General features: G+C 58.6%; 74 protein-coding genes and 1 pseudogene (1 of these 75 cut by a window edge). 33 read left to right on the forward strand and 42 right to left on the reverse strand.

Annotation, left to right across the window (positions count from 1 at the left end):
* The 12 genes from A6V37_RS41245 to A6V37_RS07840 all read left to right on the forward strand — a co-directional run.
* A protein-coding gene (locus A6V37_RS41245; RefSeq protein WP_165614392.1) for an SIR2 family protein crosses the window boundary here: on the forward strand, positions 1-613 show its end. It extends 926 nt beyond the left edge of the window; the window shows 613 of its 1,539 coding nt (coding positions 927-1,539); its start codon lies off the left edge, out of view; its stop codon occupies positions 611-613.
* A gap of 935 nt (positions 614-1,548) precedes the next feature.
* Positions 1,549-2,706 (forward strand): hypothetical protein, encoded by a 1,158-nt coding sequence (locus A6V37_RS07785; RefSeq protein WP_064265589.1) that lies wholly within the window; start codon positions 1,549-1,551, stop codon positions 2,704-2,706.
* Between the two features lie 1,542 nt (positions 2,707-4,248).
* Positions 4,249-5,082 carry an AAA family ATPase gene (locus A6V37_RS07790; RefSeq protein WP_208607855.1) on the forward strand — a complete coding sequence of 278 codons (834 nt, stop codon included), beginning with the start codon at positions 4,249-4,251 and terminating at the stop codon, positions 5,080-5,082.
* Complete coding sequence (locus tag A6V37_RS07795; RefSeq protein WP_064265591.1) at positions 5,079-5,945, forward strand: HNH endonuclease; 867 nt, start codon at positions 5,079-5,081, stop codon at positions 5,943-5,945. The genes A6V37_RS07790 and A6V37_RS07795 overlap by 4 nt, the downstream gene beginning before the upstream one ends.
* A 557-nt stretch (positions 5,946-6,502) precedes the next feature.
* Entirely contained in the window at positions 6,503-7,276 is a 774-nt protein-coding gene (locus A6V37_RS40495; protein ID WP_075643428.1) for a hypothetical protein, read from the forward strand.
* A 909-nt stretch (positions 7,277-8,185) separates the two neighbouring features.
* Complete coding sequence (locus A6V37_RS07810; protein WP_131799807.1) at positions 8,186-9,004, forward strand: hypothetical protein; 819 nt, start codon at positions 8,186-8,188, stop codon at positions 9,002-9,004.
* Between the two features lie 89 nt (positions 9,005-9,093).
* Entirely contained in the window at positions 9,094-14,409 is a 5,316-nt protein-coding gene (locus A6V37_RS07815) for a DEAD/DEAH box helicase (protein ID WP_064265595.1), read from the forward strand.
* Positions 14,409-17,258, forward strand: a complete 2,850-nt coding sequence (locus tag A6V37_RS07820) for a helicase-related protein (protein ID WP_064265596.1) — start codon at positions 14,409-14,411, stop codon at positions 17,256-17,258. The genes A6V37_RS07815 and A6V37_RS07820 overlap by 1 nt, the downstream gene beginning before the upstream one ends.
* A gap of 31 nt (positions 17,259-17,289) precedes the next feature.
* Positions 17,290-21,729 (forward strand): Eco57I restriction-modification methylase domain-containing protein, encoded by a 4,440-nt coding sequence (locus A6V37_RS07825; protein ID WP_082904845.1) that lies wholly within the window; start codon positions 17,290-17,292, stop codon positions 21,727-21,729.
* A 135-nt stretch (positions 21,730-21,864) separates the two neighbouring features.
* Positions 21,865-23,724: a coiled-coil domain-containing protein gene (locus A6V37_RS07830; RefSeq protein WP_242665713.1), complete on the forward strand. Its 1,860-nt coding sequence runs from the start codon at positions 21,865-21,867 to the stop codon at positions 23,722-23,724.
* Positions 23,725-23,892: 168 nt separating this feature from the next.
* Entirely contained in the window at positions 23,893-24,723 is an 831-nt protein-coding gene (locus A6V37_RS07835) for an HNH endonuclease (RefSeq protein ID WP_064265598.1), read from the forward strand.
* Between the two features lie 256 nt (positions 24,724-24,979).
* Positions 24,980-26,125, forward strand: a complete 1,146-nt coding sequence (locus A6V37_RS07840) for a hypothetical protein (RefSeq protein WP_064265599.1) — start codon at positions 24,980-24,982, stop codon at positions 26,123-26,125.
* Positions 26,126-26,217: 92 nt separating this feature from the next.
* Here A6V37_RS07840 and A6V37_RS07845 read toward each other — a convergent pair whose 3' ends face one another.
* The 13 genes and pseudogenes from A6V37_RS07845 to imuA form a co-directional block, all read right to left on the reverse strand.
* Positions 26,218-26,850, reverse strand: coding sequence for a hypothetical protein (locus A6V37_RS07845; RefSeq protein WP_064265600.1), 633 nt, complete (start codon positions 26,848-26,850; stop codon positions 26,218-26,220).
* Positions 26,851-27,176: 326 nt separating this feature from the next.
* Entirely contained in the window at positions 27,177-27,641 is a 465-nt protein-coding gene (locus A6V37_RS07850) for a hypothetical protein (protein WP_131799808.1), read from the reverse strand.
* 372 nt (positions 27,642-28,013) lie between these two features.
* The gene (locus tag A6V37_RS40500) at positions 28,014-29,249 is read right to left on the reverse strand and encodes a hypothetical protein (protein WP_242665714.1); all 1,236 of its coding nucleotides are present in this window, start codon (positions 29,247-29,249) and stop codon (positions 28,014-28,016) included.
* Positions 29,250-29,339: 90 nt separating this feature from the next.
* A pseudogene (locus tag A6V37_RS43100) lies at positions 29,340-29,504 on the reverse strand (competence protein CoiA family protein); the annotation flags it as partial.
* A gap of 103 nt (positions 29,505-29,607) precedes the next feature.
* Complete coding sequence (locus tag A6V37_RS07865; protein ID WP_064265604.1) at positions 29,608-30,606, reverse strand: H-NS family nucleoid-associated regulatory protein; 999 nt, start codon at positions 30,604-30,606, stop codon at positions 29,608-29,610.
* Positions 30,607-30,671: 65 nt separating this feature from the next.
* A complete protein-coding gene (locus A6V37_RS07870) occupies positions 30,672-31,940 on the reverse strand; it encodes an AlbA family DNA-binding domain-containing protein (RefSeq protein WP_064265605.1) in 1,269 nt (422 codons plus the stop codon).
* Positions 31,941-32,178: 238 nt separating this feature from the next.
* Positions 32,179-32,451 (reverse strand): hypothetical protein, encoded by a 273-nt coding sequence (locus A6V37_RS07875; RefSeq protein ID WP_064265606.1) that lies wholly within the window; start codon positions 32,449-32,451, stop codon positions 32,179-32,181.
* Positions 32,452-32,640: 189 nt separating this feature from the next.
* Positions 32,641-33,600, reverse strand: coding sequence for an SOS response-associated peptidase family protein (locus tag A6V37_RS07880; RefSeq protein ID WP_064265607.1), 960 nt, complete (start codon positions 33,598-33,600; stop codon positions 32,641-32,643).
* Between the two features lie 357 nt (positions 33,601-33,957).
* Entirely contained in the window at positions 33,958-34,770 is an 813-nt protein-coding gene (locus A6V37_RS07885) for a class I SAM-dependent methyltransferase (protein ID WP_064265657.1), read from the reverse strand.
* 410 nt (positions 34,771-35,180) lie between these two features.
* Positions 35,181-36,002: a hypothetical protein gene (locus tag A6V37_RS07890; RefSeq protein ID WP_064265608.1), complete on the reverse strand. Its 822-nt coding sequence runs from the start codon at positions 36,000-36,002 to the stop codon at positions 35,181-35,183.
* A gap of 805 nt (positions 36,003-36,807) precedes the next feature.
* Positions 36,808-39,957 carry an error-prone DNA polymerase gene (locus A6V37_RS07895; protein ID WP_064265609.1) on the reverse strand — a complete coding sequence of 1,050 codons (3,150 nt, stop codon included), beginning with the start codon at positions 39,955-39,957 and terminating at the stop codon, positions 36,808-36,810.
* A gap of 6 nt (positions 39,958-39,963) precedes the next feature.
* The gene (locus A6V37_RS07900) at positions 39,964-41,433 is read right to left on the reverse strand and encodes a Y-family DNA polymerase (RefSeq protein WP_207547567.1); all 1,470 of its coding nucleotides are present in this window, start codon (positions 41,431-41,433) and stop codon (positions 39,964-39,966) included.
* Entirely contained in the window at positions 41,363-42,070 is a 708-nt protein-coding gene (imuA, locus tag A6V37_RS07905; RefSeq protein ID WP_064265610.1) for a translesion DNA synthesis-associated protein ImuA, read from the reverse strand. The genes A6V37_RS07900 and imuA overlap by 71 nt, the downstream gene beginning before the upstream one ends.
* 87 nt (positions 42,071-42,157) lie before the next feature.
* On the opposite strand from imuA, the gene A6V37_RS07910 reads away from it, so the two are divergent.
* Positions 42,158-42,472, forward strand: a complete 315-nt coding sequence (locus A6V37_RS07910; RefSeq protein WP_064265611.1) for a hypothetical protein — start codon at positions 42,158-42,160, stop codon at positions 42,470-42,472.
* Between the two features lie 346 nt (positions 42,473-42,818).
* Complete coding sequence (locus A6V37_RS42095; RefSeq protein ID WP_064265612.1) at positions 42,819-43,037, forward strand: hypothetical protein; 219 nt, start codon at positions 42,819-42,821, stop codon at positions 43,035-43,037.
* A gap of 595 nt (positions 43,038-43,632) precedes the next feature.
* Here the strand turns inward: A6V37_RS42095 and A6V37_RS07925 are convergent.
* The gene (locus A6V37_RS07925) at positions 43,633-44,967 is read right to left on the reverse strand and encodes an ATP-binding protein (protein WP_064265613.1); all 1,335 of its coding nucleotides are present in this window, start codon (positions 44,965-44,967) and stop codon (positions 43,633-43,635) included.
* Positions 44,931-45,605, reverse strand: coding sequence for a response regulator (locus A6V37_RS07930; protein ID WP_064265614.1), 675 nt, complete (start codon positions 45,603-45,605; stop codon positions 44,931-44,933). The genes A6V37_RS07925 and A6V37_RS07930 overlap by 37 nt, the downstream gene beginning before the upstream one ends.
* Positions 45,606-45,898: 293 nt before the next feature.
* Here A6V37_RS07930 and A6V37_RS07935 point away from each other — a divergent pair, with 293 nt between their 5' ends.
* From A6V37_RS07935 to A6V37_RS07950, 4 genes are all read left to right on the forward strand, one after another.
* A complete protein-coding gene (locus A6V37_RS07935) occupies positions 45,899-47,059 on the forward strand; it encodes a TolC family protein (RefSeq protein ID WP_064265615.1) in 1,161 nt (386 codons plus the stop codon).
* The gene (locus A6V37_RS07940; RefSeq protein ID WP_131799810.1) at positions 47,037-48,104 is read left to right on the forward strand and encodes an efflux RND transporter periplasmic adaptor subunit; all 1,068 of its coding nucleotides are present in this window, start codon (positions 47,037-47,039) and stop codon (positions 48,102-48,104) included. The genes A6V37_RS07935 and A6V37_RS07940 overlap by 23 nt, the downstream gene beginning before the upstream one ends.
* A gap of 21 nt (positions 48,105-48,125) precedes the next feature.
* Positions 48,126-51,170: an efflux RND transporter permease subunit gene (locus A6V37_RS07945; protein WP_064265617.1), complete on the forward strand. Its 3,045-nt coding sequence runs from the start codon at positions 48,126-48,128 to the stop codon at positions 51,168-51,170.
* 105 nt (positions 51,171-51,275) lie between these two features.
* Positions 51,276-52,487, forward strand: a complete 1,212-nt coding sequence (locus tag A6V37_RS07950; RefSeq protein WP_064265618.1) for an MFS transporter — start codon at positions 51,276-51,278, stop codon at positions 52,485-52,487.
* Between the two features lie 84 nt (positions 52,488-52,571).
* On the opposite strand, the gene A6V37_RS38845 is transcribed toward A6V37_RS07950, so the two are convergent.
* From A6V37_RS38845 to bufA1, 5 genes are all read right to left on the reverse strand, one after another.
* Positions 52,572-52,871 carry a hypothetical protein gene (locus A6V37_RS38845; RefSeq protein ID WP_075643431.1) on the reverse strand — a complete coding sequence of 100 codons (300 nt, stop codon included), beginning with the start codon at positions 52,869-52,871 and terminating at the stop codon, positions 52,572-52,574.
* 161 nt (positions 52,872-53,032) lie between these two features.
* Positions 53,033-53,515, reverse strand: coding sequence for a DoxX family protein (locus A6V37_RS07955; protein WP_064265619.1), 483 nt, complete (start codon positions 53,513-53,515; stop codon positions 53,033-53,035).
* Entirely contained in the window at positions 53,512-54,327 is an 816-nt protein-coding gene (locus A6V37_RS07960) for an HvfC/BufC N-terminal domain-containing protein (RefSeq protein WP_064265620.1), read from the reverse strand. Before A6V37_RS07960 ends, A6V37_RS07955 begins: the two co-directional genes overlap by 4 nt.
* Positions 54,299-55,189: an MNIO family bufferin maturase gene (bufB, locus tag A6V37_RS07965; RefSeq protein ID WP_064265621.1), complete on the reverse strand. Its 891-nt coding sequence runs from the start codon at positions 55,187-55,189 to the stop codon at positions 54,299-54,301. Before bufB ends, A6V37_RS07960 begins: the two co-directional genes overlap by 29 nt.
* Before the next feature lie 16 nt (positions 55,190-55,205).
* Positions 55,206-55,526 carry a BufA1 family periplasmic bufferin-type metallophore gene (gene bufA1, locus A6V37_RS07970; protein WP_064265622.1) on the reverse strand — a complete coding sequence of 107 codons (321 nt, stop codon included), beginning with the start codon at positions 55,524-55,526 and terminating at the stop codon, positions 55,206-55,208.
* Between bufA1 and A6V37_RS07975 the strand changes: the two genes are divergently transcribed.
* From A6V37_RS07975 to A6V37_RS07985, 3 genes are read left to right on the forward strand one after another with little or no spacing between them, the layout of a single operon-like run.
* Positions 55,519-56,319, forward strand: coding sequence for a sigma-70 family RNA polymerase sigma factor (locus A6V37_RS07975; protein ID WP_242665716.1), 801 nt, complete (start codon positions 55,519-55,521; stop codon positions 56,317-56,319). The genes bufA1 and A6V37_RS07975 overlap by 8 nt on opposite strands.
* Complete coding sequence (locus A6V37_RS07980; protein WP_064265624.1) at positions 56,316-56,990, forward strand: NrsF family protein; 675 nt, start codon at positions 56,316-56,318, stop codon at positions 56,988-56,990. The genes A6V37_RS07975 and A6V37_RS07980 overlap by 4 nt, the downstream gene beginning before the upstream one ends.
* A 48-nt stretch (positions 56,991-57,038) precedes the next feature.
* Positions 57,039-57,653 carry a class I SAM-dependent methyltransferase gene (locus A6V37_RS07985; protein WP_064265625.1) on the forward strand — a complete coding sequence of 205 codons (615 nt, stop codon included), beginning with the start codon at positions 57,039-57,041 and terminating at the stop codon, positions 57,651-57,653.
* Between the two features lie 52 nt (positions 57,654-57,705).
* Here the strand turns inward: A6V37_RS07985 and A6V37_RS42100 are convergent, their stop codons facing one another.
* Genes A6V37_RS42100 through A6V37_RS07995 form a run of 3 tightly spaced genes read right to left on the reverse strand, consistent with a single transcriptional unit; the run spans position 57,706 to position 58,565 of the window.
* A complete protein-coding gene (locus A6V37_RS42100; protein ID WP_075643434.1) occupies positions 57,706-57,918 on the reverse strand; it encodes a GDCCVxC domain-containing (seleno)protein in 213 nt (70 codons plus the stop codon).
* Entirely contained in the window at positions 57,918-58,205 is a 288-nt protein-coding gene (gene merP / locus A6V37_RS07990) for a mercury resistance system periplasmic binding protein MerP (protein WP_064265626.1), read from the reverse strand. Before merP ends, A6V37_RS42100 begins: the two co-directional genes overlap by 1 nt.
* Positions 58,206-58,214: 9 nt before the next feature.
* Entirely contained in the window at positions 58,215-58,565 is a 351-nt protein-coding gene (locus A6V37_RS07995) for a mercuric transporter MerT family protein (RefSeq protein WP_064265627.1), read from the reverse strand.
* 67 nt (positions 58,566-58,632) lie between these two features.
* On the opposite strand from A6V37_RS07995, the gene merR reads away from it, so the two are divergent.
* The 4 genes from merR (at position 58,633) to A6V37_RS42105 (ending at position 60,835) form a co-directional block, all read left to right on the forward strand.
* Positions 58,633-59,043 carry an Hg(II)-responsive transcriptional regulator gene (gene merR / locus A6V37_RS08000; protein WP_064265628.1) on the forward strand — a complete coding sequence of 137 codons (411 nt, stop codon included), beginning with the start codon at positions 58,633-58,635 and terminating at the stop codon, positions 59,041-59,043.
* Between the two features lie 188 nt (positions 59,044-59,231).
* The gene (locus tag A6V37_RS08005) at positions 59,232-59,618 is read left to right on the forward strand and encodes a thioredoxin family protein (RefSeq protein ID WP_064265629.1); all 387 of its coding nucleotides are present in this window, start codon (positions 59,232-59,234) and stop codon (positions 59,616-59,618) included.
* The gene (locus A6V37_RS08010; protein WP_064265630.1) at positions 59,618-60,346 is read left to right on the forward strand and encodes a cytochrome c biogenesis CcdA family protein; all 729 of its coding nucleotides are present in this window, start codon (positions 59,618-59,620) and stop codon (positions 60,344-60,346) included. The genes A6V37_RS08005 and A6V37_RS08010 overlap by 1 nt, the downstream gene beginning before the upstream one ends.
* Before the next feature lie 213 nt (positions 60,347-60,559).
* Positions 60,560-60,835 (forward strand): hypothetical protein, encoded by a 276-nt coding sequence (locus tag A6V37_RS42105; protein ID WP_075643432.1) that lies wholly within the window; start codon positions 60,560-60,562, stop codon positions 60,833-60,835.
* A gap of 379 nt (positions 60,836-61,214) precedes the next feature.
* On the opposite strand, the gene A6V37_RS08015 is transcribed toward A6V37_RS42105, so the two are convergent.
* Entirely contained in the window at positions 61,215-61,547 is a 333-nt protein-coding gene (locus A6V37_RS08015) for a hypothetical protein (protein WP_064265660.1), read from the reverse strand.
* Between the two features lie 532 nt (positions 61,548-62,079).
* Here A6V37_RS08015 and A6V37_RS08020 point away from each other — a divergent pair.
* The gene (locus A6V37_RS08020; RefSeq protein ID WP_064265631.1) at positions 62,080-62,496 is read left to right on the forward strand and encodes a hypothetical protein; all 417 of its coding nucleotides are present in this window, start codon (positions 62,080-62,082) and stop codon (positions 62,494-62,496) included.
* Between the two features lie 44 nt (positions 62,497-62,540).
* Here the strand turns inward: A6V37_RS08020 and A6V37_RS08025 are convergent, their stop codons facing one another.
* Positions 62,541-63,479: a GIY-YIG nuclease family protein gene (locus tag A6V37_RS08025; RefSeq protein ID WP_165614394.1), complete on the reverse strand. Its 939-nt coding sequence runs from the start codon at positions 63,477-63,479 to the stop codon at positions 62,541-62,543.
* Between the two features lie 327 nt (positions 63,480-63,806).
* Between A6V37_RS08025 and A6V37_RS08030 the strand changes: the two genes are divergently transcribed.
* Positions 63,807-65,270, forward strand: coding sequence for a restriction endonuclease (locus tag A6V37_RS08030; protein WP_207547568.1), 1,464 nt, complete (start codon positions 63,807-63,809; stop codon positions 65,268-65,270).
* Positions 65,271-65,309: 39 nt separating this feature from the next.
* Here the strand turns inward: A6V37_RS08030 and A6V37_RS08035 are convergent, their stop codons facing one another.
* The 9 genes from A6V37_RS08035 to A6V37_RS08075 all read right to left on the reverse strand — a co-directional run bounded on the left by A6V37_RS08035 (position 65,310) and on the right by A6V37_RS08075 (position 72,479).
* The gene (locus tag A6V37_RS08035; protein WP_242665717.1) at positions 65,310-66,269 is read right to left on the reverse strand and encodes a phospholipase D-like domain-containing protein; all 960 of its coding nucleotides are present in this window, start codon (positions 66,267-66,269) and stop codon (positions 65,310-65,312) included.
* Between the two features lie 431 nt (positions 66,270-66,700).
* Positions 66,701-67,282 carry a DUF2442 domain-containing protein gene (locus tag A6V37_RS42110; RefSeq protein ID WP_242665718.1) on the reverse strand — a complete coding sequence of 194 codons (582 nt, stop codon included), beginning with the start codon at positions 67,280-67,282 and terminating at the stop codon, positions 66,701-66,703.
* A gap of 23 nt (positions 67,283-67,305) precedes the next feature.
* Positions 67,306-68,307, reverse strand: coding sequence for a hypothetical protein (locus A6V37_RS08045; protein ID WP_064265634.1), 1,002 nt, complete (start codon positions 68,305-68,307; stop codon positions 67,306-67,308).
* A complete protein-coding gene (locus A6V37_RS08050; RefSeq protein ID WP_064265635.1) occupies positions 68,300-68,587 on the reverse strand; it encodes a hypothetical protein in 288 nt (95 codons plus the stop codon). Before A6V37_RS08050 ends, A6V37_RS08045 begins: the two co-directional genes overlap by 8 nt.
* Positions 68,584-69,015, reverse strand: a complete 432-nt coding sequence (locus A6V37_RS08055) for a DUF6088 family protein (RefSeq protein ID WP_064265663.1) — start codon at positions 69,013-69,015, stop codon at positions 68,584-68,586. Before A6V37_RS08055 ends, A6V37_RS08050 begins: the two co-directional genes overlap by 4 nt.
* A gap of 73 nt (positions 69,016-69,088) precedes the next feature.
* Positions 69,089-69,370 (reverse strand): hypothetical protein, encoded by a 282-nt coding sequence (locus A6V37_RS08060; protein WP_064265636.1) that lies wholly within the window; start codon positions 69,368-69,370, stop codon positions 69,089-69,091.
* Positions 69,371-69,394: 24 nt separating this feature from the next.
* Positions 69,395-69,781: a hypothetical protein gene (locus A6V37_RS40510; protein ID WP_131799812.1), complete on the reverse strand. Its 387-nt coding sequence runs from the start codon at positions 69,779-69,781 to the stop codon at positions 69,395-69,397.
* 349 nt (positions 69,782-70,130) lie between these two features.
* Complete coding sequence (locus A6V37_RS08070; RefSeq protein WP_082902578.1) at positions 70,131-70,733, reverse strand: HAD domain-containing protein; 603 nt, start codon at positions 70,731-70,733, stop codon at positions 70,131-70,133.
* Between the two features lie 9 nt (positions 70,734-70,742).
* On the reverse strand, positions 70,743-72,479 hold the full coding sequence (locus A6V37_RS08075; RefSeq protein ID WP_064265638.1) for a metallophosphoesterase family protein: 1,737 nt from the start codon (positions 72,477-72,479) through the stop codon (positions 70,743-70,745).
* 215 nt (positions 72,480-72,694) lie between these two features.
* Between A6V37_RS08075 and A6V37_RS08080 the strand changes: the two genes are divergently transcribed.
* The 4 genes from A6V37_RS08080 (at position 72,695) to A6V37_RS08095 (ending at position 77,771) form a co-directional block, all read left to right on the forward strand.
* A complete protein-coding gene (locus tag A6V37_RS08080) occupies positions 72,695-73,144 on the forward strand; it encodes a helix-turn-helix domain-containing protein (protein WP_064285893.1) in 450 nt (149 codons plus the stop codon).
* 357 nt (positions 73,145-73,501) lie between these two features.
* The gene (locus A6V37_RS08085) at positions 73,502-74,791 is read left to right on the forward strand and encodes a hypothetical protein (RefSeq protein ID WP_064265640.1); all 1,290 of its coding nucleotides are present in this window, start codon (positions 73,502-73,504) and stop codon (positions 74,789-74,791) included.
* A gap of 65 nt (positions 74,792-74,856) precedes the next feature.
* A complete protein-coding gene (locus tag A6V37_RS08090; RefSeq protein ID WP_157447857.1) occupies positions 74,857-77,112 on the forward strand; it encodes a hypothetical protein in 2,256 nt (751 codons plus the stop codon).
* A 260-nt stretch (positions 77,113-77,372) separates the two neighbouring features.
* Positions 77,373-77,771, forward strand: a complete 399-nt coding sequence (locus tag A6V37_RS08095) for a hypothetical protein (protein ID WP_064265642.1) — start codon at positions 77,373-77,375, stop codon at positions 77,769-77,771.
* Positions 77,772-77,832: 61 nt separating this feature from the next.
* On the opposite strand, the gene A6V37_RS08100 is transcribed toward A6V37_RS08095, so the two are convergent.
* From A6V37_RS08100 to A6V37_RS08135, 8 genes are all read right to left on the reverse strand, one after another.
* Positions 77,833-78,735, reverse strand: coding sequence for a M48 family metallopeptidase (locus A6V37_RS08100; RefSeq protein ID WP_064265643.1), 903 nt, complete (start codon positions 78,733-78,735; stop codon positions 77,833-77,835).
* Between the two features lie 44 nt (positions 78,736-78,779).
* A complete protein-coding gene (locus A6V37_RS08105; protein WP_064265644.1) occupies positions 78,780-79,538 on the reverse strand; it encodes a lysophospholipid acyltransferase family protein in 759 nt (252 codons plus the stop codon).
* A 40-nt stretch (positions 79,539-79,578) separates the two neighbouring features.
* Positions 79,579-80,133 carry a D-glycero-beta-D-manno-heptose 1,7-bisphosphate 7-phosphatase gene (gene gmhB, locus A6V37_RS08110; protein ID WP_064265645.1) on the reverse strand — a complete coding sequence of 185 codons (555 nt, stop codon included), beginning with the start codon at positions 80,131-80,133 and terminating at the stop codon, positions 79,579-79,581.
* Positions 80,134-80,143: 10 nt separating this feature from the next.
* On the reverse strand, positions 80,144-82,243 hold the full coding sequence (glyS, locus tag A6V37_RS08115) for a glycine--tRNA ligase subunit beta (protein ID WP_064265646.1): 2,100 nt from the start codon (positions 82,241-82,243) through the stop codon (positions 80,144-80,146).
* Positions 82,244-82,263: 20 nt separating this feature from the next.
* Positions 82,264-83,271 (reverse strand): glycine--tRNA ligase subunit alpha, encoded by a 1,008-nt coding sequence (gene glyQ, locus A6V37_RS08120; RefSeq protein WP_075643433.1) that lies wholly within the window; start codon positions 83,269-83,271, stop codon positions 82,264-82,266.
* A gap of 217 nt (positions 83,272-83,488) precedes the next feature.
* Entirely contained in the window at positions 83,489-85,099 is a 1,611-nt protein-coding gene (locus A6V37_RS08125; RefSeq protein WP_064285895.1) for an FMN-binding glutamate synthase family protein, read from the reverse strand.
* A 242-nt stretch (positions 85,100-85,341) separates the two neighbouring features.
* On the reverse strand, positions 85,342-86,502 hold the full coding sequence (gene mnmA / locus A6V37_RS08130; protein WP_064265648.1) for a tRNA 2-thiouridine(34) synthase MnmA: 1,161 nt from the start codon (positions 86,500-86,502) through the stop codon (positions 85,342-85,344).
* Between the two features lie 49 nt (positions 86,503-86,551).
* Positions 86,552-87,040, reverse strand: a complete 489-nt coding sequence (locus A6V37_RS08135; RefSeq protein ID WP_064265649.1) for an NUDIX hydrolase — start codon at positions 87,038-87,040, stop codon at positions 86,552-86,554.
* Positions 87,041-87,300: 260 nt separating this feature from the next.
* On the opposite strand from A6V37_RS08135, the gene A6V37_RS08140 reads away from it, so the two are divergent.
* Together A6V37_RS08140 and A6V37_RS42115 are read left to right on the forward strand one after the other, a co-directional pair.
* Positions 87,301-88,443 carry a Re/Si-specific NAD(P)(+) transhydrogenase subunit alpha gene (locus tag A6V37_RS08140; protein ID WP_064285896.1) on the forward strand — a complete coding sequence of 381 codons (1,143 nt, stop codon included), beginning with the start codon at positions 87,301-87,303 and terminating at the stop codon, positions 88,441-88,443.
* A 10-nt stretch (positions 88,444-88,453) separates the two neighbouring features.
* Positions 88,454-88,548: proton-translocating transhydrogenase family protein (locus A6V37_RS42115; RefSeq protein WP_242665979.1), on the forward strand; the 95-nt coding region annotated here is incomplete at its 3' end.

Raw genomic sequence — 88,548 nt, forward strand, 5'->3', positions numbered from 1 at the left:
CGGGGCGCTGGTCCGCTCCGTGGTCACATACAATTTCGACGATTTGTTTGAACGGCAGCTTGACACAAAGACGATTCCGTTTAGATGTGTTTTCAGCGAAAACGCGGTGGTTGATGCGGACGAACTGCCCGTGTATCACGTTCATGGATTCATTCCCGAGAGAGCTGACCTTTATCATGGAGTTGAGGACGCGACGCTTGTGTTTGCTGAGGAGGGCTATCACCATATCTACACTGACGCCTACCATTGGTCCAACCTTGTTCAACTCAACGCGTTAAGAGATTCGACTTGCCTCATGGTTGGGCTTTCCATGACGGACCCAAACTTGAGGCGCTTACTCGAAATCGCGAAACGTGGCGTGACCGAGCGACGACACTACGCCTTTATGAAACGGACGGACATCCGAGGGTTCGCGTTCGACAGAGATAGTGACGGAGAGGAGACCCAGGTGCTTCCGGACTTGGATGCTGCCGGCAAATTTTTGAATGAGCGTCACGCATTAACCGAAGTGCTGATGGACGAACTCGGGGTGACGATAATATGGTATCAAGACTACAACGAAATACCGACAATCTTGCGGCAGATGGGATTCCCCAATCAGCCCGGGCTGTAATAGCTGTCATAGGGCCCAGACGCGCGTTGCCACCGGGGAGCCGGCAAATAGCAAAGTGGGTTCGGTTCGCCGACTCGCGAGGCCTGACGTAACACGCCCGCGCCCACTCCACGTCACTCCACTCTTGGGTTCACGGTAAAGCGCCACTTGCGGTCCTTTCCACTGCCCCTTGCCGCTGGCCACTCCGGCCGCCGTCTTCGACACCGTCGCGCGCAAAGTCTTCGACTCGCCCGAAGTATCCCCTCTTGCGAACAGCGATTTCAATTGTGCGCTCAAGCCAATAAATTGCTTCTCGACGACTCTTGCCACAGCCCCCGTACGGCAACGCAAAACGTCGGTCTGTTGTCACCAAATTTGCGAGCCACGCGGACGCGCCTGGGCCAGATGACGCGACGGCGCGAACGACCCTGCGCAACGCGGCAGCGTCTTGGTCGCAAGCTACAAACGCCGCGTACACGACCCGGCCATCGCTCAATGGGGTGCGTACCGTCACACGCTTCGCACCACACTCCGCCCGCACTCGGTCGATTGCCATCATGGCACGCAGCCAACATGCCCCCAACGAATTGAAAATAGCCGAGTCGGCTTTCGTGTCCCGAGTTTTCATGCTTCGCCTCCGTGATGAGAGCCGTCTAGCACACGGTTTTATGTATCGGGCGGTAACGTAAATTTAGAAGGGACCTAACTCGCCGCGGCCCAGCGAACTCTGCCCCTGGAGCGCGCGAGACGGACAGGCACCCGTGTGACCGGATGCCAGCGAGACTAGTAGGTTTTATCCCGCTGCTACCATTCTCCAAGCGCTGAGTTAAGCGTCCGGTCCAGCCGACGGTTCCCGCACCGCGGCGGCTTCGGCATTCGTAGCAACCGCTTTGACCGTTCGTGTCTTTTTGGCAGCGACCATCACTTGTGTTTTTCGAGTCCGCGGAGGCGTAGAGATGGGTTGGGAATACACCGACTTTCAGCGCGAGGAGCTTTACGAGCAAGTATGGACCGAGCCGGTTACGAAGGTGGCGAAGCGCTATGCGATTTCCGACGTTGGACTTCGGAAAATATGCCTTGACCTCGAAGTGCCACTCCCACCGGTCGGCTACTGGGCCAAATTGGCTGCAGGCCGGGCCGTGAAGAGGCCGCCGCTTGGCACGGCGAAAGGACCAACGACTTATCGCCGTTCCAGGTACGTTGCGCCGTTAGACGGCGAGTTCGATGCTCGATATCGTGAAAGTCTTGAAGAGGACTCACCGCATCGCCCGGCGATACCAAACCTACCCCTGCGGACATCCCTGGAGGACTGTTTGCCGCTGGCGAAGCGAGTCGCGAAGAAGCTCGAGGGCAAAGGTCGCGATGCTCCGGAATGGCGCCAATGCGACGGCGCGGGTCTGATGTCGGTCGACGCATCAAACGCCAACCGCCTGCGCGCGGTGCTGCTCCTCAATCTTGCGCTTGAATCGGTGATGGCCGCAGGCTACGCTATTTCTGCCGATGCTAAAGGCGCCACTCGAGCATTCGTTTCCGTGCTGGACCTCAATTTGTCGTTCAAAATTCGCGAAAGAAACCGACGTGAACCTATCCCGCTGACGCGCGAACAGCGACAGAAGAATGAACAGGTTGGATTCAACTTCTACACCCAGAGGTACGAATTTCATCCAACGGGCGAGTTCGATATCGCGGTGACCGAGCCCGATAGCGGCCACGAGCTGGCAAAAATTGGCGACGGTCGGACCGCATCCGTTGAAACCAAAATCGTGGCTTTCATCGGCCGCCTTCGTGAGCTGTCGATACGCCGGCGCGTGAAAGCCGAAATTGACACCAAGCGCAAAGTCATCGCGGAAGCCAAGGCCGCGGAGGAGCGGCGCCTAGCTGAAATACGGAGGAAGGCACTCGAACGTCTCAAGCAAGTTGAAGAGTTGGCGTCCAAGCTTGAGCGGGCAAATCGGTTGAGGAGTCTTGCCGACAAGTTCCAAACGGAAAAACTGTCTTCAAACGACGGAGTAGTCGACGCGGACTGGATTCGTCGTGCGGCCGATTGGTTGGACCCAACGGTACTGCGCCGGTGGGATGAGGCGGATGGTCCGTCCGACGGGGCGGCCGGCTAGCGCTGGTGTCCGCAGTTTGGTTGTCGCAGCCGCCTTACGCTGACGGTAGATTCACATATGAAACCCGCAGGCGGTGCGCGTTAGCTAGTTGTTCGGCTTTGGCCCGCATTTCCCAGCGACAACCACATAGTTAGCTGCTGAAATAAATTCGTCGGCTCTTATGCAGCGCGCATCTTTTTGAAGCTGCAGAGGTCCGAAGTGACGAGTTACTTGGCACCGCGGGCCACAAATCAGGCAAGCTTCCGCCGTATTCATTAATTTCACGTGGTTCCGTATAAAGTCTGCCAACACCGGTGCCGTTAAGTCGGTGTCGAGAAGAGCAATCAAACCACGGGGATGACATGGGCTTTCTTGAGAACAAGTTCGCGGCGCTGAGTAGCGGACTGACAAAATCAGTCGTCGAGGCGAAGTCCAAAGCGGCAACACTGGTTGACGGTGTTGAGGTTCCAATCGTACTCTCCGACTTTACGGAAATCGTCACTTCGAAATCACGGAGATGCGCCGTGCTGGGCAAGGGGCACGCAGGAAAGCTAATTGCTCGCTGTTGACGGTGCGATGCGTGCGCGTGCTCATGAGCGACAGCGACGAAAAGCTTGAAAGCATCAAAGTCGTCATGGCCGGCGCTGCCTCCGGCGTGACGCGTGCCTACGTTGCGAACGTCGTCTCGAAGAGTGTCGCTGCGGTACCGCTTCTAAACAGGTTCAACAGCAAGGTGTCAGCGGTACTGACTGGCGTCATCGTGACGGTAGTTCCCTTGAGGCAATCTACGTGTGCGAGAAAACAAGGCCCGTTTTATATTCAAGGCCGTCGGCGGCTGAACTTCGGCGGCCCTCGCGCGCCCGAGAGAGTGTGCTTCTCATCGACATCTGGGTCGTCGCGGAAATGACGCTAAAACCTGAACCATCACCATTTTTCAAACGATAGACCAAAGAGAACATGCGAATTACTTCTTGGGGAACGAGGATTCGTCGCGAATTCGACGCCCTTGACACTCTGTATGCCGGAGAGGAAACCGGAAGCAATTGGACCACGGTCGTAACGGGTGCAAACGGGACGAAGAAGAGTTTGTTGCTTCGCCTATTACTCGAGGGAACCCTTAAAGCGAAACCATGGTTCCGACTTGGCTCTAACGCGACCATTCACCCAAAGGTGAGCGGAGTCCCAGAAATCCGGTCTGGCTCTCCAATAATCGCGATTTCCGGAACACCATTTGACCGATTTCCACGCAAGACAAACTACAGGAACGCATCGCGTCTGAACTCATATGAAGGCAATCCAAGGTACACCTATCTAGGCCTGAAGGCTGCAAATGGGACAATGGGCGCGGCGCACAGCATGCGCACTATTGGATACCTCATGCTCGACGCCATAGGGAAGAAAGAAAAATCGTGGCGGTCAGCACGGCAGGTCATGGACTTCCTTGGGCTTGGTTACAGCGTCGTAGTCTCACTGAGGCTTCATACATCTCTGTCGAGACTTGACGCGGATACTGAGTCGCATGATGAGTACGAGCAACTCCCGGGTGAGCCGCGGGAGAGTGAAATGCAAAGCTATCTACGGTCGGTCAGCAGCAAGGCGCTGTCAAGCGACTCGCGTGATGAGGTACTTCATTCATTGATGGGCTCCGATAGTGCACTGGAGCAACTGATTCGTCGCTTGCACAGCTTCCCGCTCGAAGTTGTTTTGAACTTCCATGATGGAGCACCATCATCAATGGCCCACAAGGGCTTTACGGTCAGCGAGCTGATGACGCTCGTGCAACTGAACGTTATCGTCATCGCAAAATTGTTGGTTACTAAAACCGATACAGGTGAGGAAATCGCCGCGGAGCAGGACCTAAGTTCTGGACAGTGGCATATCTTCTTCACCATGCTTGGTTTAGCCCTATCGCTGGACCATAATTCGCTGGTCGTCGTCGACGAGCCAGAGAACAGCCTCCACCCAGAATGGCAATGGAGATACATCGACTTGCTCGAGAGAGTTATGTCTGGGAGCACAGGCTGCCATGTTGTCATAGCCACGCATTCCCCCCTCATTGCGTCGGGCGTCAAGGAGGGGGCGGGAAATGTCGTTCGACTCGTTCCTTCTGTTGACGGACCCATCGGAATCGCTGTAAAGCAAGAGGAACTCACATTTGGTTGGGACGCTGGGGACGTGTACCGCAAAACGTTCGAAATGGAGTCAACTCGTGCACTCTCTTTTGTCGACACAGCAGATAGGGCTCTCGCTCTGGTTCGCGATGGCAAAGACAAGAGTCAAGAGTTCAGAGTAATCGCAAGCGAGCTTGCCAATACTGCTCAATCTCTCCCGGAAGAAGACACGATGCGTAGTGTTATCAACGCAATCACTAAAATTGCGGAAGGGGAGAAGGCATGAGCCGGCTCATCGGCAAGATGAAAAGCAAGAGTGCCGCTGAAAACGTGCGGAAGCTCGGTTCCACCAAATGGAATCCTGCCCACGCGGACGTCATTGCTTACAGGGTTCAGCTGTTGGAAGCGCAGGAGTACACGTGCGCGTACTGCCGCAGACCCATCTATCGCGACGAGCTTGGCTTCCGGGAGATAGACCACGTTTTGCCAAAATCGCAGGCGCCATCTGAGCCAAAAGATTTCGATGCAGTGAAAGCGAGCAGTAATTTGGTTAGCAATAGACGACACACGCGCGGGTACAAGGAGTTCACCTACGTTCCCGAGAATCTCGTGATTGCCTGCAAGCGCTGCAATAGTCACAAGGGCTCCTATGACGGTCTGGCTAACCGTGCGACAAAGCCGGCCATCTATCCGTCCGTCGGCAAACACTTTGAGTGGGTAAACCCGCACTGCAACAGTCCCGAAGCACATGTTGAGATTCTGGACGGGTACGTATACCGTGCAAAGAACGGGTCAGTAAAGGGGGCAGCGGTCATTCACGAATGCGGCCTCGATACGATTGAACAGCTCAAGGCGCGCACGCTAGATGCCCTTGTGTTCACAAACAAAGACTTGATAGATGCGATGTTAGAGGCAGTGATAAGCCGCGAGAACTTTGACAGCGACCACATCGCCGGCGTGCTGCATTTGAGTCATCCCACCGTGCCACTACAGTTCCTGAAAGACGCGGTCCGGTTAGCGCGCGCAGAGAGAGCTGTGCGGGGAGGAGCGGGACTAAACGCTGCGATACAGGTCGTCATCAAGCAACTCGATGAATTGCGCGCACAACAGGATGTAAATGCACAGCAACCAGAGCCTGCCGCCGTTTGAGAGGGATACTGGAGCGAACGCGAAGAGCGTCGAAAGACGCATCTTTAGAGGTTCACGGAATCGACTCCAGCTTTGCCTCATCCTCTCCAGGGGTTTTTCGAGTCCAACTACGAGTCCAGGAAGGGCGTGCGTTGGCGCATCGGCCTTTTTGGCGGCCAAGCGACCGTGATATCAGCGTTATGGCACGCATGGGATGGCGTTCGAGAAGCTAACCATTCACCTCAAGACAGCGGAGTATCCGCACGACGCGTGTGGAGGCGGGGATTCCCAGACCATACTGAAGTGTTGGGTCGAAACTATCCCGAGCAGCCGGAAGACAGCATTTGACGAAGAGCTTGAGTCGCTCACACGCGCCCGACTGATTTCCAACGAGACCGTTTGAAGCTGGTCGTTGGATACTAGGGGACGATACGCCGCCTGATGGCGTTGCGTTGCCACTCGATGTCGGCGCTACCGCAATTATCCCCGCGTTCAAGCCGCCCGCCAGCGACAGGCGCAGACTTCGACACAGCAAATTTGGACGATGCGTCCTGGTACGGATTGGTGAGAGCTATTGAATGAGCAACGTGATTTTCATGCCGTGGATTGGCTCTAAGTACGATGCAGAGGGGTTTCGTGGATTGCGGGTGCTCGTCGTTGCAGAGTCCCACTATGGAAGCAAACGAAGCGAGCGGCCAACAGCAACGCCCGAGCTCGTGAAGGCACTGGGTCAACGGCTCAAACATCCGGACGCAACTGCGCGACTGCGAAAGCATCCGCACTTTGCGCGAATCGTCACCGCGGTGAGCGGTGCAGCGAGCGCATCGGTATTCACGACGCAGGAGCGGGCGGACTTTTGGGAGCGCGTTTGCTATTACAACTTCCTTCAGGAATTCGTGCCTGCTGCGCGCGTCGCTCCACCGGCTGAATCATGGAGCGCTGGGAAAGCGGCCTTCCTTGATGTGCTCGCGACTCTGCGGCCAGATGTTGTCATTGCTTTCAGTAAGCGCCTCGGCCGGATTCTGATACCACTGTGTGACGAGGTGCCCTTGGCAAGGGTGCACCATCCCTCGACTGGCTTTGCATATGCGAGGTGGAACTCGGTTATTACTGAAGCCTTGGATGAAGCACATGCTCGGCGCCGTTCGTTGAGCGTTGGCGCTTGCGATTTAAGCCAAAACCCAGATTACTCGGCATGGCACCGTGCGTCGCGAAAGGCAAGTCCTGCCCATGGGCCCCATCTGCCACCAGAACTGCTTGCCGATGTTCACTCTCGGTGGGTCGTTGAGATGGCAGCAGCAAAAGGCGGCGGAGAGGTGACCGACGAAGGGCTTTGTCGTGGAGCTACCTGATTAGCTTGGAGGTATGTCGGCTGGATACCGTTTCGATTAGCGTCACCGGCGATTGAAGAATCAATCACTCCACCGCCCCGGCCGGATAGTCCTCCGGCCACTCCCTTGCCAGCAATTCCACCTCCGCCCGCACGGCCGCGCCGAATGTCCCCGCTGAATCCTCCGTTTGGCTATCGCCACCGCCTACATCCGTAGACGCTCCCGTTCTGCCCGCTGTAACCGAAGAAAGCTGGCGTCCGATAGCCTCAATTCGCGCGCCACGACGCTGATATCGCTGTCTGCATCGCCCAAAATGAAGCAGAGCAGTTCGATTGGGGCTTGCGTCGCGTCAGGGCGTGTTGCCGGGGCTGCGGCTGATACATCAGCGTTTTCGATTGAGAGTTCCATGCGGAATGTAGTCGCCCCATTTATATAGGCTCGTCGTCGTCCATCAGGGAACAGAACTGCTTCCGAAGTGTCGGCTGCTGTAACGGGTCTGTCCCGTCTGCGCGGCATTTCATCGCTCGCGCAGACCATGGTTTTGGTTCGACTTCTCTCTGCGGGGGCACGAAGATGGGCTGGGAATACACCGACTTTCGACGCGAGGAACTCTACGAGGAAGTGTGGGCGGAGCCGGTTACGAAGGTTGCGAGACGCTATGCGATTTCCGACGTCGGGCTTAGGAAAATATGTCTGGACCTCGAAGTGCCGCTTCCACCGGTCGGCTACTGGGCCAAATTGGCTGCAGGCCGGACCGTGACGAGGCCTCCCCTTGGCACGACGAAGGGACCAACGACTTATCGCCGTTCTCGGTACATTGCGCCGTTAGACGACGTGCTCGACGCCCGATATCGTGAAAGTCTTGCAGAAGACTTACCGCATCGCCCCACAATACCAGACCTTCCCCTGCGGACATCCCTGGAGGACTGTTTGCCGCTCGCGAAGCGAATCGCGAAGAAGCTTGATGGCAAGGGGCGCGATGCTCAGGAATGGCGCCAGTGTGACGGCGCGGGCCTGATGTGGGTCGACGCATCAAATGCCAACAGCCTGCGTGCGGTGCTGCTCCTCAATCTTGTGCTCGAATCGGCGATGGCCGCAGGCTACGCTATTTCTGCCGATGCTAAAGGCGCCACTCGAGCATTCGTTTCCGTGCTGGACATCAAATTGTCGTTCAAAATTCGCGAAAGAAACCGGCGTGAACCTATCCCGCTGACGCGCGAACAGCGCCAGAAGAATGAACAGGTCGGATTCAACTTCTACACCCAGCAGTACGAATATCATCCAACGGGCGAGTTCGATATCGCGGTGACCGAGCCCGATAGCAGCTATGAACTGGCAAAAATTGGCGACAGTCGGACCGCATCCGTTGAAACTAAAATCGTGGCGTTCATCGGCCGACTTCGTGAGCTGTCGATACGCCGACGTGTGAAAGCCGAAATCGACGCCAAGCGCCAAGTCATCGCTGAAGCCAAGGCTGCGGAGGAGCGGCGCCAGGCCGAAATACGAAGGAAGGCTCTCGACCGCCTCAAGGAGGTGGAAGAATGGGCGACTAGACTTGAGCGGGCAAATCGGCTGAGGAACCTTGCTGACAAGTTCCAAACCGAAAAACTGTCTTCAACCGACGGGGTGATTGACGCCGGCTGGATGCGCCGCGCGGCAGACTGGTTGGACCCAACGGTAGTGCGACGTTGGGATGATATGGATGGTCCAGCAGTCGTTATTGCTGGAAAAGCGCCGTCGTGTCGGTAGAATCATTGGCCACAACGAAAATATTCGGCGACAGACCAAGTGCTCATTCTCGTGGGCGTTCGACCGGCCGACCATCGAGGGCAAACAAAATGGACGTTTTTGAGTTTCGGGGAAAACTCGTTTCTGATTACGAGACATTCACGAGAAGCTTCACCCGTATCAAAGCGACAGACATCAAGGCGTACGTCGACCGGGCGTACGACTCCGAGCGCTATTGGCCCGCACCGCTAATACAGGTAAACCCCAATTTCAAGACGGCAGCCACGGTTGATGCGCTCGTAAAAGAGGGAACCCTTCATAAAGAGTGCTCGCGCATTTTCCGTGCCGGAAAATCGGCTTCCAGTCCGGGCGTTTCGCTGACTCTGTTCAAACATCAAGAACAAGCCATAAGTTGCGCTCAGAATGGGGAAAGCTACGTACTGACGACGGGTACAGGTTCGGGAAAGTCGCTTGCCTACTTTATTCCTGTAATCGACGGCATTTTAAAAGCCAAGGCGACAGATAGCACGCCGCGTACGCGTGCGATTGTCATTTACCCGATGAACGCGCTTGCGAACAGCCAGATGGAGGAGCTCGGCAAGTTTCTCGCCGACTACGGCCAACATTCGCCTGTGACATACGGTCGGTACACGGGCCAAGAAAAAGACGAAGAACGTCAGCGGCTGGCCTCAAATCCGCCGGACATACTGCTCACGAACTTCATGATGCTTGAGCTCCTGATGACGCGTCAGGATGACAAGGATAAGGCCGTTATCCGCAATGCTAGGGGTCTGCGATTCCTTGTCCTCGACGAACTGCATACCTATCGCGGCCGACAGGGCGCAGACGTCGCATTGCTCGTTCGCCGTGTGCGAGAAGCTCTCGCCGATGAGCTTCAGTGCATCGGGACGTCGGCAACGATGGCAACGGAAGGGTCAGAGGAGGTGAAAAACGCGAAGGTTGCGGAGGTGGCGAGCCGACTCTTCGGCACTAACATCGCAGTTGCCAATGTAATCACTGAAACCCTGCAACGGGTGACTCCTGAACACCTGCTCGTCGAACATGTTCGGCACGAACTAGGGGCCGCGATACGAGCAGGGATTCCCTCCGAGCTGTCCTTCGAGGCACTAGCTAAACATCCGCTCGCTGTCTGGGTCGAGTTGAACTTGGGGCTGACGCGAGACGTAGGGCCGTGGCGTCGAGCTCGGCCAATAACGTTGACTCAAGCTGGCAAGCGGCTCGCCGAAGACGCGGGGATTTCTGAAGAGTTGGCGCGCAGCACCCTCGCGGACTTTCTGCTGCTGGCGTATCGAACCACGGACAAGCCCCCGCAGGATGGCGGCCGGAGCTTGTTCGCCTTCAAGTTGCACCAGTTCATTTCGGGAGGAAGCAAGGTCTACGGGACCCTTGAAGCCTCAGATAAGCGCTATCTAACTCTTGATGGCAGCCAGTATGTTCCGGGTGAGCGCGACCGGCGTCTATTTGCTCTGCATTTCTGCCGCGAGTGTGGACAAGAATATGCGCCTGTATGGGATGAGCACACCTCGAGCGGGCGCATGTTCAACCCACGCGGCATCGAAGAGCGCACGCACGAAGATGAAGACATCAAAAGCGGCTATTTCATGCCCGACACAACGGGTGTATGGGACGACACGCTCGACCGCTACCCGGAAACTTGGCTGGAAGTGAAGAAGGATGGCGACCTGAGGCTTAAGTCGACCTTCAAAAAGCGCCAGCCCCAGCACGTCCGCGTCGACGCGGAAGGAAAGCAAAGCCCTGACGGTACGCCGGGATGGTACATGCCCGGAAATTTTGGATTCTGCCTGCACTGTGGTGTGGTTCATCAAAGTGCAGGTAAAGAGTCGCTGAGGCTTACGGGGCTTTCTGGGGAGGGCAGAAGCTCGGCGACGACCATGCTCACGCTCTCCGCGTTGCGGTACTTGTACGAAGAAGACGAACAACTGAAGGACGAAGCTAAAAAAGTACTCGGTTTCACGGACAATCGGCAAGACGCCGCGCTACAGGTCGGTCACTTCAATGATTTTTTGCAGGTTTTGCTGCAACGAGCTGCTCTATTGGCCGCCGTCGAAAAATCAGGTGGTTCACTGAAGGAGAGTGATATTCCTCACGCCGTGTTCACCGCCTTGGGTTTTGAGCGAGATGACCCTGGCGTGCGGGCGGAGTACATGCAGGAACCCGACGTTAAGGGCAATGCACGTCGCCAGGTACAGGATGTCATGCGGGCGATTCTGGGCTACCGTGTCTATTTCGACCTGCGCCGTGGTTGGCGCTTCAATAATCCGAACCTGGAACAACTTGGGCTCGTGCGCATTGAATACCAGGACCTCGATGACCTTGCTGGTGACACTGGGGAGTGGGCGACAGCACCTTTGGCGCTGCAAGCAGCTTCAACGGTTGTCCGAAAAAAGCTTCTCAAGATGGTTTTCGATGCGATGCGGCAAGGTCTATGTCTATCTTCCCGCTATCTGGACCGTACCGAACTCGACAAGCTTAAAACGGCGAGCTTTGCCAACTTGCGTGAACCTTGGGGTTTCACCGAGGACGAAAACCCGGTTGCCGCGAATTGGTTCATAACGACCGGTCGACCACGTGACGAAGACAGACGAAATGTCGAATACCTTGTCTCCGGGAGCTCCCGTTCCAAATTAGGCAAGGAAATCAAACGGTCCAGCACCTGGAAAGAGGTCGACGCGAATGGGGTGGAAAGTAGCAATCCTCACGCCGCCAAAATCAAGGATGCTGATTACAGCGAAATCGTCGCGGCTTTGTTGAAGGCGGCCAAGTCTTATGGACTGGTCGTTTCGGAGGAAACGGAGTTTGGCATGACCGGCTACCAATTGAACGGTACCGGCTTAGTGTGGACGTTAGGCGCAGGAAAAAGCGAACGCGTCGCAGATGACAATGCGTTTTTCCGTAGTCTTTACGGCAACATCGCAGGCATGCTTGCGAACCCGGTTCATCGGATGTTCGATTTCGAGGCACGTGAACACACCGCACAGGTAGAGCAAGACGACCGTATGGAGCGGGAGGCTCGTTTTCGCTTCACGCCGAAAGACCGCGAAGATTGGCTCAACGCCAACGGCAAACCGCTTGAATGGCTTCCGGTTCTGTTTTGCTCGCCGACGATGGAACTGGGCGTCGACATCTCATCGCTCAATACAGTTTACCTGCGGAACGTCCCGCCGACGCCAGCGAACTACGCACAGCGCAGTGGCCGCGCCGGTCGTGCCGGGCAACCAGCACTGGTCATAACTTACTGCGCGGCACAGTCGCCTCACGACCAGTACTTCTTCCGCGACCCAGTACGTATGGTGCATGGTCAGGTGAATCCGCCAACGCTCGACCTGGCAAATCGGGAGCTCATTCAGAGCCATCTGCATGCGATTTGGTTGTCCGAGACCGGCAAAAAACTCGACAACAGCGTGCGTGGCCTCTTAGACATGAACGACCCGGCAGCGCCGCTTACCGACGACTATCGCCAGGAGATGGACGCCGATGGACCGCAGCGGCGCGGCCACGCGCGCGGCTTACGCGTCCTAGACATGCTTTCCTCAGAACTCACCCCTGACAAGGCTCCGTGGTTCACCGAAAATTTTCCAGAGCAGGTTTACCGGCGCGCCTTCGACGCGTTTGACCATGCGCTTGACCGCTGGCGAGAGTTGTTTGCGGCGACCAAGCGGCAGATGGAAATCAACCAGAAGGTGATGAACAACCCCGCTGCGAGCGAGCGGGAACGCCGCGACGCAAAACAACGTCACGACGAAGCGTTCCGTCAGCAGTCGCTTCTTCTGCAGGAGTCAGGGTCAGCGAATTCGGACTTTTACACATACCGGTATCTTGCCAGCCAAGGCTTCCTACCAGGCTACAACTTCCCCCGTCTTCCGTTGATGGCTTATATCCCGGCACGGAAAGGCAAAGTCGGACGAGAGAACTTCCTTTCTCGTCCGCGTTTCCTCGCGCTTTCGGAGTTCGGGCCGTACAGCCTCATCTATCACGAAGGCAGTCAATACAGAGTGACGAGAGCTCTGCTGTCGGTCGGTGCAGAGGACCAAGTCTCGTCGGGTACGAAGCTTACGACGGAAGTGGCCCGCATCTGCCCTGCCTGCGGCTATGGGCATTTTCGCGGTCAACGCGACGCCGATAGGTGCATTTCATGTTCGGCGCTGTTGGCCGATGCTGTCGCGGTGAAGAACCTCTATCGTATCGAGAACGTCAGCACCAAACGTGCTGAACGCATTACTGCGAACGAGGAAGAACGAGTCCGCCAAGGCTATGAAATGCAAACGACTATCCAGTTCGGCGAGCAGGATGGAACCTTGCAGGTTCGTCATGCAGAGTTGAAAGACGAAGACGGAATTGTTCTGGAACTGCAATATGGGTCAGCGGCGACGGTCTGGCGAATGAACTTGGGTTGGCGTCGACGCAAGGAAAAAAGCATCCATGGGTTCTCCATAAACCCTGTGTCAGGGCATTGGATGGGCGGAGCGAATGAAGAAGGGGACGCTGACGGTGAGACGGCTCCAGATAAGACACCTGCGCAGCGAATTGTTCCGTACGTCGAAGACCGTCGCAACGTGCTGATTGTCCGACCGGTCGAAGAACTCGACATAAAAACCATGGCAACGCTCCAGTACGCGCTTAAGCGGGGTATTGAAGCGGTGTATCAACTCGAAGAAAGTGAACTGATGGCAGAGCCGCTTCCGAAGTCAGACCTGCGACGTTCAATCCTGTTGTATGAGTCGGCTGAGGGCGGTGCGGGCGTTCTGACGCGGCTGGCCTCGGAGCCCGGCGCGTTGGCGTTGGTCGCGGCCGAAGCGTTGAGCATCATGCATTTCATTCCGCCCGTGAACGGAGATTGGGTGACTGGTGAGCTGGAAGAGCACAAGGATGATGAGGGTAAGCCTCTGTGCGAAGCGGGCTGCTACAAATGCCTGCTCTCGTACTACAACCAACCAGACCACACTCGCATCGACCGGCAAGACGTCGACAACGATGGCAAGGTACTGGAGGTGCTGCGCAGGTTGACGCGAGCTCAAGGTTCTGTGGGTTCTTTCGGTCGGACACCCGAGGCCCAAGCCGGAGAGCTAAACCGCATCTCCGGGAGCTCGCTAGAGCATGCCTGGCTGAAATATGTTGAAGAGCACGGGTATCTCAAGCCGGACCGAGGGCAGGAGCGGATTGAGCGCTGCAATACAGCTGCCGATTTCTTTTATGTCGACTGGAAAGCCGCCATCTTCGTAGATGGCCCGCATCACGATGTGGAAAAGCAGGCCGACGCCGACGCAGCAATCAATAGATGCCTGGAAGGGGCCGGCTACTACGTTGTGCGCTTCCCCAAAGAAGTGGACCGCTGGTCGGAAATCTTTGCGACTCATGCTTCGCTGTTCGGAACAGGAAACCAATAATGTCCACGGTTCAAGCTACATATCAACCGGGCAGCCTTGTCTCCGCACGTGGGCGTGAGTGGATTGTCCTTCCTCAGTCGACCGAAGACACACTTCATCTTCGTCCGCTCGGTGCGACCGAGGACGACGCCACGCTCATCTACCTGCCTATCGAACCGACACCAGTTGGTCCGGCGACGTTCCCCTCGCCGACCGTACAGCAGGCGTCAAACTTCGCGGCCGGGCAACTGCTGCGCGATGCGCTCCAACTAAAGCTACGAACTGGGGCAGGTCCCTTTCGCAGCTTCGGGAACATTGCCGTCGAGCCAAGAGCCTATCAACTCGTGCCGCTGCTTATGGCTCTGAAACAGGATGTCGTTCGCCTCCTGATAGCGGATGACGTCGGCATCGGCAAAACCATCGAAGCGGCGCTCATTGTTCGAGAGCTTGTAGACCGTGGTGAGATATCACGGGTCGCGGTGCTTTGCCCGCCGCATCTTTGCGAACAATGGCAGCGAGAGCTGATGGACCGGTTTCACATCAATGCGGTCGTTGTACGTAGCACAACGGCCAGCCGTCTTGAGCGGGGGTTACCGGCGAACCAATCAGTGTTTGAGGCCTATCCGTTTACCGTGGTGAGCCTAGACTACATTAAGTCCGACCGTCGGCGAGACGAATTTCTACGAGCCTGTCCCGAGTGCGTCATCGTCGATGAAGCACACACTTGCACTTATAGCGGCCAAGGCCGTCAGCAGCGTTACACCTTGTTGAAGGGGTTGAGCGAAAATCCAGAGCGACACATGGTGTTGCTTACGGCGACGCCACACTCCGGAGACGACGATTCTTTTTATAACTTACTTGGCTTATTGAATCCTGCCTTCCGCGAGTTAAAGGACATCCCGGCGGACGGCCGCAAGCAACTACGCGAAGAGCTTGCAAACCACTTCGTCCAGCGTCGCCGACCTGATATCGACGAGTGGCAGGACCGCCAACTCTTTCCCGAGCGTCTGACGGCTGAAATCTTTTACAAGCTCACCGGCGAGTGGGGGCAGCTCTTTGATGATGTGCTTGAATACGCACGCGAACTTGTCATCCGGGCGGAAGGGCAAGACTTGATGCAGCAACGCATGAGCTGGTGGGCCGCATTGGCGCTTCTGCGCTGCATCTCTTCCTCTCCCAAGGCTGCCGTGAACGCTCTACGGACTCGCCTTCAGGGGCGAGCGCTGGCCGGGCCGGATAATACGGAAATGCTAACGCTCGAGGACGCGGAGGAACAAGGCAGAGAGCGCGTACTCGACGGCTCAGAAGACAACCTGACAACCCAGGATATCGAGCCGGGCGCAAAAACGGAAGACAGCGTACTGTTGACGAAGCTCGTCGCACGCGCCGAAGAGCTGTCCGGCGCAGTCAAAGACCCCAAGCTAAAGCGCCTTATCGACCACCTGAAAGAACTCACTGGTGCAGGCTTTCAGCCGGTGGTTTTCTGCCGCTACATCGCTACGGCTCACTACGTCGCCGAGCAATTGCGCTCGGTTTTCCCGCACCACGAGGTCAAGGCCGTGACTGGCCAGTTCGCGGCGGCGGAACGGGAAACTGCCGTGGAGGCAATGAGCGAGGCGCAGCAGCGCATCCTTGTTGCCACGGATTGCCTTTCGGAAGGTATCAACCTTCAGAATCTCTTCACTGCGGTGGTCCATTATGACCTGTCGTGGAACCCAACCCGCCACGAACAACGCGAGGGCCGCGTTGACCGATTTGGCCAGGAGGCCCGCGAGGTCCGCACCACCATGTTATACGGTCAGGACAACCCGGTCGATGGGGCTGTGTTACAGGTCATCCTGCGCAAAGCGGAGAGCATCCGCAAGGAACTCGGTGTGCTCGTTCCCATGCCCGATGACCAAGGAAAACTGACCCAGGCACTCGTAGGTGCCGTGTTGTTGAGAAAGGGGACAACTGCCGCCAAAATGCCCCAGCTCGGTTTGGATTTCGGTGCACCGGAAGAGGCCATCGACACGGCTTGGCAGTCTGCGCGAGAGAAGGCTTCGAAAAACCGCACCCTCTTTTCTCAGCGCCGTCTCAAACCGGAAGACGTCCTTCCCGAGTGGCAGAAGACGCTGGCTGTACTTGGTGGTGAAGATGATGTCGAACGTTTCGTCAAGCGCGCTGCTGTGCAACTCGGAGCACCGCTCGAGCAGAGCACTAAGGGCGGCGCCAAACATTGGAAGCTTCATGCGGCTAGCTTGCCATCAGGGATACGCGAGCGTCTTGAACGAGAGGGGCTCGCCGGCACTTTGCGTATCGATTTTCACCAACCCGTCGCGGCGGGCGGTCAATACATTCATCGCACTCATCCGCTGGTGTCCGCACTGGCCGACCATCTGCTCGAAACAGCGTTGGACGAACGCCGGGAGCCGAAGGAAGTCGGCGCAGATGCTGTGGCCCGTGCAGGCGCCATTTTCACCGATATGGTCGATGTTCGTACTGTGGTGCTGCTGATTCGTCTGCGCCACCAATTGACGGCGACACACCGCGGCAAGTCTCAATTGTTGCTCTGTGAAGAAGCGCTGGCTGTCGGCGTGCCGGCCGACGATGAGTCCAGCCTGCTGGACGACGCAACAGCGCGTGTGCTCATGGCTACAGAGCCCACCCGCAACATGCCTCGGCCCCTGCGAGACCAGCACCTCCAGCGGGCGCTTGACCAATTGCCCGGTTGGCAGCCTGCGCTGGAAGACCTGGCTCGCACCCGAGCTCAGTTGCTACTTGAAGACCATCGCCGCGTTCGGGAGGCTTCCGGTGCACGAGGGGAATATCGCGTCACGCCGAGCCTTCCTGTAGATGTAATGGGTGTCTTTGTGCTCATCCCGGCCTGATGCCAGCCCCCGAACAGGAATCCAATAGAAAATGGCTCGCCGCTTAACACAAGAACTCGCCTTCTCCGCCCTCGCCATCGAGGGTGGCTTGCTGGCGCCTGACTTCCTCAACAAGGTCGCACATCTGGAAGCATCGGAGCAATCCGAGGCAGACTACGACGTCCCTCGCGGGCTCAAGCTTCGCGACGAAATCGGTCGCTACTGGAAAATTGCCCAGAACCTCTGGCAAGACTTCGACGCCAAGCGCCGCCGGTCGGACCTCGATACGCATGCCATCACCGTGCGGGACTTCCTGGAGCCCTTGTGCAGGCAGGTGCTGGGTTTTGCGGATTTGCGGCCAATCGGCCAAGTCGTGCTTGATGAGCGTATTTTCCCGATTGGCTTCTGCGCAGGGGAGGGTCGGGTGCCGGTGATTTTCGCCGCGTACGACCAGGGGCTGGACAAGCCGAGCAGCCGCCACGGGGACGGAATCCGCCGCCGCTCCCCGTTTCTGCTCACACAGGAATACCTGAACGCGAGCGAAAAGGCGTTGTGGGCGGTTGTTAGCAACGGGCTCAGGTTACGCGTCTTGCGCGATAACCCAAGCTTTACCCGTCCGGCGTATATTGAGGCGGACCTAGAGGCCATCTTTACCGAGGGATTGTATCCAGACTTCACTGCTTTGTGGCTACTGACTCATGGCACCCGCTTCGGCAAGGTGGGGGCGGAGCCTGCTGACTGTCCGATAGAGCGTTGGCGTAACACCGTGCAAGAGGACGGCATTCGTGCCCGCGAACGACTGAGGGTGGGTGTCACCGAAGCGCTGAGGGCGCTCGGCACAGGTTTTATCGTGCATTCCGCTAACGGTCTTCTACGAGAGCGTATTCAGAATGGCGAACTCTCGCCGCAGGCGTTTTTCGAGCAACTTTTGCGGTTGATTTACCGCCTCATTTTCCTCGCCACAATCGAGGACCGTGAACTGGTGTTCGCACCGGACGCCAACCCCGAGGCTAAGGCTCGGTACCATGCCGGCTATAGCCTGCAGCGCTTGCGCCAACTCGCCGCGCGTCGACGCAGCTATGACCGGTATTGTGACCTTTGGCAGGTGCTCGCCATCACCGTTGCTGGCTTTGAAAATGGCGAGCCAGCACTTGGGTTGCCCGCCTTGGGTGGCCTTTTCGAAGCTAACCAATGTCCGGACCTTGACGGGGCAGCTCTGGAAAATCAGGCTCTGCTGTCGGCGCTGTTCAGCCTCTGCTTTTTTCGTCAGGGAGCAGCACTCTCGCGGGTCAACTACCGTGACATGGATTCCGAAGAACTCGGAAGCGTCTATGAAAGCTTGCTGGAGTTAGTGCCGATGGTCACCCTCGCTGGCGGCGCCCGCACGTTCGGCTTCGTGGACGATGGCGAGGAGGGAAGCACTAAAGGCAACGCCCGCAAGCTCACCGGTTCCTACTACACCCCCGATAGCCTGGTGCAGGAACTCATCAAGAGTGCGCTGGAGCCAGTCATTGAGCAAACGCTGAAGGCCAACCCGCAGGAGCCGGTCAAGGCGCTGCTCGGTTTGACGGTGTGCGACCCAGCCTGCGGCTCCGGCCACTTTCTGCTTGCTGCAGCCCGTCGCATCGCCGAGGAAGTCGCGCGACTCAACGCCCCGGATGGTAACCCGTTGCCGGAGGACTACCGCCGCGCTCTTCGCGACACGGTGGCTCGCTGTATTTACGGCGTCGACAAAAATCCCATGGCAGTTGAACTGGCCCGCACTGCGCTCTGGCTGGAAGCCTATACGCCTGACCGGCCGCTGACCTTCCTCGACCATCACTTACGCTGCGGCGACGCATTACTCGGGGTGCTCGACCCCGCTATCTTGGACCGGGGCATTCCAGACAAAGCATTCAACGCGCTTTCGGGCGACCACAAGGACGCGGTCAAAGCCATCAAGAAAGCTAATCGCGATGCACTCAAGGCCATAGAAAAGACCCGTGAGAAGTCCCATCAGATGCTGAGCCTCGGGCTGGAGCAGCTGGGGGATATTGCAGCGCTCGAGGCACTCCCTGACGACACTCTGGCCGCGCTGGAGGCCAAGCGTGCGGCCTATCGCGATGCCGAGGCTCACATTGCTACCTCCTGCGCTCGACTGGCCGCCGACCTCTTTGTTGCCGCCTTTGTTTTGCCTAAGACAACGGAGAGCGAGCGCTGCGTGCCGACGAGTCAGGACTTGTGGCTGGTAATGAATGGTAGTGCACCACGACCGGACGTGGCCGCTGTGGCGGCCCAGGCGGCGCGCACGGCGCAAGCCTTCCACTGGTGGCAAGTCTTTCCGCAGGTTAAGGCAAGGGGCGGCTTCGACGTGTTACTTGGCAATCCGCCATGGGAGCGCATCAAGCTTCAGGAAGAAGAGTTCTTTGCCACCCGCAGCCCGTCAGTCGCCGCTGCGCCGCACAAGGCAGAGCGTGGGCGGCGTATCGGCCTGCTTGCAGAAGGAATGCTGCTGCATACCCTGTATCCGGAAGCGGAGGCCGCGCAGGGTCTGGTCCCACCGAATCGCGCTGAGCAACAACTCTATGCCGATTTTCTTGCCGCGCGACGCGGGGCCGAGGCGGCCAGCCTCTTTGCCCATGATGCTGGGCGCTATCCGCTCACAGGCGTGGGCGATGTGAACACCTACGCGCTGTTCGCCGAGACCTTTGCGCAACTGGTGAGCGAGACTGGGCGGGCCGGCTTTATCGTGCCGACGGGAATTGCCACTGACGACAGCACTAAGGCATATTTCGAGGCGATTTCTCAGAATGGCCGTCTGTCAACACTGCTAGCTTTTGAGAACGAGGAGTTCATCTTTTCTGAAGTACACCATGCTTTTCGCTTTTGCGTCCTAACTTTGGGCGTAGCCGAAAGGGCCGAATTTGTCTTCTTTGCGCGTCAACCGTCGCAAGTGCATGATTCACGCCGCCGTTTCACCCTGACTCCCGAAGAATTTCGCCTCATTAACCCGAACACTCGGACATGCCCTGTATTTCGCAGTCAGATGGATGCCGAACTGACCAAGAAGCTCTATCTGGCCGCGCCGGTGCTTATTGCCGAAAATCCTCCAGAGCAGAACCCGTGGGGCATCCGTTTCGCAACAATGTTCCATATGTCCAACGACAGTGACCTGTTTCACGATGCCCCTGCTGCTGACCGGCTGCCGCTGTATGAAGCAAAGATGATTCACCAGTTCGACCACCGTTGGGCCACCTATAGGGCGAACGGGGAATGCGAGGATGTAAGTGAGGTCGAAAAATTTGACCCTGAATTCAGCGTATTTCCACATTACTGGGTCAACACCTCCGAAGTTGAGCAGCGTCTCGCGGACAAGCGCTGGGACAGGGGGTGGCTGATTGGGTGGCGAAATATTACGGGTGTGGAGAAGATTCGTGGGCTGATTGCATCGGTTATGCCACGTTGTGCTGTTGGGAACAGTCTAACACTGCTATTTCCTGCTCCCATGCCGGCAGCCGTTTATGCATGTTTGTATGGAAATCTTGGGGCGCTAGTTTTCGACTTTGTATTACGCCAGAAGCTCGGCGGGGCAAATTTTAATCAATTCATTGCCCGACAGTTACCTGTAATACCTCCCGACCGCTACGCCGATGCCGACGTTGCCTTCATCGCACCGCGGGTCCTCGAACTTACCTACACCTCTCATGAGGTCAAGCCTTGGGCGCAAGACCTCCAGTACGACGGTGAGCCTTTCGCTTGGGACCCCGAACGCCGCGCGTTGCTTCGCGCCGAACTCGACGCCTACTATGCTCGTCTCTATGGCCTCACGCGTGAAGAACTGCAGTACATCCTTGACCCCGCGGATGTGATGGGTGACGACTATCCATCGGAAACCTTCCGTGTGCTCAAGAACGATGAAATCCGAGAGTTCGGGGAGTATCGGACACGGCGATTGGTGCTCAAAGCGTGGGACAGTTTGGAATCGGGCGAACTGAAGTCAGACTCGTCGCCTGTGCGCTCGGTGCCAGTTGTTTATTCGGACCTCGCCGTCATCCGTAGCGAGGCGGAAGCGGAGTTTGCTAGTCTAATTGCTGCCCTGATAAAGCAATATCAGGATGGAATTTCCGTTGCGGCCCTGCAGGCTTTTGTCAGCCGGGCGACGGCTCCGGGGTACCCCGAATTGCTCCTTGAACCCAAAGAAGCAGAAAGGTTGCAATCTCTTGTCAATGGCATGAGTGCGCTGACTGCACCTGAAAGCCTGACCCACATTCCTCCGCTTGTTTATCGACTTGAGGTAAGTGGCGCGATTCGGTCTGAACGCAGGGGTGGCACGACAGTTTTCATTCGTGGGGCTAGTTCCCTCCCGGCCGACGTACGAAGCTTGCCCGAGCATCTTGAGTTGGCTAAGTTGATGTTGAAGCTTGAGGCGCGACGGGAGCTTGCGAGAAAGAACGATGTTCGTCTCAATGAACCGGCTGAGCGCGGAACTGATGCCGGGACTCGCACTGGCTAAGGGGGAACGATGGGCAGTTGGCTTCAGGCATACCCGCCGACCAGGAAACTCCCTAGGCTCTGGGTTGAGCGGTTTTGGCTCATTGATTCAAAGGAGCCGCTGACCATCGTCCGTAAGGTTGACCTGCAGCCGGGCATGAACATCGTCTGGGCAAAGGAGCCAGAATCCAACGATGCCTCTGGGCTGGCCAGTGCCGGTCATGGGGTTGGCAAGACGTCCCTTTGTTTGCTGCTTCGCTACTGCTTAGGGGACGACGCCCCCTCTATCGCCGCACTTCGCGAGAAGGCTGCGGCGTCTTTCCCACGGGGAGGCGTCGCGGCAAAGATTCATATTGATGGCATAGCCTGGCTCGTATTCAGACCGTACGAAGCTAATAGCCATTCGACAGCAGGGGTCGATTGCGAGCTTGAAGCTTTGTTCTCAGAAGGCGCTACCCGTGGCGGATTTCCATTGTTTCTCGCAGCCCTAAGCGAGTCCTTTATAACAAGGCTCCCCGCGTCTTCGCTTCCGGGAAGCAGCCAGGCCCTGGAATGGAAGCACTTACTGGCGTGGTGCGTTAGAGACCAAAAAACGCGATTTGACGGGTTTTTCCACTGGCGGGATGGCGACGGCCTCGGATTTCGCCGTTCTCGGCAGGACCCACCTCTATTCGTGCGAGCCGTACTAGGACTTCTCGACGCTGAGGGTGACCGCCTCATTCGCGAGGTGGAGTCATCTCAGACGGAACTCAAACGCATCGAGGAGCAACTGCTCTTGCTAGAGCGTGAGCAGGCCTATGGGCTGACTTACGTCGAGGCGCGGCTCCGCACTTGGCTTCGCGCTGGACCTGACGTCCCAATCTTTACTAGTATCCTAGGACCCTCGCTGGAGGTAATGGTAGCCGACTTGAAGTCTAAAGCGGAGGCTTACGAGGCCGAAGTCGACAGAGAGTCTGAACGGTTAGAAGATGCGATTGCACCGCTAATTGTCAACCTTGGTGAGTTGCGGCAAGAACTCACGCTGCGTACGAAAGAGAAGGAAATCGCACAGGCCTTACTTGACGCGAATCAGGCGGAATACACGCGCTTGCTGACCGAGCTTCAGGAGTTAAATAGTCTCGTTGGCCTATGTCGTTTGGGTCAGGTCGAGTTTTCAGATTGTCACCATATCTCGACGAGACGCAGCACGTACAATTTGCCTCAGCTTATCAACCAGCGTGCGGCAAAGGCGAATGAGCCACAGCGGCGGCTCGAGCTGCAGGAGGCCAACCGACTCGAAAGCGAATGCCGAAAAGAACTTGAAACTCAAGAGTCACTCGTCAACAAGAAGCGTGTCGAGGTCCGTCGGCTCCAGGTACGAAAGGGAACAAGCGAGGCACAACGAAACTCTCTCGAGGAGCTTTGGGATGATTTGAAGTCTCGCGTACTGGCCCGTGAGAACGGTGCCGCGTCGCAGTCATTGGAGCAAAGTCGGACGCAACGGGACCTTCAAGCGCTAGACCTGAACAAAAAACGAGCCGCACTGCTCAAGCGAGACCACGAGCGCTCGGAGCGAGCGACCACTTTGCATCGGCTTACTCAAACGGTCGCCGCGCGCCTGCTAGGGGAGTCTGGCCAGGGCCGGTTTATTCCGGATTCGGATGACCGGCTTTTCGAGCTTAAACTCGGCGGTGAGGCATATCAAGTGCTCGAGGTCTTGCTTGGTGACATTACCTGTCTGATTGATTCTGCAACCACCGAAGCGAGTCACTATCCGGGCTTTCTGGTTCACGACTGCCCACGTGAGGCCGACATGAGCGAGCGCCTTTATCGGGAGTTCCTGTCGACTGTGGCTGACGCAGCTATTGAACTGTCCGTCATCCAAGGTTCCGTTCCCTTCCAATATATTGTAACCACAACGTCTCCGCCCCCGGAAGCTCTTAAGACAGACAGTCACCTGGCGCTTGTTCTGCAGCCGGGCTCTGATGAGGGGTTGCTTTTCAGGCGACGACTCGGGCCGGGAATGCTAAGTTTTTAGCCAATTCCAAGCGGCGACTGATAGCGGCGAGACAGGAGGCTTTATGCATGATTTGCACATGTTACAACCTGTTCCGGCACCTGGCAGCCTGTCCTGGGCACCTCTTGGCTGTCGGAGGGCACATCAAAGCGTTTGCCTAGGGAAGGCGGCGCCCGCACGAGGCATAGTATGAATAGCACAGTCGGATATTCCAGTGTCGATGCGGTACCGCCGTCTCCGATTCAGTGGAACATTCTCGAGCAAACTCGTGTCGAAAAGGCCGCGTCTGATGGCGGTTTCGACATTACTTTGACGCGAGAGGGAAGCTGGCTCGTCTTTCGGTCAAGCGCCTTCTCCCAACGCCTTGGCGTTGAACAGCAGTCCGCCCACACCTTCCGCGTGGAGTTTTCAGACTTGACGTGGGGAAAGACAGTGGCGGAAGACTGTTCGCTTCTCGTCGTGCAGCAGGAAGGGCTGTGGCCCATAGTCGCAAGTAACGTGACAGGCTACGACTTCCTCCATCACGTGCTACGTCGCGCAGCAAGCCTGTGTCGCGTCCTAGCGACCGAAACTCTCGGTCAGTTTCGCGCTGCCACCGTTGACTTGCCTGCTTCTACTGAAGCTGAAAGACTGGTAATTCAGCGGGTGGGCCAGGACATCTTCCGACGCGGCCTCATCGAATATTGGCAAGGCCAGTGCGCTGTCACGCAGCTCGATGTTATTCCATTGCTGAAGGCGTCCCACATTCGACCGTGGGCTGCTTGCGATACGGATGTGCAGCGACTGGATGTTTTCAACGGTCTCCTCTTGGCGCCGCACGTAGATGCCTTGTTCGATGGAGGCTGGATTTCATTCGGCGATAGTGGCGAAGTGATTGTGAGTGAACTCTTACCTATGTCAGCCCGCTCGCATCTGGGCGTGCGACCCGATTGGAAGTTGGCATCTTTGACCGACTGTCACAAGGCATATATCGCTTACCACCGCGACAAGGTCTTTCGCGAGCAGACTAGACTTTGGTGAGTGGCAGGAACGATGGGGGACGGTAGCCATACTTGACTCCCGCAATGGCTTTCGCGCTGCTCGCGTGCACAACCAAAGGGCAGTTTATGAGAAGTGGTGCCGCCGCGTAGATTACAGGTTGTGCTATTTATGTCGCGAGCGGCGAAGCTGTAAGAGTTTGCGGGGAAAAGGTCGGCATTTGCTTGATTGCTATGTCGGAGAACAGATGCCTCGTCCGTGCGGCTTGATATCGCGGAAACAAAACGGAGTGTGATGTATGGCTAATGCCGTCGAAAAACTGTTCGATTCCGTACTCGCCAAATTGCCACCGGAATCGACCGAGATTAACGATGAATCGAACGCCGACAGTGACCGCAGCCGTGACATTATCGATGAACCATTGGATTCAGAGTCGGACGAAGTTCATACTCTCGACTTTCACGACTCTGTGTACGAAGCGCACGACGCATTGCATTCCGGACGCTCGCTATGGGAGTTGCCACCGGAAGCGGATGGCATCATCGAAGGAGGCATTCGTCGGTCCGGTTTCGACGTACTCGCCTTTTTCAAGTCGCGTCGCCACCTCGCTGCGAGACCATTCCCAGGGCGCTGGGGCATTTTCTACCTGCGGCACGGGTTGTTGTACGTCGAAGCACAAATTGCCCGGGCCCACCCCGGCTTTGGGAGGCCCCGCGACCTTGCGCGTCAGTTCCTCCGCATGCACGAGCATTTTCACTATCAGGCGGACCTACAGACACTGATGTTCGAGGCAGTGAAGGGCCGTCAGCTCCACCAGCCGTTGCGTCGCGCCTTTCGTGGACTACGGGACGAATTCGTCGAGGAAGCGCTCGCGAACCGTCAGGTCTGGACGTGGGCGCAAAAGCCCTCGGTCGGCATCGACGATTTCGCGTACGACTTCATGAAACTGCAGCCCAACGCATACGCCAGATTTGACGAACCTGGAATGGAGTTGACGGCAGAATGGGCTGCTAATGTCGTGGATACTTCTGTCGGTCCTGACGTGCGTAGATACGACCTGGCGCAATGGGTTGAGGCACTTCCGCAATATTATCTGCGGCCATCGTTGTGCCCGGAATATGTGGTCTACCCGGCAGAATCGAGTCTCTGGCTATCGCCTGCGTTGGTCCTGCCCAAGGTGACCAATATTGCGGAGGGCCGTGAAGTCACTAAGCGGCTAAAATCCAAGTTCGCTCACCTCGAAAAAGCGTGGCGCAAGACAAAGCAAAAACTCCTTGAAGCCCCCCAACTTCACGGTCTCAACTTAAAGCCATGGCCCAAGGACGGTCCCGATTCATATTCGGTGAAAGTAGATGAAAGCAACCGCGCTCATCTGAGACATGAGGGAAATGGTCGATGGACTGCATACATTATCGGGACACACAAAGAACTCGAGCACGGCTAACCGTACAGACCGGTGTCCCGTCTCAAGCTCCGACGAATTCGGCCTCACCACGCGTGGGACATCAGGCGACAGTACCCAACATAATCGGCGGCTTATTCGATAACTTCATGTTGCCGCAGCCACTGACCGTGCTCAGAGACAATGGTCGAGAACGGCGAAGGATTTTCGCGGTACATCACCTTGAACAAAGAGAGGCAATCCGGGGACGACTTGTCTGTGCTGACACTTTGAACTGACGCGTCAACTAATGAACTTGTGGGACCAAGCTGGATGGCCTTCTCAGCAGCGACGGTCGTTGCCATCATGTCGTCTGTACCCTGTAGCGCACATGTTCGGAACGCGCTGCGGGCGGCCGTGTTAAACGCTGGGCTTCCCTTAAATTGTCCGAACAGTCCGAATTCGATGTTCATAGTCTGGTGCCATATTTCCAGCTGTACTTTCTGCCTCTCTATGTCGGCGCCGGGCGTTTCGAAGAACACCGCTACTATCGAGAGACCCGTACAGAGGGCAGCACCTGCGTCCCACCACGGTGAACGCAAAGAATCGATGAAGCCCAGCATAACCGCCGCGCCGACCAAAATCCCGCACAAAAGGATAGCTGCCGCACCAACGTACTCAGCCGCAACCAAGAATTTGATAGCAAGGCCCACTCCCAACAAAAGAGCCGCAGCCGAAATAGTAGCTCGTATTCTCATAAACTCTTCAGTAGCATTTTCGCGAGTCATCAGCGACCCGCCGACCGTCGCCTAGCTCGTTGAAGGAAACGGAGCGACGAGCGCCAGGAAAAAAAGTGACCAGAGGACATTTGGTCCGCGCGTCAGTCGCCCTTGCTTTTGAACAGCCGCCCATGTATTCAACCATCATTGGTTGCTATCCTTCAGCGGACGCCGCTCTGCGGCGACCTATCTACGTCGCTTACCTCTTAAAGCGCCCCGCCTGCCTAGGCTGCAAACTGCAGTACTTCGAGCAGTTGCCCAAATTTCTGCAGCAATTCATCGAAGGTGTGCTCACTGCATCTAACCCCGCAAGGACTGGTGGGCGGCCCGCCCGTCTAGTTAGAAGCCGCTTTGGTCCTGACGGCGCTGGGTTCGCCAGTCTGCTTGAACATGTCGTCCATCAAGTCCTGGACGACGCCGTCGGCATTGGGGAACTGGTGCAACACGGAATTTTTCCAGTGCCCGGACGCGATAAGGCCGCCGCTTGGCGCCTTGTAGAAGCGGATGTCCATCGAACGCAGGTACATGACGATGTCCCAGAACCAGCTGTCGGTGTAGGTGACGTTCATGTCGGCTTTGTCGCACGCGGGGGCAACCGACACCGACACGCCGTGGTTTTCCAGGTTGCGTTGAATTGCAGCGTCCATGTCAGCAGACTTGCCGCCGTGCGCGGTAAAGCACGCTGTCGTCATCGGCGAGCCTTTCGCCTGCGGACCAGTGGTGACGTTTTGAGTCGTTGAACATCCAGAAAGAATGGCGAGCGCGAACACAGCGGCGACAGCGGAGACCAGAGTGCGCATTTTATTTTCCTGTTTGAATGCAAAGACGGCACTCTGATTATCGGCAGCTACGTCGCGAACTTGAGCAAGCGGGAGGAAAACCATCCGGCCATCGTTAGGTGGAATGCGCACCGTCACACGCTTCGCGCCACACTGCGCCTCCGCTCGATTGCCACCATGGCATGCAGCCAATATGCGCCCGGCGCGTTAAAAATAGCCGGGCCGCTTTCAATGTTCTTCGCGTCCATAGGGCTCGCCCAGGATGACAAGCACATAGCGCACCGTATCGGTCGGAACGTTTTTCCCGCGCAGTCCAGCTTCGAGGGCTTTCGGCGCTTAGACCTCTGTCAGGAAGGCTCCAAAAGCCAGTTTCTCGAAAGTAACGAGACGAGGTTATGTACATCGCCATGGGGGCTCGACACCTCCTCGCAGCATCCGCCAAGACTCTTCCACCACGCCGATGTCCTTCAACAGGTCGAAGGCAGCATCCGCGATGCCACCACACTGGGTGACCAGTGTTTTAACGGCAGTCTCGGAAGGCTCGATTGACATGCTGTACAGCATATCCACGAACAGTTGAGCGTTGAACTGGGCGCCCGCATAGCGGACGGTCGCATCACTTGCGCGTAAGAGCGCAACGTCTTCCGACGGCCATCGCTCCCGCCACGTCCACTCTCGCCGTAGAACAACGGCAGTAGGCTTGCTTACTGCTCGGTCCGGTGTCGAGGGTGTCGCGGGATGCACAGGCGGCTCCGGCCGCGCCTGCGGCCAGAGGCCCCCGTAAAGAACGGTAAATGCGTCGCCGCTACGCTCGAGGAATCCGCATTTCGCCAGATACCCGAGGAAAAGTCTAAGCACCGCCGACACCTGGTGCCGGACGAGTTCCGAGGTGCCGAATCTGCCGCTGACCCAGTCGTAAACTTGCGACAGCGAAAACCGTTTCGTCTCTTCCCGACCGCCGATGGGGTCATAGATGAACCGGACAAAGGTAGCGCCTTGCCATACATCAATCGGAGAGGGTATGGCCTGCGCTCCTTCCCGGAGAGACACATGCAGATGTCGTGGCCAGCGTGCACCGTGAGCCAACCCGAGCACGGTGCGCAATTCAAGGCGCTTCATCTCATCGGGAAGAGCCTGATACCGAGCGTTAGCCTCGTCCACCTTGCTCGGCTGCTTCGGCGGTTCTGGCCGGTGACGCGGGACGCTTGCGACCTCGCTGCTTTTGCGCACGACCCAAGCTTGGTACTCTGCAAGCAGCTCCGCCTCGATTACAGCGTAGTCACTGTTGCTGACCCAGTTGCGGTTGGTCACACATTCGAGTACGTGCCATGCGAGCTCCTGCAGCGTGAGCGATTCTTCCTCCAACAGTGGGAGCAAGTCTATCTCGATGCAGGGCACGTGGCTCGCACGAAGATACTTCGCTTTCTCCGGTTCAACCTCGTGTCGGACTTTCACTTCGACGATGACCTGAGACCTGTCGTCCAGACGTCCCGCGACATCGGCGATATACGTTCCGATGCGCGACTCCGCGCAGGCTTCACTCAATCGCCAAACTTTGCCGGGCAGGTCAGCGGTCTTCGAACGCTCGAAGAGACCGAACCTCGGGTGCAGTCTTTTGAAATTGACCACGAGTGGCGGAAGCGCGACAGAGCGATGCTCGAGTATCAGATGTTTCGCCGCAAGGTGCAGAGCGGTCTCCGCACCGCTGACACATTCGGCCCCGGATGCGTGCGAGAAGTACCACGCCCGGATTTGCCCCTGCTTCGCTAAAAGGCGACCGCCGCACCCCGGACAAACGCAACCGCATGCTAGGCCTTGGGGCACCGAGTGTATGTCGACGAGCCGGCCCCGACGGTCAAGCGCAAAAACGATGCGATGATGCATAAGGTCGGATGCTGGTCTCGTGGACTGAATGGCTGCCGATTCTAACTGTTCCGTCGGGTGGGGCCAGAAAACCGCTGCTCCACTGGGCACCTGACCACTACGTTTAGGTCGTCAACTCAGCGCCAGGCTCGACTGCGGCCACCGGCGCGGGCACGGCCACGCTCTGGCGCGGCGCATTTTTCGCAGACGCCTTCTTAGCAGGCACCTTCGCGCTCACGGGCTTTTTGGCAACCACTTTCTTCACCGCAACCTTCTTCGTCGGTGCGGTCTTTGTCGCTGCGACCTTCTTGACGTCGGCTTTCTTGGCAACTTTTCTTTTCGCCGAAGGCTTCGTCTCGGCCGAAGCACCCGCGTCCGCCGCCACGCCGGCACCATCAATCAAAAACTTCGAACGGTCCTTCACCGATGCCAGCCACGCCGGAGCACGCCCGCGCCCGCTCCAAGTCGCGCCGCTCTTCGGGTCCTGGTAAAGCGCCGGCTGCGGGCCCTTCCGCTGCCCCGTACCCACAGTCGCCCCGGCCGATTTCGACGCCGTCTTCTTGCCAGCCACCTTCGCCTTGCTCACAGCACCCGCGGTCGCCACAACAGTAACTTCAGCGCCGCCTGGAATCAAAAACTTACTACGGTTCTTGGCTTCGGCAATCCAGGACGGCGCGCGTCCGCGACCGCTCCATGTCGCGCCATTCTTTGGGTCAAGATAAAGCGCCGGCTGCGGACCGCGGACGTAACTGCCAGCAGCTTTAGCTTTGCTAGCAGAAGAAGATTCTGCTGTCGCCGCACTGGCATCAACCAGGAACTTGTCTCGGTTCTTTGCGCTTGCAATCCAACCCGGCGCCCGGCCGTGTCCGGTCCAGGTTGCACCACTCTTAGGTTCGCGATACTTGACCGCAGTAGCGCTACCATTGCTCTTGGTCTTAGCAACTGCCTTCGTGGCGCTCCGCTTGCCCCCAGCGTGCGCGTCAATGTCAGCAGTCGTAAGACCGTGTTCTGCCATCAACTCGCGAATCTTTTCGATGACGCCCGACGATTGCTTTGCAATCAACACTTCTGCCTGCTGTTCGAGCCTTTTGATTTTTGCTTGCAAGGATTCCAGAGTTGCCATATTTGTCGCTCCCGTTTAACTGCCCGCACTATGCCACGGGCGTGGCTCAATCACTATCCGCGCAATCAACGCCTAGTTCTTTCGTACTCGTCCTTGCTGAATACCAAGCCCTCGGGCGTGACGATGTCATCTGCCGATGGAGACAAAGGCGATGGTGGGTCCCCTCTCTGGTCCTCTATCAGAGCTGCCAAGGCTCGTGCGCAGTCAATGACGTCATTTTGGACTTGCTTGGATGACGCACCACCGTCCAAATAGATGCGCAACATCTCTACTTGCCGCATGCGCAACCCGATTTTTCTGAGGGTTGGCGAAAACCATTTGCCGATTGCACTCAGGTCGTAGAACGAAAGCCTAACTAGCTCCTCGCCAATCTCCCCGATTTCGGTCTTTATTTGTTCGATTTTTCCGTCCTGCGTCATCCGGTACGCGCGGCGCCCCAAATCACTGACGTCTCTCGAGAACTGTCTAACCGCATGAAGCGCCTCCGCGCAAAAAGCCTCGGAAGGGGGGATGTTGTCAATGATGTCTTGCTTCAGTCCATCGGCAAGCGAAGATGCTCGTTTAGCGAGCTCCTCCAAATCTTGGCCGTTATTCAGTGCTAGCCGAAAGTTCACGACCTCATCAAACGCGTCGGCCGTAAGAGTCAGCCGCGGACGGAGCCCCTCGTTTGCAGCCACATCGGTCGAAGCCAGTGTTCTCAACGATGTAGCAACGAATCCGCAGTCGGCTCGCCATTTTTCGAGGTTGGGGTTGGTTAATCTGTCGTTTGACGGAAGAGCGGCCCAAGCTAGCGCTCTCGTTAGGAGCGACGCCAAATCAGAGCGAAATTTTTCCTCGCTTGTCTGCGTCGTCTCGACCTTTTCACCACGTGTAGCCAAGTGTTTTCTAACCAGTTCCACAACTTCGTGCGGCTCGGCCGGACGTGATGTCGAGATATGACGCAGATATGGTTTCTGCTGTGAGTAGTAAACGGGCTCACTACCCTTTGGAACCGTGACTACGAGTACTACGCGCTCCGATTCGACCGCCCATGTGGCTTTCGGCGTGACTGCGGGTCTGATTGAATTCGTGCAAATTCCCTCAAGGCGTTGCAATAATTTGTCCCGTTCGGCTGGACTCTCGACCTCCTTGAGACCGGCAATGTCACCCTCGTCATCGACTCCGATGAGAATTGTTCCGGAATTGGACGTCGCGAATGCTGCAATCTCCTTCGCCAAATCCGTCACTTGTTGAGGGAATTCCCTCTTGAACTCTAACTCTTGCCCTTCACCCTTTGCCCTTAGTTCCGGAAGGCCACGGGACACGAGTTCGTCAGCCCAAAGAGGTACTTTCATGCTTTCCCCGATTTCGTTTTGATAACAGGAATACGCCATCCACACAGCTGGACGCCAGCGTCAACCATTTTGCCCGCAGATGGGCCATGGATACAAATGCGCTTCGGCGCGCCAGAGTAGCCTACAGCGGGCTAACGCATCGCGATGCAGGCACTGCGGGAGGTGCCGTCCGCATGACGAGCCGAGGTTCGCAAGCTGACTACCGGTCACGGTCGCTGGCTGCGTTGCCGGTAAGTTGTTAGTCCTCAAACGGGTTACCGCTGTCTTTCACTTCGGTATTGAGGTTGTATTCCGCACGCACGGCCTTGAGCACGCCCTCGATGTCGCGCTCGAAGCCCACCGCGTTGCCGAAGTGGGTCATGTTCCAGTTGCAGCCTGTCTTGTCAGCCTCTTGCAACTGCGGCCGCGGCACACGAATCTTCACGCCAACCTCGACGATTTCCTGCAGTCGATGGATTCGCCGGTCGACCTCCTGCTGTAGCTGCGAAGCATTGAGCGTTTTGCGTATCATCCAGGTTTCCGTCTGGTTGCTCAAGCCAGTCTAGCGCAAGTGAGGCGTTCCGCGACCTGGCGCTGAAATGCAAGGTGCGTGAGAGCGCAGGCGCCCTGGTTCGTCGGGGTGCGTCAGTAAGTCAGGAAGCGACAATCACGACGACGCTGCCGCCAATGCCACGACCACCGACGTTCGCGAGGCCAATCACTACGCCGCCAGCTGATGCTCATAATATGGCCGGTCCCTGTCATCAAGTATCGCGTACAGCGTCGCAAGGTCTGATGCATCCGGGTTTAACCATGCATCGATGTTTTCCGACTTGATAGGAATAATGCACCGGTCATGTCCCGCTGCAGCAATTTCGGGGGGCGGCTCATCTGTTATGGCAGCAAAAGACAGGAGGTCCGGTTCGCCGGGTGCCGACCATCGGGACCAGAGGCAGGCGACGAGCATGTCGTGAGCGGGGTTCGGCTTGAACTCAAGTACCACGTTCTCGTCCTTTTCACCCTCGGCGAGCTCAAGACCTTCCATTTTTGCGCGGCTGACGTTTTCATAAAACGCGTTGACGACCAGGATACCGTGCGTGTGTCCAAACAAGGGGCGCCAAAAACCTTCGAGATTATCTCGCCGAGCGTTATACGTTCCGGGATATTTAAGGTCGTGCGAGGCCGGTTTGCCAGCAATGCGACATTGATAACGCATCGGTTTAATAACGCGTTGGCCGTCTTCAATCACCATGACGGGCGCATAGTTCCCCGGAAAGATGCGCGAATCGCGGGCCTTGGGCTCAGTCCGCTGAATGTCGTCAAGCTTACCGAGGGTCCACGCAATTTTGTCGGTGGCAATCCGCTCACTCTCGGCGGGTGCCTTGGTTACTTTTGTCTGGAGTGAACGTTCCGCGTCTGCTAGCCGCCTACGTTGCTTAAACAGGTCCTGTTCGAGTTTGGTCGCCTGCTCTGCATTGAACCGGTCGATAAGAGCCTTCACCTCGCGCTCGGCATCAGACTGAGGCTCCGAAAACGCGTCTTCCATAGCTTTCGGTATTTTCGCTTTGCTGCCCTCTGCTCGCTCGAAAAAGAGTCGCGCGAACTCCTTTATGCTCATCGTTGCGCCGAACATCCGCACGAACTTGCGGTAGTCAGCCAGAATCTGAGCCGAATAGCACATGTGAACCTCCGGTTTGCGTCTCCATGATAATCCCACCTCTCGGGCATTCGGCTCAACAACGAGTGCCCGTCTCGTCTTCAATCGTGATGAAGATGACGCCTTTCGCGGTCTCAGGTCGTTGACGCACCGTGACGATGCCGTATCCGCGCGAGCGAGTCTTCCCGTGGTGTCGACGCGCCAGTGTGTTTTTCCCGGTGCTGCAAAAGCCGTTTGACGCAACCCTTCGTCGATTGCGGGCAAGCGAAGTGCTGTCGTAGCCCATTCGGTCGCGGCGCTGCCATTGGATGCTTCAACGTGCCGGATGCCCCCGCATGCTCCGGCCGGAGCATCCAGGAACCACTTCCCACTGATGGCCGTTCAGGGCTTCCTCGCAGAGGCGAGCACGCACGGCATTGGCACGTGAAACTCCTCGTTGTTGCGATAAGCGGCCGCACTTTCCGCGACGGCCTTTTCAATCAGAGCGAAGTCGTCCTGCGTTTGAGCTTTCAGGATTGCGGCTATGCGCACACCGCCGCGCATCAGCGCATGGAGAGGTGTTTCGGGCGCACGAATGCGCCATGTCTGGTCTACGTCCTGAACGTGCGGTTCGATGAAGCCCGAGTCGAGCAGCACGCGCTCGCATTCACGCCAGTTGCTGAAGCGAAAGAACAGAGGTCCTTCGGGGAGCCCTACATCCATCTGACCGTGCGCTTCGACTGCCTTGAGGACCATGCCAAGTCCAATTGCCTTGTCCGCTGCTGCCCATGCAGTAAAAGCAATTCTTCCCCCGGCGCGCAGTACACGAAATGCCTCCGCGAGAGCCTTCTCCGGATGGGCGAAATGGAACAGCCCAAAGCTGATGCCCACCGCGTCGAAACTCTCATCGGCGAACGGAAGGTCTTCCGCACTGCCGACGCGGAACGTGAGCGACGGATAAAGGCATCTTGCGTGCTCAACCATCGCCTCGGCGACATCGACACCCACTACATCGGCCCCCCGTTCCGCCGCAGCAGCAGCGAGGTAGCCTGGGCCCGATGCGACGTCGAGAAAACGCGAGCCTGGTTGGACATCAACCGCGTCGAGCAGTGCACCGTGCGATTGGGTGGTCAGGTTCGCGTAGTAGGCGTGATAAGGCTGGGCGAGTCTCTCCCAGCCTTGGTGCTCGAAAGCATTGAATGCATCTTCTTCCATTTCTGCATCCCCTTGGTCCATTGCACTATGGGATAACGTCAGGGATTTCAGTGTGGTGCCGTCCGTGAGCCACCGCTTCCTCTGCCTGCGGTGCCCGTGACGGGACAGCGGAAATGGGCGCGACCGCCGCCCAATCCGTCAGGCTCCTGTCGCTCGTCAATCAACGTGCTCTGCAGAGGACGCGTCCGACTTATTTGTGTTCGGCAGGTCAACCCGCCCGTAACTTGCCAGCAACGGCCCTGCTCACTGCCTTGAGCAACCCACTGAGTCGAGACGGAAAGGGGGGCGCTCATTTGGGTGACTCTCATTGCTGGTGGCGTGCTTGCGCGTCCCCACCTCAATGCGGCACCTCTCGCTCGGGCGGCATACCCTCTCTGAACGCATGGCTCGCCGCCCGGTTATCAGCCGATTTACCCGCCCATTGTGACGAGGAGCGTGACGTCCATCGGGATAGTCACCGCCTTGTGGCCCAGCACGCCCTTAGGAATATTGAACGTGCCGCCATAGTGAATCGTATGTGCACCGGGAGGCAACTGAAGCATCAGGAAGTAACCGTCTCCCACTGACGTGCCACTGCCGCCGACAGTGTTAAAAATCCACGGCGTAGGAGCGGTAAACGTGAACTGGACGGTCGTCGTCCGATAAGCCGTTACATTGGCGACCGGGACACCGTCGATGGTGACGAACAGGTCCTGAATGTAATTAGCGAACTGCTGGGCAATCGCCAGTTGGCCCGCCGCCGTAGTCGCAAAGAATGGCGGGGCATCCAACGACGACGCCTCGATATCGAGCGTGGTTAGAAAGATGGCTTTGCCAGCCGGGATAATCGTCGCCGATTGGTTGCACACTACTGTTGCCTCCGGCGCAGACCAGAACCAGACATCCCCGCTTTGGCCCGCCGAGATGGGACGATTGTTACAGTCGTTAAACGGATGCGGCAGGGTCGGGTCATTGACTGGCAATGCCAAGGCCCATTGCCAGAATGCCGCCTCCCACAGAGGATACGTTTTCCCCTCGAAGGTCTCGTTCGGCGGGACAATTTGAGTACTGGTTACCGCCGCCTTGGTGACAGAGTTATTGGCCACCGACGCAGGCGCCGCGCCGTCACTGCCGCCACCACCGCAGGCGGCTAACGCCGTCGCAAGAGACACGAGGATTGCGGATATCCCTAACACTTTCCTGACGGAGGCCGCCGCGGCAGCGCCGTCATGCTTTTCGACCTGGTCATTCATGATGGTCTCCAGCAGGGTTGAACTTACGCCGGTCCGAACCGCACGGACGATGCTCCAAAACAAATTCGCACTCCGCGGAGGCGCTGACACTCCGGGCGATTCGCGGACGTACGCGAGAGCGACGCCAGCAAAGCTCAGTTCAGGAACAGCGGGCAGCGGAAAATGAACGGGTCGGGGAGCCTGTACTCTTTCATCCAATACACAACTTCATCGACGGTGTCTCGAGGAGACTTGCGGACATACAACGAACCGCAAATTCGAGATGGCAAAGCCCTCCACCATCAGCGCGAGGGTAAAGACCTACCGAACCGGCCGACTGGCCGGGAATATGAGTCATGTCGTCGGTGATTCGATGCGAGATTGCCTCGACCGGGTCCGGCGTAATGAACGAGAGAAGTGCGTCACCAGGCTGGTTTTGGGGGCTTGGTGTTGGCAGATGGGCGCCCAGGAGTTGCGCGGAAGTCTGCCTTTGGTGACTTTATGAGTCGGCAACGACGTGAAGGTAGTGTTGCACGATTTGTTATAGCCAAGGGGTGGAAGGAATACAAGACCAGAACGAGATACCTTTCCGCCTTCCGCTGGTGAGAGGTGGCGCGAAAGACCGTGTCAACTTCGACACAAGCATTCGATAATGCAATTCATGCAATCACGTTGGCCCGACTTCTGGGCGAGACGATGACTCAATCAGACGCGGGGATTGGAGCAAGTCACTACTCCCGCTCCGCCCGGGATGCGGCACAGGTCGCATATTCACCGGTCGATTGCTTGGCGCCGATTCGTCTGCAGTTAGATGTTTGACGTCTCTTCAATGGAAGTTCCTGCTGACCGACGGCAGCTCGCCGAGCAGGTATGACATATCAATGAGGCGTTGCGCGACAAGGTGCCGTACTTCACCTTCACACTGCCATACACCGAGCACACCAAGTAACGATGCGCCAAGGACTTCCTTACGCTGTTGCTCAAGCACCTTGGGCCAAATGATGACGTTGACGTTACCGGTCTCATCTTCGATGGTAATAAAGATGACGCCCTTCGCCGTCTCTGGCCGTTGACGCACGGTGACGATGCCACAGGCACGGGCCAGGCGACCGTTCCGATAAGTCTGCAGCGTTGAGGCCGGCATCAGTTTGTTGGCAAGCAGTTGGGGGCGCAGTAGCGCAAGAGGGTGTCGTCCAAGTGTTAGCCCCGTCGACCGGTAGTCACCGACGATATCTTCCGCTTCGGAGGGCGCACCCAGTTCTGGTGTTTCGTCTTCAACCTTCGCAACCGATAACATGTCTTTGTCAGGCACTGAAGCGACTGACTGCCACAGCGCTTCGCGTCGATTGCCGGCAAGAGATGACAGTGCGTTCGCCGCTGCAAGCACCTGCAGGTCGTGACGGTCCAACTGAGCGCGTTTCGCGAGGTCGCCCACTGTCGTGAACTGTCGCACGGCTCGTGCATTTTCAATACGCTCCGCGGCTCCGTCCCGCATACCTCGGAGCAGCGACAAACCTAACCTGACGGCAGGCTTCCCGGCACCGTCTGTGTGCTCAAGCGATGAGTCCCAGCCACTTATCGTGACGTCCACCGGCAGTACCTGGACTCCGTGCCGCTTCGCATCCTGCACGAGTTGCGATGGCGAGTAAAAACCCATCGGCTGGGAATTCAACATCGCAGCGAGAAACGCTTCCGGCTCGTGACGCTTTAGCCAACTGCTTGCGTACACCAGCAGCGCGAAGCTGGCGGCATGGCTTTCTGGAAAACCGTACTCGCCGAAGCCGAGAATCTGCTGAAAGATGCCATCCGCGAATGTCTTGTCGTACCCGCGCTCGAGCATGCCGTTCACGATGCGGTCGTAGTATTTATCCAGACCACCTTTGCGCCGCCACGCTGCCATCGCCCTTCGCAACTGGTCTGCCTCCCCAGCGGTGAAGCCGGCCGCCAGGATGGCCACCTGCATCACCTGTTCCTGGAAAATCGGAACGCCCAACGTGCGGCCCAGTGCCGTCTCAAGCGCCTTGCTGGGATAAGTCACCGGCTCGAATCCCTGTCGGCGCTGCAGATACGGGTGAACGGCGCCACCCTGAATTGGTCCCGGGCGAACAATCGCAACCTCGATAACCAGGTCATAGAACGTGCGGGGCTTCAGTCGTGGCAGCATCGACATTTGCGCACGCGACTCTATCTGAAACACACCGACGGTATCCGCGGCCGAAATCATCTCGTACGTCTTCGGGTCCTCTGCCGGAATGTCCTGCATTTCAAAGCGCTCACCGCGCTGGTCTGATACTAGGTCCAGCGTGCGACGAATTGCTGACAGCATCCCGAGTGCCAGCACGTCAATTTTGAGTAGCCCCAGCGATTCGAGGTCATCCTTGTCCCACTCGATGACCGACCTGTCCACCATCGCAGCGTTCTCAACCGGCACGAGGCGTGTAAGTTTTCCCCGGCTGATAACAAACCCGCCGGAGTGTTGGGACAGATGTCGCGGGAAGCCAAGCAACTGCGACGCGAGAGATGCCCAGGCCTGAATCAGCGGCGTTTCCGCGTTGAGGCCGGACTCCGTAAAGCGTTTGAGAAGGTCCTGTTTGCCATCAAACCATTGATGCCCCTTGGCCACAGCATCGACAATTTGCGGGTCAACGCCCAACGCCTTGCCAGTTTCGCGAAGAGCGCCGCGGGGTCGATACGTCGAAACGGCGGCGGCAATCGCAGCCCGGTCTCGACCGTATTTTTTGTAGATGTACTGTATGACTTCTTCGCGCCGTTGGTGCTCAAAATCGACGTCAATGTCCGGCGGTTCACCACGCTCTTTAGAGATAAAGCGTTCGAAAAGCATGCTGCCACGTGCAGGGTCGACCTCGGTAATGCCGAGGCAGTAGCAGACTGCAGAATTGGCAGCCGAGCCACGGCCCTGGCAAAGGATATGCTGGCTGCGAGCAAAGTGGACGATGTCATAGACGGTCAGGAAGTACGGCTCATATTGCAGGTCCGCAATCAGCTCGAGTTCGTGCTCAATCTGCTCCTGAACGTTATGCGGGATGCCTGAAGGGAAACGTCGCTGTGCGCCGACGTATGTCTCCTGCCGCAGGTATGCCGCCGGTGTAAATCCGGGTGGCACCAATTCGTCGGGATACTCGTACCGAAGCTCGTCGAGTGAGAACGTGCAATGCGCGACGATGTTGGTCGTCTCGCTGAGCGCGTACTCCGGATAAAGGTTTGCGAGTCGCAGCCGGGAACGCAGATGCTGCTCCGCATTTGGCGCCAGGTCATATCCGCATTCGTGCACCGGCCTGCCGACGCGAATGGCCGTGAGCGTATCCTGCAATGGCTTGCGCGAGCGCACGTGCATCACGACCTGGCCGAGCGCGACGACTGGGATGCCGTGCATGTCGGCAACGTATTCAATGGCGCCGCGATGGATGTCATCCATCGCCCGCTGATGCAGCACGAGCCCGCACCACGCACGACCGGGAAATGTCTGGTCGAGCCACTCAAGCTGCGCATTGAGTGCATCCTCTTTAGCGGGAAAATCTGGCACCAGTATCGCGAGACAGTTGGGCATGCCGCGCAGGTGACTGTTCTCCCTGTCGGGCCGCGACAGGTCCTGGGGCGTCAGCCGGTACTGGCCTTTGGGTGCACGTGTACGCGCGAGCGTAATCAGCTCGCAAAGGTTCCCGTATCCCTCGCGATTCTGGGCGAGAAGGATGAGGCCGAACGCCGGTGAGCCGTCGGCATTGACGAGCCGGAAGTAGGAGCCGATGACGAGCGGAAGCTTCACTTCCTTGGCCGCAACATGCGCCCGCACGATACCTGCAAGCGAGCATTCGTCAGTTATCGCCAGACCCGAGTAGCCGAGTTGCGCCGCACGCCCGGCCAGTTCCTCTGCATGCGAAGCGCCATGCAGGAAAGAAAAGTTGGAAAAGCAGAACAGCTCGGCGTACGCCGGTAGTGTGGAAAACGTGGAATCCATGGCCTGTCATCCGAAAAGGCCGTGGAGGAACCAGCGCGGCTCTTCTTCTGCATCTCGGCTGCTTACACGCTCACGATATATCCAGAAACAGCTCTGGTCTTCGCCCTGAGCGACAAAATAATCACGCGTCATGAGTTCGCCATCGAACCACCCGCTCTCGATGCGTTCTCCCGGCGACACAAGGCGTAGCGGTGAGCCATAGAATGGTCGGTGCTTCCGCATCAGCAGGCGCACGGGCTTCTCGAGCAGCCATGTTGGCCGTGGAAGTCCCTGCGGAAGCAAAGTGCTTTTCGACGCACTCGCGACAGGCACCCAACGGTTCGCAATCTCTGGACGGTAGTCTGCCGTTGGGGAGGGCTTTAGGACGTTGTCTTCGCCAAGCCTTGCGACCAGCAGTTCGACGAGACGGGCATGGTCCTCTGCGGAGCCACCGGGCTCTGGAAAGAGCGTGTCGGACACTGGCGCTGCTGGTTGCACGTTCAACGCATCAAGTCGCAGTGCGATGACCGGCGCGCTCAGTTCTACGCGGGCAAGCCGCTCTTTGATGAGCCGGACAAGATGGTCCTCGTGCCATGTTGGCTCACCCAGCGCAATCTCGATAGGCGTAGGGTCTATCGCCTGCCTGCCGCGCTCGTGTTCGAGCAGAAGCGTCGCGCCTGTAAGCGCCAGATGCTTCGCACAAAGCCAGCCACAAAGCTGCACAACAAGGCGATGCGCGCCGAAAAGCGCCGCTTCCGCGTGCTCAATGCGGTCGGGCATTTCAATGCGGGCAGAAAACGTTGGAGGCAGTTCCAGCCAGTCAAACAGCTCGGGCACCGTACCGAAAGCGCGGTCCAGCGAATCGAGCAGGTGCTCGCCGCAACGGCGCTGCAGTCCCGCGCGCGGCAGCCGTCGGACATCCGCTATGGTCTCGCAGCCAAGCCCGGTAAACCAGTCGGCGAACGGTCGCACTTCCGGTACTGATAGCAGAGGTAATGCGGACAGTTGCCGTTCGAGCGAGTCGACCTTGAGTACGCGCCGGTTCCGGTGTTTTGCCAGCAGCCATGCGCCTTGCCCAGTGGGCGCGGCACTTATCCGCGCGGTCAGTCCCATGGCTTCGAGTATCGCTTTCGCCTGCCGGCATACAGCGAGCAGTCCACCAAACAGACGCAGGCTTGCGCCGATGTCGACCACGACGACAGCCTCTTCGAGCACAGCGACATCGGGTGAGAACCGCATGAGCGCCACTGCAACTTCGCGTTGCGTGGCATGTTCGCGGCCGAGGTCGCGCTCGTACATCTCTACCTCCGGCGCGAGCGTCAACACACCGCCGCGCTTCATGCCAACCCGCACGCCCGCAGACCTGGCTACCCCGTCAGCGATGAGCACCGTGTCCCTGTCCAGGACCACGCAGCCATGTGCGGGCTCAGGCAGCCACTTTGGCCGGAAGACCTCGAGCTGCAACCGCGATAAGTGGACGGCGAGAAATACGCGCATGGTGCGAAAACAGGACAGGAGTAGGTTGAAGTGGAATGGACAGAGGCGCTGCGCGTGCTGGACCTCGTCGCTTCGTGATGTCGACAGTCAAACCGTCCCGTTCTGGTTTGAGCGCCAGTCTTAAAACCGCTGGGGAAGCGTCCTGTGCGGCTGCCAGCGGGCGGACCATAAAGAAAAGCGTCTCTGAGGCCTGTGCGGCCAGATGCAACCGACGCAGCGAAGAGGTCTGAACGTATTGCGCCCAGAACAGCAATGCCCCGCAACTGCCGGCGCGCAGAATCTGCTCTGCTGCCCACAATGCGTCCGCCGTCTTCGAGGCCCGAATCTGCATCAGTTGCTCTGGCGACAACCCGATGTACTCGAGGCCAAGCCCGTTGGGAATGTGCGGTGGCTGCACCATAGCAACCGGGCGCTTGCCCAGTTCGCTGAGCGCAGGGCGTAGCAGCCGCATTTCACCCACGCCGGCCTGTTGCACCAGCAGGTCCACTAGCGCACCGACCGGCCAACCGCCGCCGGGCAACTCGGCGGAGAGCGCCGGGTAGCCGGTGTCAACGACCCGTCCGCGACCGCGCGCGAGCTGGGACGCCCGCCACAGGGACGGGTGTATCTCTTCAGCCAGAACAGTAGCGGTGGACATGGCGCACTAGAAAACCTGTATATTTATACAGTATCGTACACGCAATTTTGCGACAGTGAACTGACACTTTTAATCGGAGGCTCACCTATGGATGCACGCGTTCGCAAGGTTGGCCATCCGATGCCCGAGCTGGCGGGGTTCATGGCAAAACTGCGCGCTGCTTTTGGCGACGAGGCCATTGATGATGCTGTCAGGCGCGGCAAAGCTGGCGAGCCGACGTTTTATGCCAATGAAAACGGCCGTGCTGTTGGCACGGCAAGTCCGGCGAACGACAATGTCTGGCGCGTCGCCGCTGACATACGGAACCGGCAGTATTGCCCCGGGTGCGATGGCGGATGCGTCGGACAGGGCGTTGGTTGCAAAGAGTGGCTGCAACGACAGGCTGGGAAGGAGAGTTTGTGAAAACAATTGGATTGGCCATACTGATGGCGACATTCGCGCCGGCCGCGTTTGCGGCTGGCGTGTATACCGAGGTTTGGAATCCGCCAGAGGCGCGTGCGGCCGCCCCACACAGGGTCAGTGCTGCGCACAAGCTCCCGGTTCGTCGACGCGTCGTTCCGCATGCGATGAAAGTGCACGCGCGGCGCACGCCGATATCTGCACCCAAGCTCGTGGCGAAGCAACGCAACATACAAAAGGGTCCGCCCGCAATCGAGCCCGATATGTCTGAGATTCCACGGCAGCTCACTCCCGAGGGAAACGTGCTTCGGGTTGATTCTCGCGGCATGTCGCCCGAGGTCACACGTTGATGGAGTCAGAGAGCTATAGCGGCTACACGGTGTGGGGGCACGCAATCCTTCAAGAGGAAGGCATCTTGCAGCCGGAACGGTATGCGGCGAGCGGGACAATCACTACGGGCGGCAAGTTAATAGAAGCATCGGGTGTCCTCGGTCATTTCGATAGAGAAGAAGATGCTCAACATACAGGGCTGGATTGGGCCCGCGCCTGGGTCGATGCATACGGGTGAGATAACTACCTCGTCAGCCATTGCGATGTGCACCGATTTCCTTCCTGTCATCTACTTTCATTTGCCAATCGTCGGGCTCCGTCGTGAAGCATCCGAACGGTTCTTCGCGTCGCTAAAAAGAGTCCCATCCAATTATGGCTTTATGTCGAAAGGACTCTTCGATGATACGAATGAGTAAAGACATATCTAGCGAATGATGTTTTAATTTTTCTGGCGGCCATTTTAGACGAATACATCGCTCGCTTCGGTCGAGTGTCAGAGACTGACCAGTCGCGCTGACACGTCATTGAAGGAAGTCTTTTTACCACCAGGCATTCGTCGTAAGGCCGTCCGAACATGGACCATCCCGACGGAGTGAGCTGTATGCCGAGCAGGCTTGGGATTTCGTAGCGGCGGATATGAACGACCCAGCTACGAGGTTCGGCTGTCCTACTTTGGTATTCGAGCGTACGTCGCGTTAACGACGACGCGAACTCGCGAGATATGGCAGTGAGTTTCAAATGTTGTCGCGCGCGGTTGTACTCTCGATGCCTACCGCTGCTAATGGCTGGGCCCGTAAGTGGCAACCCGCGCGCCGGACCGCTTCCTCACGCCGTCAACCGTTCCGCCGCAATGGTTGAAAATAGCGCGCACGGAAACCACCGTCGGTATTTTCAAGCACGAGGCGCCCGCCGGTCCGACGAGCAATCTCCGAGACGATGGAAAGACCCAGTCCGCTTCCCGACGCTGCGGAATGGTCCAGCCGGTAGAACGGTTCCAGTACCCGCTCGAGTTCCACGTCTGGAATGCCCGGGCCTGAGTCGACGACTTCAAACATCACGTCGCTTCCTGCCTGAACGACGGACACGTCCACCTTGCCACCGACCGGCGTATATCGCACCGCATTGTCGACCAGGTTTCTCAGCACCACTGTGACTGACGACACGTCGATAATGGTGTCAAGTTCATCGAAGTGCTCGAACCCAAGGTCGATATCTTTCTCACGTGCGAGACCAATCGTGGCGTTGATTACATCGGTTGCCACTGCTCGCAATGAAACCGCAACTGGTCGCTCCAGCGCTCCCTGTTCAGACCTCGCCAGTTCGAGCAGTTGCTCCACCAACCTATGCGTGCGGCGTAATCCTGACTGCAAGACTACAAGCCGCTCGCGGGCGTCTGGCGACGTAATGGCTGCGCCAAGATTGCCCGCCTGCAGCGACAGCGCGGCGATTGGCGAACGCAATTCGTGCGCAGCGCTCGCGACGAACCGGCGCTGATGGGTGATGGCCTCTTTAAGTCGGGCAATCAGGCGGTTAATCGACCTGACGAACGGCAATGCTTCATTGGCTATCCCATCCTCAGAGAGCGGTTCGAGCGACGCATCCGTTTGTCGGTCGACAACATTCGCCAGACGCGTGAGAGGGGCCAGCTTGGTTCTGACAATCACCACGACCACGATGAACAACCCCGGGAGAAGTATCAGCATGGGGACAAGCGTTCTCATCGAACCGTCCTGCGCAATTTCGTCACGCAACGCGGAAGGCTCAGCCACGGCGATTCGCTCGCCGCTGCGGAGCGTACGAATGTGGACGCGCCACCTTTGGCCGTTACCGTCCAAATCATGAAATCCATCAGCTAGCGAGTTGGGAATCACAAGTCCTGCGGCCGGTGTGTGTGTCGTCTCGTCGCTTAGCCTGTCGATGACGACCTTGAGGTCTGCATCCTGCGAACTCTCGACAGAAGGCCGAGAACCAGTAAATGCTAGCGCTCGGCTGTCAATAAGCGCGGCTATTTCCTTGAGCTGTCCGTCCTGCAGTTCTCTGGCCTCCTGGTAGGCGAACACGAACGACAGCGCGCAGGCAATCACACCCACCCCGCCAATCACGCAGCCAATCCAGGCCGACAGCTGCCACGTCAGGGAACGTGATTGTTTTCCTTGTCTACCAACCATCCCACACCCCGTACGTTGCGAATGACCGACGCCCCCAGCTTCTTGCGGATACCATGAATCACCACTTCCACGGCATTGCTCTCGACCTGCTCTTCCCACGCATAGACCTTTCGCTCAAGTTCGCTTCTCGACATGACAGTGCCAGGCTTCATCATCAGCGCGCTCAGCAGCGCGAACTCGCGACCGGTCAGGCTGCACTCTGTCTGACCATACACCGCGAGGTGTGTATTTGAATCCAGAGTCAGATTTCCGCTCGTCATTTTCGTGTCGCCGTGGTCACCAAGCCTGCGAGTGACCGCCCGAAGACGTGCGAGCAGCTCGCCGATTTCGAACGGCTTGACCAGATAATCGTCGGCGCCCGCGTCGAGCCCGGCAATTCTGTCGTCAAGGCTGTCGCGCGCGGTGAGAATAATGACTGGAGCCTTGCTGCCTTCTGCCCTCAAGGACCGGAGTACGTCGATGCCATCACGTTTCGGCAGGTTCAGGTCAAGCAGCACCACATCGTGCTCGCGTCCTATCAGCGCACCTGACGCCGAATCAGCATCGCATACCCAGTCGACCGCATAGGCGGCGTCCTTCAATGCCTGCACGATTGCGCCGCCAATCATTTCGTCGTCTTCTACGAGCAGAATTCTCATGCCTCTCACCGGTCGGCGGCAACTTGCTAAGTCAACACTAAGTCTCGCGCAGTAGTATCTGAAGCGTTTTTTTGCGCCGGATATCCATCGTGACCCATCGTACTTACGATACTAGGTTGCAATACCGCATTACCGCAACCGGTCAGCGACGTAGAGGTGCAAGTGCGCTCGTGCGGTTCGCTCAGCTGACGCTGACTGTAGCGTTAAGTGGATGTGCTTCGTATGCACCCAGGCCTCTTCCAGAGGCGCCGCAATGGTCTTATGACATAGCGACTACCGACGCCCCGCTGACGGTGGACCAGGTGGTCAAGTGGGCACTTCAGCAAAGTCCCGACATCCGGCGCGCTGAGCGGGAACTCGATATCGCCACCGCCAAAGAATATGCGGACGGCCTGTTGCCAGACCCAACGCTGACGTTCAGTACCGACCGCCCCGGCGCCGAGGGTTTTGTACCCGCGTTCATGGCCGGGCTCAGCTACGAGGTATCAGCGCTGGTTGACCGCCCCGCAAAAAAGCGAGCAGCCGCCAAAGCCAGTGAGAAGCAACAGCTCGCTTTGGAATGGGTGAAATGGCAGGTCGCGAACCGTGCTTATGCGCTCTACGTCACTAACGTGAGCCTCCAGCGACTCGAAGGTGAAGTCGGGCAGCTTGTGGCGTATCAGAAGGTCGGCACCGAACGATTGCAAAAGGCCCTTGCACGCTCCGACGTAACACGCGACGCAGCCTTGCAGGCGGAAGTAGCACACAACGACAACGTGCAGCAGCTAGGCACGCTACGACAGGAACGTCTCAGGGCCGAGCAGGACCTAGCCAGGCTGCTTGACATCCCGCCGGGGTCGCATTTGACGCTCGCAGCTCCGCCGGAGCCATCGGAAGTCCCACAGGACCTCGTCGTCCGCGCGCTTTCAGACCTGGGGCAGCGTCGCCCCGATTTGCTGGCTCTGCGTGCGGGGTACGACGAACAGGATGAACGCTATCGCGCAGCGCTTCTCGCACAGTTTCCACGGCTCGACATCGGCGTCACAAGAGGCCGCGACACGTCGGCCATCTATACCTCGGGACTTACCGTTTCTGTGACCCTGCCGCTGTTCAACGGCAATCGGGGCAATATCGCCATCGAAAAGGCCACCCGGGAGAGTCTCTATCAGGAATACGGGCAACGGCTCGACGACGCATATACCGCCGTCGACGCCATCAGTTCTGAACTGACTTTGCTAACTGAAAGTCTTCACAGCTCGCAGTCCACGGAAGCCGCGCTCAATGCATCGGTAAAACAGTTACGTCACGCCTATGGTACTGGCGACGTCACTTTTCCGGTGCTGGCCGACATCGAAGTCCGGCAACTGAATCAACGCATTGCGACAGCAAAGCTCGCCAATTCCATCCTTCAACAACAAGTCGAACTCTGTACCTTGATTGGTGTGAGCGCGATTGACCACCAACCGCTTCAATAGGTCGCCCATGACATCTGTCCGCCTGCTGGTCTTCATTGCGGTCATCGGCATCTGCTCCGTCGCCGGCCATCCTGCGTTTGCCGTGGACGTCGTGACGATGCCTGCGGTCCAGAAGCGCCTTGCATCCACCCTCTCAGCGCCGGCCCGCGTGCAGGCAGCATCCAATGCCGTACTTGGCGCGCCTACTGCCGGCGTCGTCTCCAGCTTGCGCGTGATTCCGGGTGAAGAAGTGCGGGCCGGGCAAGTGATTGCACGGCTGACCGGTCCCACCATATCGACTGATACCGCACGCCTTGCGGCGGACCTGACATCGGCCCAGATTCGAGTGACGGCCGCGACCCAGGCCGCCGCTATCGAACAACAGAAGCTGGAGGAACAACTCAGTACTCGCGATGCGGTCATTCGCGCCCATGCCGAACTCGACACCGCGCGTCAACAACTTGCAGCGGCGCAGGCGGCATCCCGCGGCTACGCAAGTCTCACCACCATTAGTGCGCCGGCCGCTGGGATGGTGACGGCCGTTAGCGCTGCCGATGGTCAGTACGTGAGTGCGGGGCAGGCGCTCATAACCATCGCGCCCACTACCGGCCTTTACGTAGTCGCCGACCTGTTCGGGAGCAATGCCAGCCTGGTTGCGCCGGGCATGAAGGGCGTTTTTCTGCCCGAAGGCAACAATGCAATGATTCAAGTGGTCGTTCAGCGCGTATCACGCAGTCTGACCACACCCGGCCAGATGGAAGTCTGGCTCAAAGCTGGACCAGGCTACACCCTCGACCCGGGGGCGGTTGGCACCGTTTCTCTGACCACGTCCGACGACAAGCAAGTGGCTATCCCATCAGCCGCGCTCATTCTCGACGCCGGGCAATGGTGGGTACTCGTGCGCGACCGGAGTGGCAGCCGTCGGCGCCAAGTCGTTCCGGGCCTGTCGGACGGCGGTTGGACATCTGTCAGGCAAGGTCTTGTGGCCGGCGAACGCGTCGTGACGCAAGACGCCTATCTTCTCTTTCACCAGGACTTTGCTACGCGTTATCAGCAAGCCGATTGACGTCGCTTTCAAAGAAGAACAATGCTCAACGATATCGTCAAGAGGCCGCTACTCTGGGTCATGCTCTACGCAGCCCTGATTGCATATGGCATCTACGCGCTGTTGAACATTCACGCGGAAGTGTTGCCACAGTTCAATATGCCGCAAGTGAGCGTTGTCGCGCAGTTGCCGGGCGCGACAACGTTGGACCTGGAGGGGCTGATTGCCCGACCGGTCGAAGCCGAACTGTCGTCGCTCGCGTCCTTGAGCGACGTACGGACAGTCATAGGGCAAGGTTCTGTCAAGATTGAGGCGCGCTTTTCTGAAGGAACTTCCCCAGCAAGTGCCCTGCAGGACGTTAACGGTGTCATCGGTCGCATCAACAGTTCGCTTCCGAAGGGTGCCAATCTGACGACGGAAATCTCCGGCAACGCGATAAACGAGGTCGCGGACTACGCAATCCAGATTCCTGACGGCGTGGACGCGTCCCAAGTCCAACGTATCGTCGAGTCAAATTTTGCACCACGTATCCGGGCGGTCGCTGGTGTACAACGCGTGTCTGTCGCCGGACCCGGAGCAGACGCAATATGGGTGCGTCCCGACCCTGCAAGGCTGCAGCGTTTCAACGTCTCTGCGTCGGCGCTTGCGGCAACGCTCGACGCGGCGACCGCGATGGTGCCGAGCGGGTATGTCAACCTCGGACATCAGGACGTATTCATGGAAGGCAGAAGCCTGCCGACGAGTCCCTCCGACTACGCGCACGTGCTCATTGGGAACCCTGGGGCCGCGATGCCTCTAGGCGCTGTTGCTGAGGTCATCCGGTCGGCGCTCCCGTCTCACCATTCGGTGAAACTCGATAACCGGCCGACCATTGCTCTGGTCGTTTTCAAGCAACCCGGGGCCTCGACCTTGCCCGTCGTCGACGAAGTTGATAAGACGCTCAAAGAACTGGAGCCGCAGTTGCCAGTCGGCGCACGCTTCGTGCGTATCTACAGTCAGGGGCATATTGTCGGTGTGGTCGCCTCTGACTTGACCAGGAACCTTGCCATTGGCGCCGTGCTTGCGGTTGCCGTGCTGTTCTGGATGCTCGGCGCCAGCCGCGGCATCTGGGCGCTAGCGTTGAGCATTCCGTTATCGCTGCTGCTCGGTATTGCCGGGTTGTACCTGATGCGGCAGACACTGAATCTGCTCACGTTCGGCGCCCTCTCAGTCGCGGTGGGCCTGCTTGCCGACGACGCCATCATCGTACTGGAAAGCATTTACCATCGTTGGGAAGCTGGCGACGGCAGGTGGGAAGGGGTTGCTCGTGGCTTGCGCGACATAGCCGGTCCTGACATTTCCGGGACGATGACGACTGTCGCGGTGTTCCTGCCGCTCGTGTTCGTGGGTGGCCTGGCGGGGCTGTTCTTTGTCCCGTTCTCTGTGGCGATGACAGTCAGCCTGGTTGCATCGCTGCTCATTTCGTTGAGCCTGATTCCGCTCGTGCTGGGGTTCATCGGACCACATGTCGAGCAACGCACGACGTCCGGTTCGCGCGCGGTTGCGTGGCTCAAGGGCCGTAATTTGCATCTGTTTGAATTTGCCCTGCGTCGTCCGCGCGCCTCGCTCTGGTCGTGCGTCGCCATTTTCGCGGTCTCGGTGGCCGGGCTTGTGCTGGTGCCCGTCGATTTCCTGCCGCTTCCGAACGAGGCAGTACTGCTCGAAAGCTTTACGCTGCCGCCCGGAACTTCATTGCATGACGCCCAGGACGCGTCGGACCGCATTACGCAGCGGTTGATGAGCCTCCCGCCTGTTGCGCACGTGTTTTCCCGCGTCGGGTCTGCTTCGGGAACGTCATACACCGAGCCCGCTTATGCCGGCGAGATTCAGATAGCGTTGAAGCCCAATGTGAACGCGAGCAGTCTGGACAAGGTCGGCAAGCAGGTTCTGGAGGCCTCAAAGCTCCCGGCGGTCCAGACAATCATTGGGACACCGACGCTCGAACGGGTGGGCGAAACGCTTTCCGGCCTGCCGCAACCGTTTGTCATCGACGTCTACGGCGATTCGATTGAAGCATTGCAGTCACTGTCGAACGAGGTTACGCATCGGCTCGCAGGCGTATCCGACCTCTCGGACGTCTTCAACAACGATGCCTATCCCGTAACGGAGCTGCAAATCACGCCCAATCCCGATGGTCTCGCGCTCCACGGCATTACGCCGGCGCAGCTCTTTTCCCAATTGCACATCCTGCTGGCCGGACAAACGGTCGCTAGCGTTCCAGAGGGCAATGGTCACCTGGATGTGTTCGTGAGACTCGCCGACCCAACGCATCTGTCCATCGAGCAGCTCAACCAACTTCCCGTAATGGCCAATGGGTGGGTCGCGTTGAAAGACGTGGCGTACGTCCACATGGCGACCGGGCCCAACGTTATACGGCACCTGAACGGACTGCGGGCGGTCGAGATTCTGGCGACACCCACTGCGCCGCTCGGTCAGGTCATTTCAGCTTCAAGGAAGGCCCTCGCGACGCTTCCCTTACCGGCGGGATACGAGGTGCGGTTTGGCGGTCTGTATCCGCAACTCGAACATGCTGCGCTCAACGTTGGCGTGGCAGCCGTAGTTGCTCTCGCGCTGATGTTGGGCATCCTGACGCTGCAATTCGATGGCCTCCTCGTGCCTGGACTTCTGCTGTTGCAAATGCCGTTGGCATTCTCGGGAGGGGCAATCGCTCTGGTGGTAAGTGGCGTTGGACTGAATGCCATCGGCCTGATTGCTTTTCTCACCCTGATTGGGGTGAGCTTGAATCACGGTATCGTGTTGCTGCAACTAGTGAAGCGAAACGAGGCACAGGGACTGTCCGTAGTCGATGCCGTGCGTGACGCTGTTGACGTGCGATTCCGGCCGATTCTCCTGACTGTGCTGACAGCCTCACTGGGCCTGCTGCCGACGGCACTCGGTTTCGGCAAAGGTGCCGCCCCTGAACAGGGACTCGCAATCGTTACATTGGGTGGGCTAATCTGGAGCGGCTTGCTCAGTACGAACCTGCTGCCAGCCCTTTATGTGTACAAGCGCGAGAGGCAACTTCGGAAAGCATCCCAGAGGCGTTGAGTTCGTGTAGAACATCGCCCTGTCATTGGCACGGTTTTATGATGGCGCCACACCCGCGCAGGGCTGTACAGCTGTTGAACCCGACAACCCTGGAATCGAGAAAAGATGCAGACCAATTCCACGCCGCGCGCCGACACGCTTAGCCAAATCCCACGTGGTATCTGGATGCTCGGCTTTGTCAGCATGTTCATGGACATCTCGTCGGAAATCATTCACAGCCTTTTGCCGATGTTCCTGGTAACTGGCTTGGGTGCGAGCGCGATGATGGTTGGCCTGATTGAAGGCGTCGCCGAAGCGACTACGCCTATCGTGAAAATGTTTTCCGGCGCCCTGAGCGACTACCTCGGCAATCGGAAATGGCTAGCGGTCATTGGATACGGCATGGGCGCGTTGAGCAAACCCTTGTTTGCGCTCGCGCCGACGGCGGGCATCGTCCTGACAGCGCGCGTTGCTGACAGAATCGGCAAAGGTGTGCGAGGTGCGCCGCGCGACGCACTCGTAGCTGATATCACGCCCGCCCACCTGCGTGGCGCCGCCTATGGCTTGCGACAATCGCTCGACACAATCGGCGCGTTTCTTGGACCGTTGCTCGCCGTCGGGCTGATGCTGCTTTGGGCAGACAACTTTCGTCTCGTATTCTGGGTGGCTGTGATTCCGGGGCTCGTCGCGGTAGGGTTGCTGGTGTTCGGCATCAAGGAACCCGCGCACCATTCGGACGCGAAACGTATCAACCCGATGAAGCTCGAAAGCCTGAAGAAGCTGAGCCGGACTTATTGGTGGGTGGTGTTCATCGGAGCGGTATTCACGCTCGCGCGATTCAGCGAGGCATTCCTCATCCTGCGCGCGATGCAGGGCGGTGTACCGATTGCGCTGGTGCCGCTGGTGATGGTGGCAATGAACCTGGTGTATTCCGTCTCGGCCTATCCCTTTGGCAAACTGGCTGACTCGATGAGCCACACCAGACTACTCGCCATCGGCCTTGTGGTGCTGATTGCGTCGGATGTTGTGCTTGCACACGGAAGCCACTGGCCGGTCGTATTGCTGGGTGTCGCGTTGTGGGGCCTGCATATGGGGCTCACGCAGGGCCTGCTCGCGACGATGGTTGCACATGCAGCACCGCCGGACCTGAAAGGCACCGCGTTCGGCTTCTTCAATCTGATGAGCGGACTGGCGATGCTGATTGCAAGCGTCGTCGCGGGTGAGCTTTGGGACAGCATGGGCGCTGCGGCAACCTTTTACGCGGGTGCAGGGTTTTGTCTGCTGACTCTGGCGGCCCTTGCCATAGGCGGAGGTTTGCGGCGAAAGAACACCTTCTAGCGAAAAACGCATGCCTGACTACGGGAGGCTCATGCCGTCGCAGCACAATGCGAACTCTATGACTGAGTCCGGCACCACGATGCATCAGTCATCATCATCCTCATGGTGGTGCTTGTACCAGCCACGATGCCGCCCATTGTCATGCCAACGGCGCCCCTCCCAGTATTCGCCCTGATATCCGTAGCCATAAGCTGGTGCCGGCGCGTACACGACCGGCGGCGATTCGTAGACGACCGGCGGCGGTTGGTAGACGACTGGAGGCGGTGCCATATACACCGGGCCGGGTACGCCAAAATAGACGCCGATATCAGCGTGGGCCGAAGCCGCGCCGGATGCGAATCCTAAGCAAACCCCCAGCGCGGTTAAAACCAATGCCCGTTTCATGGTGCTCGTCCATTCAGGTTATGCGGACCGCCTGCGGGGGTCCGATACACCATCGTAGGCGACGGAAAAAGTGCCCGGTGAAACGAAGGAGTCTCTCCTGTAACCGTTTGTAATACGCGACGAGACGTAGCTACGGTTCCAGCACAAGCGCATTCATCGCGTTATACATTTGATGTTGGGCGGCTACTCAAGCGCCTGTATAACAGGTAGTCCAATGACCATTTTCCAGCGCCTCGGCACAGCAGAACCAGGAGCATCGCGGCCCACTGAATGTGCGTAGGCCATGCTTGCGGATACACGAACACCTCGATGACAGTTGTCATGCCGAGCAGGACCAACGCTACGGGTCGCGTCGCCAGGCCGAGCACAAGTAAAACAGGGGTTGTCAGTTCGATGGACACTGCCAGGTAGGCTGCAAGCTCGGGAGGAAGCAACGGCAGTCGATAGTCTTCCCTAAACAACTGGAGCGCGGCATTCCAATCGGCCAGCTTAGTCATCGCCGAGTTCCAGAAGACCGTGGCGACAGCAAGCCTCAGTGGAAGCGCGAGAGCCGTGTGCGGCACCCGCTCCAGCCACCCAACGGCGCGTAGTACACGGTCAGTCAGTCTCGAACTGCGATGAGCGGATTGGGATTCCGGCATCATGTGACTTGCCTCCCAATTGCCTGGCTGGATGCCTCGTTTGATAGGCAGATGTCGACGAAGCACCCAGATGCAAGAAGGTGTGCGAGCCAGACAGATGTCTCAGCGTCCGGCACGTCGACAAGGGCATCATGCAAGGGGCGCCCCGCAAGCAAGGCAGCCGTGAACCGGCATTGCCCTTCTGCCATCCGGTTCATCTCGACACCCGAAGGCCCTCGGTGGATATACAACCAGACCGGGTCGGCGGCCAGATTGATGTTTGCCAATGCGCTATCGTCCCGAGACAACACCGCGTGCCAGATGGCATCGACGGGAAAGGGCGACTCGCGTACCCGCGCTGCAGGACTCGGCAAAAACCGTACGGCTTGCATGTCGGCTCCATTCAGTTGCTCAAGGCGCCGTAGGTCAAGCGGCTTTGCATCTGGCGCGTGCAGGGCCTCATTCACGGCCCATTCGAGTCGTGCCGTATCTGGCAAATAAACAAGAGACGCCGCTTCCGGCATCCGCGCCAGAAATTCCGGAAACAACTCTCCGTAGCTATCTAGCAAAGCGCTCGACGGTGGACATTGCTCAATAAAAAGTCGAGCCGCGCCTTCGAAGAATTCGGACCCAACCAGAGCCTGCACCGCTGGATAGGTCAGCCGTAGTGCTGCAAGCAGCGTGCTGTTCGCCGTATTTCGATAGATGGCGAGCCGCGCCTGCGGAGCCAGGCCGTCGGCTACCACATACCCAGATGCGTCGCCATCGGCAAGCCCAAGCATGTCCCGGCGGACCGCGCGTTGCAGCTCAAGCAGCGTAGGTGAACAGATTGTCATTTCGCTGCCTCTCAATAGCGGCCTCTGCAATCGCCGCTTCTTCCATCAGAACCTCGAGCGCCGGGACATCGGTGTCCCATTCAATCAGCGTGGGAACGGGTCCAAAGCGCTTGAGGGCTTCCTCGAACAGGTCCCACACCGGAGGCGCGACTCGCGAGCCATGGTCGTCGATGCGAATTGTCTGTCCTTGGTCAAGCTGTCGGACGCTGTGGCCGGCCAGGTGAACCTCGGTAACCGAGTCCGGCGGCAGGGCGTCGAGATAGGCCAGCGCATTCCAACCGTGATTGCTGGCACTGACATAGATATTGTTGACGTCACAGAGGATGCCGCACCCCGTGCGTCGCGCGACCTCGGCAAGAAAATCCCATTCGGGGATGGTTGAGTGGCGCAAGCGCAGGTAGGTCGATGGGTTTTCTAAAGAAATCCGCCGCTGCAGGTGGGTTTGGGTTTGGTCGACGTGCATGCAGACAATGCTCAACGCTTCTTCCGTCATGGGGAGCGGCAACAGGTCGGCGAGATAGATGCCGCCGCTGATGCTCCAGGACAGATGTTCTGAAACCAGTCCTGGTTCAACACGCCCGATGACGTCGCGCACGCGCTCCAGATGCCGGACATCCATCCCTTCGGCGCTGCCCAAAGAAAGTCCCACGCCGTGGAGCGAGATTGGGTAGTCGCGGCGGATGGCGTCCAGGTAACCGGGTGCGCTACCCCCGCCCATATAGTTCTCGGTATGGACTTCAAACCAGGCAGCGGGCGGACGTCCCTCGACAACCTCACGATGATGTCGGAAGCGCAGCCCAACCCCGGCGCATGCCGGAATCAGGCCATGCGCGGATTGCGACGCAGCAGAAGCGGCATCCATGAACTCCTCCGTTCGCTCAGGAAGGCTTCAGCTTGCCGCCCTGGATTTTGCTGCAATCCCCAGCGGGGAGCAGAACGAATGATTTCGCATCGCGTGCCTGGGTGGCTTGCCCTGCGCAGGAATGCGCTCCCTCCGCGCAGTCATTTTTCGATACGGCATTGATGCCGTAGCACTTCTCCAGTTTGTTCGCTTCCATCCGGGCCATGTTGTCCTTCACAACTTGCGGCATTCCGCTCATATCCTTCATGGTCTGGGCCTGGACCGGTACTATCTGCATGGCAAGTGCCAAGCCGATTGCCGACGACAAGGTCGAGGCGGCCATAACATGTTTGTTCATCACGCTTCCTCCTGAGGGTTGCGGCCCGGCATTCCGGCCGTGTAAGGAAGTTCGGCCGGCCGCCGCAAAAGGTTACGGTCCGAGCAAACTTTTTCTGCGTGACAAACAGTCGTCCGCGCCACAAAATTTCCACATGCCCCGGCATCCACATCCACCCAGTTCGGTTCCAGGTTCCGAGAGAGAGGACCTGGAGTCGTTCACGCCGGTCGGTCAGGCCGCGCCGGTTGCCAGCCGTGCTGACGGAAAACTGGACTGGTCCATCACCATGGCCAGCGCGCAAACCGGCGACCAGGAAGCCTATCGTCGGTTGCTCCAGGATATAACCCCCTATCTTCGTGCGCTCGCGGCACGGCACATCCGGAATGCCGATGACATTGAGGACACGGTTCAGGATGTGCTGCTCACCGTGCACTCGGTCCGCGACACGTATGACCCGTCGCGCCCGTTCGGGCCGTGGCTGGTCGCCATTGCAAACAGACGCATCGTCGACGGTCTGCGTCGGCGGGGACGCGTTTGCTCACATGAATCTTCAGTGGAAAATGGGCTTGAAACCTTTGCTGCTGATGAAGCGAACTTACAGGAAGGGGCCGTGAATGCCCGTCTGGTGAGGGAAGCTATCGAGCAATTGCCTGTCGGACAGCGGGACGCGATGCGCATGCTCAAGCTGGAAGAAATGTCTTTGCACGAGGCTGCGGCTGCAAGCGGAACATCGGTTGCAGCGTTGAAGGTAGCCACTCACCGGGCAATGAAACAATTGCGGGAAATGTTCCAGCGGCGAGGTAGCAAATCATGAATCGGACCTCTGACCTGATAGACGTGCTGGTCGCGGACGCAACACCGGTCCGGCGTTTGCGGCCCCCAGCGGCGAGAGCAGCCTGCTGGTTATTGTTTGCCGCAGTTGTGATGCTCTTCGTTGGTATCGCGCATGGGGTACGTGCCGACCTGGCAGTCAAATTGCATCAGCCCCTCTTCGCCATCGGTGTAGCTGCAGCCGTGGCAACAGGCATTCTGGCCGCCACAGCGGCCTTTCTTGCCAGCGTGCCAGGCAGGTCCCGCCGTTGGCTTCTGTTGCCTGCACCGGCAACTCTCGTCTGGGTAGCTTCGATTGGCTATGGTTGCCTGACCAACTGGGTCACGATTGGACCGGAAGGCATGTCGCCTGGCGAAACGGCCCGATGCTTTGCTACTCTGGTATTGGTTAGTACGCCACTATCGCTCGTAATGCTGATTATGCTGCGCCACGTCGCTCGACTGGCACCGGGTCCGGTCACGATGGTTGGAAGTCTCGCGGTCGCCGCCATGACTGCAGTTGCATTGTCGATTCTCCACCCGCTTGACGCAACGGCCATGATATTGCTGTGGAACCTTGGCGTCGCCGGGCTTTATCTGCTGCTGAGTGGCTGGTATGGTCAGCGACTTTTAGGCTGGGTGGCGCACCACTGGAGCCTGGGTACCCCGCACTAGCGCCAAAGAAAGGTCCTCAAATCAAGGTGCGGCGTTTAAGGATGCAATATGGACAGCAAACGGCACTGGGAAGACGTGTACCGGTCGAAAGCCCCGGATGCAGTCAGTTGGTATCGCCCGCACCTTGATATCTCGCTGACGCTGATTTGCGAAGCCGTGTCGGACCGGAACGCAGCCATCCTTGATGTGGGTGGAGGAGAATCGACGCTGGTCGATGATTTACTTCAGCGCGGATACCGAAACCTGACCGTGCTCGATACGTCCGCCATCGCTCTCGATACGACGAAACAGCGTTTGGGTTCTATCGCCGAGCAGGTAACGTGGGTCGAATCCGATATTACGTCGGTCGACCTGCCTGAGTATCGATACGACGTTTGGCATGACCGCGCCGTCTTCCACTTCCTGACGGAACCATCGCAACGAGACGCCTACACCCGCCTGCTGACGAAAGCACTCAAGCCGGGTGGCCGCGTTGTAATTGCCACATTCGGACCACTGGGGCCGAACAGGTGTAGCGGGCTGGATGTAAGTCGATACGACGCTCAGCAGCTCTCCGACGAATTTGGTCCAGGTTTTGAATTGGTCACAAGCACACTCGAGAACCACCACACGCCGGGTGGCTCCGGCCAGCAGTTTCTCTACTGCGGTTTCCGGAAACTGTGACTGTTGGGTTGCCCCGACTCGGCGTCACGCGTGGCCTATTGCTTGAGCCTGGTCAGGCGCAGCAGGAACCGGACTGCTGCATCGGCGGGCACCTGTTCGTGCCGTACGAGCAGTACACACAGCAATCCCCGGATTTCGGTCTCAGCACAGTCTTGCAATGCTCGCATTCGTAAAACCACACACAGGCGTCGGTGGGCATCGTCTCGTCTTTCCTGTGCCCGCACACCGGACACGTGATGCTCGAATCCAGCACGACTGCAGCCATCATTGCACCTGCTTTACGTGAGACGGATAGCCAGCATCGGCTGTGGCGTTCGTCAACGCGTCAACCGAAGCCTTCTTCGGGTCAAATACCACCTCGGCACGCTTGCTTGCGAAGTCGACCTTGGCCGAGGTCACGCCGGGCACTTTCTCGAGCGCCTTGCGAACCGTAATCGGACACACGGCGCAATCCATGTTTGTGACGTCAAGGGTGACCGTGCGAAGTCCGTCGGCGAAGGCCGTGGATGCAGTCAGCGCCGTCGCGACGAGCACAGCAATCAGTTTCTTCATGGCAGATACTCAATAAAAGAGCGGCGCATAGAGGGGGAACGACATCAGCACGAGCGCGGCAGGCATCACGACCCAGAAAATAAAGCGCTGCCGACGTCGCGTCGAAGGCACCGCGCAGGTTTCGCCCACCGCGCATTCTTCGGACCTGGCGTAGAGCCTGCGGAAAGCGACTGCAAAAAAGGCGATGGATATGACGACAAATAGGGGTTGGAACGGCCGCAACGCGGTCAGGCGCGAGCCCCAGGCGCCCCCGACTCCCAACACGACAAGGAGCAGGGGGCCGGCGCAGCAAGCGGACGCTCCAAATGCGGCAGCAGTTCCGGCTAGCAGGGAGCCGGCGGTGGCCGAGCCAGGTCGCATGGCACTTCCTTTTCGGACTGGTTGAGTCTAGTCTAGGTGCGTACCTAAGTACGGAGTCAAGCGCACCATGCAGGAAATGACCATCGGACAACTGGCTGAAGCGGCAGAAGTCAACGTCGAAACAGTGAGGTACTACCATCGTCGCGGGTTACTGCCAACGCCACCCCGCCCCGCAGGTGGCATTCGACGATACCCGACAGCCGTACTGACGAGGCTTCTCTTTATCAAGCGGTCCCAGTTGCTTGGGTTTTCGCTGGATGAGGTAGAGGCGCTGTTATCCCTGCACGACGGTCAGACGTGCAACTCAGCGCGCGCAATCGCCGAACATAAGCTTGCCGACGTACGTCAGCGCATACAGGATTTGTCTATGTTGGAAGACGCATTGGCGAAGCTGGTACAACGCTGCTCGACGTCGAAAGGCAAGATTTCGTGCCCACTCATCGATACGCTCATGAACGGCGGAGAGCTGCCCCAGTGAACGCGTTAGTGCGAGGCGTGCCGGTAGCGCACACCACCGACACAACCGGGACAGGGCTAACCAGCGTGACGAGTCAGGCGGTCAGCAGGCCAACTGCGCTTTACCGGTAACCGCGACGCGAGAGGCGCAATCATTTCGTCTCTCGAGCGTCTAACAATAGGGCTGTGCTTATCTCTGGGTAGACTGTAATGCTGAACGTTTTTTTCCGATATCTGCTCGCGACGAGCTTGTTACTGGTCGTCAGTGCCGCTTTCGCCGGGGAGCAGCCGTTCAACCAGGCGCAGTTCGACAGGCTGAACGCCGACGGGAAGCCAGCCGTCGTCTACTTCCACGCGACCTGGTGCCCCACCTGCAAGGTCCAACAACCCATCGTGGCCCGACTCGCCACCAGCCCGGAAATGAAAGACGTGACCATTTTCGTGGCCGACTACGACAAGGAAGTTGCCCTTAAGCGGACCTTGAAAGTGACCCAGCAGTCAACGTTCGTTGTTTTCAAGGGTGGCCACGAGGTTGCGCGCTCTACGGGGCAGACGCGCGAACAGGACATCAAAAACACGTTCGCCAAAGCCCTGTAATGGATTTCACGCCGGGTACGTACGTGCTCGGGTTCCTGGCCGGGGCCCTGACGACGTTGTCACCGTGTGTGCTCGCCCTTGTTCCCGTACTCGTTGCGTCTGCATTGGCGGCACATCGGCTGGGGGTCGTTGCACTCTCAGCTGGATTAGGCGTGTCGTTCGCGGCCATCGGGATTTTCGTGGCCAGCGTCGGCGCGTCGCTGGGTGTGGATAGTGAACTCTTCCGTCGCGTGGCCGCCGTGCTGATGATTTTGTTTGGGCTCGCGATGTTTTCCCATCGATTGCAGGCCATTTTCAACCGCGCGGTCTCCGGAATCGGTGACCCGGGTCAGAACTGGTTGAGCAAGATACGAGGCGACAGCCTGTCGGGCCAGTTCGCGGTCGGACTGATTCTGGGAGCAGTCTGGAGTCCCTGCGTCGGCCCCACATTGGGCGCGGCAACCACACTCGCCTCGCAAAGCAGGAGTCTCGGGAGTATCGCGCTGTTGATGGGCATATTTGGCATCGGAGCCGGTCTACCGCTTGCGATTCTCGGTTCCCTTTCCCGGACCTCGACGCAGAAGCTGCGACGCCGACTTGGCCTAGTGGGAACGGCAGGGACAACCATCCTCGGAGCGGTGTTTATAGCCTTTGGCCTGCTCGTCCTTACGGGGCTGGACAAGACGCTGGAGACGGCGCTGCTGTCTGCAAGCCCCGCGTGGCTAACGGACTTCACAACGTCGCTTTGAGAAGCCACGTGCGGATTCGATAGTCAGGGTACAAACCAGACCATGCCCTCGGCCGTCCACCTCCGGGAAATTTTCTAAAGCTCACTTAACTCGAAATATTCGGTTTCAGAACTCACAACCCCTTGGTCAACAATGTGGGTGTCTGCGGCGTTAAGGAGATGAATGGTGCGAAGCCGTCCCGTTACCTGAACGGGAAAACTGCTGGAGCGGAACATGAAAAACACGAGCGGACAGTCCCCGCGTTGTCAGGTCGAAAAGTGGCTCGCACCGGCTCCCGCGACACCTGTTCATGTGACCAGATTCAGTAGCGCCGGATGGAACGGGCGACGCTACGTGTGCGTTGAGACGTCGTCACCAGCCGGAGCGCGCGCATTGTTCTTCTTCAGGCACGATGACGGCAGTTGGTGCGTATTCCCGCAGACTGCCAACAGGCGGAAGTTGGCCGCAGAGCACGCCGTCATGCCGGTCACGCTTGTTGACAGTTATTGAACGCAACGATGCGCCCGAAGCACTGCAAATGAATTGGCGACGCTCCAAACAGGAACGCATCAGGCTATATCGTCGCGGCGCCGGCGCGAACTGAAGTACGTCCAATGTTTTGGTTCTGAGTTCGACGTCCTCTTCTCTGCCATGGCGGCGACTGAGGAGCGATGAGAACCATAAGCAGTGTGCAATTCGCACGTCGCACAGTCCCGTGGCGCATGACGGTTACCGCGCCTCTGACGAAAGCAGTCGGTGTCTGACCGACTGCAATTCGTGAGCACAGCACGCGAGCATCTGGGTCAGGTGAGCCAGACGACCAGAAAAATAGCTCGTTCGAACGGACTGTCGCGACCGGTTCCGATGCTGACGACGCGCGTGGGTCTGCTCATGCACCAGCACCGCCGGTTGGGTCCGGACGGAGTGGCGTCTGCAGGAGCGGCGACGGTCCCCACATCTCAACCTTGAAATTGGTCGCGAAGGTCCGTAATTCCTGCTCCAGCGCGCGCCATGGCCCGTCTGCGAACGTCGCCCAGTCGATTGTAGACCTCCAGCAGGCGGTCGTTCGAATCTGCGGGGCGCCGAGCATATTCCGGTTCGCACGAAGTTCGACCAGACCTGGCTGCTGCACAATCGTTTCCGCCGCCTTCCTGGCCCATTCGGCGTAAGAGTCCAGATTCACGCCTGGCTGCAGGTCGTACGTATTCGTCACCTCTATCATGGACGTCTCCTCACCGATGGAGTTGGGTTCCGGCAGGTACATGCCCACTGCCAGTTCGTCGGTATGGCAATGCGCAGCGTCTCTGATACTGCCTTCGTTCGCTCCAGCGGGTCAAGCAGCGTTTCCATGACAAAGCATCGAACTTGCTCTTGGAGACGGCCGGAAATGAGACACCTGACTTCTCGTCGATTGATACGGACACAGAAGCTGAAGTTGGCTAGGGGTGCACGTCTGCGCCTCGAGCGAGCGACCACCGGACCGCAATTCGTTGAACTGCAGCGCAAAATCGGCCTCGACTCGCCGAATCACTTTGCGTACCTCATCGCAAAAGCTGTTTTCATGGAGTCAATTGGTGTTGAGCCCCATCGGTGCGATTTCCCGCCGCGCTGGGTTGAACCGTGCCGTGGTGGTCCGCGATGACAACAGTCGAACATAGACCTACGCGTCTAAAGAACCTGACGCCTGATGCCGTAATTGCCATCAGCGAGTCGCTCGATTCGCCAAAATCTAACAATCAATATTGAGGAAGCAGATGGCAGTCGTCAACGCGTACCTACCGCAACCATCCCAGCTGATGTTCGAGACCGAGGAGGGACGAAAAGTGGCCGACGCATGTATCGAATTCGGAGGCTGGCATCATCGCGACAAGACGCTGACGCCAATCCAGCTGTCGGCGCTGCTAACAATGCCGGGTAATCCTGGCTTGGCCTGGGCGATGGACAGCCTCGCTGCGGCGGCCGAGGCGGGCATACTTGACGGAGACACGTTCATCGGGCAGTTGTTTGCGAGCAAGGAGGATGTGCGAGCTTGCCGTCTAATTTTGCGGGACACCGGTGCCGACAAGTGGCTGAACGACCGACATTTCACCGCGTTGAAGAAGTTGGGCTGCGCAGAGTTGGACGCAGTCAACTACGCTAGCATCGCAAGCTTCTTCGACCCTGCCGAGTAACGACTTAAAAGGGCAGTCGCGCAGCGTGCTCGACACATGAGCCGTCAGATTTCGGCCTCGTCTTGAGGCGACGCGGTGACCGCCTCCTTCACCTGCTCTTCTTCGAATGATTTGAGCGTCCTGCCCTCTGCCGTCATCCAGAGCTTCGGGCCGCTCGAGGCCTGCCCACGGATGACAGCGAGTGGTGCGCTCGCCGAGTCGAACACGTAGTCTTGTGTGAAAACAAGAACGTCACCCTGCGGCGCGAGCACCCCTTTGTCGATAAGTGACGTGCGTAGCCGATTATAGTTGTGCCGACTAAACGCATCACTCACCACCGAGACCGCGGTCGCCCCCTTGAGAACCCTCAAACCCGCGCCCGTGTAGATAGCCTCGGCCTTGAGCAAGTCACGGGAGAAGTAGAAGCGGGGCTCGTCCGGTGAAAGTAATGGCTCCCTGTTCGATGACACAGCAGAAGCTATGTCGGCGACATCGAATATCGAGTATCCGAGCACGGCCAGTAACGTCTTGGCGACCTCAAGAACGTCGTCGCAATCTGCCTGCTGTCCCGGCCTCAGAACGGTCCTCTGACCTGCGTTCCCGTTTTCCAAGACGAACCTCCGTGCCGTTTGGGCTTCTTGGATGCATCGCTCCTCAATGTAGTATGTGTGGGAATGTGTCAGGTTATCCGTCTTCGACGAGATGATGAGTGCATGGTCCCAGAACTCTTTCTGAAGATGCTGGTCGAGCCGCTTTACGATGTTCGCTGTCTGTCCGACGTAAAGCTGCTCCCGCCCATCTTCGTCCTCCCCGACGAGCAGGTAGACAACGCATCCTTCGTTGGCGCTTTCAGGCATCGCGACGTAGGCAGCGAGACGCCGTCGCGGCACCTGCGTGACCTTGACAAGATGCATCGTGAATTCGGCAACACGGATGCCGTCCGGCACACCTTCTGGAAGATAAATCTGGATAGTTTTTGGTCGAATCACAATGAGAGGCGCCAAGGGGCGGTTGCAGTCCAGTGAGCGACGAGTGACGACGCCAGCTTCCCTGAAGTCTACCGGCGCGGAGTGCAACCGTGTGATTGAAGTAGTTGATGCGCGCAGAGCAGCCATTTTTCGACTACTCCTTCTCGTCTTAAGCGGTCCGCATAAAACTGCTTACGTTCAACCATCCCGTCAGGCTTGAGCAAAGCTCTTCGCCAACCGCAAGCGCCCCCACAAGGTGGGGAGCGTACAGATGGGTTAGAGTGCTGCCAGAGGTTGTCGTGCTGGCGCGACAGAGACGAATTCATAGCAGCTTCAATAGAGCCGCATGAGGCGAGGTCAGAGATGGTGGAATACGCAGACTGGCGACAATATCAGGAACAGACAGCGGCAGCGTTTCGCCGGCTCGGGTTCACTGCGGAAGTCGACTACACGGCAGACGGCGTCAGGGCCCGGCATGATATCGACGTATATGTCACCTTCTCGCAGCAGAGCATCCCGTGCACTTGGGTCGTCGAATGCAAACTATGGGCCAAACGGGTACCAAAGGAAAAGATTCTGGCGCTGAAAAGCATCGTGGATGACCTCGGCGCTGACCGCGGAATCATCGTCAGCGAAGCCGGGTTTCAACCCGGGGCGCAAGATGCAGCTCGCGGAACGAATATTACGTTAGTGACGTCGCTCGAAGAGTTCGAGCGTACAGCTCGTGCCAGTGCGTCAGCTGCATTGACATACATTGAAGTGGAAGGCGAAGCGCCAATCTATCAGTTCCCGACCTTGTCGGAACCACAGCAGCTACTTGTCTACAGAGACCAGCTCATCACCGCAAACTGGCGCTCAGGCACCATCACGTTCATCGACCCGTGGACCAAGGCGATTGTAGAGACGATTGAGCTTGACAGATATGAGGTCCGCAGCGAGGAGACGAGCCGCAAAATTTTGAATTACCCACCAGGAAGCATGGCGATAGCTGATGGGCGGCTGTTTGTCGGCCAAGTTTTTTCAGAGTTCGTCCTGGTCATCGACATTGCAACACAAGCCATCGTTAAGCGGCTCATTCTGCCGGGTGGTGGTGAGGGCGAGCTTGCGGCGTCGCACGATGAGCGAACCGTTTACTTTGCGAGCAACCGGGTTCCCAACTTCTATGTGATTGACAGCGCCACATATTCGTTAGACGAAGTACCCTATCCCGGTTCAGGCCGAGGTTGCATGGCACTCGCGAAGCATCCTGCCAGCGACATTTTGTACTTGGGCCTTCAAAGAGGCGGCGCTCTCGATGGTCAGCAATATCCGGGCGGGAATTGCTTCCTGGCAGCCTACGACTTCACATCGCGCTCGTATGTGGCTCAGGTATATCTTGCTGACGTGGTCGATGGCCGTAGCGACGACGCCATCCCCGCTTGTATTAGTTTTGACGAACGGTCCAATCATCTTTATGTCGGCATGTTCCAATCGATGCTCGGCATCCGAGTGATAGATGCGGCCACCTACTGCCTCGTCCGGAATATCTCCGTTCCCCGTAATGGGCACAACGAAAAGTCGCAGTGGGCAGACCCAATGTCTCAGGCTTTTTCCGAAGACCTTGTCCTCTCCGTGAATCGCAACAACTGCGAACTGGCCATTCTCGATAGGGTCGACGACCGGACTCTAGACAAGATATTTTTAGGCGTTGCACCGAATGGTCCGCGCGCGGTGGTCCTTTGGAACGAACACGCCATCGTGAGCTATCCAGGTCGCAACGGGCTAATATTCCTTGACCTGTCGGAAGTTCGCCGGAGCGTTGAAGTCTCCGCAATGTCGGAAGGCTAATTCCCGGTGCGGGTACGTGTTGACGGGCAAGCCGCCAGACTACTTGGCGCTTTCATCTGCGAGCCACGGCGCGCGTCCGGCATCCAAAGACGTGCAAATCCAACTCCCGCCCTCCGACTTAACGATTTCGTAAGGAAGACGTCGACTTGCAGCGGTAGGAATTGCCACCTTCAGTTTTTCAAGGTATCGCGCCGTAAAATCGGCTTGAGTCATAGTCGCAAACGAGATGTTTTCGATAGATGGACCGCGCAGAAGGTTAGCCGAACCACTAAGAACTTCCGTCGCTCCGTCAGATAGTCCAGCGTAGAACTTGGCATGGAAGTCCTGCTTCGTGACACCGCCGCTGATTAACTTGTCCTCGAGACCGTATCCCTGCAATTCGTCGTAATCGAGACCTTCCGCTTCGAGAGTTTTCTTGAAAGACGTGTATGTCGCCTTCCGGGTCAGGAGCGTCGACTTTTTTGTGTCGAGATTGCGAATCAGCCAATCCCAAATCCTTCGCTTGTCCTCGGTCTTCATGTATTGATGGCCAACGAACGGCGCCGCAATAAGAATTCTATCGGCAGTCAGGTGCCACCGAATTACCAGCTTCTCCAGAAATTGCATGATTTCGGTTTTGCTGAACAGACCATTCAAGCGACCTTCGAGGCGCGTATTTCGAATGTCACCCAACAAGCACCTCTCATGAAGAGGGGTAAAGTCGGCACCAAGGCGCTTCGGCGCATAGAACGTGGCCTTATGTGACCGTCCGCACTCGCAGGGCACATCAACGCACACCAGCACATGGTCGCGTCCCCCGTCACCTCCCGAGAGAAGATAATCTGAAGCGCTGCGCCACGCTCTATCAACCTGTCCAGCCGCGGCCTTCAGGCTGCTGTAAGCAGCTGCATCGAGTGCGGCACCGGTCGCACTGCAAATATATAAAGGAACTGCGTCGCAGTCGAATTCCCAATTTGTCTTCGTTCGAGGAATATTGTGCTCGACGATTTCCGTCGCCACGGGTGACGCCGCACCTTCACGAGCGTAATCGTGCCACTCTCGGACCTGCCATCCATATTCTGAGTAAGATTCGGACGGATTAACCAGGTCAACCGAGAATAGCTGTTTGCACTTTGAACACTCTACTTCCCAGAACCCATCATCATTGATACCCCCAATATGAGTCACTTCGGTGTAGTGAAACGGGTGTTTGCAGCCTGGACATTTCGCACTAAGGGTGCGTTGGGTATATGACATAGGATAGTCGGGCCGGCGTGTATGTTCGAAGCTTCGATTGTATTACGCGCGACCCGTTCACTGTGACGGCTAGCCTCGAGATATGCCTGTTCGAAGCAACACGAAGACCTCCTGGACAATTTGCACAATATCATTGCTGTCCTGGGATAGTGAACATATATATCGGACTCCATGATATCGAGTGCAGTTATCTGCTACCAATTAAGCAAGACACGCAGCCGTGCCATGAGCCAGTCCGTTTCGACTACACTGGTCCACCCTTTGCCTTCAATGGCCCGTCTGATGCGCCGCAGCGTCACGTCACGCGAATTTTGGGGAAACTTCGCCGCGTCTTTGAGTGCCTTTGGCATCGACTGCTGCGCGAGGTCCTCGCATACCTCCCATCGCTGATAGCGTTCTGGCGCCGTGAGACCGACCACAAACCGTCCTGCAATTTTCCGCCCGGCGAGCTTGGGCTGTGCGCCGGCGAGTGATGCGGGTGTCGTGTCCCAAGGAAAGTCGTTGGGAACCTGTGAACTCAACGTCTCCTCAAGAAGAAGCGGTTCGTAGTCACGCATTAGTCCGCTGACGCGGATGTCCTCGTGAAGTTGGTCCCAATGCAGCTCTGCGCCGGACGCAGAGACCCGAACATCGTTTCGCTGGTCGGGCGTCGCTGTTAGCAATCGGGGAAACCATCGCAATGGAATCCGAAATATGCGTCCGTCCCTCAACGAGACGGTGAAGTCCTTGTCATTCACGGTTACTTTGATTGCTATTGGTGGGTTGGGGTCTATCATTTTCTCAGGCTCACAGCCGAAGGTCAGTGCTTGAGCAGATAAGCGACGACTTGCTTCGCTATGTCAACAAACGTCTTGTGCTTGCCAGCAGCGATTGTTTGCGAGCTGAGCGCAGTGCCCGCGGCAGCGACTATTCGGATTCGAATGCGCTCGCCGACGACAAGAATTTGCACGCAAGCTTCGGGTATTGGCGTGGAATCCCCAACCGCTTGTTGCTCAACGAAAAGCGTAAATATCCGAGCCCCCGGATACGGGCCCAATGGCCACTCGTATCCGTGCGAGTGAAGCGCTTCTGAAGCGCGCTCCCACAATGGTCTCCGCGGGTCAATATCCGCCATCGCTGTGTATAGCGGTTCAACATCGCTCGGCTCGCGTTGGTGCTCACCCTTATACATTTTAACGATGGTGCGCGACCACTCTGCTGCCCACGCCGCGGCTATCCGTTTGACCGATTTGAAATCAACGTCGTCGTCGAGCATCTCAACGGGACGGCGCCCCCCCAAGCTACCTCGCGGCGATGAGAGGAAACCAAGTCGGCCCATCGGTTCGGCAGGAACAATAGTTCTGCAAATTATCTGCAACCGCTTGCGATTCAGCAGCGGGTCGGCCAATAACGCCGGGAAGTATTCAGTCTCATCGACGTCGACGCCAAAGACGCTCCCATCTTCTACTAGCCGCGCCAGGCGCTTTTCGCTTAAACCGATGCGCTTTTTGAATTCAGTCGGTGTCAGCAGTTCCCCGTTTGCAACCATCTCGCGCCGAGCGACCAAGGCTTGCTGCCAATAGTGCTCCCGCAGAATTTCGCCGCCGACATCCTCGCCGGCATCGAGGTAAGCTTCTCGAACGATTTGCTCTATGCGAGCAATCACCTCGTCCGGTAACTTCTGGAACTTGCTGCGGTCCGCAGCCGGTAGTCGGAAACCGTTCGCGGCGATTCTGCGCACAAGCGATGATGCCAAAAACTGAGCAATATCGAACTCGGCGTCAATACGACCCATGGCGATATCCCAGCCACTTTTAGCCATGGGGAGCTCGCTGAACTGATGACAGGATGACTACGCGTTCGAGCCATTGCTCGTCGGTCGTTTGGTTCCACCCTAAAGTAAGGCCCCGCACGGCGGGATGGTGCACCTCCGAAAAACTTCCGTCGGCGGACCGGTGACGCTCGCCTGTCCACATGTCGCTCACAAGAACCACGTCGAGGACTTCTTCCGCGTCGCTGTCGTCGGCGTACGGCGCCAGGTAGAGGACGACCGCGTCGGGGTCTGCTTCCTGCAAGCGACGCAGAATGTCTCGTACCTTCATGGTTGCTGTTCCTTACACCGATGCGCGCCGCTTCGCTCGTAGGTGATAAACCTGCTCCCCAGAGAAATTCGGCGCGTAATACGGCGACGCCCCGTATCGACCACTGCAAGCACTGGCACCTGGGTGGTCTTGCCGGCGTTGTAATCGCGGGCCAGCCTGCCATGAGCGATGTCAATTTCTAACTTGCGAAAAACTTCCGCTGCTATTTCCTCGAACGTAGCGGCCGGCGCAAGCACGCGCGTAAATTTATTGAGCCGCGTTTTGGTGTAAATTCCCACGCCGACTCGCACCAGCCTCTTGGTCCTGACCAGATTGGATAACACTCGGCTGAGTTGCGCCGGACTTCCGAGGGTGGCAAGCTCCGAACGGAGAATCACGACGCCTTTCCTGCGGGTAATTGAACGAATCACGCGGTCTTCGAGTTTCATGGCGAGCTGCTCCCAGCCCATATCGTTGACTGGCCAGTGCGCCGATGATTGGCAACGGTCTGCATACCAGTGCCTACAGCACAGTCGCTTCGACTGCCTTGAGCAGCACGACCGAGACGCTCTCGTAGGTGACCTGTTCGCAACCGGCGCGAAGGTCACGATGAGGAGCACCGGGGTATAGAAATTCATATGGCCGCCCTTTGTCTATACCGCTTTCTCGAGTCCAACCGACACTGCTCGACGAGATAAATCTGACCTCCTCGGCGTACTGTTCCCTATCGCCAGGCGGCACAAGCATAACCGCGGCACTTGGGTCGGCGTTGCGCAAAAACTCCATCAATTCGGCTATCGTCATGATGCGAGGTTTCCTCCCTAAACTTCAGCTAGCTGATGCTGGCCCGCGACGAGCGAAGAACGAAATTGTCGCTGTGTTAATTTGCTCCGCAAGACGACAAGCGTCATCCATCGATATCGATGGCACAAAAGGCGATGTGCTGTTGGCCCACTCAGTCAGCTGTTCTACGACCTCGCGTTCCGACGACGACGCGTGTAATGCCGTCAAGCCAGCGTCGACCACATCAACACTCGGATGCGTCAGTCCGTCCAAGCCCATTCCATGCCACTCGGCCAGCTCGCAGCAGCAGGAATAGATGGACTCGAAGGTGCATCTGAATCGCGAATGTGCTGACAATCCAGAGTCGTGCGCGTCCCGCAGATACGCCGCACTGTTGGCAAGCCGCGGACGGCTGTCGTTCTGCTCGTTCATCTCGTTCTCTTTCGCGGTCGTGGTCGTGGTCGCGCTAGCTCGGCAGCTACGCCCGAAAGCCGCAAATCGCGCGGTACCGATGCCGCGGCAAGGATGAAAGCCAAGGCATTGCGCTGCCTCGCTGACTTCCTGGTAGATGCACGAAACAACGTGTCCAGGAAGGATTTGCAGAACAGCTTTTTAATGCGTCGCTTGAAGTGGTTGGTAGCTTGCTGGCAGAACTCACGTCGATACTGCCTGCAGTGTCTTAGGAAGCGGCGCCGAAAATCCTTTGAGACATCCGCAAGGGCAAATTCAAGTGTTCGGTCGGTCTCTCTGCCCACCCTAAGAGACTCCTTGCGGGTCCGTCTCATGTCCGACCACCATCGGCGGATGCTGCGGACGTTCGAGACTCGGACAGCAATCCAGCAGTGCCGAACATAGCGGCCAGGCGTTCGGCGAACAGCTTTTGGACTTCTTTGTCGCCAAGGCCCACGCCCGGCTGGCAATGCACCAAATGTCCCTCGACGCCTTCGAAGCCCTCACGCATGTCATCAAGTGCCAACCACTTTTTGATTCCATACCTTTTTACATGTCGGCGAACCTGCTGCCCCCGAGGTGTGCTTCGCCACGCGGCTACAGATGCCTCTTCGGGATTGAAGGTCGAGCCAATCACTCGTGCTCGAAGTGAAGCAAGTGGCAGGCTATTGAGCGCCGCTTCGAAGCCTATTGCTTCCACCCAGCTTGTTGACAAAACAATTTGCAATTCAGGATACGGGGCAAGCAGATTTTCGAGCACGGCGGCAAACTCAAAGAAAGATGCCGAAGGGTCGCTGGGCGCAATGCCTACTGCAGTTACATAAGCGTCGGATGAGTGAAGACAATTGTCGAAATCGAGATACAAGACGCCCGCATTGCTGCTCAGTTTTTGAGGCGCATCAGCAATACCCGAACGCATTTCGTTGTCCATCATCTAAGTCTCCTACGAGGGCACCGCAACCGCCGCAATGTTGTCCGTGATTTCCTTGAGCATTTTCATGTCGAGCAGAACTGTGCGGGGCCCGTCGATAGCAGCAACGTCCGCCACACGGATGACTGGCTGTAGCTTGCCTCGGGTCGGGTGTGCGGCAACGAGGCGATGAAGAATCGCCAGCCGCTCATCCTTATCGCCGGTCGTCACCACTTCCACGGATGCAGCGTAAAGAGACATGCGTAACGCGGCAATAGGCGGACGAACGACCATTGCATCGATTCCGTCGGAAGCTAAGGTTGTTAATACGTCGTACGCCATATCGCACCATAACGCCAGTTGAACGGCAGCCCGAGAAGGCAGCGACTCGATGTCGTCAACTTGTGCTGACAACCTATCCGCCTTCGCGTAGTAGTCGTACTGCTTGGGCTCGCCCATTTCCGTCGGATAACCACGCGGAGCATCGACGGAATTGAACAGGAAGGTCAAACCGGAGAACCGGTCGTCGCTTGCAACCAGCTCTTTTTCGATGGCTCCGGATATCTGTGCCAATCGTGCAATACCTTCCATTTCCTCGTAAATGACACGCCGGATGCACGCCCGGTGAATGGAGCTTTTGCTCATGGTGAGTGGCACGGCGTTGCGAATAGCAGTTTCGTGGTTCTTCATCTGCTGGACTATTGGCAGCAATACCTTTGACAACGGTCCGGTCAACCCAGCCTCAACGTTCAAAGGCTGCGGATGAAGGACTGCGTTTGGCTGCTCCGGCGGCTCTGTAACTTCCTCTCGGGTGTCTTTTCGTCTTCTTCGCCGCGCCAAACTACGAGACATGATGTCATCAAAAGACATGTCGTCGTCGACGCGAATGCATCGGTCTGAACGTGAAACCACCCGCACACCCTCCACGGCGACGTCGCTATGAGCAGGAACACGGCCATGCATCCAAATATCGATGCTCGCGCGGTGACGACGAAGCAGCCATCGCAGGTCGTTCGTCTGTGCGAATAGTCGCGCGTTCGCTCTCCGGTCCTTACGCCCCGACCATCCCAGTGGGTCGACATCTTCAGACCGGTAATGGGCTACTGCCTGCAATGGTGCACGCACAGGCGAGTTATTCGAGACAACTACGGTTGCCCCATCGAAGGGGACATCCAGCTGTGCGTTCAGCCAGCTCACAGCTTTCCTGTTCTCAAGAAGCGAAATCGCAGGATGGAATGCTTTTGCCTCACTCCCGGCACGAGAAGCCGGCGACGCAAGTCCCGCTTGTCGGCAAAGCTCTTCTGCTTGCTGGCAATTGAACGGGTCGTCCCACCACGACGATGCGTCGATGGTATTGAAATCAGGACAGCCTGCAATGCATTCAGCAACTAGCGAAGGTCTCCAGTCATCAAAGGAACACCACAGAGTCGTGCCGAGAAATCGTACGCCCTGCAAGACAATCGCGTCCTTTTCCAACACGTGCACGGAGGTTCCTGCCGCAAGAAACTGGGCCTGTTTGACGGCCTCTGTTGCATCCCGACCTGACAGTTCGCTCGAACCCAAGACGTAGATTGTCGGCAGGCTCGTTGCCGCTAGGGCCGGTATTGCTTCATCAAGATTACCAAGACCTCCTGCAACAACCAGGATGTTGCAATTTTTTAAGGCGGCTAGCGATTCGCGGCGCTCCTCCACGGTTGCGCCCGCTAGCAACTGGATGCGTGGGAACGGGTCGTCGCGGTACAGGCGCCAAAGCCCTGACGAGGTGGCCATCCTTCTCTTCCTTAAATTTGAGGGGTTTTGAACCCAATAAAACAGGCTTAGGGCGCTCACCGCCCGAGCTCAAATGCATAGGCGAAATCTACCCGGGTGTACGAAGTTTGTCTATACAAAGTTGGTCTATATGTAGTTGGTCTATACGGAGTTGACCGTAGACTAACTTCATACAGCATGGGACCATCGGCGGCTTAAAATCTCTCTGGCTATCGATGACGTCTCTGGCCGAACGTTTCGCCCAAAATCTCAGGTGGTGCCGCGAAGAGCTCGGATGGTCGCAGAGCGAGTTGGCGAGCCGGGCAGACGTGGACTCGACGCTGATAAGTCGCATTGAACGCAATCTGGTCAGCGTTTCGCTCGACCGCGCTGCCCGCTTTGCTCAAGTTTTAGGGGTAGAGTTGGCGGCGCTCCTTGACACCCCAAAGGGCACGAACGTCCCGTTTGGCATTCACAGCCAGCGCGCAATTTCGAGCGCGCAGCTGATGGCAAATGTAAAGTCGACGCGGGAGGCTGCCGGCCTCAGTCAGAGCGTGGTAGCCAAACGGGCGACGCTTCAACGGGGCTACGTATCCGTCCTCGAGAAAGGCGAGACGAAGCTATATTTAAAGACATTAGAAAAGCTCGCAGCAGCGCTCAAGGTTACGCCAGGGGAGCTTGTCTAGTCGCAGGACACAAAAAGGCTCACGATTGGGATTGGCGACAATGCGATGCCGCGCTTGTGGCCTGGACCCAAGCGCTGACTACGTCGGCGCGCCACCGAAGAAGGTCGCGGTCGAACAGTTCGGCGCGGGGTGGTAGCAGCCAGGGGCGGTGCCGAGCCCGCAAAACGACGGTGCGAATGGAGATGCCAAGTAGCTGCGCAAGGTCGTAAGCATCAAGGAAGCTGAAAGTTTGATTGTTGGGCCAGGACGTCATCCCAAAGATAGACATGACCTTTAAACGCGATTTGCGAGCGCGCGCTTATCGGTTGTTGTTAAGTACGGCGTTACTGCCGAACCAAAAAGATACCGGTTGGAACAATGGAAATTCCAGAAGCGACCGTAGAGAGCGTAGAGGCAGCGTTACGTAAACTGTCAGGTCCGGACGCTGAAGAGCTGTGCGTTCCTCGCGCCGGCAAGTTCATGTCGTTCTTTTCAGACGCGGGGCTGCTTCAACTGGTCATCACTTGGGCGCGAAAGAATCCCGGTGGGGCTCGAGCTAGGTTTGATGACATCTTGGCCAATACGGCTGATTTTGGTGCGAATCTTGAAAAAATGCTCGGCAGGCCGTACGCGCTGGCCGCGTGGGTGATGGCCAAACAGTTGGTTGACGCAAACGGCACTCGCCTCGGTCGGTCAGAAGGTCGCGTCTACAGCAACTACATCGATGCCATGGATGAGTTCGAGTTCGCTCGGACGCATCCGTCCAGCGACGGCGTCAATCTCCTGTGCGTTCAAGGCTCGCCACGCGAATTCATTCGCCCCCTGTACGAAGGCCCACAAGGCGAGCGCAAGCTCCGCCAGTTTGGTGAAATCAGAGTTGTCGTCCAGGATGCCTTGGCACATCTCGCGCAGGAGTGGACCGCGAAGAAGCTCTTGGATGTCTCCGAGGCAGCTACGCAACTGGCACGCGAACTCATCGAAAATTCTGATTGGTGGGCTCGGGCCGATGAGCGCGGGGTCTTCTATTCAAAGGGAATCAGGGCGATTACGTTCCGACTCGTGAATGTCGATGACACCAACGTTGAACAGGTTTCTGGTGAAAACACGCACGTCCGCAATTTTCTGATTCAAAGCCTTGCCGAAGACAGTGTTCGCCATCCTGCACAAGGCAGTCACCGAAAAGAAGATATCCGGCAGCTATCGTTCATTGAACTATCAATCGTTGATTCTGGCCCGGGCCTGGCCCGCCGTTGGATGTCCACCGGTGCGGAACTGAGGAAGCAGATTCCGGACGTTACCCAAATCTCGCTAGAAGAGGAGGAGGACGCTGTTGTCTCATGCTTCCGAAAATGGGCGACTTCATCTGGCGATACGAACCGTGGCATTGGGTTGTTTGCGGTCGCTCGGTTGCTTCGAAGGAGAAAGGGCTTCCTGCGATTGCGCACTGGCCGACTGGCGTTTCTGTTCGGTACACGTTCTGCAATTGTCGATATTGAAACGCGCCTGAAGTTCGAGAAAAAGGACCTTCAACAGTCGTACGCACGTCTCGACGACGGTACGCACGTCTTCCTTGAAGAAGGCAAGATGCTTTTCTTCCTGCGCGCATGGACCGCCGACGAGCTTGGTGCGGTGGAGGGAACCTCTTTTTCGATTCTGCTGCCCGCCTGAAGACAACTACGATGCTAATAATTCCTTTCTCCGGCGCAGCGGTAGCCAGCGAGTATCGACATAGCGTGCTCGTCTTTCTAGGGCATGACGAGGTTGAGTGGCCTGAAATCAGTTCCAAGTTCTCTGATTGGGCGAAGAAGAATGTAGTACCCCCAAGAGCGTTACTGGTTGCGAAGTTTGTCCACGCACACCGGCTGATGGATGCGGTTCGTGACGGGAGCGCATCCGGACATTTGGATATTTTGGCCAAGGGCAAGCTGGTCGTGGCGGGATTCGATTGCGGCGGTGCCGTTCTCGGAATAACGCAGGACGACGTCGGCGCTATGCAGGACTTCACAGACCTTTTCGGATGCGCGGCCAAGGAGTTTTTGGCGAACGCAGCGCAGCGTGGTGGCGTCGTCGTTGCGGCGCCGCCCGGCTTTTATTTTGCCAAGCAGTCAGACAAGTACGCCAGCCACTTCCTTCGAGCAGAGTCTCTGCTGAGCGGAACGACCGAGATTGAACTGCTGTCAGTCGCGTTGCTTCAAAAATTCCATCAGTTCTGCGAGCAGGAAAAGGCCGCGCCTGCGATTCGTATCTTCATTGATTCGATGGCCATATGGCCGGTCGCGCAAATGCTTGTGCACGCGCATTGCACCAACCCCTCGAACATTCGACGCTATTCAATCGAAAGCTTTCGGGGGTATGAAGGCCTGGAGAATTGGGACGCGCTGCCGGGGCCAGCGTTTGTCATTATCTCCGCGTCGACATCAGGTGGTCTTGAGACGAAGGTGCGGGAGAAACTGGGTCGAAGCCGCAATGTGCCTGTTGTGACACTCATCGGATTGGAAAACGAAGCGGCATCCAGCGAGGACGACGAGGTAACCGACGACGACCGGTCGTTATGCCTGTTTCGGGTTTGCAGGAATCTGGTTGGTGAGCCTGCGCTGGATGGCTTGCGGCCAGAGTTTCAACCAAATGTGACGAGCTTGCCTGCAGGCGCCGAAAGCGTACGGGTGATTGGCGAGCGTTTCCTGAGTCACAACAATCGTCCGAAACTGGTCCGGCTAGCTCAAAAGTCTCTCGCACAAAAAGACAGGCGCACACTCGCCACCTTGGCTAAAGCGCATATGCCGGTCGCTGCCCGTCGGAAGGCCGTAGGGAACGACTGGTGGTCAGTTTCGCTTGATGTGCCCAAGCTGATGGAGACCTACTCGGTACCCGGTGCCGATGGTGCTTGCGTGCTTGCGGGATGGATTCGAAACTTCGCCGCACCTGGTCCGACCGTTATCGTGTATCCAAAGGATTTGGTGGGAGCAGAAGCGCATAACCGTCTCCTTGCACAACGGATTGAATCGCTGCTTTTGGAGCGTGCGCCGGGCACCGTAATAAAGGTCGTCGACCATACGCACCTCGACAAGCCCGAGCCTGACCTTAAAGCCTTCTTGAAGGACGCCGCCGCAATTGTCGCGAGCCCAATTGTTTCGAACGGTTTTGTGTTCAAGCAGATAAGCGCGATGCTGCGGCTGGTTCAGCCGTCCGGACCGCGTCTATATATCGCCCTCGGTGTATTGCCCGAGTCTCAGGCACGGTTCAAGGAATTGAGCAGCGACATTGGTGCCAACGCCGATAGCAGCGCATATCGTTTCAAGTATGCATTCGCACTGCCTGTTGGGCGAATTGACAGGGCAATCCAGTGGGACCAAGAACTCACTTTGCTTGATGATGTCATCGAGTCATGCGAGACGGAGGACATTGCGGTCCCGAAAAACTTAAGTGGCCGACGTGACGCCATGCGGTCTCCGACGGGACTGACAGACATATTGACATTCCTTCCAACCTCCGCCGGCGCTCCACAGCCGATTTCGGCTGGGTTTCTGCTCTGGGACATCGAAAAGCCGCTCGCAGGCGACGACTTCGGCGCTTCTGTATTGCTGACGGTTGCGGCGTTCCTGGAAGCCTCCCGCAATGCACGCTCCGGAGACGTCGAGACATCTTTGCGAAGCGGGGTGTTTCAACACACATTGATTGAGCCGGCCACATTCACACGGTTCAACGACGGCGCTATTCAGGCGGCGATACTTCGAGCAGCCTACGCGTCGGAGCTGGATTATTCCGCCGACAGGGCCGCCAGTCGAGATATGGCGAGACTTATCTCAAAATTCATTGAATTGCACGATGAGCCTGCCGGGAGTGCGGCGGCCGAGTTTGTACTCGCCATTCTGGTCGGGAAACTGACGTTGCACCGCGATGATTTGCCGACCATTCTGCTCGCCTGTGAAACGCTCGACGGCTGGCTCGCAGTTTTGGCAGCGCAGCTTCACGAGTCTGCCCGGTTCTAAGATTTGTAGTGCGTGGCTGCACCAATTCAAAGAGAACGCGGTTGGTGGCTTGCTCCGGGCAGGGAAACACGCTGTGGTCTAGAATTGTCGTGAACTGTCCATTTATATCGAAAGACGATGGACACGCAGACGTTTATTTAAGATGTTGATTTTAAGGGGAAAACGTATGTCCATCTTCGATGAAATTATGGGTGCTCTGGGCTACAAGATCGAGTTCATCCAGAAGAAGAAATAACGTCGCAGCGGCGCGAGGTCCGGCAATGAATCACAGCAATCCCTACTTCAAGGAACTGGACGACATTCACCTCGAAATCCAGGCCCTGTTCGACGGTTCCGCGGATGAAGGCGCGCTGCAGCGAATCATGGCGCGCTTCGCGCCGCAGTTCACGCTGGTTATGACCTCGGGTGTCGCGCTCGACCATGCCGGCGTGCGCGAGATTTTCTCGAAGCTGCACGGCGCGCGTCCGGGCTCGCAAATCATGATTCGCGACCGGGAGATCGTCGCCGAGTATCCATCGGGCGCGGTGGTGAAATATCGAGAGTATCAGCGCGACGGCGCCGGCAATGCGAACGTGCGGCGCTCAACCGCGGTGATGGATCTCGACGCGCACGGCAAGGTAATGTGGCGTCATTTGCAGGAAACGTTCTGCGCGGAATGAGCGCGAGGGCATGACAAGCCGGCGCTTGAGACCACAGCGCCGGTTGCAAGGCGCGAGGTTCTCAAAGCGTCGGCAGCAACTCCGGCGGATGCGACTTCAACGTCTGCCGTGCTTCGCGGAATTCCGGGAAAATCGATTCGACCGTTTGCCAGAAGCGCGGGCTGTGATTCATTTCACGCAGATGCGCGAGCTCGTGCGCAACGACGTAGTCGATGATGGAAATCGGGAAATGAATCAGCCGCCAGTTCAGGCGAATCTTGCCGTCACTCGAACAACTGCCCCAGCGCGTGGCCGCTGAAGAGAGCGCATACGCGCGATAGTTCACGCCCAGCTTTTCCGCGTAAATGGCAAGGCGCTCGCCGAACAGGCGCTTCGCTTCGCCCTGCAGCCAGCCTTGCACGCGGTCCTTGATCTGCTGCGGGTCGGCCTGCAACGGCAGCGGCACTTGCAGTGCCGCATCGTCCGCGCTGAACGCGAGCATGCCTTGCGGCGCGCCGAGCTTCACGCGCACCGGCTGACCGAGATACGGCACTTCGGCGCCGTCTTTCCAGTCGACCTTCGGCAACGCGCGCTGCTCGACGCGGGTCTGCCATTCAATCAGCTTCGTAAAAATCCAGCGCTGCTTTTCGGTGATCGCGGTTTCAATATCCGCGAGTGTGACCCAGCGCGGCGCGGTGATCGTCAGTCCGGTGCTGTCGATCGCAAAGCCGATCGAGCGCCGCGCCGAACGCTTGAGAACATAGTGGAGCGTGCGTGCGCCGATCGTGAGACTGCGCAGCTTGCTGCCGTCCGGCGCGAGCGGCGCGGCAGGCTGTTGCCCGGCGGGCGCGTCTTGCGAAGTGCCGGACGAAGGCGCCGACGGTGAAGGCGACGACGACGTCGACCCCGGCTCGGCGAAGAGCGGGAGATCGAGTTGCCGGTTGTCGAGCGCCGCAGCGGGCTGCGACGTAGGAGACTTCTGCATCGGATTCGGCTTCGCGCAAATGCGCCTTCGAGGGCGCGGGCGCGTCAGATTGGTGCGGCGGCGGAACTGCTTTCCGCCGCGCGGTACGCGGAGGGATCGATGCGACGCATTTCAGCTTCGATCCACTGTTCGACGCGCGTGTTCACTTCATCGGGCGTGAGCCCCGTCGTGTCGATCGGCTTGCCGATCGACACTGTGACTATACCCGCATATTTGAGAAACGAGTTACGCGGCCACACACGTCCTGCGTTGTGAGCGATCGGTACGACCGGCGCGCCGGTGGCAATCGCAAAACGCGCGCCGCCGGTTTTGTATTTGCCCTGCTTGCCAGTCGGCGTGCGCGTGCCTTCCGGAAACATGATCACCCACGCGCCTTCCGCCATGCGCGCCTTGCCTTGCCTGATGACCGATTCGAACGCGTACTTGCCTTCCTTGCGATCGATGTGAACCATCTTCAGCAAGCCGAGCGCCCAGCCGAAGAACGGCACGTAGAGCAGCTCGCGCTTGAACACGTAGCACAGCGGCCGCGGCATCAGCGCCGGGAAGGCCAGCGTTTCCCAGGCCGATTGATGCTTGGACAGCAGCACGGCGGGACCGTCGGGCAGATTTTCGAAGCCTTCGATCTTGTAGCGGATGCCGTTGAGCCAGCGCACGGTATGGAGCGTCGCGCGGCACCAGCCGGCCGCCATCCAGTAGCGCTTGTCGGCGTGCAGGAACGGGAACGCGATGAAGCACGCGCAGGCGTACGGCACCGTGAATACCACGAAATAGATCAGCAGCAGCAGGGAACGAATGAAGCGCATCGGCGTGGTCAGTAAGGTTGGAGGACGCGCGCGGTGCGCGTCACTCGTGAGCGTCGGCGAGGAAGTCGAGTGCGAACGCACGCAGGTCGTCGTGCACGATCGTGCCCTCGGGCAAGCCGCCGGCCGCGAGCGTTTTTTGGCCCTTGCCGGTCAGCACCAGATGAGTCGGATGGCCGAGCGCGGCACCCGCTTGCAGATCGCGCATGGCGTCGCCTACCACCGGAGTATGTTCCGGATCGACCTCGAAGCGTTCGGTGATCATCTTAAGCATACCGGGCTTCGGCTTGCGGCACTCGCAATGATCTTGCGCCGTGTGCGGGCAGAAGAATACCGCGTCGATGCGCCCGCCGACCGCCGCGGCCATGCGATGCATTTTCAGATGCATCGCATTGAGCGCGTTCATGTCGAACAGGCCGCGGCCGATGCCCGACTGGTTGGTCGCGATCGCCACGCGGTAGCCGGCCTGGTTCAGCCGCGCAATGGCTTCGAGCGAACCGGGCAGGGCGACCCATTCGTCCGGCGATTTGATGAACGCGTCGGAGTCGACGTTGATCACGCCGTCGCGGTCGAGGATCACCACTTTCTTGGTCGGCATGGCGCGGGGCTCAGGCGGCGAGTCGGGAAATGTCGGCCACGCAGTTCATCTGCTGATGCAGTGCGCCGAGCAAAGCCAGACGGTTGGCGCGCAACGCCGGATCTTCGGCGTTGACCATCACGTCGTTGAAGAACGTGTCGACCGGTTCGCGCAACGCTGCGAGCGCGGTCAGCGCACCCGTGTAGTCACGCGTGGCCAGTTGCGCCTGCACGTGCGGCGCGACCTGTTCGAGTTGCGCATGCAGGGCTCGTTCCGCCGCTTCGCTCAGCAACGCGACCTGCACGCTGCCGTTCGTGACGCCTTCCGACTTCTTCAGAATGTTCGAGATGCGCTTGTTGGCTGCCGCGAGCGATGCCGCTTCGGCCAGTGTCGCGAATTGGCGGACCGCGTCGAGGCGCGCGACGATGTCGTCGAGGCGCGTGGGGTTCAGCGCCAGCACCGCGTCGATTTCGCCCGGCGCGTAGCCGCGTTCACGCAGCAAACCGCGCAGACGGTCCATGCTGAATTCGTAAATGGCTTGCGTCGAATCGGCGACGTTCGGCACCGCGGCGAATTGCGCGTACGCCGTGCGCAACAGTTCGACGAAGTCGACCGGCAGTTGCTTCTCGACCAGAATCCGCAGCACGCCGAGCGCGTGACGGCGCAGCGCGAACGGGTCTTTCTCGCCGGTGGGCTGCAGGCCGATGCCCCAGATGCCGACCAGCGTTTCGAGCTTGTCGGCGAGCGCGACGACCGTGCCGGTTGCGGTAGCCGGCAACGCGTCGCCGGAGAAACGCGGCTGATAATGTTCCGAGCACGCGAGCGCGACGTCTTCCGGCTCGCCGTCGTGGCGCGCGTAGTACGTACCCATCGTGCCTTGCAGCTCGGGGAATTCGCCGACCATGTCGGTGATCAGGTCGGCCTTCGCGAGCCGCGCGGCGCGCTTCGCATGCGCGACGTCCGCGCCGATCAGCGCGGCGATCGCGCCGGCCAGGGCTTCGACGCGCTCCACACGTTGCAGCGCCGAGCCCAGCTTGTTGTGATACACGACGTTCGCGAGCAGCGGCACGCGCTCGGCGAGCGGCTTCTTCTTGTCCTGCTCGAAGAAGAACTTGGCGTCGGCCAGACGCGGACGCACCACGCGTTCATTGCCTTCGACGATATCGCCCGGCGTGGCCGTTTCGATGTTCGACACGATCAGGAAGCGCGAGCGAAGCTTGCCGTTCGCATCCGTCAGCGCGAAGTATTTCTGGTTCGTCTGCATGGTGAGGATCAGGCATTCCTGCGGCACTTGCAGGAATTCGTCCTCGAAACGGCAGGCGTAGACCACCGGCCATTCGACCAGCGAGGTCACTTCGTCCAGCAACGCTTCCGGCATCACCACCTGGTCCCCGTCGGCTTGCGCGAGCAGGTGCGTGCGGATGGTTTCCTTGCGGTCGGCGAAATTCGCCACGACGCGGCCTTTATGCAGCAGCGTCTCGGCGTATGCATCCGCGTGCTGGATCTGCACGAAACCTTCGGAGAGGAAGCGATGGCCGCGCGTGGTGTCGTCGGCGTCGATGCCGAATGCGGTGACCGGCACGATCTGATCGTTGTGCAGCACGGTCAGACGATGCACCGGACGCACGAATTGCACGTTGGTGCCGTCCGGGCGCTGATACGTCATGACCTTCGGGATCGGCAGCTTGGCGAGCGTTTCGTCGAGCGCACTCTGCAAGCCTTCGGCGAGCGTGGCGCCGGGCGCGGCATAGCGCAGGAAGAACGCTTCGGCCTTGCCGTCCTGCGCGCGCTCCAGGTCGTTCACCGAAAAATCGGGGAAGCCGAGCGCGGCGAGTTTCTTGGCGAGCGGTGCGGTGGGCTGACCGTCTTTATCCAGCGCGACGGAAACCGGCAGCACTTTTTCGCGCACGTGCTTTTCCGGTGCAACCGCGCGCACGTTGCGGATCGTGACGGCGAGGCGGCGCGGCGTGGCATAACGTTCGAACGACAATTCGCCTTCGACCAGGTCGCGCGCCGCGAGGCGCTCGGCAATGCCTTCGGCGAAGGCGTCGCCAAGACGCGCGAGCGCTTTGGGCGGCAGTTCTTCGGTCAGCAGCTCGACGAGCAGGGTAGCTTGATGGGGTTGATTCATGTCCTGGTGTTCTCGTCTCGTCAGTTCTGGTCGATCTTGCGTTCGACTTTCAGCGGCGGCGCCCACGCGGGCATCGCGGCGTCCTGTTCGGCGGTCGTGAGGCCGGGCACGCCGTGCACCGGATTGCCGAGCATCGGGAAGCCGAGCTTTTCGCGCGAATCGTAGTAGGCCTGCGCGACCAGCTTCGACAGCGCACGAATGCGGCCGATATACGCCGCGCGCTCCGTGACCGAAATGGCGCCGCGTGCGTCGAGCAGGTTGAACGTGTGACCGGCCTTCAGCACCAGTTCATAGGCCGGCAGCGCGATCTGCGCTTCGATCATGCGGCGCGCTTCGGCTTCGTAGCTGTTGAAGATCGAGAACAGCAGCTCGACGTTCGCGTACTCGAAGTTGTAGGTGGACTGTTCGACTTCGTTCTGGTGGTACACGTCGCCATAGGTCAGGCGGCGCAGTTCCGGGCCGTTCGGGCCTTGCTCTTCCCACTCGGTCCACACCAGGTCGTAGACATTTTCGACCTTTTGCAGATACATGGCGAGACGTTCGAGACCGTAGGTGATTTCGCCGAGCACGGGTTTGCAGTCCAGACCGCCGACCTGCTGGAAGTAGGTGAACTGGGTCACTTCCATGCCGTTCAGCCACACTTCCCAGCCGAGGCCCCAGGCGCCGAGCGTGGGATTCTCCCAGTCGTCCTCGACGAAGCGCACGTCGTTCTGCTTCAGGTCGAAGCCGAGGGCTTCGAGCGAGCCGAGGTACAGGTCGAGGATGTTTTCCGGCGCGGGCTTGAGCACCACCTGATACTGGTAGTAGTGCTGCAGGCGGTTCGGGTTTTCGCCGTAGCGGCCGTCTTTCGGGCGGCGCGACGGCTGCACATAGGCAGCGCGCCACGGCTCGGGGCCGACCGCGCGCAGGAAGGTGTGAACGTGGGACGTGCCCGCGCCGACTTCCATGTCGATCGGCTGGAGCAACGCGCAGCCCTGCTTGTCCCAGTAGGACTGCAGGGTCAGGATGATTTGCTGAAACGTGAGCATGAAGTGCCTTTCGGGCATGGGGCCGCGCCGCGGGCGCCAAAGCGCGCGGGGTGGCCGTGGAGCGAAGTGCTAAACCTGAGATTTTAACGGAAAGGGAGGGGGGTGTCCGTTTTGCGGGGTCGGACGGAACCCGAAGCACTCTTTGGGCGACGAAGCGCGGCTTGTGGCAGCGCTTCGTCGTCGTTCACAGGTTAGGGCGCGTGTGCCGGCACAGCCGTCACGTCGCCGCCAGTTCCACCTTCGGCGAGAACGAATCGCTTTGCGCTAGCGGCCAGTACTTTTCGAACAGCGAATAGCGATAATTACCGTTGAGAAGATCGTTCGGCTCGAGATACTTCAGCAGTTCCGACATCAGGCGCACCTCATGCGAGGACACGCGCCGCACGATGTGATGCGCGCGCAGTTCCGCCGGATGCTTCAGCCCTGCGGCCTGAATGATCTCCTGCAGCGCATGCAGCGTATTGTGGTGGAAGTTGAACACGCGCTCGGCCTTGTCCGGCACGACCAGCGCGCGCTGGCGCACCGGGTCTTGCGTCGCGACGCCGGTCGGGCAGCGCCCGGTGTGGCAGGTCTGCGCCTGGATGCAGCCCACCGCGAACATGAAGCCGCGCGCCGCGTTCACCCAGTCCGCGCCGATCGCCAGCGTCTTGGTGATGTCGAACGCCGTGATCATCTTGCCGCTCGCGCCGAGGCGAATACGCTGCCGCAAGCCGATGCCGACCAGCGTGTTGTGCACCAGCAGTAGCCCTTCCTGCAGCGGCACGCCGACATGGTCGGTGAACTCGAGAGGCGCGGCACCGGTGCCGCCTTCCGCGCCGTCCACGACGATGAAGTCCGGCAGGATGCCCGTCTCCAGCATCGCCTTCGCAATGCCGAAAAATTCCCACGGATGCCCGATGCACAGCTTGAAGCCCGTCGGCTTGCCGCCCGACAGCGTACGCAGCCGCTCGACGAATTCGAGCAATCCGCGCGGCGTCGAGAACTCGGAGTGCGTGGCGGGCGAGATGCAGTCGCGGCCCATCGGCACGCCACGCGTCTCGGCGATTTCGGGCGTGATCTTGGCGGCCGGCAGCACGCCGCCGTGACCCGGTTTCGCCCCTTGCGAGAGCTTCACCTCGATCATCTTCACTTGCGGCTCGGCGGCCTGCTTCGCGAATTTCTCCGCGCTGAACGTGCCGTCGTCGTTGCGGCAGCCGAAGTAGCCCGAGGCGATTTCCCAGATGATGTCGCCACCGTGCTCGCGGTGATACTTCGACATCGAGCCCTCACCGGTGTCGTGCGCGAAGTTGCCTTTCTTCGCACCCAGATTCAGCGCCATGATCGCGTTCGCCGACAGCGAGCCAAAGCTCATTGCGGAGACGTTGAAGATCGACATCGAGTAGGGTTGCGCGCGATCCGGTCCGACGACGACGCGGAAATCGTGGCTATCGATCTTCGTCGGCGCGAGCGAGTGGCTTATCCATTCGTGCGCGACGGCCTTCACGTCGAGTTCGGTCCCGTACGGACGGCTGTCCACGTCGTTCTTCGCGCGCTGGTAGACGATGCTGCGCTGGGCGCGCGAGAACGGCTTCTCGTCGGTGTCGTCCTCGACGAAATACTGGCGGATTTCCGGGCGGATGAATTCGAACAGGAAACGGAAGTGGCCCCACAGCGGATAGTTGCGCAAAATCGCGTGGCGCTGCTGGGTCAGATCGAACAGTCCAAGGGCGACGAGCGCGAGCGGCACGATGAGCCAGAGCCACGAAATGTGATGCGTCGCGGCGAGCGCCGCGCAGACGACAAGCAATACGACTGCGCACCACATGGCGAAGTAACGTCGAGAAAACATGGGGACTCCAGTGCAGTGAGGATCGTCACGGAGAGATCGCCAACGCTGGCGGCGTGGACGGAATCCGCCGTGGCAGAACACGAATGACGGCTTGTTATTGTGGTGAAGCTAGCTGCGGCCCGGCGAGCGGGCGCGTGGACGGCTTGCGCCGCCCGGGTCCTGACGATGCAACGTGAAGGTGAAGCGTGAAAGTGAGGCGCGTGCGGCGAAACCGGATAGGGCCGCACGCTCGGTCGCATGACTCAGCGGGCGCTCAGCAGCGCCGCTTTTTGCGGCTGGCGCGCGACCGGCTGCCCGGTTACCGCCTGTTCGATGATGCCGCCGCCGAGGCATACCTCGCCATCGTAGAGCACCGCCGATTGCCCCGGTGTGACAGCCCACTGTGCCGCGTCGAAAGTCAGCTCGAAGAGGCCTTCGCCGGCGCCCGGCGCCAGGGTGCCCTGCGCATTGAATGTGCACGAGGCATCCGCCTGCCGGTAACGGGTCTTCGCGCCGCACGCGAAGCCGTTTGCCGGCGGCTCGCCCGCGACCCAGCTCGTATTGCCCGCGCTGAGCGTATGGCTGAGCAGCCACGAATGATCGTGCCCCTGTGCGACGTACAGCGTGTTCGAAGGAATGTCCTTGCCGGCCACGAACCACGGTTCGCCGCTGCCGTCCTTGCTGCCGCCGAGGCCGATGCCCTTGCGCTGGCCGAAGGTATAGAACGCGAGGCCGATATGTTCGCCGACCACTTTGCCGTCGGTGGTTTTCATCGGACCGGGCTTGGTGGGCAGATAGCGGTTCAGAAAATCGCGGAACGGCCGTTCGCCAATGAAACAGATGCCGGTCGAATCTTTTTTCTTCGCGTTGGGCAATCCGATCTGTTCGGCGATTTCCCGCACCTTCGTTTTCGGCATTTCGCCCAGCGGGAACAGCGTCTTCGACAATTGCGCCTGATTCAGGCGATGCAGGAAGTACGACTGATCTTTCGTATGATCGAAAGCCTTCAGCAGCTCGAAGCGGCCGTTGTTTTCCCGCACACGTGCGTAGTGCCCCGTGGCGATGGTTTCCGCGCCGAGTGACATGGCGTGGTCGAGGAAGGCCTTGAACTTGATTTCGGCGTTGCAGAGCACGTCCGGGTTCGGCGTGCGGCCGGCCGAGTATTCGCGCAGGAATTCGGCGAACACGCGGTCTTTGTATTCGGCGGCGAAGTTGACCGCTTCGACGTCGATGCCGATCAGATCCGCCACCGAAACCACGTCGATCCAGTCCTGCCGTGTCGAGCAGTACTCGCTGTCGTCGTCGTCTTCCCAGTTTTTCATGAACAGGCCGACCACGTCGTAGCCTTGTTCTTTCAGCAGCCACGCGGTGACCGACGAATCGACGCCGCCCGACATGCCTACTACGACTTTCTGCTTGCTCATAAGGTGCTCACTGGGTGCTGCCTGACTTCATGGTTCCTGGGTTGGCCGCTCATGACGGCTGCCGTTTTTGCCCGACCGAATGCGTATGCACGAAGTCGAGCGGGAAACGCCGGCCCGCGAGGTAGTCGTCGAGACATTGCATGACGAGCGGCGTGCGGTGCCGTTCGGGGCAGGCGCGCAATTCGTCGGCGCTCATCCACAACGTGCGGGCGATGTCGGGGTCGAGCGGGCGCTTTGCGTCCGGTTCGCCACCCGTGCCGCAATAAGTGAAGCGCAGGTAGGTGACGCCTTCGCTGCCAGGCCGCTCGAAATGGGTCATGTACATGCCCACCAGCGCCTCGGGCGCAAAAGGGTGGGCGGTTTCCTCGAGCGTTTCGCGGACCACCGCTTCCAGCAGCGTCTCGCCCGCCTCCAGATGGCCGGCGGGCTGGTTCAGGCGCAGGCCGGCGGCGGTATGTTCTTCGACCACGAGAAAGCGCCCGTCACGCTCGACAATGGCCGCGACGGTGACGTGCGGCAGCCAGGTTTCCGGTTTCATGGGTGCGCATTTTACCGTTTATGGGCCACTCTTGCCGGGCCGCGGGCGGCCGGCGGCCCGGCAGGCAGGGGCGGTTGGCGGAAAGGCCGCGGCGGCATGGTGATGGTTGCCCTGTCAGCCGGGCAACCCGGATTGTCCCCGATTTCTGCGCATCCCACAGTTTCGGGTAAAGTGAGGCGTTAGTTAGCCGTTGCATTTGCCTGCCGGCGTGCCTCGTCGGCCGATCCGTCTTAAAAATAGGAAGTCGAGGAGGAACAACGATGCACATCGGAGTGCCAGCAGAGACGCGCGCGCACGAAACCCGCGTCGCCGCGACGCCCGAAACGGTCAGGAAGTATGTGACCCAGGGCCACCGGGTCACCATTCAGGGCGGCGCCGGTACCGGCGCAAGCTTTCCTGACGAACTCTTTACAGCCGCGGGCGCGGAAATCGTCGATGCCGCGACGGCCTTCGGCGCCGATCTCGTCCTGAAGGTCCAGTCACCGACCGACGCCGAACTGCCGCTGCTCAAGCGCGGCGCGACGCTGGTCGGCATGCTCGATCCTTTCAACGCTGAAAACGCCCAGAAGCTGGCCGCGGCCGGCGTCACCGCGTTCGCCCTCGAAGCCGCGCCGCGCACCACGCGCGCGCAAAGCCTCGACGTGCTGTCGTCGCAGGCCAACATCGCCGGGTACAAGGCGGTGCTGCTGGCCGCCACGCTCTATCCGCGCTTCATGCCGATGCTGATGACCGCTGCCGGCACCGTGAAAGCGGCGCGTGTGCTGATTCTGGGCGCGGGCGTGGCGGGTCTGCAGGCGATTGCGACTGCCAAACGCCTCGGCGCGGTGATCGAAGCGTCCGACGTGCGTCCGGCCGTGAAGGAGCAGATCGAATCGCTAGGCGCGAAGTTCCTCGACGTGCCCTACGAAACCGACGAGGAGCGCGAAGCCGCGCAGGGCGTCGGCGGCTACGCACGGCCGATGCCGCCTTCGTGGCTCACGCGCCAGTCGGCGCTGGTGCACGAGCGGGCCAAGCAGGCCGACGTGGTGATCTCCACCGCGCTGATCCCGGGCCGCGCCGCGCCGACGCTGATTTCGGTGGAAACCGTGCAGGCGATGAAACCCGGCTCGGTGCTCATCGACCTCGCCGCCGGACGCGGCGCGGAGTACGAAGGCCGGCGCGGCGGCAACTGCCCGCTCACCGAAGCGGACCAGGTCGTGGTCAAACACGGCGTGACGATCGTCGGCCATACGAATCTGGCCTCGATGGTGCCCGCCGACGCGTCGTCGCTGTACGCGCGCAACCTGCTCGACTTCCTCAAGCTGATCATCACCAAGGAAGGCGCCCTGAACATCGATCTCGCGGACGACATCGTCGCGGCCACGCTGCTGGCGCGCGACGGCGAAGTCACGCGCAAGGCATAGGAGAACGGCGATGGAAGTCATCAACCACACCGTCATCAACCTGATCATCTTCGTGCTGGCGATCTACGTCGGCTACCACGTGGTCTGGAACGTCACACCCGCGCT

Source organism: Paraburkholderia ginsengiterrae (genome assembly GCF_001645125.1).
GTDB classification, from domain to species: Bacteria; Pseudomonadota; Gammaproteobacteria; order Burkholderiales; family Burkholderiaceae; genus Paraburkholderia; species Paraburkholderia ginsengiterrae.

Excerpts from the sequence above, each read along its gene's own strand:
- A6V37_RS07900 (WP_207547567.1), bottom strand. The coding sequence starts at position 41,433 with ATGCGCGTATTTCTCGCCGTCCACTTATCGCGGTTGCAGCTCGAGGTC.
- A6V37_RS07960 (WP_064265620.1), bottom strand. The coding sequence starts at position 54,327 with ATGACAATCTGTTCACCTACGCTGCTTGAGCTGCAACGCGCGGTCCGC.
- imuA (WP_064265610.1), bottom strand. The coding sequence starts at position 42,070 with ATGTCCACCGCTACTGTTCTGGCTGAAGAGATACACCCGTCCCTGTGG.
- A6V37_RS08125 (WP_064285895.1), bottom strand. The coding sequence starts at position 85,099 with ATGTTTTCTCGACGTTACTTCGCCATGTGGTGCGCAGTCGTATTGCTT.
- A6V37_RS08100 (WP_064265643.1), bottom strand. The coding sequence starts at position 78,735 with ATGCAGAAGTCTCCTACGTCGCAGCCCGCTGCGGCGCTCGACAACCGG.
- A6V37_RS07840 (WP_064265599.1), top strand. The coding sequence starts at position 24,980 with ATGGCTAATGCCGTCGAAAAACTGTTCGATTCCGTACTCGCCAAATTG.
- A6V37_RS07895 (WP_064265609.1), bottom strand. The coding sequence starts at position 39,957 with ATGGATTCCACGTTTTCCACACTACCGGCGTACGCCGAGCTGTTCTGC.
- gmhB (WP_064265645.1), bottom strand. The coding sequence starts at position 80,133 with ATGCCGACCAAGAAAGTGGTGATCCTCGACCGCGACGGCGTGATCAAC.
- A6V37_RS07850 (WP_131799808.1), bottom strand. The coding sequence starts at position 27,641 with ATGCGCACTCTGGTCTCCGCTGTCGCCGCTGTGTTCGCGCTCGCCATT.
- A6V37_RS07815 (WP_064265595.1), top strand. The coding sequence starts at position 9,094 with ATGGACGTTTTTGAGTTTCGGGGAAAACTCGTTTCTGATTACGAGACA.
- A6V37_RS08055 (WP_064265663.1), bottom strand. The coding sequence starts at position 69,015 with ATGAAACTCGAAGACCGCGTGATTCGTTCAATTACCCGCAGGAAAGGC.
- A6V37_RS07825 (WP_082904845.1), top strand. The coding sequence starts at position 17,290 with ATGGCTCGCCGCTTAACACAAGAACTCGCCTTCTCCGCCCTCGCCATC.
- A6V37_RS07995 (WP_064265627.1), bottom strand. The coding sequence starts at position 58,565 with ATGCGACCTGGCTCGGCCACCGCCGGCTCCCTGCTAGCCGGAACTGCT.
- glyQ (WP_075643433.1), bottom strand. The coding sequence starts at position 83,271 with ATGCTCACGTTTCAGCAAATCATCCTGACCCTGCAGTCCTACTGGGAC.
- A6V37_RS08030 (WP_207547568.1), top strand. The coding sequence starts at position 63,807 with ATGGTGGAATACGCAGACTGGCGACAATATCAGGAACAGACAGCGGCA.
- A6V37_RS42095 (WP_064265612.1), top strand. The coding sequence starts at position 42,819 with ATGGAGTCAGAGAGCTATAGCGGCTACACGGTGTGGGGGCACGCAATC.
- A6V37_RS08060 (WP_064265636.1), bottom strand. The coding sequence starts at position 69,370 with ATGACGATAGCCGAATTGATGGAGTTTTTGCGCAACGCCGACCCAAGT.
- bufB (WP_064265621.1), bottom strand. The coding sequence starts at position 55,189 with ATGGATGCCGCTTCTGCTGCGTCGCAATCCGCGCATGGCCTGATTCCG.
- A6V37_RS08080 (WP_064285893.1), top strand. The coding sequence starts at position 72,695 with ATGACGTCTCTGGCCGAACGTTTCGCCCAAAATCTCAGGTGGTGCCGC.
- A6V37_RS07880 (WP_064265607.1), bottom strand. The coding sequence starts at position 33,600 with ATGTGCTATTCGGCTCAGATTCTGGCTGACTACCGCAAGTTCGTGCGG.
- A6V37_RS42105 (WP_075643432.1), top strand. The coding sequence starts at position 60,560 with ATGAAAAACACGAGCGGACAGTCCCCGCGTTGTCAGGTCGAAAAGTGG.
- A6V37_RS07885 (WP_064265657.1), bottom strand. The coding sequence starts at position 34,770 with ATGGAAGAAGATGCATTCAATGCTTTCGAGCACCAAGGCTGGGAGAGA.
- A6V37_RS07890 (WP_064265608.1), bottom strand. The coding sequence starts at position 36,002 with ATGAATGACCAGGTCGAAAAGCATGACGGCGCTGCCGCGGCGGCCTCC.
- A6V37_RS08140 (WP_064285896.1), top strand. The coding sequence starts at position 87,301 with ATGCACATCGGAGTGCCAGCAGAGACGCGCGCGCACGAAACCCGCGTC.
- glyS (WP_064265646.1), bottom strand. The coding sequence starts at position 82,243 with ATGAATCAACCCCATCAAGCTACCCTGCTCGTCGAGCTGCTGACCGAA.
- A6V37_RS08070 (WP_082902578.1), bottom strand. The coding sequence starts at position 70,733 with ATGATGGACAACGAAATGCGTTCGGGTATTGCTGATGCGCCTCAAAAA.
- A6V37_RS07835 (WP_064265598.1), top strand. The coding sequence starts at position 23,893 with ATGAATAGCACAGTCGGATATTCCAGTGTCGATGCGGTACCGCCGTCT.
- A6V37_RS08005 (WP_064265629.1), top strand. The coding sequence starts at position 59,232 with ATGCTGAACGTTTTTTTCCGATATCTGCTCGCGACGAGCTTGTTACTG.
- A6V37_RS07785 (WP_064265589.1), top strand. The coding sequence starts at position 1,549 with ATGGGTTGGGAATACACCGACTTTCAGCGCGAGGAGCTTTACGAGCAA.
- A6V37_RS07945 (WP_064265617.1), top strand. The coding sequence starts at position 48,126 with ATGCTCAACGATATCGTCAAGAGGCCGCTACTCTGGGTCATGCTCTAC.
- A6V37_RS07985 (WP_064265625.1), top strand. The coding sequence starts at position 57,039 with ATGGACAGCAAACGGCACTGGGAAGACGTGTACCGGTCGAAAGCCCCG.
- A6V37_RS40510 (WP_131799812.1), bottom strand. The coding sequence starts at position 69,781 with ATGAACGAGCAGAACGACAGCCGTCCGCGGCTTGCCAACAGTGCGGCG.
- A6V37_RS08050 (WP_064265635.1), bottom strand. The coding sequence starts at position 68,587 with ATGAAGGTACGAGACATTCTGCGTCGCTTGCAGGAAGCAGACCCCGAC.
- A6V37_RS42110 (WP_242665718.1), bottom strand. The coding sequence starts at position 67,282 with ATGATAGACCCCAACCCACCAATAGCAATCAAAGTAACCGTGAATGAC.
- A6V37_RS07980 (WP_064265624.1), top strand. The coding sequence starts at position 56,316 with ATGAATCGGACCTCTGACCTGATAGACGTGCTGGTCGCGGACGCAACA.
- A6V37_RS08045 (WP_064265634.1), bottom strand. The coding sequence starts at position 68,307 with ATGGCTAAAAGTGGCTGGGATATCGCCATGGGTCGTATTGACGCCGAG.
- A6V37_RS07870 (WP_064265605.1), bottom strand. The coding sequence starts at position 31,940 with ATGAAAGTACCTCTTTGGGCTGACGAACTCGTGTCCCGTGGCCTTCCG.
- bufA1 (WP_064265622.1), bottom strand. The coding sequence starts at position 55,526 with ATGAACAAACATGTTATGGCCGCCTCGACCTTGTCGTCGGCAATCGGC.
- A6V37_RS07845 (WP_064265600.1), bottom strand. The coding sequence starts at position 26,850 with ATGACTCGCGAAAATGCTACTGAAGAGTTTATGAGAATACGAGCTACT.
- A6V37_RS07865 (WP_064265604.1), bottom strand. The coding sequence starts at position 30,606 with ATGGCAACTCTGGAATCCTTGCAAGCAAAAATCAAAAGGCTCGAACAG.
- A6V37_RS38845 (WP_075643431.1), bottom strand. The coding sequence starts at position 52,871 with ATGAAACGGGCATTGGTTTTAACCGCGCTGGGGGTTTGCTTAGGATTC.
- A6V37_RS08085 (WP_064265640.1), top strand. The coding sequence starts at position 73,502 with ATGGAAATTCCAGAAGCGACCGTAGAGAGCGTAGAGGCAGCGTTACGT.
- A6V37_RS42100 (WP_075643434.1), bottom strand. The coding sequence starts at position 57,918 with ATGGCTGCAGTCGTGCTGGATTCGAGCATCACGTGTCCGGTGTGCGGG.
- A6V37_RS08010 (WP_064265630.1), top strand. The coding sequence starts at position 59,618 with ATGGATTTCACGCCGGGTACGTACGTGCTCGGGTTCCTGGCCGGGGCC.
- A6V37_RS08015 (WP_064265660.1), bottom strand. The coding sequence starts at position 61,547 with ATGATAGAGGTGACGAATACGTACGACCTGCAGCCAGGCGTGAATCTG.
- A6V37_RS07790 (WP_208607855.1), top strand. The coding sequence starts at position 4,249 with ATGCAAAGCTATCTACGGTCGGTCAGCAGCAAGGCGCTGTCAAGCGAC.
- A6V37_RS08105 (WP_064265644.1), bottom strand. The coding sequence starts at position 79,538 with ATGCGCTTCATTCGTTCCCTGCTGCTGCTGATCTATTTCGTGGTATTC.
- A6V37_RS07950 (WP_064265618.1), top strand. The coding sequence starts at position 51,276 with ATGCAGACCAATTCCACGCCGCGCGCCGACACGCTTAGCCAAATCCCA.
- A6V37_RS08020 (WP_064265631.1), top strand. The coding sequence starts at position 62,080 with ATGGCAGTCGTCAACGCGTACCTACCGCAACCATCCCAGCTGATGTTC.
- A6V37_RS40495 (WP_075643428.1), top strand. The coding sequence starts at position 6,503 with ATGAGCAACGTGATTTTCATGCCGTGGATTGGCTCTAAGTACGATGCA.
- merR (WP_064265628.1), top strand. The coding sequence starts at position 58,633 with ATGCAGGAAATGACCATCGGACAACTGGCTGAAGCGGCAGAAGTCAAC.
- A6V37_RS08075 (WP_064265638.1), bottom strand. The coding sequence starts at position 72,479 with ATGGCCACCTCGTCAGGGCTTTGGCGCCTGTACCGCGACGACCCGTTC.
- A6V37_RS07910 (WP_064265611.1), top strand. The coding sequence starts at position 42,158 with ATGGATGCACGCGTTCGCAAGGTTGGCCATCCGATGCCCGAGCTGGCG.
- A6V37_RS07930 (WP_064265614.1), bottom strand. The coding sequence starts at position 45,605 with ATGAGAATTCTGCTCGTAGAAGACGACGAAATGATTGGCGGCGCAATC.
- merP (WP_064265626.1), bottom strand. The coding sequence starts at position 58,205 with ATGAAGAAACTGATTGCTGTGCTCGTCGCGACGGCGCTGACTGCATCC.
- A6V37_RS07830 (WP_242665713.1), top strand. The coding sequence starts at position 21,865 with ATGAACATCGTCTGGGCAAAGGAGCCAGAATCCAACGATGCCTCTGGG.
- A6V37_RS07795 (WP_064265591.1), top strand. The coding sequence starts at position 5,079 with ATGAGCCGGCTCATCGGCAAGATGAAAAGCAAGAGTGCCGCTGAAAAC.
- A6V37_RS08135 (WP_064265649.1), bottom strand. The coding sequence starts at position 87,040 with ATGAAACCGGAAACCTGGCTGCCGCACGTCACCGTCGCGGCCATTGTC.
- A6V37_RS07925 (WP_064265613.1), bottom strand. The coding sequence starts at position 44,967 with ATGGTTGGTAGACAAGGAAAACAATCACGTTCCCTGACGTGGCAGCTG.
- A6V37_RS07955 (WP_064265619.1), bottom strand. The coding sequence starts at position 53,515 with ATGATGCCGGAATCCCAATCCGCTCATCGCAGTTCGAGACTGACTGAC.
- mnmA (WP_064265648.1), bottom strand. The coding sequence starts at position 86,502 with ATGAGCAAGCAGAAAGTCGTAGTAGGCATGTCGGGCGGCGTCGATTCG.
- A6V37_RS07820 (WP_064265596.1), top strand. The coding sequence starts at position 14,409 with ATGTCCACGGTTCAAGCTACATATCAACCGGGCAGCCTTGTCTCCGCA.
- A6V37_RS07875 (WP_064265606.1), bottom strand. The coding sequence starts at position 32,451 with ATGATACGCAAAACGCTCAATGCTTCGCAGCTACAGCAGGAGGTCGAC.
- A6V37_RS08095 (WP_064265642.1), top strand. The coding sequence starts at position 77,373 with ATGAATCACAGCAATCCCTACTTCAAGGAACTGGACGACATTCACCTC.